Annotated in this window: 81 protein-coding genes, 3 tRNA genes and 1 pseudogene (1 of these 85 running past the window's edge); 33 read left to right on the top strand and 52 right to left on the bottom strand. The window is 62.9% G+C overall.

Annotation, left to right across the window (positions count from 1 at the left end):
* Both ACI3KW_RS13400 and ACI3KW_RS13395 read right to left on the bottom strand, forming a co-directional pair.
* Nucleotides 1–405, bottom strand: a pseudogene (locus ACI3KW_RS13400) (hypothetical protein); the annotation flags it as partial.
* A 108-nt stretch (nucleotides 406–513) separates the two neighbouring features.
* Nucleotides 514–1257 carry a glycosyltransferase family 2 protein gene (locus tag ACI3KW_RS13395; RefSeq protein WP_404848478.1) on the bottom strand — a complete coding sequence of 248 codons (744 nt, stop codon included), beginning with the start codon at nucleotides 1255–1257 and terminating at the stop codon, nucleotides 514–516.
* Between the two features lie 185 nt (nucleotides 1258–1442).
* Here ACI3KW_RS13395 and ACI3KW_RS13390 point away from each other — a divergent pair, with 185 nt between their 5' ends.
* Entirely contained in the window at nucleotides 1443–2288 is an 846-nt protein-coding gene (locus tag ACI3KW_RS13390; RefSeq protein WP_404848477.1) for a FecR domain-containing protein, read from the top strand.
* A gap of 6 nt (nucleotides 2289–2294) precedes the next feature.
* Here ACI3KW_RS13390 and ACI3KW_RS13385 read toward each other — a convergent pair whose 3' ends face one another.
* Nucleotides 2295–2795, bottom strand: coding sequence for a DUF1993 family protein (locus ACI3KW_RS13385; protein ID WP_404848476.1), 501 nt, complete (start codon nucleotides 2793–2795; stop codon nucleotides 2295–2297).
* Between the two features lie 100 nt (nucleotides 2796–2895).
* Between ACI3KW_RS13385 and ACI3KW_RS13380 the strand changes: the two genes are divergently transcribed.
* Nucleotides 2896–3696, top strand: coding sequence for an ion channel (locus tag ACI3KW_RS13380; RefSeq protein ID WP_404848475.1), 801 nt, complete (start codon nucleotides 2896–2898; stop codon nucleotides 3694–3696).
* Here the strand turns inward: ACI3KW_RS13380 and ACI3KW_RS13375 are convergent.
* From ACI3KW_RS13375 to ACI3KW_RS13360, 4 genes are read right to left on the bottom strand one after another with little or no spacing between them, the layout of a single operon-like run.
* On the bottom strand, nucleotides 3693–6389 hold the full coding sequence (locus ACI3KW_RS13375; RefSeq protein WP_404848474.1) for an ATP-binding protein: 2697 nt from the start codon (nucleotides 6387–6389) through the stop codon (nucleotides 3693–3695). The genes ACI3KW_RS13380 and ACI3KW_RS13375 overlap by 4 nt on opposite strands.
* Nucleotides 6389–6616 (bottom strand): hypothetical protein, encoded by a 228-nt coding sequence (locus ACI3KW_RS13370; protein WP_162740112.1) that lies wholly within the window; start codon nucleotides 6614–6616, stop codon nucleotides 6389–6391. Before ACI3KW_RS13370 ends, ACI3KW_RS13375 begins: the two co-directional genes overlap by 1 nt.
* The gene (locus ACI3KW_RS13365; protein ID WP_113120702.1) at nucleotides 6600–6983 is read right to left on the bottom strand and encodes a response regulator transcription factor; all 384 of its coding nucleotides are present in this window, start codon (nucleotides 6981–6983) and stop codon (nucleotides 6600–6602) included. Before ACI3KW_RS13365 ends, ACI3KW_RS13370 begins: the two co-directional genes overlap by 17 nt.
* 55 nt (nucleotides 6984–7038) lie before the next feature.
* Complete coding sequence (locus ACI3KW_RS13360; protein WP_404848473.1) at nucleotides 7039–8658, bottom strand: helix-turn-helix domain-containing protein; 1620 nt, start codon at nucleotides 8656–8658, stop codon at nucleotides 7039–7041.
* Nucleotides 8659–8849: 191 nt separating this feature from the next.
* Between ACI3KW_RS13360 and ACI3KW_RS13355 the strand changes: the two genes are divergently transcribed.
* The 5 genes from ACI3KW_RS13355 (at nucleotide 8850) to ACI3KW_RS13335 (ending at nucleotide 13992) form a co-directional block, all read left to right on the top strand.
* A complete protein-coding gene (locus ACI3KW_RS13355) occupies nucleotides 8850–10205 on the top strand; it encodes a substrate-binding protein (RefSeq protein WP_113120704.1) in 1356 nt (451 codons plus the stop codon).
* Nucleotides 10206–10273: 68 nt separating this feature from the next.
* The gene (locus ACI3KW_RS13350; RefSeq protein ID WP_404848472.1) at nucleotides 10274–11305 is read left to right on the top strand and encodes a branched-chain amino acid ABC transporter permease; all 1032 of its coding nucleotides are present in this window, start codon (nucleotides 10274–10276) and stop codon (nucleotides 11303–11305) included.
* Nucleotide 11306: 1 nt separating this feature from the next.
* On the top strand, nucleotides 11307–12446 hold the full coding sequence (locus tag ACI3KW_RS13345) for a branched-chain amino acid ABC transporter permease (RefSeq protein ID WP_404848471.1): 1140 nt from the start codon (nucleotides 11307–11309) through the stop codon (nucleotides 12444–12446).
* Nucleotides 12447–12457: 11 nt separating this feature from the next.
* The gene (locus ACI3KW_RS13340; protein ID WP_404848470.1) at nucleotides 12458–13222 is read left to right on the top strand and encodes an ABC transporter ATP-binding protein; all 765 of its coding nucleotides are present in this window, start codon (nucleotides 12458–12460) and stop codon (nucleotides 13220–13222) included.
* Nucleotides 13223–13236: 14 nt separating this feature from the next.
* Complete coding sequence (locus ACI3KW_RS13335; protein ID WP_404848484.1) at nucleotides 13237–13992, top strand: ABC transporter ATP-binding protein; 756 nt, start codon at nucleotides 13237–13239, stop codon at nucleotides 13990–13992.
* Between the two features lie 84 nt (nucleotides 13993–14076).
* Here the strand turns inward: ACI3KW_RS13335 and ACI3KW_RS13330 are convergent, their stop codons facing one another.
* From ACI3KW_RS13330 to ACI3KW_RS13295, 8 genes are all read right to left on the bottom strand, one after another.
* Entirely contained in the window at nucleotides 14077–14838 is a 762-nt protein-coding gene (locus ACI3KW_RS13330; RefSeq protein ID WP_262168129.1) for a LamB/YcsF family protein, read from the bottom strand.
* Nucleotides 14835–15740 carry a biotin-dependent carboxyltransferase family protein gene (locus tag ACI3KW_RS13325; protein WP_404848469.1) on the bottom strand — a complete coding sequence of 302 codons (906 nt, stop codon included), beginning with the start codon at nucleotides 15738–15740 and terminating at the stop codon, nucleotides 14835–14837. Before ACI3KW_RS13325 ends, ACI3KW_RS13330 begins: the two co-directional genes overlap by 4 nt.
* Entirely contained in the window at nucleotides 15737–16417 is a 681-nt protein-coding gene (locus tag ACI3KW_RS13320) for an allophanate hydrolase subunit 1 (RefSeq protein WP_404848468.1), read from the bottom strand. Before ACI3KW_RS13320 ends, ACI3KW_RS13325 begins: the two co-directional genes overlap by 4 nt.
* 168 nt (nucleotides 16418–16585) lie before the next feature.
* Nucleotides 16586–16762 carry a hypothetical protein gene (locus ACI3KW_RS13315; protein WP_160172770.1) on the bottom strand — a complete coding sequence of 59 codons (177 nt, stop codon included), beginning with the start codon at nucleotides 16760–16762 and terminating at the stop codon, nucleotides 16586–16588.
* 119 nt (nucleotides 16763–16881) lie between these two features.
* Nucleotides 16882–17088: a hypothetical protein gene (locus ACI3KW_RS13310; RefSeq protein ID WP_262168136.1), complete on the bottom strand. Its 207-nt coding sequence runs from the start codon at nucleotides 17086–17088 to the stop codon at nucleotides 16882–16884.
* A gap of 53 nt (nucleotides 17089–17141) precedes the next feature.
* Nucleotides 17142–17231, bottom strand: a tRNA-Ser gene (locus ACI3KW_RS13305).
* Between the two features lie 38 nt (nucleotides 17232–17269).
* The gene (locus ACI3KW_RS13300; RefSeq protein ID WP_404848467.1) at nucleotides 17270–18241 is read right to left on the bottom strand and encodes a quinone oxidoreductase family protein; all 972 of its coding nucleotides are present in this window, start codon (nucleotides 18239–18241) and stop codon (nucleotides 17270–17272) included.
* Complete coding sequence (locus ACI3KW_RS13295) at nucleotides 18238–19128, bottom strand: TerC family protein (protein ID WP_404848466.1); 891 nt, start codon at nucleotides 19126–19128, stop codon at nucleotides 18238–18240. The genes ACI3KW_RS13300 and ACI3KW_RS13295 overlap by 4 nt, the downstream gene beginning before the upstream one ends.
* Before the next feature lie 173 nt (nucleotides 19129–19301).
* Here ACI3KW_RS13295 and ACI3KW_RS13290 point away from each other — a divergent pair, with 173 nt between their 5' ends.
* Genes ACI3KW_RS13290 through ACI3KW_RS13280 form a run of 3 tightly spaced genes read left to right on the top strand, consistent with a single transcriptional unit; the run spans nucleotide 19302 to nucleotide 21378 of the window.
* Nucleotides 19302–19754: a YeeE/YedE family protein gene (locus ACI3KW_RS13290; RefSeq protein WP_404848465.1), complete on the top strand. Its 453-nt coding sequence runs from the start codon at nucleotides 19302–19304 to the stop codon at nucleotides 19752–19754.
* Nucleotides 19754–20218 (top strand): DUF6691 family protein, encoded by a 465-nt coding sequence (locus tag ACI3KW_RS13285; RefSeq protein ID WP_404848464.1) that lies wholly within the window; start codon nucleotides 19754–19756, stop codon nucleotides 20216–20218. The genes ACI3KW_RS13290 and ACI3KW_RS13285 overlap by 1 nt, the downstream gene beginning before the upstream one ends.
* Complete coding sequence (locus ACI3KW_RS13280) at nucleotides 20215–21378, top strand: FAD-dependent monooxygenase (protein WP_404848463.1); 1164 nt, start codon at nucleotides 20215–20217, stop codon at nucleotides 21376–21378. Before ACI3KW_RS13285 ends, ACI3KW_RS13280 begins: the two co-directional genes overlap by 4 nt.
* Before the next feature lie 55 nt (nucleotides 21379–21433).
* On the opposite strand, the gene ACI3KW_RS13275 is transcribed toward ACI3KW_RS13280, so the two are convergent.
* From ACI3KW_RS13275 to ACI3KW_RS13265, 3 genes are all read right to left on the bottom strand, one after another.
* Nucleotides 21434–22192: an invasion associated locus B family protein gene (locus ACI3KW_RS13275; RefSeq protein ID WP_404848462.1), complete on the bottom strand. Its 759-nt coding sequence runs from the start codon at nucleotides 22190–22192 to the stop codon at nucleotides 21434–21436.
* A gap of 145 nt (nucleotides 22193–22337) precedes the next feature.
* Complete coding sequence (gene mfd, locus ACI3KW_RS13270) at nucleotides 22338–25826, bottom strand: transcription-repair coupling factor (RefSeq protein WP_404848461.1); 3489 nt, start codon at nucleotides 25824–25826, stop codon at nucleotides 22338–22340.
* Nucleotides 25823–26101, bottom strand: a complete 279-nt coding sequence (locus ACI3KW_RS13265) for a succinate dehydrogenase assembly factor 2 (RefSeq protein ID WP_404848460.1) — start codon at nucleotides 26099–26101, stop codon at nucleotides 25823–25825. The genes mfd and ACI3KW_RS13265 overlap by 4 nt, the downstream gene beginning before the upstream one ends.
* A gap of 141 nt (nucleotides 26102–26242) precedes the next feature.
* Between ACI3KW_RS13265 and recG the strand changes: the two genes are divergently transcribed.
* Nucleotides 26243–28351, top strand: coding sequence for an ATP-dependent DNA helicase RecG (gene recG, locus ACI3KW_RS13260; protein ID WP_404848459.1), 2109 nt, complete (start codon nucleotides 26243–26245; stop codon nucleotides 28349–28351).
* A 3-nt stretch (nucleotides 28352–28354) separates the two neighbouring features.
* On the opposite strand, the gene glmS is transcribed toward recG, so the two are convergent.
* On the bottom strand, nucleotides 28355–30181 hold the full coding sequence (glmS, locus tag ACI3KW_RS13255) for a glutamine--fructose-6-phosphate transaminase (isomerizing) (protein ID WP_404848458.1): 1827 nt from the start codon (nucleotides 30179–30181) through the stop codon (nucleotides 28355–28357).
* 4 nt (nucleotides 30182–30185) lie between these two features.
* Nucleotides 30186–31535, bottom strand: a complete 1350-nt coding sequence (glmU, locus tag ACI3KW_RS13250; RefSeq protein ID WP_404848457.1) for a bifunctional UDP-N-acetylglucosamine diphosphorylase/glucosamine-1-phosphate N-acetyltransferase GlmU — start codon at nucleotides 31533–31535, stop codon at nucleotides 30186–30188.
* 140 nt (nucleotides 31536–31675) lie between these two features.
* Between glmU and ACI3KW_RS13245 the strand changes: the two genes are divergently transcribed.
* The 3 genes from ACI3KW_RS13245 to ACI3KW_RS13235 all read left to right on the top strand — a co-directional run bounded on the left by ACI3KW_RS13245 (nucleotide 31676) and on the right by ACI3KW_RS13235 (nucleotide 33175).
* Nucleotides 31676–32455, top strand: coding sequence for a hypothetical protein (locus tag ACI3KW_RS13245; RefSeq protein ID WP_404848456.1), 780 nt, complete (start codon nucleotides 31676–31678; stop codon nucleotides 32453–32455).
* An 87-nt stretch (nucleotides 32456–32542) separates the two neighbouring features.
* Nucleotides 32543–32617: transfer RNA gene (locus ACI3KW_RS13240), tRNA-Lys, on the top strand.
* A gap of 30 nt (nucleotides 32618–32647) precedes the next feature.
* Nucleotides 32648–33175, top strand: coding sequence for a hypothetical protein (locus ACI3KW_RS13235; RefSeq protein ID WP_404848455.1), 528 nt, complete (start codon nucleotides 32648–32650; stop codon nucleotides 33173–33175).
* Nucleotides 33176–33177: 2 nt separating this feature from the next.
* On the opposite strand, the gene map is transcribed toward ACI3KW_RS13235, so the two are convergent.
* The 3 genes from map to tgt are packed head-to-tail and all read right to left on the bottom strand — an operon-like array spanning nucleotide 33178 to nucleotide 36730.
* Nucleotides 33178–33933: a type I methionyl aminopeptidase gene (gene map, locus ACI3KW_RS13230; protein WP_404848454.1), complete on the bottom strand. Its 756-nt coding sequence runs from the start codon at nucleotides 33931–33933 to the stop codon at nucleotides 33178–33180.
* A 4-nt stretch (nucleotides 33934–33937) separates the two neighbouring features.
* Nucleotides 33938–35578 carry a glucose-6-phosphate isomerase gene (pgi, locus tag ACI3KW_RS13225; protein ID WP_404848453.1) on the bottom strand — a complete coding sequence of 547 codons (1641 nt, stop codon included), beginning with the start codon at nucleotides 35576–35578 and terminating at the stop codon, nucleotides 33938–33940.
* 24 nt (nucleotides 35579–35602) lie between these two features.
* On the bottom strand, nucleotides 35603–36730 hold the full coding sequence (gene tgt / locus ACI3KW_RS13220) for a tRNA guanosine(34) transglycosylase Tgt (RefSeq protein ID WP_404848452.1): 1128 nt from the start codon (nucleotides 36728–36730) through the stop codon (nucleotides 35603–35605).
* A 145-nt stretch (nucleotides 36731–36875) separates the two neighbouring features.
* On the opposite strand from tgt, the gene ACI3KW_RS13215 reads away from it, so the two are divergent.
* Both ACI3KW_RS13215 and ACI3KW_RS13210 read left to right on the top strand, forming a co-directional pair.
* Nucleotides 36876–37325: a hypothetical protein gene (locus tag ACI3KW_RS13215; protein ID WP_113120729.1), complete on the top strand. Its 450-nt coding sequence runs from the start codon at nucleotides 36876–36878 to the stop codon at nucleotides 37323–37325.
* A gap of 43 nt (nucleotides 37326–37368) precedes the next feature.
* On the top strand, nucleotides 37369–38010 hold the full coding sequence (locus ACI3KW_RS13210; protein ID WP_404848451.1) for a class I SAM-dependent methyltransferase: 642 nt from the start codon (nucleotides 37369–37371) through the stop codon (nucleotides 38008–38010).
* Here ACI3KW_RS13210 and ACI3KW_RS13205 read toward each other — a convergent pair.
* The 3 genes from ACI3KW_RS13205 to ACI3KW_RS13195 form a co-directional block, all read right to left on the bottom strand.
* Nucleotides 38007–39479 carry an NAD(P)H-hydrate epimerase gene (locus ACI3KW_RS13205; RefSeq protein ID WP_404848450.1) on the bottom strand — a complete coding sequence of 491 codons (1473 nt, stop codon included), beginning with the start codon at nucleotides 39477–39479 and terminating at the stop codon, nucleotides 38007–38009. The genes ACI3KW_RS13210 and ACI3KW_RS13205 overlap by 4 nt on opposite strands.
* A 188-nt stretch (nucleotides 39480–39667) precedes the next feature.
* A complete protein-coding gene (gene tig, locus ACI3KW_RS13200) occupies nucleotides 39668–41047 on the bottom strand; it encodes a trigger factor (RefSeq protein WP_113120732.1) in 1380 nt (459 codons plus the stop codon).
* 47 nt (nucleotides 41048–41094) lie between these two features.
* Nucleotides 41095–41179 (bottom strand) — tRNA-Leu (locus tag ACI3KW_RS13195).
* 386 nt (nucleotides 41180–41565) lie between these two features.
* On the opposite strand from ACI3KW_RS13195, the gene ACI3KW_RS13190 reads away from it, so the two are divergent.
* Together ACI3KW_RS13190 and glnA are read left to right on the top strand one after the other, a co-directional pair.
* The gene (locus ACI3KW_RS13190; protein WP_035079039.1) at nucleotides 41566–41904 is read left to right on the top strand and encodes a P-II family nitrogen regulator; all 339 of its coding nucleotides are present in this window, start codon (nucleotides 41566–41568) and stop codon (nucleotides 41902–41904) included.
* Between the two features lie 72 nt (nucleotides 41905–41976).
* Nucleotides 41977–43386, top strand: a complete 1410-nt coding sequence (glnA, locus tag ACI3KW_RS13185) for a type I glutamate--ammonia ligase (RefSeq protein WP_262168179.1) — start codon at nucleotides 41977–41979, stop codon at nucleotides 43384–43386.
* 67 nt (nucleotides 43387–43453) lie between these two features.
* On the opposite strand, the gene ACI3KW_RS13180 is transcribed toward glnA, so the two are convergent.
* The 3 genes from ACI3KW_RS13180 to ACI3KW_RS13170 all read right to left on the bottom strand — a co-directional run bounded on the left by ACI3KW_RS13180 (nucleotide 43454) and on the right by ACI3KW_RS13170 (nucleotide 47225).
* Nucleotides 43454–43834 (bottom strand): GFA family protein, encoded by a 381-nt coding sequence (locus ACI3KW_RS13180; protein WP_404848449.1) that lies wholly within the window; start codon nucleotides 43832–43834, stop codon nucleotides 43454–43456.
* Nucleotides 43835–43985: 151 nt separating this feature from the next.
* On the bottom strand, nucleotides 43986–46754 hold the full coding sequence (gene gyrA / locus ACI3KW_RS13175; RefSeq protein ID WP_404848448.1) for a DNA gyrase subunit A: 2769 nt from the start codon (nucleotides 46752–46754) through the stop codon (nucleotides 43986–43988).
* Between the two features lie 93 nt (nucleotides 46755–46847).
* Nucleotides 46848–47225 (bottom strand): winged helix-turn-helix transcriptional regulator, encoded by a 378-nt coding sequence (locus tag ACI3KW_RS13170; protein WP_404848447.1) that lies wholly within the window; start codon nucleotides 47223–47225, stop codon nucleotides 46848–46850.
* A gap of 106 nt (nucleotides 47226–47331) precedes the next feature.
* Here ACI3KW_RS13170 and ACI3KW_RS13165 point away from each other — a divergent pair, with 106 nt between their 5' ends.
* From ACI3KW_RS13165 to ACI3KW_RS13155, 3 genes are read left to right on the top strand one after another with little or no spacing between them, the layout of a single operon-like run.
* Complete coding sequence (locus ACI3KW_RS13165) at nucleotides 47332–48174, top strand: NAD(P)H-binding protein (RefSeq protein ID WP_404848446.1); 843 nt, start codon at nucleotides 47332–47334, stop codon at nucleotides 48172–48174.
* A gap of 54 nt (nucleotides 48175–48228) precedes the next feature.
* The gene (locus tag ACI3KW_RS13160; protein WP_262168185.1) at nucleotides 48229–48567 is read left to right on the top strand and encodes a helix-turn-helix transcriptional regulator; all 339 of its coding nucleotides are present in this window, start codon (nucleotides 48229–48231) and stop codon (nucleotides 48565–48567) included.
* Entirely contained in the window at nucleotides 48564–49040 is a 477-nt protein-coding gene (locus ACI3KW_RS13155) for an SRPBCC domain-containing protein (protein ID WP_404848445.1), read from the top strand. Before ACI3KW_RS13160 ends, ACI3KW_RS13155 begins: the two co-directional genes overlap by 4 nt.
* On the opposite strand, the gene ACI3KW_RS13150 is transcribed toward ACI3KW_RS13155, so the two are convergent.
* Nucleotides 49024–50265 carry an MFS transporter gene (locus tag ACI3KW_RS13150; RefSeq protein WP_404848483.1) on the bottom strand — a complete coding sequence of 414 codons (1242 nt, stop codon included), beginning with the start codon at nucleotides 50263–50265 and terminating at the stop codon, nucleotides 49024–49026. The two genes, ACI3KW_RS13155 and ACI3KW_RS13150, sit on opposite strands and share 17 nt — an antisense overlap.
* Before the next feature lie 2 nt (nucleotides 50266–50267).
* Nucleotides 50268–50870: a winged helix-turn-helix domain-containing protein gene (locus ACI3KW_RS13145; protein WP_404848444.1), complete on the bottom strand. Its 603-nt coding sequence runs from the start codon at nucleotides 50868–50870 to the stop codon at nucleotides 50268–50270.
* 192 nt (nucleotides 50871–51062) lie between these two features.
* Between ACI3KW_RS13145 and ACI3KW_RS13140 the strand changes: the two genes are divergently transcribed.
* Nucleotides 51063–52055, top strand: a complete 993-nt coding sequence (locus ACI3KW_RS13140; RefSeq protein ID WP_404848443.1) for a S66 peptidase family protein — start codon at nucleotides 51063–51065, stop codon at nucleotides 52053–52055.
* 41 nt (nucleotides 52056–52096) lie between these two features.
* Complete coding sequence (locus tag ACI3KW_RS13135) at nucleotides 52097–52387, top strand: hypothetical protein (protein WP_404848442.1); 291 nt, start codon at nucleotides 52097–52099, stop codon at nucleotides 52385–52387.
* A 7-nt stretch (nucleotides 52388–52394) separates the two neighbouring features.
* Here ACI3KW_RS13135 and ACI3KW_RS13130 read toward each other — a convergent pair whose 3' ends face one another.
* Both ACI3KW_RS13130 and ACI3KW_RS13125 read right to left on the bottom strand, forming a co-directional pair.
* A complete protein-coding gene (locus ACI3KW_RS13130) occupies nucleotides 52395–52778 on the bottom strand; it encodes a VOC family protein (protein ID WP_404848441.1) in 384 nt (127 codons plus the stop codon).
* 106 nt (nucleotides 52779–52884) lie between these two features.
* Complete coding sequence (locus tag ACI3KW_RS13125; RefSeq protein WP_262168196.1) at nucleotides 52885–53322, bottom strand: helix-turn-helix domain-containing protein; 438 nt, start codon at nucleotides 53320–53322, stop codon at nucleotides 52885–52887.
* A 112-nt stretch (nucleotides 53323–53434) separates the two neighbouring features.
* Here ACI3KW_RS13125 and ACI3KW_RS13120 point away from each other — a divergent pair, with 112 nt between their 5' ends.
* Complete coding sequence (locus ACI3KW_RS13120) at nucleotides 53435–54316, top strand: SDR family oxidoreductase (RefSeq protein ID WP_404848440.1); 882 nt, start codon at nucleotides 53435–53437, stop codon at nucleotides 54314–54316.
* A 180-nt stretch (nucleotides 54317–54496) separates the two neighbouring features.
* On the opposite strand, the gene ACI3KW_RS13115 is transcribed toward ACI3KW_RS13120, so the two are convergent.
* Entirely contained in the window at nucleotides 54497–54961 is a 465-nt protein-coding gene (locus ACI3KW_RS13115; protein ID WP_113120630.1) for a hypothetical protein, read from the bottom strand.
* 17 nt (nucleotides 54962–54978) lie between these two features.
* On the bottom strand, nucleotides 54979–55305 hold the full coding sequence (locus ACI3KW_RS13110; RefSeq protein ID WP_404848439.1) for a hypothetical protein: 327 nt from the start codon (nucleotides 55303–55305) through the stop codon (nucleotides 54979–54981).
* Between the two features lie 238 nt (nucleotides 55306–55543).
* Here ACI3KW_RS13110 and ACI3KW_RS13105 point away from each other — a divergent pair, with 238 nt between their 5' ends.
* The 3 genes from ACI3KW_RS13105 (at nucleotide 55544) to ACI3KW_RS13095 (ending at nucleotide 59984) form a co-directional block, all read left to right on the top strand.
* A complete protein-coding gene (locus ACI3KW_RS13105; RefSeq protein WP_404848438.1) occupies nucleotides 55544–57889 on the top strand; it encodes an RND family transporter in 2346 nt (781 codons plus the stop codon).
* Between the two features lie 81 nt (nucleotides 57890–57970).
* Nucleotides 57971–58492 (top strand): hypothetical protein, encoded by a 522-nt coding sequence (locus tag ACI3KW_RS13100; protein ID WP_404848437.1) that lies wholly within the window; start codon nucleotides 57971–57973, stop codon nucleotides 58490–58492.
* A gap of 100 nt (nucleotides 58493–58592) precedes the next feature.
* Nucleotides 58593–59984: a diguanylate cyclase domain-containing protein gene (locus ACI3KW_RS13095; protein WP_404848436.1), complete on the top strand. Its 1392-nt coding sequence runs from the start codon at nucleotides 58593–58595 to the stop codon at nucleotides 59982–59984.
* 337 nt (nucleotides 59985–60321) lie between these two features.
* Here ACI3KW_RS13095 and ssb read toward each other — a convergent pair whose 3' ends face one another.
* A complete protein-coding gene (gene ssb / locus ACI3KW_RS13090) occupies nucleotides 60322–60843 on the bottom strand; it encodes a single-stranded DNA-binding protein (protein WP_404848435.1) in 522 nt (173 codons plus the stop codon).
* Nucleotides 60844–61123: 280 nt separating this feature from the next.
* Here ssb and ACI3KW_RS13085 point away from each other — a divergent pair, with 280 nt between their 5' ends.
* The 4 genes from ACI3KW_RS13085 (at nucleotide 61124) to ACI3KW_RS13070 (ending at nucleotide 65664) form a co-directional block, all read left to right on the top strand.
* The gene (locus ACI3KW_RS13085; RefSeq protein WP_404848434.1) at nucleotides 61124–61768 is read left to right on the top strand and encodes a LysE family translocator; all 645 of its coding nucleotides are present in this window, start codon (nucleotides 61124–61126) and stop codon (nucleotides 61766–61768) included.
* A gap of 227 nt (nucleotides 61769–61995) precedes the next feature.
* Entirely contained in the window at nucleotides 61996–64887 is a 2892-nt protein-coding gene (uvrA, locus tag ACI3KW_RS13080; RefSeq protein WP_262172092.1) for an excinuclease ABC subunit UvrA, read from the top strand.
* Nucleotides 64888–65164: 277 nt separating this feature from the next.
* The gene (locus tag ACI3KW_RS13075; protein WP_162740095.1) at nucleotides 65165–65317 is read left to right on the top strand and encodes a hypothetical protein; all 153 of its coding nucleotides are present in this window, start codon (nucleotides 65165–65167) and stop codon (nucleotides 65315–65317) included.
* Nucleotides 65318–65514: 197 nt separating this feature from the next.
* Nucleotides 65515–65664 (top strand): DUF1127 domain-containing protein, encoded by a 150-nt coding sequence (locus tag ACI3KW_RS13070; protein WP_081917282.1) that lies wholly within the window; start codon nucleotides 65515–65517, stop codon nucleotides 65662–65664.
* Between the two features lie 85 nt (nucleotides 65665–65749).
* Here the strand turns inward: ACI3KW_RS13070 and ACI3KW_RS13065 are convergent, their stop codons facing one another.
* The gene (locus tag ACI3KW_RS13065) at nucleotides 65750–65899 is read right to left on the bottom strand and encodes a hypothetical protein (protein WP_404848485.1); all 150 of its coding nucleotides are present in this window, start codon (nucleotides 65897–65899) and stop codon (nucleotides 65750–65752) included.
* Nucleotides 65847–66107: a hypothetical protein gene (locus ACI3KW_RS13060; protein ID WP_404848433.1), complete on the bottom strand. Its 261-nt coding sequence runs from the start codon at nucleotides 66105–66107 to the stop codon at nucleotides 65847–65849. The genes ACI3KW_RS13065 and ACI3KW_RS13060 overlap by 53 nt, the downstream gene beginning before the upstream one ends.
* A 135-nt stretch (nucleotides 66108–66242) precedes the next feature.
* On the opposite strand from ACI3KW_RS13060, the gene trmFO reads away from it, so the two are divergent.
* Nucleotides 66243–67628 carry a methylenetetrahydrofolate--tRNA-(uracil(54)-C(5))-methyltransferase (FADH(2)-oxidizing) TrmFO gene (gene trmFO / locus ACI3KW_RS13055; RefSeq protein ID WP_404848432.1) on the top strand — a complete coding sequence of 462 codons (1386 nt, stop codon included), beginning with the start codon at nucleotides 66243–66245 and terminating at the stop codon, nucleotides 67626–67628.
* 28 nt (nucleotides 67629–67656) lie between these two features.
* Here trmFO and ACI3KW_RS13050 read toward each other — a convergent pair whose 3' ends face one another.
* Genes ACI3KW_RS13050 through yajC form a run of 4 tightly spaced genes read right to left on the bottom strand, consistent with a single transcriptional unit; the run spans nucleotide 67657 to nucleotide 71851 of the window.
* Entirely contained in the window at nucleotides 67657–68499 is an 843-nt protein-coding gene (locus ACI3KW_RS13050) for a phytoene/squalene synthase family protein (RefSeq protein WP_404848431.1), read from the bottom strand.
* Nucleotides 68499–68885, bottom strand: coding sequence for an Mth938-like domain-containing protein (locus tag ACI3KW_RS13045; protein ID WP_262172094.1), 387 nt, complete (start codon nucleotides 68883–68885; stop codon nucleotides 68499–68501). The genes ACI3KW_RS13050 and ACI3KW_RS13045 overlap by 1 nt, the downstream gene beginning before the upstream one ends.
* Nucleotides 68885–71437: a protein translocase subunit SecD gene (secD, locus tag ACI3KW_RS13040; protein ID WP_404848430.1), complete on the bottom strand. Its 2553-nt coding sequence runs from the start codon at nucleotides 71435–71437 to the stop codon at nucleotides 68885–68887. The genes ACI3KW_RS13045 and secD overlap by 1 nt, the downstream gene beginning before the upstream one ends.
* A gap of 60 nt (nucleotides 71438–71497) precedes the next feature.
* Complete coding sequence (gene yajC / locus ACI3KW_RS13035) at nucleotides 71498–71851, bottom strand: preprotein translocase subunit YajC (protein ID WP_113120595.1); 354 nt, start codon at nucleotides 71849–71851, stop codon at nucleotides 71498–71500.
* Between the two features lie 205 nt (nucleotides 71852–72056).
* Between yajC and ACI3KW_RS13030 the strand changes: the two genes are divergently transcribed.
* Nucleotides 72057–72929 (top strand): ATP-binding protein, encoded by an 873-nt coding sequence (locus tag ACI3KW_RS13030; protein WP_404848429.1) that lies wholly within the window; start codon nucleotides 72057–72059, stop codon nucleotides 72927–72929.
* Between the two features lie 68 nt (nucleotides 72930–72997).
* Here ACI3KW_RS13030 and ACI3KW_RS13025 read toward each other — a convergent pair whose 3' ends face one another.
* From ACI3KW_RS13025 to ACI3KW_RS12980, 10 genes are all read right to left on the bottom strand, one after another.
* Nucleotides 72998–73834, bottom strand: a complete 837-nt coding sequence (locus ACI3KW_RS13025; protein ID WP_162740096.1) for a M23 family metallopeptidase — start codon at nucleotides 73832–73834, stop codon at nucleotides 72998–73000.
* A gap of 675 nt (nucleotides 73835–74509) precedes the next feature.
* The gene (gene surE, locus ACI3KW_RS13020) at nucleotides 74510–75274 is read right to left on the bottom strand and encodes a 5'/3'-nucleotidase SurE (protein WP_404848428.1); all 765 of its coding nucleotides are present in this window, start codon (nucleotides 75272–75274) and stop codon (nucleotides 74510–74512) included.
* Complete coding sequence (serS, locus tag ACI3KW_RS13015) at nucleotides 75274–76605, bottom strand: serine--tRNA ligase (RefSeq protein WP_404848427.1); 1332 nt, start codon at nucleotides 76603–76605, stop codon at nucleotides 75274–75276. Before serS ends, surE begins: the two co-directional genes overlap by 1 nt.
* A 150-nt stretch (nucleotides 76606–76755) precedes the next feature.
* Nucleotides 76756–77586 carry a twin-arginine translocase subunit TatC gene (tatC, locus tag ACI3KW_RS13010; protein ID WP_404848426.1) on the bottom strand — a complete coding sequence of 277 codons (831 nt, stop codon included), beginning with the start codon at nucleotides 77584–77586 and terminating at the stop codon, nucleotides 76756–76758.
* 3 nt (nucleotides 77587–77589) lie between these two features.
* Nucleotides 77590–78303: a Sec-independent protein translocase protein TatB gene (gene tatB, locus ACI3KW_RS13005; protein WP_404848425.1), complete on the bottom strand. Its 714-nt coding sequence runs from the start codon at nucleotides 78301–78303 to the stop codon at nucleotides 77590–77592.
* Between the two features lie 75 nt (nucleotides 78304–78378).
* A complete protein-coding gene (gene tatA / locus ACI3KW_RS13000) occupies nucleotides 78379–78594 on the bottom strand; it encodes a twin-arginine translocase TatA/TatE family subunit (protein ID WP_035098482.1) in 216 nt (71 codons plus the stop codon).
* A 58-nt stretch (nucleotides 78595–78652) separates the two neighbouring features.
* Nucleotides 78653–79753, bottom strand: coding sequence for an ABC transporter ATP-binding protein (locus tag ACI3KW_RS12995; protein ID WP_404848424.1), 1101 nt, complete (start codon nucleotides 79751–79753; stop codon nucleotides 78653–78655).
* Nucleotides 79753–80385 carry an SMC-Scp complex subunit ScpB gene (gene scpB / locus ACI3KW_RS12990; RefSeq protein WP_113120603.1) on the bottom strand — a complete coding sequence of 211 codons (633 nt, stop codon included), beginning with the start codon at nucleotides 80383–80385 and terminating at the stop codon, nucleotides 79753–79755. Before scpB ends, ACI3KW_RS12995 begins: the two co-directional genes overlap by 1 nt.
* The gene (locus ACI3KW_RS12985; RefSeq protein ID WP_262168227.1) at nucleotides 80382–81170 is read right to left on the bottom strand and encodes a ScpA family protein; all 789 of its coding nucleotides are present in this window, start codon (nucleotides 81168–81170) and stop codon (nucleotides 80382–80384) included. Before ACI3KW_RS12985 ends, scpB begins: the two co-directional genes overlap by 4 nt.
* A 122-nt stretch (nucleotides 81171–81292) precedes the next feature.
* Nucleotides 81293–83233, bottom strand: the 3' portion of a protein-coding gene (locus tag ACI3KW_RS12980; RefSeq protein WP_404848423.1) for an SPOR domain-containing protein. It continues 102 nt past the right edge of the window; the window shows 1941 of its 2043 coding nt (coding positions 103–2043); its start codon lies off the right edge, out of view — the gene reads right to left on this strand; it ends in the stop codon at nucleotides 81293–81295.

Genomic DNA, 83233 nt, shown 5'->3' with positions numbered 1-83233 from the left:
GGTTGGGGCCGCCGCAACTGGCGCGATCGGCACCGATACGGCCGGCAATATGGTCGGCGGCTGGGTTGTGGGCACGGCTATGGCTGGCAGTGGGATGCTGACCTGAACTGGTAGCGGCGCAGCGGGGATGGTGCCGGGTTGAACGGGCGCGGGCGGCGGCTGGACCGCGAGGCGTTGCTGGCTGCCGCTGCCCTGGACTTCCAATTGCAGGACCATTCCGGGCTTGGTGGGCACTGGCAGCACCAGATTGAGCATCTGATCGCCGATTTGCACCTGGGTGCCGCCATTGGGCGCGGGGCCGATGACTTTGGCCGCGATGACCTGCCCCGGCTGCAAGGCCAGCGCCTCAAGCGCGCTGCTGCGCGCAGCGGCAACCAGCGTTGGAAATTGCGAGGAAATCGGCATGGAGCGCCCGCGCCTCCGCCGCCCCATGCGGCTTGCTGAGTAAGCCTAGCAGAGGAAATCCTAAGGCCGCGGTAAAATGGGTGCGGGCGTTAGCGCGAGGTGAAGGGACTAATGCGGGCGGATATCGGTGTAGCTCTTGGTCGCCGGCTTGCCGCGGAAGGTGACCCAGAAGAAGTTGAGCGTATAGGTGCCCGCGGTGCGGAATACGCCCTCCTGCTCGAGGCGACGGCCCGAAGTCTTCATCTTGAGGGCAAAAGTCCATTTGACGCCGCCGACCTTGGACAGGCGCACCGCCACGTCGGTGTCTTCGCCGAAGAATTCGATGGAGCGATCATAGCCGCCGACCTGCTCCCAGGCGGCACGCTTGAACACGAAATTGCCGCCCTGCACCACCGAGCCCACCCGCAGGATGAAGCGGTTGAACACGTAGATCAGGTAGGTGAGGCCATAGAACATGGTCACCAGGAACCGATTGAAGCGGCTCATGTCGTAATAGACATAGGGGCCGCTGAGGCAGACCAGCTTGGGGTCCTTGGCGAATTCGGCGATGACCGTATCGAGCCAGCCTTCGGGCACCACGGTATCGCTGTCGATATTGGCAATCAGGTCAAAACCCTCGGTGGCGGCAAAGCCGGCGTCGCGGGCATTGACCAGGCCCTTTTGCGGTTCGTCGACCACACGGACGCTGGGAAAACTGCGGGCGATTTCGCCGGTGCGGTCGGTGGAGGCGTTGTTGACGACCACGATATCGGCGTCGGCGCCGGAGCGCGCGACCTCATCAACCACGGATTGCAGGCATTTGCCGATCAGCGCTTCCTCGTTATACGCCGGGATGACAAATGCCAGTTTCATGGATGCCTCGTGGTGTCGCGGAATCTGCCAATAGCGTTTGCAGCGCGTTACGGCAATGTTTTCCGGTTGCTTGCACGGCAGTTGCGGCACTGGCGGATTTTCGGGCCAAGAATTTCCTGCTATCGATAGAGGGTGTGCGGCGCCGATTGACTTGCCTGTTCCAGGGTAATGCGAAAGATCGTGCAATGATCATCACTCGAATACTGCGTATCGTCATCGGCTTGGCCTTTGCGCTGATTTTGGTTCCAGCGGCCAATGCGGCGGGTGAGGGTACGGCCGTGGGCGTCAAGCCGGACGCAGTGGCGCGCATCAGTTCAAGCGACCGGATTCTGGAAGTCGGCAGCGACGTTTCGGTGGGCGAATTGATCGTTACCGGCGGTTCGGGCCAGGTGCAGATCGTTTTTGCCGATGGCACCAGGCTGGTCGTTGGACCGGACAGTTCGCTGCTGATCGAGACTTATCTACTATCGGGGCCGAATACCGCCAGGAAGCTGGCGATCAATGCCCTGGGCGGCAGCTTTCGTTTTATTTCGGGCAATAGTCCAAAATCGGCCTATTCGATCGAAACCCCCACTGCGGCCATCGCGGTTCGCGGCACCGCTTTCGATCTGATCGTTACCCGCCAGCAGACCCTTGTCATGCTCTATGAGGGCGCGTTGCAGCTCTGCCGCAATGCCGGGCAATGTGCTCAATTGGCTGAGCGCTGCGCTGTGGGCTATGCAAATTCCAGCGGCGCGGCGGGTCTATCCATGCAGGACGCAAGGCGCCCGCAGGTGATCGCCGGGTTCGGCTATTCGCGGCTGCAGCGGCAATTGCTGCCCGACTTCCGCATCAGCGGCGCCGGCCGGTGCCAGGATGTTGGAACTGCCGAGTCGATCAACAGCCTGGGCGATTCGCCCGATATGTCCGATGACGACGGTGACGCGCCGAGCACACCGACGGCGCCCAACACGCCGAGCACCCCATCCAATCCGAACACGCCCAGCACCCCAACGGCGCCAGGCGGTCCGAATTCGCCTACTACTCCCTAGCGGCGATCAGCCGAGATAGTCGCTTTTGCCGACCGGTACGCCATTGTGCCGGAGGATGGCGTAGGCGGTGGTGACGTGGAAAAAGAAGTTGGGCAGCGCGCGCTGCACGACATAATCCTCGCCGGACAGAGTGACATCGCCGGCACGGAGCTTGAGGGTGACGGGGCGGGAGTCGGAGCCTTCAAGGTCTTCCGGCTTGACCGTTGCCAGCAGGTCGAGCGTCTTGCGCAGGCGAGCACGCAGCTCGTCGAACGTGGCTTCGTCATCGGCCCAGGACGGAACGGGCTGGCCGGAGAGGCGCGATACGCAGCCCTTGGCATGGTCGGTGGCGATCTGCAGCTGGCTGCGGAAGGGCAGCATATCGGGGGCCAGGCGGGAGGCGACGAGCACGCCGGTGTCGAAATTGCGCTCGGCCGCATAGGCGTCGGCCTTGTCCATGATTGCCAGCAGATTGGTCAACATGCGCGTGAAGAACGGCACTGTCATGCCGTACATCGAGATGGTCATCGAACTTATCCTGATTGTCTGTTCCCGAACGGGAAGACTCTTGTGCGCCAGCTGGTTTGGCGTGACAAGTAGCGACTCCTTGTCCTGGTTTTGAGGAAGCATGAGCAAGACGACCGACGAGGCTCCGCAGAGCCGCTTTGCCCGGCTGCGGTCCACCCTGCGCCTGCTCTATCATGGTCAATCGCCCACCGCGCAACGCTTCCAGGCCGCGGCGCTGATTGTCGATCTGGCCATCATCGTCTTCTTCATTCTCACCCCGCTGCTGCGCGAGAATGCTTCGTTCCTGTGGATCGATTATTCGATCGCCGCGCTGCTGGCGGCAGACCTAATCGCCCGCGCGCTAGCCTCCACCGATGTGCTGCGCTGGATGCGGCAATTTCCGGTGATCATCGACATCTTCATCCTGCTGACGCTGCTGGCGCCGACCTGGCTGGTCAATCTGGGCTTTTTGCGCATCATGCGGCTGTGGACGCTGACGCGGTCCAGTTCATTTTGGCGACCGCTGCGCAAGCGCGGGCTGGAGAGCTATCAGCCCACCGTACAGGCGGTGATCAACCTGCTGGTTTTCCTCTTCGTGGTGACCGGCTTTGTCTACACCGCCTTCGCCAACGAGGATTCCGGCATAGCGGGCTATGTCGATGCGCTCTATTTCACCGTAGCGACAGTCACTACCACGGGGTTTGGCGATATCGTCCTGCCCGGCACCTGGGGCAAGCTGGCCTCGATTGTCATCATGATCATCGGCATCTCGCTGTTTGTGCGGCTGGCTCAGTCGATCTTTCGGCCATACAAGGTGCACTTCCCCTGCCCGCAATGCGGGCTGCAAAAGCACGATCCCGACGCCGTGCATTGCAAGGCTTGCGGGCATGTCCTCAACATTCCCGATCACGGTCACGACTAACGCAGCACGGCCAGCCGCACCCGGAAACAGGCGCCGGGGAGCGGGCCGGCAATCAGGTCCAGCGAGCCATTCATGCGCGTCACGATCTGCCGGCTGATGGCGAGGCCCAAACCGGCCCCGCTCTGGTCGGCCGAGCCGTGCTGGCCGCGCGAGAACTTTTCAAAGATCAGGCTGCGCTCGGCCTTGCCGATGCCGGGGCCGTTGTCGGCAATTTCCGCCACATAGAAACCGGCGCGGACGAACGAGTTGACGCGCAGCAACGGCTGTTCCGCGTCGTTATATTTCACGGCGTTGGAAATGATGTTGATGAACACCTGGCAGAGCCGATCACTGTCGCCATCCACCATGGTCGCCCGCGCCCGGCTGCCGAACGCCACGCGCATGCCGCGCTGACGCAGCAGCGCGTCGCAAACCGACAGGGCCCGCTCCAACGCCCCCTCCGCGTCAGTTGGCACGTTTTCCCAGGTCCGTTCGCCGCGTTCGAGCGCGTTGAGGTCGAGGATTTCATCCAGCAGCCGCGTCAGGCGCAGGCTTTCCTGATGGATGGTGGACACAAACCGACGCCGCTGCTGCTCGTCCAATTCGCCCGGATCGAGCAGGATTTCCGAGAACGAACGGATCGAGGTCATCGGCGTGCGCACTTCGTGGCTCACTTGGCTGAGGAAATCGTCCTTCTGGCCATCGAGCACCCGAAGCTGGGCATTGGCGTCTTCGAGTTGCTGCGCCGTCGAGCGCAGTTCGGCCGAGGTTTTCTCCAATTGCTGGGAATATTCGATAACCTGCTGGGTCTCATCGGCCATCTGCATGACCTCTTCCAGCGACACTTCGACGCCGGAAACCACCTTGGACAGCATGACATGAGCCGACGCCGCGCCAATCGAGCCGGCGAGTTCGCGTTCCAACCGCCCGATAAATTCGGGCGATGGGTCCAGCATAGCGGGCTCCACCCCACTCTCCCGCGCTGCCGTTTCAAACAAAGCCGCAGCGCGGCGTTCGCCCAGCACGCGCTCGGCAACGAAATAGAGGTCGTTGGCCGTCGCGGCGCCGCGCATAAAGTTGCGCGGCGCAAGATTGCCGCGGCGGAACACGTCGACAAAGACATTGGCCTGGATGCGTTCCAGCGTTGACTGGCTGGTCAGCAGCGATCCAACGATCAGGATGAAGGTGTTGAGCGACAGGCTCCAGAAGGCGGCATGGGTGAGCGGGTCGAAACCGTCCAGGCCGAACAGGGCTTCGGGCCGCAGCCAGGAAATACCCCAGGGGCCGTCGCGTAACAATTCGGCTACCTGTGGCGAGACGGATTCGAACGACGGCAGGAAGCTGCTCCAGACCCAGATGACGAAGCCCGCAGCAATCGCGGCGGTGGCGGCCTTGAGCGAAGCATCGCGCCAGAATAGAGCTGCGAGGACGGCGGGGAAGAATTGCGCGATGGCGGTGAAGGAGATCAGCCCGATTGGCGCCAGCGCGTCGGAGTCGCGGGTGAAGAAGAAATAGAAAAAGCCCAGCGACAGGATCAGCACGATGGAGAACCGCCGCGCTACCAGCAGCAGGTGGCTGACCCCCTGCCCGTCCCGGCCGCTGGGGGTGAGGCGCAGGACGATGGGCATGACGATGTGGTTGGACACCATGATGGAAAGCGCGATGGATTCCAGGATGATCATCGACGTGGCTGACGAGAAGCCGCCGATAAAGGCGAACAGGGCCAGCCCGCTCTGGCCGGCGGCCATGGGCAGGGTGAGCGCGAACATGTCGGGATTGGCGCCCGCCGGCATCGTCGTCAGCCCATAGAGCGCGATGGGCAGGATGAAGATGCTCATCAGCATCATGTAAGCCGGGAACGCCCAGCCGGCGACGCGGAGATGATTTTCGTCGGAGTTCTCGACCACCGTCACCTGGAACTGGCGCGGCAGGCAGACGATGGCCGCGATGGAGAGGCCCAGCGTGGTCAGCCAGCGGTCGTCGAAGGTGTTTTCGGCGTCGAGCGTGAAGCCCTGCTCGGCGGCATTGCGGAAGATGGCTTCAAAGCCGCCGCCGATGAAAACCACAAATATGCCGACGGCGAGGAGCGCGGCGAGCTTCACCACGGCCTCGAAGGCGATGGCAGCGACGACGCCGTGATGCTGTTCCTTGGCGTCGACATGTCGCGTGCCGAACAGGATGGTGAACAGCGCCATGGCGGCGGCGACGCCGAGCGCCAGGCCCACATCGTCAATGCCGGCAAGGCTCCCCTGCCCGAATTCGGAGGCGCCCGCGACCGCCTGGATGGAGGAGGTCACGGCCTTGAGTTGCAGGGCAATATAGGGCGCGATGCCGATCACGGCGATGCAGGTGACCAGCACGGCAAGGCGGCTCGATTTGCCGAAGCGGGAGGACAGCAGATCGGCAACCGAGGTGATGCGCTGGAGATGGCTGATGCGCACGAGGCGCCGCAGCACGAAATACCAGCCGACGAATACTATGGTGGGGCCGAGATAAATGGTGAGGAATTCGAGCCCGCTGCGGGCAGCATTGCCGACCGCGCCATAGAAGGTCCAACTGGTGCAATAGACCGAGATCGAAAGCGTATAGACGGCGGGTGAATGGAGGAACGACTTCTTCCGCTCGCGGGCGCGGCGGTCGCCGAAATAGGCCAGCACAAAGAGCAGGCCTACATAGGCAACGGCCGTGGCGATGACAAAATCGGCCGAGAGCATTAGTCGCGCTCCCCGGGATCGGCGCTGTCGCGCGGCATCCAATGGGTCAGCAGCGCCGTGGCGGCGATGATCAGCGCCCACCAGGCGAAGAGATAAATGACGACCTGCGGCACGCCGAAATGGCTGATGGGCTGGCTGAAAATATAGACCAAAGGCGGCACGATCAGCAGCGTGCCGAACACGGTCAGCACCAGCATGGCGGCTTCGAGCTTACGCCGCTCGGCCATGATCACCCAGCAGGCGCCGCACGGCCCCGACCACGTCGGCATTGGCATAAGGCTTGGTGACGAATTCGTTGGCCCCCAGTTCCTCAGCAATGCGCTTATCCTGCTGTTGGCCCTTGGCCGTCAGGATCAAGACCGGCAGCAGGCGCGTATCGGCGCTGGCGCGAATGGTCTTGAGCACGTCAAAGCCGCTGCGCTTGGGCAGCATCACGTCGAGCACCAGCACGCGCGGTTGCAGCCGGCGCACGCCTTCGAGCACCGCTTCGCCGTCGGTGACAGAGCTGATCGTCCAGCCAGCACGCCGCAGGATGAAATCGAGCGATTCAAGAATGCTCGGCTCATCCTCAGCAATGAGTATGTCGATTGCCAAATTTCCCCCTCATATCCACGGTCTCCCCTCCGCAGATCGCGACACTAAAGCGCAATCAGGTGGAATCGCCAAGCTGAAAACCCGGGGGCAGCAGTGGAGCGCGGATTTCCCCATTCGCTCCCGTTGGTGAAAGCGCTTCCTCCTGCCGGCTCGGACATTCACGCCGCGTGCAGAGCCGGCAGCTGGGGCCGACGGGAACATCAGAGGATGTGTCGGAAAGATCGAGGCCCGAGCCATAGATGGTGCGATCGGCATGCAGCACGTCGCAGGCCAGCATGATCGAGGCGGTGGGCGCCTGTTCGCGGAACGAGGCCGTGCGGCGCTGCACGGTTCGGGCAATGAACAGATAGCGGGAGCCGTCGGAGAAGCGGACCACTTGCCGAACCGGCGTTTCGGGCGTGCGGAAAGCGCCATAGATGGCCCAGAGCGGGCAGGCATGGCCGCTATTGGGCAGCAGCAGGCCCGGCAAGGGAAAGTGCTTGGTAAGCCGCCCGGCGGGGTCCGAGCGCAGGAAGCCGAAGGGTACGCCCTCCTCGCCCGGCCGCCGCAGGGTCACCAGCCGCTGGGCGACCTGCTCGTAGCTAGCGTGGTAGATCTGGCAGAGGTGATCGATGTCATAGGCCGCCGCCTCGGCGTGCTGGCGGAACCGGCTATAGGGCAGGATCATCGCCCCGGCGAGGTACGAGCCCAAGGCGCGGGAAGCGAGGCGTTGCGCCACGGGGGATGAGAGCCGGGCGTTTTTGAGTTGTTGGGCAATCGCGTCTGGCGCAGTGAGTTCGCCAAAGAGGCGGGCCAGCTGGAATTGGCGGGTGGCGAGTTTGGTCGAGCCTTGCAGCCACATGATGCGCTGCTGGCCGTCGAAGCGGTATTGGCCTGGAAAGCCTTCTGGGGCAGTGCCGCCGATGTTGACGGCGATGCCGAAGCGTTCTTCCAGCAATTGGATCAGCGTAGCCATGCCGAAGGGACCGGCCTGTTCGATCTCGTTCCGTAGGGCGTCGGCGGCGATTTCGAGTTCGGGGAAGTGATTGTTCTGCTCGATGAGCAGATCGTCGATCTCGCGGGCTGGCGAAATATCGCTTCTGTCGCGGCGGGCGATGTCGAATTGGCCGATCAGATTGCGGGCCACGTCGGTCAGCGCCAGGGTTTCGCGGCCGATGGCGGCGAGGAATTGCTGGCGCTCGGCCTCGCCCAGATCGGGCACGTCGACCAGGATTTCGGCGCTGGAGCGGATGGCGGTTACGCCCGAGAGGATCTGGTGCAGGAATTGCGATAATAGCGGGTCCGAGCGCAGACGGTCGGCATAGGCATCGGCGCTGAGTTGCGCGCCGGTATAGGCCCGGTGCATACGCGCCAGGGCAGCCCCGCTCGCCGGGTATTGGGCGACCAGTTCGCGGCGCTCGTCGGGGCGGAAGGGCAGCGACTCAAGCATGGGGTCGGCAAAGGCTTCTTCGAGGTCCTGCAGCAGCTTCTGCTCGGCGCGGCCGGCCAGCTCGTCGATATCGATATGCAGATGCTGGGCAACGCGGTTGAGCAGAGCCCCGCCGATGTCGCGTTTGTTGTTCTCGATCAGGTTGAGATAGCTCGGCGAAATGCCGATCAACCTCGCCAGCGCCGCCTGCGAAATCTTCAACGATTTCCGGCGACTGCTGATGCGAAAGCCAATTGGCGCGCGCATGAGAATAGCCCTCCCAGCCGGCGCTCTGTCAATGCATTGACTATTATTGCGCCAGACGAGTGCAATAATTTACAGAATATTGCTGCGATTACAATGCTGTATTGCCAGCGTTTGCTGGGACGGCAAATACTCCCAACGCGGTGAGTGATTGGCTATGCATCAATTACCCCGCGCCAATGAGGAGGAAATCGATGACAGTTTTCAAGCGCGGCCCCAGCCGTCGCCGTGTGCTGCAAACCGGCCTGGCCGGTATTCTCGCGACCGGCGTGGCGCCGCTAGTTTTCAGCCGTGGCGCCTGGGCGCAGGAGTTCTGCAACAACCCCACCGGCGACACAGTTACATTCGGGCTCAACCTGCCGCTGACCGGCGCCTATGCCGAAGAAGGCGCCGATGAGCAAAAGGCCTATCAGCTGGCCATCCAGCACCTCAATGGCGAGGGCGATGGCGGGCTGATCAGCGTGCTCACGCCCACCGCCCTCAAGGGCAATGGCGTGTTGGGCAAGAAGGTCGCCTTCGTGACCTCGGACAGCCAGACCAAGGCCGACGTGGCCCGGGCCGGCGCCACCCGCATGATCGAGCGCGACGGCGCGGTGATGATCACCGGCGGCTCGTCCTCTGCCGAGGCCATTGCCGTGCAGGGCCTGTGCCAGGAAATGGGCGTCATCTTCATGGCGGGCCTCACCCATTCCAACGATACGACCGGCAAGGACAAGAAACGCTACGGCTTCCGCCACTTCTTTAACGCCTATCAGTCCGGCATCGGGCTGGCCCCGGCCATTGTCAACGAATATGGCGCCGATCGCCGCGCCTATCACCTGACCGCCGACTATACTTGGGGCTGGACCCAGGAAGAATCCATGAAGGCGGCCACCGAGAAGCTGGGCTGGCAGACGGTGCAAGCCGTACGCACGCCCTTGGGCGCGGCGGATTTCTCGCAATATCTGACGCCGATCCTCAATTCGGGCGCCGACGTCTTGATCCTCAACCATTACGGCACGGACATGGTCAATTCGCTGACCCAGGCGGTGCAGTTCGGCATGCGCGACCGGCAGGCCAATGGCAAGGATTTCCAGATCGTCACGCCGCTTATCTCCGAGTTGATGGCCAAGGGCGCGGGCGACAACGTCAAGGGCATTTTCGGCACCTCGAACTGGCACTGGAACCTGCAGGATCCGGGCACCGTGGCCTTCACCAAGTCGTTCGGCGCGGCCTATGGCGCCCCGCCCTCGCAGGCGGCACACACGGCCTATGTGCAGGCCTTGCTCTATGCGGACGCCGTCGAGCGCGCCGGCACATTCTATCCGCCGGAGGTGATCAAGGCCCTCGAAGGCTTCGAGTTCGACGGCATGGGCAATGGCCCCACGCTGTATCGCGCCGAAGATCACCAGTGCATCAAGAATGTGCTGGTGGTGCGCGGCAATGAGAACCCGACCAGCCAGTTCGACGTGCTCAACATCTTCAAGGAAATCCCGCGCGAGGAAGTGGCCTATGACCCCGCCATGTTCGGCGGCGATCTCGGCCCGGCCGAGCCGGCAGCCATGTGTTGATCATGCCGGCCCGCCCCTTTGAAAGGGCGGGCCGCACCTAAGCTCGGCCCTATCGCCTGGAGCGGACCATGTTTGAAGTCATCTTTCTACAATTCCTCAACGGGCTCGACAAGGGCGGCGCCTATGCATTGATCGCGCTGGGGCTGACCCTGGTGTTCGGCACGTTGGGCGTCGTCAATTTCGCGCATGGCGCGCTGTTCATGCTGGGCGCGTTCTGCGCCGTCATGGTGCGGCAATTCCTGACGCTGGAGACGGTTACCGTCGATCCGGAACAGCTATCGCCCTGGGGTTCGCCGCTCGAAATCCGCGAGCCGCTGGTGCAAGCCTGGTTCGGCGATTTCGGCGCGGTGCTGGTGAATTATTCGGTCCCCGTCTCGCTCATCGTCACCATTCCGATCATGTTGCTAGTGGGCATTGCGCTTGAGCGCGGCATCATCAAACACTTTTATAAACGCCCGCACGCCGAACAGATTCTTGTGACTTTTGGCCTCGCCATCGTGGCGCAGGAGCTCATCAAGTCGGTCTTCGGGCCCAATCCCATTCCCCAGCCCATGCCGGCTGACCTGCGTGGCGCGGCCGATATCGGCGTCTGGCTGGGCATGCAGGCTGGCGTCATCACCTACCCTATCTGGCGTCTGGTCTACTTCCTCTTTGCCACCGTGATCATCGGCGGCGTATTCGCCTTCCTGCAGTTCACCACATTCGGCATGGTGGTCCGCGCCGGCATGGCCGATCGCGAGACGGTGGGGCTGCTCGGCATCAATATCGACCGCCGCTTCACCATCATGTTCGGCCTGGCCGCCGTGGTCGCGGGCATGGCCGGCGTCATGTACACCCCCCTGCTCCCGCCCAATTATCACATCGGCATGGACTTCCTCGTCCTTAGCTTCGTGGTGGTCGTGGTGGGCGGCATGGGCTCGCTGCCCGGCGCGGTGGCGGCGGGGTTCCTGCTGGGCATTCTGCAATCCTTCGCCTCGCTGACGCAGGTCAAGGACCTCATTCCCGGCATCGACCAGATCATCATCTATCTCGTCGCCGTCATCATTCTACTGGTTCGTCCGCGCGGCCTGCTCGGCCGGCGCGGCGTGATGGAGGCGTGATATGCTGGTGATATCCCGCAAGGACCTGCTGCTGTTCCTCGGCTTCGCAATCGTCGTGCTCGCCATGCCGATCTGGCTGCAACCATTCGGCGCGGCCTATCCAGACCTGCTGAACCGGTTCACCATCTTCGCCATCTTCGCGGTGGGCTTCAATATCCTGTTTGGCCTCACCGGCTATCTCAGTTTCGGCCATGCCGCGTTTTTCGGTATCGGCTCCTATGCGGCGGTCTGGTCGTTCAAACTACTCAGCATGGACGCCGTCCCAGCGATGATCTTTGCAATCGTCATCTCGGGCCTGTTCGCCCTTGCCATCGGCTTTGTGAGCCTGCGGCGCTCAGGGATCTATTTCTCCATCCTGACGCTGGCCTTTGCGCAGATGAGCTACAATCTGGCTTATTCGGTGCTGACGCCGATCACCAATGGCGAGACGGGGCTGCAACTCACGCTGGCCGATCCGCGTTATCTCGATCGCGCTTTCTCGGCGGCGCCTGCGGGCCTGCCCTCGCCCACTTTGTTCGGGGCCCCGCTCACGGGTTATGCCGGGTTCTACTTCTGCGCCGGCTTCCTGATCATCGCCTTTTTCATCGCCCAGCGCATTACGGGCTCGCCCTTCGGCATGATGCTAAAGGGCATCAAGTCCAACCAGACGCGCATGAACTATACCGGCTTCAACACCAAGCCCTATACGCTCGCCGCCTTCGTGATTTCGGGCATGTATGCGGGCTTGGCCGGCGCCCTGCTCGCCATTACCGACCCGCTGGCCGGCGCCGAGCGCATGCAATGGACCGCCTCGGGCGAAGTCGTGCTGATGACCATCCTGGGCGGCGCGGGCACACTTGTCGGCCCGGTGATCGGCGCCTGGCTGATCAAATATTTCGAGAACATCTTCTCGGCCATCAATGACGGCATTCTCACCCGCTTCTTCGCCTTCCTGCCCGAGGGAGCCGATCATGTGGCTGTTACTATCGCCAGCAAGTTCGTGGGCGAAGGCTGGTTCCTGACGCTGGGCCTAGTCTTCGTGCTCATCGTGGTCTTCCTGCCCGGCGGAATCATGGAGGGCGTGCGGCGCATCGCGGCGCTGTTCAACCGCTCTCTCAAAAAACCACGGCATACGCCCGCCCAAGTGCAGCCTGCAGAATAGGATCAGATACGATGACCAATCCCAATGTCGTTCTGCACGTTGCCGATGTTCACAAGCGCTTCGGGGGCCTGCACGCCCTGGCCGATATCGATTTGCAGGTCGAGGAGGGCCAGACCCACGCCATTATCGGTCCCAATGGCGCGGGTAAATCCACCCTGCTCAATGTCATCATCGGCAAGCTGGCGCCGACCAGCGGCACCGTGGTGTTCGATGGCGCGATCCTCACCGGCCGCAAGCCCTATGAGATCAACCAGCTCGGCATCGCCCGGGTGTTCCAGACGCCGGAGATCTTTTCCGATCTCAGCGTGTTGCACAATGTGATGATCCCCGCGCTCGCCAAGCGCGATGGCGCCTTCAGGCTCAACATGTTGCGCGCACTCGACAGTGAAACTGGCATCCGCGCCGAGGCGCAGGACATGCTGGAAGATGTGGGCATGACCAGCAGCCGCGATATGGCCGCGGGCAGCCTCAGCCGTGGCGACAAAAGACGGATGGAGCTGGCCATGTGCCTGATCCAGCATCCGCGCCTGTTGCTGCTCGACGAGCCCACCGCCGGCATGAGCCGCCACGACACCAATACGACCATCGAATTGCTCAAGAAGATCAAAAGCCGCGGCATGACCAAGGTGATCATTGAACACGACATGCATGTGGTGTTCTCGCTGGCCGACAAGATTTCCGTGCTGGCGCAGGGCCGCATCATTGCCGATGGTACGCCCGATCAGGTGCGGGGCAATCCAAAAGTGCAGGAAGCCTACCTCGGAGGGACCCATTGATGAGTGCAATCGCCATGGAGACCCAAATTCTCGGCAATAGCCAGGCTGCCAGTATCGAGACCACGCGGCCGTTCTTTTCGGTGCGCGACATGCACGCCTATTATGGCGAGAGTTATATCGTGCAGGGCATTTCGCTCGATGTGCGGCAGGGCGAAATTCTGGCCCTGCTGGGCCGCAACGGCGCGGGCAAGACCTCGACGCTGCGCACCATTGCCCGCACCGATGACCCGCAGATGCGGCAAGGTGAAATTTGGCTGGATGGCAAGCCCATCCACCAGATGAAGAGCTTTGAAGCGGCGCGGGCGGGCATTCAGCTGGTACCCGAGGATCGGCGCATCATTGCGGGGCTGACGGTCGAGGAGAATATCGCCCTCGCCAAGGTCGCGCCCGGCAGTGGCTGGAGCTTTGAGCAGATTTACCAGAGTTTTCCCCGGCTTGCCGAACGCCGCAAGCAGGACGGCTCGACGCTGTCTGGCGGTGAGCAGCAGATGCTGGCTATCGCGCGGGCGCTGGCGCGCGACCTCAAGCTGCTCTTGCTCGACGAGCCCTATGAGGGGCTGGCGCCGGTGATCGTGCAGGAGATTGAGCGGATTCTGCATTCGATCAAGCCGCTGGGCATTACCACGATCATTGTCGAGCAGAACGCCGTTGCGGCCCTCAAGCTGGCCGACCGGGCGGTGATCCTCGATACGGGCGAAGTCGCCTTTTCCGGCACGGCCAAGGAGGTATTGGACAATACCGAACTGCGCCACGAATACCTGGCCATCTGATTTCGGCCACGAGCTACCCTGGGTCTTTCGACCAAAGGCATTCCGCCGATTTCACCTCTCCCATAGAGAGGCCCAGGGTAAACTTTACGCGGTGGGTGGCTCGGGGGGCTCGGCCGCAATTTCGATCCCCTCGCCTTCGAGCGCATCGCGCACTTCGCGCGCCAGATCGACCGCGCCCGGCGTGTCGCCATGGAGGCATATCGAGCGGGCCGACGATTTCAGCACCGTGCCGTCGATGGCAACCAGCTCACCCTTTTGCGCCAGGCGCAGGCAGCGCTCGATCACGGCGTCCGTGTCGTGCAGCACAGCGCCTTCCTGATTGCGGGGTACCAATAGCCCTTCTGCGGTGTAGGCCCGATCGGCATAGGCTTCGCGGATCAGCGGCATGCCGACGGCTTTGGCGGCGCGCACCTGCTGGCTATTGTCGAGCGCCAGCACCGCCATTTTGGGGTTCATCGCCTGAATGGTCGAGAATATGCCGACGGCGAAGGCCAATTCCTCGGCCGTCTGGTTTGCCAGCGCGCCATGCAGCTTCACATAGGAGAGCGGCACGCCAACTTCGTCGGCGATGAACCGCACGAGGAAGAGTTGCGAGCGAATCTGGCCCAGCAATTGATCGAGCGGCATGACGATCCGGAAGCGACCGAAGCGTTTGGGATCGGCATAGCCGGGATGGGCCCCTGCCCGCACGCCGCGCCCCTTGCAGATTTTGAGGATGTGCCGAATGGTCGGTGCATCGCCCGCATGGCCGCCACAGGCTATCGACGCGCTGGAGACAATGGCCAGCAGGTCCTCGTCGGTCCCCATGCCTTCGCCCAGGTCAGCATTGAGATCGATACTGGTCATTGCGCGCCGCTCCTCAGCAATTGGTGCGCATGGTCCACGTTGATGGACTGGAAAGCAACCGGGGCACCCGGTCGCAGTTGCGCGAAGCGGTCGATATCCATGCTGGCAATGGTGGCGATGCGCGGATAGCCGCCGGTGGGCTGATGGTCGCGCATCAAGACGACGGGCGTGCCATCACCCATGATCTGGATATCGCCCGGCACGACGGCGTCGGACACCAGCGACAGGATTTTTGCCTTGGCGAAGACGCCTGCGGGGTCAGTCAGGCGGACGCCCATGCGGTCCATCTGGGGGGCGATGGCGAAAGTGGCGTTGAGGAATTTTCGGCGGAGTGGGAGATCGAACATGTCGGCGTGCAGGCCCCAGATGACGCGAATGGGGCTGTCGTGGCGTTGCGCCTCGATAGCTGAGTCTTTCAACGACGAGCCGACGACTCCCAGAGTCAGCACGTCCCCGGCCTTTAGCGCGCGGCCATCCAGGCCACCGATCATCGCTCGCGTGCTGGTCGAGAGGCTTCCCATCACGGCGGGCAGCTCAAAATTGCGGTCAAAGCGAAGATAGCCGTAATTGCCCCATTCGCCCGGGGTGATGGAGAGCCTGTCGCCAGCCTTCAGCTCGACTCGTGCCGGCCAAGCTAAAGGAACGCCATTGTGCGTGGCCCTGAAGCTGCCGCCGGCCAATCCGGCAACGCAGCGCCCCTTGCTCACCTCGATGTCGAGCCCTGCGGCCGTGAACTCGACGGCGGCATTGCTGTGAGCGCCGGCCAACGCGCCTGCATGCCGAAAAGCGCCGGCATCCATGGCACCCGAGGCGCTGATGCCGTGGCGTAGCATGCCGAAGCGCCCTGCATCCTGAATGGTGCTGAGCGGGGCGGCACGGGAAATGGTCAGAACCGGGCTCATGCCAGGGCCTCGAATACGAGTTGGTCGCCGGGGGCCAGTGTAGTGGGCGGCAGCGCCGCAACGTCGAAATTGGCGAAATCGGTGTGGCCGATGACGTGCCAACCGGTGGGGATTTCGGTTGCCGCGATAGCGGTCTGCCCGGCGGCGAAGAGGACGCTGCCCCTGGGCACTGACCGGCGCACAACGCTGCGGCGCGGCAGCACCAGGGTTTCGGGGTGAAAGCCGCAATAGACGAAGCCCGGCGCGAAACCGGTGGCGAGGACGCGTAGCGTAGTGGCGTTATGTGCTGCCACGAAGGCGTCAGCCGTCAGGCCCAAAGCCGCCGCCACCTCATCGAGATCAGGACCGGCTTCGCCACCGAAATGGGTGGGAATGATCCTCGTCGGCGGCGATGTAACCTCATCCACCGAAAGCCCGAACAATCGCAGCCGCACTTCGCCCATGAGTGTATTCAACGCGACAGTCCGCGGATCGTAGCGCAACAGCACGGACACCAGGCTGGGCACCACTTCGACCACACCGGGCACCGGATCGCGGGCAAGCGCTTGCGCACAGGCAATCGCCGTCCGGTTGGCCTGGTCGGTCAAGGAGGTTGCAAAGCGGATCAGCAGGGCCGCGTCGCCCAGAGGCAGCAGCGTGGGCGGTGGCAGCGTCTGTAAAGGGGCCGGGCCGGCCATGGCACAGCCTCCTCGGCCGCTTCATGCGTTAGCCCTAGTCCTGTCGGACCTGCCCGGATGGGTCAACCCGGTCAATTGGGGCGAAGGCTCTGCTTGCCCCCGGAAGACCGTTTGTTCACGCCAGTACCCAAGGGCACCAGCCAGATATGACCGGCCGGGCTTGCCCGGTCAGTTCGGATCCCTGCCGTCCTGTTCGACCACGGCATCAAACAATTGCCGGGCCTGCCCAGCACCAATCGCCTCGATGGCGACAGCTGCTATGGCGGCGAACAGTTCCGCGATTTCCTGGGGGTCGGTGATTTCGGCGTCGTCGTCTTCAGCATCAGCGTTGATCAGAGTAAACACAATAACGCGCCTCCAAAGTAGCCAACGGATCGATTGTGACGCGATTCCCCTTACAGATTGAATAATAGAAATTCGCCCATGCCCATCCGGCGGGCAATTGCCAGAAACGGCAGCGGGGCTTACTCTTCGCCCGCTTCGAGCTTCTCCAGATAAGATTCGATATCTTCCAGCGTTGCCGAAAACGGCAGCGGCATGTGGCCATAAATGACCTTGAAGCTCTCATCGTCCCTGATGGCGTGACCGCCCTTGCCCTGCTTGGCCGTGAGCTTTTCCGCCGTCAGAATGGTCAGGCCATAGCGTCCTGCGGTCCGCTTCAGGCGGCGCATTCGCGATGCTTCGAATTCCTTGCGGCTCACTGTTTGACCTTCTTGAGAGAATTTGGCGGGTAGGGAGGGATTCGAACCCCCGGAACGCTTGCACGTTCGCCGGTTTTCAAGACCGGAGCAATCAACCGCTCTGCCACCTACCCGTTGGAGGTCAGCGTTTAGCGGTTGATCGCAAAACTGTCTAGGGCAGTAACACAACCGAGCCGGTGGTCTGCCGCCCTTCGAGGGCACGATGGGCTTCGGCGGCGTCCTTGAGGGCAAAGGTCTGGTTGACCGCCACCTTGATCTTGCCGCTGGCAACCGCTTCGAACAAGGCGCCGGCCGCCACCACGAGCGCGGAGCGTTCGGCGACGTAATGCGCGGTGGTCGGCCGGGTCACATAGAGCGAGCCCTTCCGCGACAGCACAGTGAGATCGGGAATCGACACCACGCCCGAGGCATTGCCGAAGCTTACCATCAGGCCGCGCGGCCGCAGGCAATCGAGCGATTTGTCGAAGGTGGATTTACCCACCCCGTCATAAACGACATCGACGCCCCTGCCCCCGGTCAGTTCCTTGACCCGCTCGGCAAAGTCCTCGGTGGAATAGTTGATCACCGCGTCGCAGCCATTTTCGAGCGCCAGCGCCACTTTCTCAGCGCTGCCCGCCGTACCAATGACCCTGGCGCCAAGCGCCTTGGCCCATTGCGTGGCGATCTGCCCCACGCCACCGGCTGCGGCATGCCACAGAATGGTTTCGCCCGCGGCCAGCGGGCAGGTCTGGAACAGCAGGTAATAGGCGGTGAGGCCCTTGAGCATGATGGCTGCGGCGACCTGGTCATCCACGCCATCGGGAATAGCGACGATGCGCTCGGCATTCAGCAGCCGCTCGGTGGCATAGGCGCCGATCTGTCCCTGATAGGCGACGCGATCGCCGACGCTGAACTCGGTGACGCCCTCGCCCAGCGCCGTCACCACACCCGCGCCTTCACTGCCGGCAACGAAGGGCAGCTTTTGCGGGTAAAGACCCGACCGCTGATAGGTATCGATAAAGTTGAGCCCGATGGCGGTCTGCCTTACGGCAACCTGCCCCGGCCCGGGAGCGGCCAAAGGCCACTCCTCGTAGCTCAGGACTTCGGGGCCACCATGCTGATGGACGACGATTGCCTGGCTCATGACTTGGGTGCCTTGGGCTTGCGCGGTGCCGATTTCGGCCGCGACTGCGCCTTGGCGGTCGGCGTGGCCTTGGTGCGCGGCTTGGCGGCAGTGGCGCCGGTCTGCGCGGCAATGGCACCGGTAGCGCCGGTAAAGGGTGCGACCGGCTTGGGAGCGTGCCCGCCCTTGTTAACCCGGCGCTGCTTGGCGAAAATATTGACCGCCTCGACCAGCACCGAGAAGGCCATGGCCGAATAGATATAGCCCTTGGGGATGTGGAAGCCCAAGCCATCGGCCACCAGCGTCACGCCAATCAACAGCAGGAAGGCCAGCGCCAGCATTTTGGTGGTGGGGTGATCGGCCACGAATTTGGCGATGGGACCGGATGCCACGAACATCACAGCGACGGCGACCAGCACGGCCGCAACCATCACGACCACCTGGTCGGGCGGCACCATGCCCACGGCGGTGATGATCGAATCGATGGAGAACACCATATCGATCACGACGATCTGCAGGATAATCGCCTGCAAGGTCGCCTTGGCCTTCTCCTTAAGGTCCAGTTCGTGCGGCTCTTCAATGGCCGCATGCATTTCGTGCGTGGCCTTGTAGATCAGGAACGCGCCGCCGGCGATCAGGATCAAGTCCTTCCACGACAGGGCGAGCCCGAACAGGGTGACCACCGGGTCCTGCAATTGCACGATCACGCTGATCAGCAGCAGCAGGATGATGCGGAACACCAGCGCCAGCCCGATGCCCAGCTTGCGGGCAAATTCGGCTTGTTCGCGCGGCAGGCGCGAGACGAGCACGGAAATGAATACGATATTGTCGATGCCCAGCACGATCTCCATGACCGTCAGGGTTGCAAAGGCGATCCACACATTGGGATCGGCCAATAGCTCAAGCATTTCCGGCTCCGTTCCGAGTCTTTGATGGCACTATACTTATGCGGTGTGTCCGCACGGGGGAAGGCAGCATGGCCGGGATTTTCTCTGCGGCAGAAAGCGCATAGCGGTGTGCTGGTCTGCATGAGGGGCGCGGTGATAGTCTGGCTGTCCAAACAGCTTTGCGAGTCATAGCCATGGAATCGTTTACCCCGCTTTCGGCTGCCATTGGCGGCACGCTTATTGGCCTTGCGGCGGCCGTGCTCTGGCTCGGCAATGGCCGCATCGCCGGGATTGCCGGCATATTCGGGAACTTGCTGCCCGCATCGCATAATGCGTTGTGGCGGCTTGTGTTCCTCGTCTGCCTGATATTGGGGGCGCTTGTCGCGGCGCGGCTACTGCCCGAGCTAGGTGCTGGAGGAGTAGAGCCAGTGAGGTTGGTCGAAGCGCCGGCCGCTTGGGGTATTCCAACCCCGATCTGGCTCGCCATTGCCGGCCTGCTCACCGGCCTGGGCACCAGGATTGGCAATGGCTGCACCTCGGGCCATGGCGTGTGCGGGCTGGCGCGATTGTCCGTGCGCTCGCTGGTTGCTGTGGCGGTGTTCTTCGTTGTCGCCATCATCACCGTCACCATTACGGGAATCGTCTGATGTCCGGCTTCAAGCTGCCCTATCTCGCGACAGCCGCGCTGAGCGGCGTGCTGTTTGGCGCGGGGCTCTATGTCTCGCAGATGGTTGATCCGCTCAAGGTGCTACGCTTTCTCGATTTCACCGCCATTCCGACAGGCGGTTGGGACCCTAGCCTGGCTTTTGTGATGGTTCCGGCCGTCCTCGTCATGTTCATCGCCGTGCGCATCGGCAGACGGCGGCAGGCGCCCTTATTCGATACGCGGTTTCATGAACCTGCATCCAGGGCGATCGACACGCGGCTGGTCGGCGGCGCGGCACTGTTCGGTGTCGGCTGGGGCATGTCGGGCATTTGCCCCGGCCCCGCAATCTCGCTGCTCGCCTTCATGCCCGACAATCTCTGGATATACCTCGTGACCCTGGCGATCGGCACCTGGGCCGGTAGCCTCATTATGCCCCGCGCAACGCCTGCGGCGGTGGCGCAATGAGCAGGCGCGACGCAGATGCCATCATCGTTGGCGGCGGCCTGGTCGGCGTCGCCACCGCGATTGCCGTGGCCAAAGCCGGGCTCAAAACTATCCATCTCGCACCAGCCGGCCCACCGGACCGGCGCACATCGGCGTTGATGATGCCCAGCGTGGACTATCTGATTGCGGCGGGACTGATCGATGACCCCGCCGATATCGGCCATCCTCTGACCCGTATCCGCATTATCGACGCCACCGGCCGGCTCATTCGCGCGCCCGAGACGCTGTTCGACGCCCAGGAAGCCGGGCTCTCGGCCTTTGGCTGGAATTTCGCCAATACCCGCCTGCTGGAGCGCTTCCACGGCGTGGCAGCAAACCTCGACGGGCTCGACATTCGCGATGTGGGTGCCAGCGCCTTTGCCGCCGGTGATGTCGGCGGAACGCTGACGCTAGCCGATGGCGGTGCGCTCTCGGCGCCGCTGATCATCGGCGCGGATGGCAAGTCATCCCTCGTTCGCTCAGCGGCCGGCTTTCCAATCCACGAACACCAGTTCGAGCAGGCGGCACTGGTCTGCGATCTCGATCTTGGCCGCCCCATTGGCGGCACGTCCATCGAGTTTCACTATCCCAATGGCCCGTTCACCCTGGTTCCGGCCGGCGACAAGCGGGCCAATCTTGTCTGGATCGACGAGCGGGCGACGCTGGAAGCCGCCCGCAATAGTGGACCAGAGGCATTGGCAAAGCTCTTTGCCGAAAAATCGCAGAGACTGTTCGGTGCTATCCAATTGGTCACGCCAACCCATGTCTTCCCGCTCAGCACGCTCAGTGTCAGCAAGCCCGGCAAGCAGGGCGTGGTGCTGGTGGGCGAAGCGGCACACGCCTTCCCGCCCATCGGCGCCCAGGGCCTTAATCTGGGCCTGCGCGATGTGGCTGACTTGGCAGATGCATTGCAAGGCGCGGATCGAACCCAACCCGATTGGGCCGACACGGCCAGCGAACGCTATGCCAGCCTGCGCGCCAGCGATCTGGCTCGCACTGGCACCATGGTGGATGCGCTGTTCCGCTCGCTGCTGGCAGATATGTTGCCCGCACAGGGGCTGCGGGCTGGCGGGCTATGGGCGCTGCGCCTGCTGCCGGCTTTGCGCAAGCAGGCTTTCACCATCGGCATGGGCAATCGCTAAAAAAGCAAAGGGCGCGGTTTCCCGCGCCCTTTAAATTCTATTTCGCTTTGGCGCTTTACGGCGTGGCTGGGGCCGGAGCGGCGCCTTCTGCCGGCGGGGTCGCCCCTTCGGCCGGAGCAGTCTCGCCATTGAGCTGCTTGCGCAGTTCTTCGGCGCGATCCTGCAACACCTGCTCAAGAGCATTGGAGCCGCTGGTTTCCTGACGGAACTGGTCGAAGGTCAGCGCAGCGTCGCCATCATAGGTCGAGGTGAAACCGGCCAGGTTGATCTCGATGGTGAGATCTTCGTTCTGACGGTTCTTGGCGGTCAGCTTGAGCGTGCCGCCCTTCTTGAGCGAGTTCACATACTGCTCGTTGATCACCAGCTGGGTGGCGCACGAGGTGGGGTCGCACAGCATGTAGGGCACACGGATCGGCTTGGCGCCGTCGATCTGCCAGGTCAGGCCGAACGGCAGCAGCACGCCGAGCGGAACGGCGGCAACGGCGAGCAGGCGGCTTTCCTGGCCCGGATCGTCGCGCAGCAGGAACGAGCCGAGGAACTGGCCATTGGCCAGCACGACCTGGCGCATGATGCAGGCCTTCTGCCCATCGGGCAGCGGATCGCAAACCTTGAGCCAGTTCTGGCTCGCTACACCAGGAGGCGTCGCGGCGGGAGCGGCAGCACCATCGGCCGGGGGCGTCCCGGTAGCCGGAGCCGCGGGAGCCTCAGCGGCAGGGGCAGCTGGCGGTGTGGTTTCCTGGGCAAAAGCCGACAACGGGGACAGCATCAGCGCGGCCGCCGCAAAACCGGCGACGAGGGGTTTCCTGAACTTCATAGAATATCCTTGGCTTCCTTGGCGGTCCCGGCGACGTTCTGTCACCATTAAAATTGAACTGCCCTTCAAGTGCTGAAATCGGGCAATAACATGACCGATTGTCATTGCCAAAGCATTATGGCCGCCCCTCATAACAAGGACTTGATCAAGCCGCATTTTCGGCCAGTTTCGCCATACGCGACAATATTGCCGCGGCGCCCTTGAGCCGGGCATCGGGCGTGGGCCAATTGCGGGCGAATACCAGCTTCTGATCGGGCTTGATGCGGACCTGGTTGGCCGGGTCCGAAACCAGCCGGACCAGCGCAGCAGGGTTGGGAAATTCGTTGTTGCGCAGGGTGATAACCGCGCCCTTGGGGCCGGCATCGACCTTCTCGACATTGGCCTGGCGGCACAAAGCCTTGACCAGGATAACCTTGAGCAGTGCCTCGACTTCTTCCGGCAAGGGCCCGAAGCGGTCGATCAATTCAGCGCCAGCAGCGTCGATGTCGCGAATATCGGTTAGATCGCCCAGGCGCCGGTAGAGCTGCATGCGCAATTGCAGGTCTGGCACATAATGCTCGGGAATCATCACGGGCATGCCCAGCGAAATCTGCGGGCTCCACTCGTTCTTGTCCTCGTAATCCTCGTCGCCATTCTTGAGATTGGCGACCGCCTCCTCCAGCATGGCCTGATACAGCTCGTAGCCAACCTCGCGGATATGGCCCGATTGCTCGTCACCGAGCAGGTTCCCTGCCCCGCGAATATCCAGATCGTGGCTGGCCAGCTGGAACCCGGCACCCAGGCTTTCAAGCGATTGCAGCACACCCAGCCGCCGCTCGGCCGTATCGGTCAACTTTTTGTCAGCCGGCACGGTGAACAGCGCATAGGCGCGCGCCTTGGCCCGCCCGATTCGACCACGGATCTGATACAGCTGCGCCAGCCCGAAGTGATCGGCGCGGTGCACGATCAGCGTATTGGCATTGGGAATGTCGAGCCCCGACTCCACGATGGTGGTGGCGACCAGCACATCGAACTTGTTGTCGTAAAAGGCATTCATGATGTCATCGAGCTCGCCGGGCGGCATTTGCCCATTGGCGACCACGAAGCTGACTTCGGGCACCTGCGCCTTGAGGAATTCGGCGATCTCGTGCTGGTCCTTGATGCGCGGCACGACATAAAAGCTCTGCCCGCCGCGATATTTCTCGCGCAACAACGCCTCGCGGATCGACAGCGGATCGAAGGGCGAAATGAAGGTGCGGATGGCCAGGCGATCGACCGGCGGGGTCGCCAGCAGCGACAGGTCACGCACCCCGGTCAGCGCCATCTGCAAGGTGCGCGGAATCGGGGTTGCGGTCAGCGTCAGGACGTGGACATTGGCCTTGAGCTCCTTGAGGCGCTCCTTGTGGCCCACGCCGAAATGCTGCTCTTCGTCGATGATCAGTAGGCCCAAATCCCTGAATTTTATGGTCTTGCTGAGCAAAGCATGCGTGCCCACCACGATATCGACCTGGCCATTATCGAGGCCTTCCTTGGTGGCCTTGAGTTCGGCCGCGCTGACCATGCGCGAGGCATGGCGCACCCGCACCGGTAGGCCGGCAAAGCGCTCGGAGAAGGTCTTGAAATGCTGGCGCGCCAGCAGCGTCGTCGGCACGACAACGGCCACTTGCTTGCCCGAAAGGGCCACGGCAAAGGCCGCGCGCAGGGCCACTTCGGTCTTGCCGAAGCCGACGTCGCCGCAGACCAGCCGGTCCATGACGCGGCCCGAGGTCACGTCATCGAACACCGCCTCGATGGCGGCCATCTGGTCTTCGGTTTCCTCATAGGGGAAGCGCGCGGCGAATTCGTCATAGGCGCCGGGATTGATCTCGACCACATCGGCGCGCGTAAGCAGCCGCGCCGCCGCGATCTTGATGAGCTGTTCCGCCATTTCGCGGATGCGCTTTTTGAGCCGGCCCTTCTTGGCCTGCCAGGCAACGCCGCCCAGCTTGTCAAGCGTGGCATTAGCGTCTTCGGCGCCATAGCGGGTCAGCAGCTCGATATTTTCGACCGGCAGATAGAGCTTGGTGTCGCCAGCATATTGCAGCTCGACGCATTCATGCGGCGCCCCACCCGCCTCGATCACCTTGAGGCCGAGGAAGCGACCGATACCGTGATCGACGTGCACCACCAGATCGCCAGCGTTAAGGCTTGCCGCCTCGGTTAGCGCATCGCTGGCCTTTTTCTTGCGCTGTGGCCGCAGGATGCGTTCGCCCAGAATGTCCTGCTCGGAGAGCAGCAGCATGTCTTTGGTTTCGAACCCGGTTTCGAGCGGCAGCACAACCAGCGAGGTCGTCGCGGCGCTGGTGGTCTCGGCATCGCGCCAGTTTTCCGCCAGGCGCGGATTGGTCAGACCGTGATCCTTGAGTACCTGCACCATGCGGTCGCGGGTGCCCGTGCTCCAGCAGGCGACGACAGCGCGGCGGCCATTGCGGCGCTCGGCCAGCAGGCGGTCAACAACGGACTGGAACAGATTGGTGTCAGTGGCCTGCCGCTCCGCGGCGAAACTGGGCGCAATATGCCCGCCGGCATCGTCTGATGTCTTGGTGCCGGGCGCGAGGAACTGGCTGAGCTGGATGACCGAAGCGCCGGCCAGCGCATAGGGGTGCTGATCGACGGCATAAAGCAGCTCGGGCCTGACCGGCTTATAGGGCGCCCCTGCCCCGGCAACCACGGGCAGGAGCCGCGCCGCCTCGCGGGCTTCGTAATAGTCGCGCACCTGCGTCACGCGGTCAGCATAGGCCTCGGCGGCCTGCTCATCGAACACGAAGGGCGCGTCGCCAACATAGTCGGCAAGCGTATCGAGATGTTCGTAGAAGAAGGGCAGCCAGTGCTCGGTGCCGGAATAGCGCGAACCGCCGCTGACCGAGGCATAAAGCGTGTCATCGACCGTGTTGCCGCCAAAGCTTGCCGTATAATTCTGGCGGAAGCGGCGGATGGTTTCCTCGTTGAGCACGACTTCGCTCATCGGCGTCAGATCGACGCGCTTCAACGTGCCCGTGGTGCGCTGGCTATCCGGATCGAAACTGCGGATCGATTCGAGTTGGCTACCGAAGAAATCGAAGCGCAACGGTGCTTCGGCGCTGGCCGGAAACAGATCGACCAGCCCGCCGCGCACCGCATATTCGCCCGATTCCCGCACGGTCGGCACGCGCAAATAGCCATTCTTGGCCGCCCAGCCGATCAGCTTCTCGCTTTCGACAATGCGACCGGAGACAGCCGAAAACGACATGGTTTCCACCACATCGCGCGGCGGCACCTTCTGGATCAGCGCATTGACTGCGGTCAGCACGATGGCGCCCTTGGCCGCGCCCGAAGTCAGCGCCGCCAGCGTGTTCATCCGCGCCGCAATGGTGACATTGTTGGGCGACACCCGATCATAGGGCAGGCAATCCCAGGCCGGCAGCGTCAGAATGGTGTGGCCGGGCAGCATGGCGGTGATGATATCGGCCATGCGCTGCAGCCGCCGCCCGTCGCGCGCCACAAAGACAATGCTTGCCGCATCGTCCGGCGCGGCTGCCAGCCGCTGTTCCACCAGGCGCAGCAGCACCATGGGCTGCATGCCATCGGGCACATTGGAGATGGTACGCGTAGGCCGCTGCGGCACGACTTCGTTCATTTGGACACGCGCGCCTTGTGCTCCGCGATCACCCGGTCGAGCAGCGCGATATCAACATTTTCGGGCGGCACTTCCTGCCCCATGACCCATTTGAGCAGATGGGGATCTTCCTCCTCCATCAAAGCCTCAAGCCGATCTAGCTCAGCAGCCTCCATGTCCTCGGTGTGCTCGTCGGCAAATGGCCCCAGCACGAGGTCCATTTCCCGCGTACCGCGGTGCCATGCCCGATAGCGGATTTTCTTGCGGCGCATAGCAATGTCTTCACCGGCTGCCATTTGATGCGCCATGATTCCGAACTTCCCGATTTGTTCCCCTCTGTTTACGCGGAATGAGCCGGCTTGTCAGCCATCAATGCCGTGGGGTGACGGGCTTGCCGCCGAACGCTAGTTTCGGTCGGGAAAGAGGCAAATCGAATCGTGTCACGCCCCGAAAGCCTATCGCCGCTGTTCCGCTCGCTGCACTCCATCAAGGGCGTCGGCGACAAGCTGGCTGCGCTGCTGACACGATTTTTCGGCGCGCCCGAGGGCCAGGAAGCCATTGCCCTCGATATCCTGATGCATATGCCCAGCGGCGTCGTGGACCGGCGCCGTCAGGTCGGCATTGCCGAGGCCTATCTCAACCAGATCGTGACGCTGCGCCTGCATGTCGACCGTCACCAGCCGCCGCCGCGGGGCAAGCTGCATGTGCCCCACCGGGTGTTCGCCCATGACGATACCGGCGATATCCAGCTGGTGTTTTTTCGCGCCCAGGGCGGCTGGGTGGAAAAGGCGCTGCCCATTGGCGAAGAGCGCTTCGTCTCCGGGCAGATCGGCTTTTTCAACGGCGAAAAGCAGATCACCCACCCCGATTATGTGGTGGAACCGGCCCAGTTCGCCACGCTCCCACTGGTCGAACCGGTCTATCCGCTGACGCAGGGGCTGAGTTCCAAGGCGCTGGGCAAGCTGGTGCGGCAGGTCGTGGACAGCGTGCCGGAACTGCCCGAGTGGATCGACGCGGAAACGCTAGCGAAGAATAAATGGCCTAGTTTTGTCGAGGCGATGCGCTCGGTGCATCTGCCCGAGCAACCGTCCGAGGCCGAACTTTGGGGGCCGGCCCGCATGCGGCTGGCCTATGACGAATATTTTGCGGGCCAGCTCACCCTGCAACTGGTGCGTTCGACCATGACCGCCGCACGCGGCATTGCCCGTGTTTTCACCGGCGAGATCACCGAGCGAGTGACTCATGCCCTGCCCTTCTCGCTGACCGAGGGACAGCAACAGGCGGTGGTCGAAATCCGCGCCGACCTCGCCTCGCCCGATCGTATGTCGCGGCTGCTGCAGGGCGATGTCGGCTCAGGCAAGACTGTGGTCGCGCTCATGGCCATGGCGGCCGTGGCGGAGGGCGGCGCACAGTCCACACTGATGGCGCCCACCGAAATTCTCGCCACCCAGCATTTCAAGACCCTCAAGCCGCTCTGCGACATGGCGGGGCTCGGCTGCGAATTGCTGACCGGCAAGATGCCTGCCGCCGAACGCCGCGCCATCCTCGGGCGCATTGCCAGCGGCGAAACCACCATCGTCGTGGGCACGCATGCGCTGTTCCAGAGCGGCGTCGAGTTTCATAATCTGGGGCTGACGGTCGTGGATGAGCAGCACCGCTTCGGCGTGCATCAACGCCTCGCGCTCTCCGACAAGGGCCGCCACACCGACCTGCTGGTGATGACCGCCACGCCGATTCCCCGCACTCTGGTGCTCACCCATTTCGGCGACATGGCGGTCAGCGTGTTGCGGGAAAAGCCGCGCGGACGCCAGCCCATCGACACTGCCGTGCTATCCATTGGCGACTATGGCCGCGTCATCGCCCGCCTCCAGGCGCGCCTCGCCGAAGGTGCCCAGGCCTTCTGGGTCTGCCCGCTGGTCGAGGAAAGCGAGCATCTCGACGTTGTCTCGGCCGAGGACCGCTTTGCCGAATTGCAAAAGGTGTTTGGCGATCAGGTCGCGCTGGTGCATGGCCGCATGAGCGCCGCCGCCAAGCAGGAGGTCATGCAGCGCTTTTCAGCTAATGAATTGAAGCTGTTAGTCGCCACCACGGTCATCGAAGTGGGCGTCGACGTGCCCAATGCCTCGATCATGATCATCGAACATGCCGAGCGCTTCGGCCTGGCGCAACTCCATCAGCTGCGCGGCCGCGTCGGGCGCGGCTCGGTGCGCTCGGCATGCCTGCTGCTCTACAAGGAGCCGCTCAGCGAAACCGCCAAAGCCCGCCTCGACACGATCAAATCCACCGAAGACGGCTTCGAAATCGCCGAACGCGACCTGGAACTCCGCGGCCAGGGCGACGTGCTGGGCACGCGCCAATCCGGCATGCCCGGCTACCGCCTCGCGGTGGCGGACGTTCACCGCCACCTCATCGACTACGCCCATGACGACGCCAAGGCGCTACTGGCCCGCAATCCCGGCCTGACGGGTGCAGAAGGCGATGCGGCGCGGACGGCGCTTTACCTGTTCCGCAGGGACCTCGCGATCCCGCTCATCCGCGCCGGCTAAGCCCTATTCCACCGTCACCGATTTCGCCAAATTCCTCGGCTGGTCCACGTCCGTGCCCATGAACACTGCCGTGTGGTAGGCGAGCAATTGCACGGGGATTGTCGCCAGGATTGGGGCGACGAAGCTATGCACATGCGGGATCAGGATGATATCCGCCACGCCGTGCCCGACATGCTCGGCGCCTTCGGCATCGGTGATCAGGATGATCTTGCCGCCACGGGCGGAGACTTCCTGCATGTTGGAGAGGGTCTTGTCGACCAGCTCGTCCGAGGGGGCGACGACGATCACCGGCATGGCTTCGTCGACCAGTGCAATCGGGCCGTGCTTGAGTTCACCTGCCGCATAACCTTCGGCGTGGATATAGCTGATTTCCTTGAGCTTCAGTGCGCCTTCCATGGCGATAGGGAACATCGGGCCGCGGCCGAGATAGAGCACGTCCTTAGCCTTGGACAGGCGCTTGGCGATGTCCATGATCTGGCTCTCGGCGCCCAAGGCTGCCGATACGGCTGCCGGCAGCTCGACGAGCGAGCGCACCAGTTCAGTTTCCTTCTCGACGCTCAGCACGCCACGGGCCCTGCCGGCCGCGACGGCGAGGCTGGCCAGGGCGGTGAGTTGCGCGGTCAGCGCCTTGGTCGAGGCGACGCCAATTTCGGGGCCGCACAGGATAGGGAAGACCACGCCGGATTCGCGGGCAATGGTGGATTCGAGCGTATTGACCAGGCTGGCCACATGCTGCCCCTGCCCCGCGCAATACCGCAAGGCAGCCAGCGTGTCGGCGGTTTCGCCGGATTGCGAGATGAACAGCGACAGCCCGCCCTTTTCCAGCGGCGGTTCGCGATAGCGGAATTCGGACGCCACATCGATGTCCACCGGCAGGCGCGCATAGCGCTCGAACCAGTATTTGGCTACGGCACCGGCGAAATAGGCCGTGCCGCAGGCGCTGATGGTCAGCCGGGTCAGGTCGGAAAAATCGAAGGGCAGTGTTTCGCGGATGGCGACCCGCTCGGCACCCATATCCACATAATGGCTGAGCGTGTGCGAGATGGTTTCGGGCTGCTCGTAGATTTCCTTGGCCATGAAATGGCGGTGATTGCCCTTGTCGACCATCAAAGCCGAGGTCTGGGAAATCTGCTGCTCGCGCTGCACGATGGCGTCGAGGCCATCGCGGATGGTGACGCCGGTGGGCGTGATCACGGCCCAGTCGCCATCTTCGAGATAGGTCAGGCGCGAGGTGAAGGGGGCCAGCGCCATGGCGTCGGAGCCCAGATACATTTCCGTCGTGCCATAGCCGATGGCCAGCGGCGCGCCGTGGCGAGCGGCGATGAGCAGGCTTTCCTCGCCCTTGAACAGGAAGGCCAGCGCGAAGGCGCCCTTGAGCTTTTTGAGGGTACGGGCGACCGCCAGTTCGGGATCAGCGCCATTGGCCAATTCGCGGCTGACCCACAGCGCGACGGATTCGGTATCGGTCTGCGTCTTGGGCAGGTAGCCGTCCTTGGCGAGATCGGCCAGCATTTCGCGGAAGTTTTCGATGATGCCGTTATGAACCACGGCCACGCGCTCGGTGGCGTGCGGGTGGGCATTCAGCTCGGTCGGCGCGCCGTGGGTGGCCCAGCGGGTGTGGCCGATGCCGATCCGCCCGTCGAGCGGCTCGAAGGCCAGCTTTTGCGCCAGATTGCCTAGCTTGCCTTCGGCCCGGCGGCGACTGATGGCGCCATGTTCGAGCGTGGCGACGCCGGCGCTGTCATAGCCGCGATATTCGAGGCGCTTCAGCGCATCGACGAGACGACCGGCGACCGGCTCGCTGCCGACGATACCAACAATGCCGCACATGGTCTTATCCCTTCTTCGACTGCTTCTTGGCCGCAGCCTTGGCGAAAATCTCTTTGGCACGGCCAGGCTTTACCGCCTGCCGCGCCCGGCCCAGCGCCAGGGCGTCAGCCTCGACATCCTCGGTGATCACGCTGCCGCTGGCGACCAGTGCTCCATCACCAATCGTCACCGGCGCGACCAAGGACGAATTGGAGCCGATAAAGGCATTGTCGCCGATAATGGTCTGATACTTGTTGTAGCCATCATAGTTCACGGTGATGACACCAGCGCCGATATTTACCTCAGCGCCGATCGTCGCGTCACCGATGTAGCTCAAATGGCTGATCTTGGCGCCCCTGCCGATCTTGGCCTTCTTGACCTCGACGAAATTGCCGACCTTTACATCCTCGCCCAGATCGGCTTCCGGCCGCAGCCGGGCAAAGGGGCCAACCGAGGCTTTGCGGCCGATATGGGCGCCTTCGATATGGCTGAAAGCATGGATCACCGCACCCTGCTCGATCACGACGCCAGGGCCGAACACCACATTGGGTTCGATGGTCACGTCGCTGGCAATTTCGGTGTCATAGGAAAACCAGACGCTTTTGGGGTCCTTGAGAGTCACGCCGGCCTTCATGAAGTCAGCGCGGCGGAGGTCCTGGAAAGTCGCCTCGGCAATCGACAGCTTGGTCCGGTCATCAACGCCGATGACCTCGTCAGCGTCGGCTACAACATAATCGACACGCTTGCCGTCGCCCTGGGCGAGCTCGACCGCGTCGGTCAGATAGTATTCGCCTTTAGCATTGCTGTTGCCGATCCGATCAATCACCGAGCGCAGCGCATCGGCGCGGAAACCCATAATGCCGGAATTGCATAGATCGATCAGCCGCTCTGCTTCGCTTGCATCCCGGTGTTCGCGGATGGCGCGTACGCGGTCGCCCTCGGTGAGCAAGCGGCCATAGCCCGTCGGATCGTTCGGCCGGAAACCAACCACAACGATGTCCGCTCCGCCATCAAGGCGCCGCACGATCTCGCCCATCGTGGCCGCCGTTACAAGGGGCGTGTCGGCATAAAGCACAATGACATTCCCCGCTGCTGCCTCGTAAGCCGCCTTGGCCTGCCGTACGGCGTGACCGGTGCCGAGACGTTCGACCTGGCGGGCGATCGTTGCCGTGGGAGCAATGGCGGCAACCGTGTTTTCAACCGCCTCATGGTTCGGCCCGACGACAACAGCGATCTGTCCCTGCATCGTTTTGGACGTCCGCAGAACATGGCCGATCACAGATAGACCACCCACTGCGTGCAAAACCTTGGGCGTTGTCGATCGCATGCGGGTGCCTTCGCCCGCGGCAAGAATGATCGACAGCAATTCAGTCATGAAACGTTCTCCGAGGCACGATCTTCTCGTCGCCGATTTTCACAAATTTATGGCACGCAAGAGTTGGCGAACCGATAACAGGGGCGGCATTGTAATATTCGACGCAAGACTTGATTCGACTGCGTCGCGGGGTGGCGGCATTGGCTAACGCATCGGAACAATTCCGGCAATCGGATGTCACCACTTGGGGACTTGTGGCGCTGATGATTGGTGGCGTCGCCGTGTTCAGCGCCAATGTGTCGGCAATCATCCCGCCCAGCCTGCTGGCAGGCCTGCACAAGACTCGCATTGAGGGCGCTTCGGTCGAGCAATTGCGCAGCGATGTGGCTCAATTGCGCAGCGAAACCCTGCGCCTCACAACTGAAAACGCCACCCTGCTGACCCGGTTTTCTCTACAGGAGCAATCGGGCGGCGAGGTAACGCGCCGCGTTGGCGCGCTCGAAGTCAGCATTCCCCGTCTGCTCGAGGCCGTCCCCGATAGCGCCAATATCGACCGCAGCACGCTGACTTCGTCCATTGGCGATGGCGAAGCCGTGGTCTTGCCGGCCGAGGGCGGCTCGGTCAAAGTCAGTCAACAGCCCATGCCCCAAGCCTTGCCGCCCGTCGAACAGGCCCTGCCCGACCCGATCGAAACCGCTGGCATCGATAGCCAGCCGGCCATAGCCTTTGGCATTGCGCTGGGCGCGGAAATCGCCGCTGGTGACGCAAACCTGGCCTGGAACGACATTTCCAGCAAGGTCGGCCCGCTCCTCCTCGGCCTCGCACCGCGTCTGGCGGATCAATTGGACAGCGACGAAAAGCGCCTTATCGTCGGCCCGATAGCCGATATTTCCGCGGCCCGGGCGCTGTGCACCAGGCTGGAAACCGTATCGATTTCATGCACGCCGATGCCATTTACCGGCTCACCTCTCCCCAACTGAGGCAGCAAGTGGCGCAATTGCGGTTGACAGTGGAAGTTGTCTGGCTATGTTCCGCCGCAGCGCCGATGGCGTTGGCCGTTTCGGTCTGTGCCGGTAGCTCAGTGGTAGAGCATTCGACTTTTAATCGAATGGTCGAGGGTTCGACCCCCTCCCGGCATACCATCTCCCCTCTTCATCATCTGGATCGTGCCCGTGTCGCAAGGTAGTCTCGATCTACTCAAGGTGCTGGCCGTGACCGCGCTGACCTTCGCGGTCGGCACGCTGGTGATGCTCTATGTTATCCTGCTGCTGGCGCAATATGGCGCCAACCTGCCGATGGTCGGCTCGCTGCCGCTGCGCGCGCCGCCCGAGATCGTACCGCTGCTGGCCGACAATCGCCTGTTCACGACCTTGGCTGCCGTCCATGTCACCGCGACCGGGCTGGCCTTGCTCATCACCAGCAACACCATCGACATGGCGCTGCTGATCGTCTCCAAGGCCGTAACGGTGGTGATCACTGCGCTATTGGGCTTTGTCGGCGGCCACATGGCCTATCTGCAGCTCACCGAAGGCACGGCCTTCGCGCTGTCGCCACTGACGCCGGTCCTGATCGTGCTGGCCGGCTTCTGGGTGCTGTCCACCCTGCTCAGCGTGCCCACCCTGCGCCAATTGGGCAATTTGCGCTTTCTGATCGCCATCGCACTGGTGCTGCTCGGGCCGATGGTGCTGGTAGCGCTTTAGGCCTAAGCCGCCAGCGTCACCACCACAGCACCGCGCGGCGTCGCCACAACGGTATGCTCATATTGCACGCAGGGCGCCGATGGCGTGCTGACCAGCGTCCATTCGTCATCGTCCGACTTCTGATCGGCCATCTTGCCGCCCAGCGACAGGAAGGGCTCGATGGTGAAGACCAGGCCATTGGTCATGCGGCGGCGTTCGGTCTTGTCGGGCCAGGTGGCGATCTCGCCGGGCTCGTCGTGCAGGCTGTCGCCAACGCCATGGCTGGCGAGATTGCGGATCAGCGTATAGCCGCCCTTCTTGGCGAATTTGCCGATAGCGTCGCCGATATCAGCCAGCGGCGCGCCGGCTTTGACGGCGCGGATACCGGTCCACATGGCCTTTTTGCCGTCGCGGCACAGCGCGTCGAGTCGTTTGTCGCCAATGCCCAGCACAAAGGACGCTCCGGTATCGGCGAAGACGCCGTCTTTTTCGGCTGAGACGTCGATATTGACCAGATCGCCTTCGCGCAGCACCCGATCGCCGGGAATGCCGTGGGCGATTTCCTCGTTGACCGAAATGCAGGTGGCGCCGGGGAAATCATAGGTGATCATCGGTGCCGAGCGCGCACCATGCTCGGCCAGCAGCTTTGCGCCGAATTCGTCGAGCTCAGCCGTGGTCATGCCCGGACGCATGGCCGCAGCCATGGCGTCGCGGGTGATGGCGCAGATGCGGCCGATGGCCTTGAGCCGTTCAAGCTGTTCTTCGGTGGTGATCGTCAAGCGTCTAGCCCTTGTTGGCGAGATAATAGGCTAGCAGGCCCCGGGTGGAGCTGTCATGCCCCTCCCCGCTTTCCTTGCCTTCGACCTTGGGCAGCAGCGCCTTGGCCAATTGCTTGCCCAGTTCCACGCCCCATTGATCATAGGAATTGACGTTCCAGATGACGCCCTGGGTGAACACCTTGTGCTCGTAAAGCGCCACCAGCGAACCCAGCGTCTCCGGCGTAAGCTGCTGATAGAACAGGGTATTGGACGGGCGATTGCCGGGGAATACCTTGTGCGGAGCCAGTTCCTTGATCGCGGCCTTGTCGAGACCCTGCGCTTTGAGTTCGGCGACGACCTCTTCCTCGGTCTTGCCCAGCATCAGCGCTTCGGACTGGGCCAGAACATTGGCAACCAGCTTGTCGTGATGCGGCGGCAGCGATTCATGCGGCCGGGCGGCGATCAGAAAATCGGCCGGAATGACGTCTGTGCCCTGATGGATCAGCTGGTAGAAAGCGTGCTGCCCATTGGTGCCCGGCTCGCCCCAGACGATGGGGCCGGTGGACCAGGCGACGGGCTTGCCAGCCAGCGTCACCGACTTGCCATTCGATTCCATATCCTGCTGCTGCAGATAGGCGGCAAAGCGGCTCAGACGCTGGTCATAGGGCAACACGGCATGGGTCGAAAAACCCCAGACATTGCGATACCAGACGCCCAGCAGGCCCATGATCACCGGCAGGTTTTCCTCCAGCGGCGTGCTGAGGAAGTGCCGGTCCATGGCGTCGGCGCCTTTGAGGAAGGCGGCGAAATTGTCGTAGCCGACGGCCAGGGCAATCGGCAGGCCAATGGCCGACCAGACCGAATAGCGGCCGCCGACCCAGTCCCAGAAACCGAAAATGCGGTCTTCGCGAATGCCGAATTTCTGGCAAGCAGGGATATTGGTCGAGACGGCGGCGAAGTGGTCGGCCACCGCGGCATCACCCAGCGCATCGGCGATCCATTTGCGGGCCGAACCCGCATTGGTCATCGTCTCGTCGGTGGTAAAAGTCTTTGAGGCAACGATAAACAGCGTCTTCTTGGGGTCGAGGCGCTTGAGAATATCGTGGATATGGGCGCCATCGACATTGGACACGTAATGGGCGCGCAGGTCGGCGCGGGTATAGGGCTCGAGCGCCAGCGTCACCATGGCAGGCCCGAGGTCGGAGCCGCCGATACCGATATTGACGATATCGGTGAACTGCTCGCCGGTCTGGCCGCGGATTTCGCCATTGCGCACTGCGTTGGTGAAGCTTTCGACATGGGCCAGCACGGCGCGGATGTCGGGCATCACATCCTTGCCGTCCACCGGCACCGGATGATCGCCCTGATAGCGCAAGGCCATATGCATCACCGCGCGATCCTCGGTGATGTTGATATGTTCGCCTTCGCACATCTCGTCGCGGCGTTCTTCCACCCCGGCAGCGCGGGCCAGGTCGAACAAAGCGGCCATGACGTCTTCATCGATGCGGTTCTTGGAATAGTCCAGCAGGATGCCCGCGCCGGCAGCCGAATAGCGCTTGAACCGGTTGGGATCGACCGCGAATTGCACGCGCATGGGCTGGTCAGCCAGGCGCTTCTTGAGCTTGCCAAGGGCTTCGAAGCCCGCCTTGCGCCCGGATTTCGCCATGACGTTGAACCCTTTTTCTGAACGTTAAAGAACCGGCAGATCGCCAGCGGCCCATGCCGCCCGCATTTCCGCCGCAAAATCGGTAAACCGGCCAGCCTCGATTGCCCCCCGGCAGCCCTGAACCAGCTCTTGATAATAGTGCAGGTTGATCTGGGAAAGGACCATCGCGCCCAAAATCTCTTCAGTCTTAACAAGGTGATGGAGATAGGCGCGCGAAAAGCGGCGGCAATTTGGATTGGGCGAGGCCTCGTCGATCGGACGATGATCATCCTTATGCCGGGCGTTTTTCAGATTGATGACGCCGAAGCGGGTATAGACGTGGCCGTGGCGACCGGCCCGTGTGGGGTGGACGCAATCGAACATGTCGATGCCCCGGCCAATGGCGCCAAGAATGTCGTCAGGCTTGCCGACGCCCATGAGGTAGCGCGGGCGATCCGTCGGCAGTTCGGGCGTGATGTCTTCAAGCACGCGGAACATGACGTCCTGCGGCTCGCCCACAGCCAGGCCCCCCACGGCATAACCGTCAAAGCCGATGGATTTGAGCCCCTGTGCCGAACGGGCGCGCAGCTCGGCGTCGTCGCCGCCCTGCACGATGCCGAACAGGGCGCGATTGAGCTGGTTGTTGAACGCGGTCTTGGAGCGATCGGCCCAGCGGAGTGAGAGCTCCATGGCGCGCTCGATTTCCTTGCGCTCAGCGGGCAGCGCAATGCACTCGTCGAGCTGCATGATGATGTCGCTATCGAGCAGGGTCTGGATTTCGATGGAACGCTCTGGCGTCAGCTCGTGGGAGGAGCCGTCGATATGCGATTTGAACGTGACGCCGCGCTCGGTCAGCTTGCGCAATTGGGCCAGCGACATGACCTGGAAGCCGCCGCTATCGGTGAGGATCGGACGCTCCCAATCCATGAACGTGTGCAGACCACCCAGCGAAGCGACGCGCTCGGCGCCGGGGCGCAGCATCAGGTGATAGGTATTGCCCAGCAGGATATCGGCGCCGGTGGCGCGGACCTGTTCGGGATACATGGCCTTGACGGTGCCGGCCGTACCCACCGGCATGAAGGCGGGGGTCTGGATATCGCCGCGCGGCATGTCGATACGGCCGCGCCGGGCCAAGCCGTCGGTGGCGGAAAGGGTGAAAGTGACTTGTTTCATGGGCGCAGGTTCTAGACAATTGCCGGGCGCGCGACAATGCATCTCGATCAGGCAGAAAAAACTGCGGATTCGCAAATTTCTGCCAAAGGTTTGATGGCGCGGTGGCGTCTAACGATTATGTCCAACTCGATTTCCCGGTGACCTGATGATCCGACTACCTGTTCTCGCTGCAACTCTGGCCCTGCTTGCCGGCCCCGCCTTTGCCCAGGATACCGGCCCGCTGGGCGACAAGGTCGGGCAATTCGTCGGCTCCGGCGAAGGCGAGCTGAGCGCCGAAATCACGCATTTGCAGAACGACGTCTACGCCATCTCGATAACTACAACCGTGCCGATGGAAAATGACATCCCTGGTTGCGGCGGTGGCATCAACGGCGAAATGATCATGGATGAGACAGGCGGCAATTTCTTCGTCGAGAACGAGGATTACGAAGCCAATTCGACCAGCCCGCTGACCAATGAGCGCTATTGCGAAATCGGCGTCAATTTCGACGAAGACGGCTTCCTCAACCTCGAGGAACGCAGCGGCTGCATCTCCTACCACGGCGCATCCTGCGGCTTTTCCGGCCAGTTGATCAGCGTGAATGCGATAAACTAGGCTCATGCCAGAGGCCGGGCGTCTGCCCAAGGAGCACATCACGATGAGCACCGAGAGCGACGCCCGGTTCTGGGACCGGACATCCCGCCATTATGCTGCTTCCGCGATGGCGGATCAGGCCGGATATGAACGCACGCTGGACCGCACCCGCGCTGTCTTGCGCCCCGATTCGCGCGTGCTGGAACTGGGCTGCGGCACAGGAAGCACCGCGCTTCTGCTGGCGGGCGATGTCCGGCTCTACCTGGCGACCGATATTTCCGTAGCAATGATCGCCATTGCCGGGGAAAAGCACGCCGCCAAGCCGATCCCCGCATTGTCGTTCCGCACCGCGACCGCCGAGGCGCTGATGCCCGAAGCAGGCCAGTTCGATGCGGTCCTCGGCTTCAGCTATCTCCATCTGGTCCGCGACCTTCCCGCCACCCTGCGGCAGATCCATGCGCTGCTCGCCGACGACGGTGTGTTCATCTCCAAGACGCCCTGTGTAGGCGAAATGAACCCGCTGATCCCGATGCTCCTGCTGCCGGCCATGTGCGCCATCGGCAAGGCCCCGCATGCCAGCGTGTTCCGCGCCGCAGAGCTGAAGCAGCAGATCAAAGCTGCAGGATTCGAGATCGTCGCGGTGGAAAAGCACGCGACCAAGGGGAACGATTACCGCCCCTATATTGTGGCGCGCAAGCGCTCCTAAAGGCTCGCCAACACGCCCGGAATCAGCAGCGGCAGGTCTTCGCTGATCAGCCCCGGCCCACCAAAGCGGTTCGCGGCCTCCGCATGCAGCCACACGCCGGCGCAGGCGGCTTCCCAGCCTGCCATGCCCTGCCCCATCAGCCCGGCGATGATGCCGGCCAGCACATCGCCCGAGCCGGCCGTGCCCAGCCAGGCCGGCGCATTGGCATTGAGCGCGGCGCGGCCATCGGGCGCGGCGATAACCGTGTCGCTGCCCTTGAGCACGACGATAGTGCCTGAATGCGCGGCCGCGGCCCGCGCCATGTCGAGCTTGCCACCCGGCACATCGCCAAACAGCCGTTGGAATTCGCCTTCGTGCGGCGTGATCACCACCGGGCGTGGCTTGGCCCGAACCGCCGCGAACAACGCGCTCGCGTCGCCCGAAAAGCTGGTCAGCGCATCGGCATCAAGCACCACTGCGGCCTCCGCAGCCAACACCGTCAGCACATTGTCCCGCGTCTGCTGCCCAATCCCCGCCGCCGGCCCGATCACCACCGAGCGCACCCGCTTGTCGCCTAGCAATTCCGCCAGCGCGGCCGTGTCCGCAGCCGGCTTGAGCATGATGGCCGTGACATGGGCCGCATGCACCAACAGCGCCTGCTCGGAGCCGGTCAGCGACACCAGCCCCGCCCCGGCCCGGAACGCGCCCATAGCAGCCAACCGCGCCGCCCCAGTCTGCAACGGCCCGCCCGAGACCACGACACAATGGCCGCGATCGAATTTGTTACCCTCCTCGCCTGGCGCGGGCAGCGACCATAGGCTGGGCGTATTCTGCCAGGCGTTTGGGGCAATCTGGTTGAGCACGCCATCGGGAATGCCGATGTCGCCCAGCACCACCTCGCCGCACAGCGTACGCCCCGGCTGCAGCAGATGGCCGGGCTTGAGGCGGAAGAAGGTCACCGTCATTTCCGCCTGCATAGCGGCGCCGCGCACCCGGCCCGACGCGCCGTCAATGCCGCTGGGCACATCAATGCTCACCACCGGTCGCGAACTGGCATTGACCGCCTCGATGATCTCCTTGAACGCACCTTCCACATCGCGGTCCAGCCCCGCGCCCAGCAGCGCGTCCACCACCAGATCGGCATTCTCGATATCGGCTGCCGTGGGCGCCTCCACCCGGCCGGTCCACTGGCCCGCGACCACTGCCGCGTCGCCCTTGAGCGCCTCGCGCGAGCCGATCAGCCGCAATTGCACCGGCCAGCCGCGCTGTTTGAGCAGCCGCGCCACGACGAATCCATCGCCACCATTATTGCCTGGTCCGCACAGCACCACAGCCGAACGCTGGTAATAGCGCTCGGTTATGGCCTCGACCACGGCCTTGCCGGCCGCCTCCATCAAGGCCAGCGACTTAGTGCCGCCCTGCACCGCAAGGCGATCGGCCTCGGCCATCTGGCTGGGGGTGAGCAGGATATCGGGGCTGGAAGCAATCAACGGGGTAACTCCGAATTTCCAACAGACCTCATGGTGAGCCTGTCGAACCACGAGGGCGTGGTACTGTGGCAGGTTTGACCCCATCCTTCGACAGGCTCAGGATGAGGTCAAACACAGCGTCCACAGCAAAAACAAAAAGCCGCCCATTTCTGGGCGGCTCTCAAAATTCGTATCTAAATCAGAACACCTTAATGGTGGTGCTCTTCCGGAACCTCATCCTCGTCGGCCTGGATCAGCTTGGCCAGTTCAGCGCGGGTCATCTTCTTGTCAGTGATTTCGCCCAGGCTGGCGACATAGTCGACGACCTTGTTCTCGAACACCGGAGCGCGAAGACCGGCAAGAGCCTGCGGGTTCTTGCGATAATAGTCATAGACCTGCTGTTCCTGGCCAGGGAAGCGGCGCACTTCGGCGATCAGCGCCTGCTGGTGCTCTTCCTCGGTGACGTTGACGTCGTTCTTGTTACCGATTTCGGCAACGACCAAGCCCAGGCGCACGCGGCGCTCGGCGATCTTGCGGTACTGCTCGCGAGCGGCTTCCTCGGTGGTGCCTTCGTCTTCGAAGGAACGGCCGTGGCTTTCCACTTCGTGCTGCACGCGGCTCCAGATGGTCTCGAATTCGGCGTCGACCAGCTGGGCCGGGACGTCGAACTTGTGACCGTCATCGAGTGCGTCCAGAATCTGGCGCTTGACGTGCTGGCGGCTCATCGAGACGAGCGCGGCTTCCATCTGTTCCTTGACGGCATTGCGCAGCGCGGCGACGTCTTCAACGCCGAGGCGCTTGGCGAATTCGTCGTCCAGCTCGCCCGTATTGGGGCCATCAACATGCAGCACGGTGACGTCGAACACGGCGTCCTTACCGGCAAGCTCTTCGCTCTGGTAGTCGGCCGGGAACGTCACTTTGACTTCCTTGGAGCCGCCCTTCTTGACGCCGATCAGCTGCTCTTCAAAGCCGGGGATGAACTCGCCCGAGCCAACAGTGAGGTGCGCATGGTCGGACGTGCCGCCATCGAAGGGCTTGCCATCGATCTTGCCAACGAAGGACAGACCCAGGCGATCGCCGTTTTCGACAACGCCTTCGTCTCCCTTGTCGGTATAGCCGCGGTTCTGGGCGAACACGCGGTTGACTTCGGCATCCAGCTCTTCGTCGGTGACTTCAACGACGGGCTTGTCGAGCTTGACGCCCTTTAGGTCCATCAGCTCGACCGGGGGCAGAACTTCATATTCAACCACGAATGCCAGGTCGGCATTGCCGTCGAGCACTTCGTTGATCACGGCCTGATCTTCAGGCAGATCAACCTTGGGCTGGGCGGCAGCGCGTTCTTCGCGCTTGTCCAGGGTCTCGGAGACGGTCGCGTTGATCGCGTCGGTCATCACTTCGCTCATGGCGGAGCGGCCATAGACCTTCTTGAGATAAGAGGTCGGCACCTTGCCCGGACGGAAGCCCTTGATATTGGCCTGGCCCTTGAGCTCCTGGAGCTTGGCATCGAGGCGTGTGACCAGGTCGGCGGCCGGAATGGTAACGCTGAGCTTGCGCTTCAGGCCCTCATTGAGGGTTTCGGTAACCTGCATTCGGTTCAATCCCGTATTCAATTAATGTCAGGGCCAGTGTCCAATTGTGGTGCGGGTGAGAGGACTCGAACCTCCACGCCTTGCGGCGCTGGAACCTAAATCCAGTGCGTCTACCAATTCCGCCACACCCGCAAGGGTACCCGTCTGGCCGGGTTGCGCGTGGGTCTAGCCTAACTTCAACGGCCAGTCAAAGCCTTGGTTGGCTATTTTGCGGGAATGGCGAAGACCTGGGCGATCTCGTGCCGCGGATGGCGAACATGGTCGACGCTGGACACAGCGCAATGGCGTCATCATAGTCATTTTTGGCTCGGCCGCTCACTGGAGGCTCAATAATTGCACAAAATCTATGCATCACGGCGCATTTTTGATCAGCAACTGCCTATCCGCCGTGTTGGTACACTTCAGCTGAAGCCAGCAAGTCTTTAGCAACACAATCTTTTTTATGTTTGTGTCAGCGTGGCACAGGCCATGCATACGGGATGGCGGTATCCGCCTAAATCAGGCACGTGGAGGCTCAATTGAAAAAAATCGAGGCTATCGTAAAGCCGTTCAAGCTCGACGAAGTCAAAGAGGCGCTGCAGGAGGTTGGCCTGCAGGGCATCACCGTTACCGAGGCGAAAGGCTTCGGCCGGCAAAAGGGCCACACTGAACTTTATCGCGGCGCCGAATATGTCGTGGATTTCCTGCCCAAGGTGAAGGTCGAGGTCGTGTGCCCCGACGAGCTCGCCGAAAAAGCCATCGAAGCGATCCGCAACGCAGCACAAACTGGTCGCATTGGCGATGGCAAGATCTTCGTTTACTCGATCGAACAGGCTATCCGAATCCGCACCGGCGAATTTGGCGACGACGCGCTCTAAAGGCCCTCCCCTTTAGAAGCGACGCGCCCGAGACAAACAACAAGCATTCCGATTTAGACAGGGGAAGACCTAATGACCACCGGAAGCGACCTCCTTCAGAAGATCAAAGACGAGAACATCAAGTATCTCGACCTGCGCTTCACCGACCCACGCGGCAAGCTGCAGCACGTCACGCTCGACGTGTCGATCGTCGATGAGGACCTGTTCGAAGAAGGCACCATGTTCGACGGTTCCTCGATCGGTGGCTGGAAGGCCATCAACGAGTCCGACATGGTGCTGATGCCCGATCCCAATTCGCACTATATGGACCCCTTCTTCGGCGCGTCCACGCTGGTGGTGAACTGCGACATTCTCGAGCCCCTGACCTACCAGCCCTATAGCCGCGATCCGCGCACCACGGCCAAGAAGGCCGAAGCCTTCCTCAAGGCATCGGGCATTGGCGACACGGTCGTGTTCGGCGCCGAGCCCGAATTCTTCATGTTCGACGACGTGAAGTATTCCAATACCCCGTTCAAGGTGGGCTTCGAGGTCGATCACCCCGAGCTGCCCTCCAACAACGACACCGCTTATGAAGCCGGCAATAACGGCCACCATATCGGCCTCAAGAAGGGCTATTTCCCGGTTCCTCCGCTCGATAGCGCGCAGGATATCCGTGGCGAAATGCTGGCTGCCATGGCCGACATGGGCGTGGTCGTCGAAAAGCACCACCACGAAGTGGCTTCGGCCCAGCACGAACTCGGCATCAAGTTTGCGCCGATGATCAAGGCTGCCGATGACGTGCAGATCTACAAGTACGTCATCCACCAGGTCGCCAATGCCTATGGCAAGACCGTGACCTTCATGCCAAAGCCGATCTTCGGCGACAATGGCTCGGGCATGCACTGCCACCAGTCGATCTGGAAGGACGGCAAGCCGCTATTCGCCGGCGACCAGTATGCAGGCCTCTCGATGGAAGCGCTGTATTATATCGGCGGTATCATCAAGCACGCCAAGGCGATCAACGCCTTCACCAACCCGACCACCAATAGCTACAAGCGCCTGGTGCCGGGCTTTGAAGCCCCCGTGCTGCTGGCCTATTCGGCCCGCAACCGTTCGGCTTCCTGCCGTATCCCCTTCGGCCAATCGCCGAAGTCCAAGCGCATCGAAATCCGCTTCCCCGATCCGCTGGCCAACCCATACCTGGCCTTCTCGGCCATGCTCATGGCCGGCCTCGACGGCATCAAGAACAAGATCCACCCCGGCGAGCCGATGGACAAGGATCTGTACGAGCTGCCGCGCCAGGAACTGATGCAGATCCCGCATGTCTGCGGCTCGCTGCGCGAAGCCCTGACGAGCCTGGATGCCGACCGCGAGTTCCTGCTCGCCGGCGGCGTGTTCGACAACGACCAGATCGACAGCTATATCGAGCTGAAGATGACCGAAGTCGTCAAGTTCGAGCAGACCCCGCATCCGGTCGAATACGAAATGTACTACTCGGCTTAAGCCGCTTTTATGCGATGAGAAAAGGGACCCGAAAGGGTCCCTTTTTGTTTGGGGAGGTCTCGTGGGCTCACTGCAAATTCTGCGGCACCCCATCCGCGATCTCGTAGTAATCCCCCTTGTCCGCCACGAAGATATGCATCGCCAGCTTGGTATGGGTGGGCGTGTCGAACGCGCCCAGGGAGATGCCGATCCAGTCGCGATGCACCGGATCGAAGAACAGCGACGAGCCGCAGATGGCGCAAAAGCCGCGCCGGACCTTTTCCGACGAATGATACCAGGTCACATGCTCCCCGCCCTCGATCGCCACCACCGAGCGCGGCACGTCGACGCCGGCTTCATAATGGCCGGTATGCTTGCGGCACTTGGTGCAATGGCAGGCCGAACCCATGGGCAAAGCGCCCGCGACCGTAAAGCTGATGGCGCCGCATAGGCACGAGCCCTTGTTCATATTTGCCTCCCATTGGTCCGCTACTTTCGCAATGCAGGTGCGAACGTGTCAAACGAGGAGCGTGGGAGGTTCCCGCTTCCGCGGAACCTCTGTTTCCTTCACTTCCTCAGATAGACCAGCCAACAAAAAGGGCGCCGCAGCGCCCTTTTCTTTATTCGTCAGCCGGCGCCTCGGGCGCCTCAGGAGCTTCCGGGGTGTCCGGAGTTTCCTCGTCGTCCTCCGGCTCGCTGATATGCTCGACCGACACCACCTTTTCGTCTTCCGCCGTGTCGAAGACGATGACGCCCTGGCTGCCGCGCGAGACGATGCGGATCGGCTTGTCGCCGCCAACCGGCAGGCGGATGGTTTGGCCCCCATCACTGATCAGCATGATCTGGTCGTCATCGGCCACGGGGAAACTGGCGACCAGATTGCCGTTACGCTTGTTGACCGCCATGGCGACGATGCCCTTACCGCCACGGCCGGTGATCCGGTATTCGTGGCTGGAGGTGCGCTTGCCATAACCGTTTTCGGAGATGGTCAGGATGAACTGCTCGATGGCAGACATCTGGGCGTAACGTTCCTGGCTGAGTTCGCCGGCAACCACATCGCCCTCGTCCGCCGAACCGGTTTCCTCGCTCTCGCCTTCGCCACGCACCGCACGGCTCATCTTGAGATAGGCGGCGCGTTCTTCGGCCGTGGCGTCGGAGTGGTTGATGGCCGCCATGGAAATGACCACGTCGTCCTTGGCCAGCTGGATGCCGCGCACGCCCATGGAGTCACGCCCCTTGAACACGCGGACATCGTCCACCTGGAAGCGAATGGCCTGCCCCAAAGCCGTGGTCAGCAGCACGTCATGATTGGCGGTGGCCGTTTCGACGCCGACGATCTGGTCGCCTTCATCGAGCTTCATGGCGATCTTGCCGTTCTGGCGCACTTCGACAAAGTCGGCCAGCGAGTTGCGGCGCACGGTGCCGCGGGTCGTGGCGAACATGATGTCGAGGTTTGCCCAGCTATCCTCATCCTCGGGCAGCGGCATGATCGAGGTTATCCGCTCGCCCTGCTCCAGCGGCAGGATATTGATCAAAGCCTTGCCGCGCGCATTGGCGGCGGCCAGCGGCAGGCGCCAGACCTTGAGCTTATAGGCAATGCCACGGCTGGTGAAGAACAGCACCGGGGTATGGGTATTGGCGACGAACAGGCGGGCGACGAAATCCTCGTCGCGGGTCGCCATGCCCGAGCGGCCCTTGCCGCCACGGTTCTGTGCCCGATAGGTCGAGAGCGGCACGCGCTTGATATAGCCGCCATGGGAGACGGTGACGACCATGTCTTCGCGGGCGATCAGATCCTCATCGTCGAAATCGCCGACCACGTCGGAAATTTCGGTGCGGCGGGGCGTGGCGAACTGGTCGCGGATAGCGATCAGTTCTTCGCGGATAATGGTCTGCACGCGTTCGCGGCTGCGCAGGATATCGAGATAGTCTTCGATCTCGGTGCCAAGACCATTCAGTTCGTCGCCGATTTCGTCGCGACCCAGTGCCGTCAGGCGGGCCAGGCGCAATTCGAGGATGGCGCGGGCCTGTTCCTCGGAGAGATTGAACGTGTCGTCGTCATTGATGCGGTGGCGCGGATCATCGATCAGCGCGATCAGCGGCGCCACATCGGCGGCCGGCCAGCGGCGGGTCATCAATTGCTCGCGCGCCGTCGCCGGATCGGGCGCGGTGCGGATCAGCGCGATGACTTCATCGATATTGGCGACGGCAACGGCCAGGCCGACCAGGATATGAGCGCGGTCACGGGCCTTGTTGAGCAGGAACCGGGCACGGCGGGTCACCACTTCCTCGCGGAAGGCGATGAAGGCCTCGAGGATTTCCTTGAGGTTCATCAATTGCGGCTTGCCGCCATTGAGCGCCACGAAATTGCAGCCGAAGGACGATTGCAGCTGCGTGAAGCGATAGAGCTGGTTCAGCACCACATCGGCCAGCGCATCGCGCTTGATTTCGACCACCACGCGCATGCCTTCGCGCGAGGATTCGTCGCGCATATCGGCAATGCCCTCGATGCGCTTGTCGCGCACCAGTTCGGCGATCTTTTCGACCAGGGTGGCCTTGTTCACCTGATAAGGCAGTTCGGTGATGATGAGCGCCTCGCGCTCCTTGCGCACTTCCTCGACCGACACGCGCCCGCGCACCAGCACCGAGCCACGGCCCGTCTCATAGGCGGAGCGGATGCCCGCGCGGCCCAGAATGATGCCGCCCGTCGGAAAGTCGGGGCCGGGCAGTACTTCAAGGATCTGCTCGGTAGTGACCAGTGGGTTGTCGAGCAGCAGCAGCGCGGCGTCGATCGTCTCACCCAGATTATGGGTGGGGATATTGGTGGCCATGCCCACGGCAATGCCGCCGCCGCCATTGACCAGCATATTGGGGAACCGCGCGGGCAGCACCGTCGGCTCGTGCTCGGAGCCGTCATAGTTGTCGCGGAAATCGACCGTGTCCTTGTCGAGATCATCGAGCAAGGCATTGGTGATGCGCTGCATGCGCACTTCGGTGTAACGCATGGCGGCGGGCATATCGCCATCGACCGAGCCGAAGTTGCCCTGCCCTTCCACCAGCAATTCGCCCATGGAAAAGTCCTGGGCCATGCGCACCAGGGCCATATAGACCGCGCTGTCGCCGTGGGGGTGGTATTTACCGATAACGTCGCCGACCACGCGGGCCGATTTACGATAGGGCTTGTTATATTCGTAGCCGTTCTCGCTCATCGAAAACAGGATGCGGCGATGCACTGGCTTGAGCCCGTCGCGCACATCGGGCAGCGCCCGGCTCACGATCACGCTCATGGCGTAATCGAGATAGGATTTGCGCATCTCGTCGGTGATCGAGATCAGGGAAATGTCGGACGGCTGCGGCGCACCGGTTCCGTTGTCAGGCGTATCGGTCACTGGGTGATTCTTGGTTGTTCGAACTAGCCAATATGTAAGCGATCTCGGCCAAAAATGCTAATTTTTGCCGGGGGAAGCTGTGGAGAGGTCCAATCAGCCGGCCTTGGCCACCGGCTGCCGCGACTGGCGGTAGCGGGAACCGAATTCCCCAAGTGCCTGGAAGGCCGGTCGCAGGGTGAAGCCCAGTTCGGTCAGGCTATAGGCCGCAGAAGCGTCGGCGGACACGCGCAGGACGAGGCCGGCATATTCGAGTTCGCGCAGATTGCGCGTCAGCTCCTTAGGATTGATGCCGGGAATTGCCTTGAGCAATTGGTTGTAGCGGTGCGGCCCGGCCAGGAACAGCGTGCGCAGCAGGCTCAGTTTCCACTTGCCGGCCAGCGCCACGATGGCGGCATCGAGCGGGCAATCCTGCAGCGACATGCCGGGGTCGGCGGGTGCAGCGACGGGTTGATGGTCTGGTTCATGCAACATGGGGCGACCTTTGCTTACCTCGCGGTGCGTTGTTTGGCGCAGCCGCAGCATCGAGATAGTCGCGACCGGCGTCAAGAGAAGAGCCGGGCGCGAAAGGAATGCAAAAATGCAGCAAACGGCACTTGTTCTTGGCTCCAATGGCATGATCGGCAGGCGGCTGGCACCCATGCTGGAAAGCCGTGGCGTAGACGTCCGCAGCGCGAGCCGGAGTGCTACCGGCTCCAGCCATTTTGATTGGCACGACAAGGCCACCTATGGGCCGGCGCTCGAGGGCAATAGAGCGGTCTATCTGGTCGTTGCCGATCCCGGCGCGGAGCCGGACGCGACAGTCTTGCCGTTTCTCGAAGAGGCGCGTCTGGCGGGCGTGGGCAAGATCGTTGCGGTATCGTCCTTGGGCGTTACCATTTCGGGCGAGCCAGACACGTCCCCACGCCTCCGGCTCGAGCAGTTGATTGCCCAGAGCGGCCTGGATTGGACCATTCTGCGCCCAGGCGGATTCAACCAGAATTTTTCGGAGAGTTTTCTGTTGCCTGGCATCATGCGGGCCGGCATGGTGGCTACCGCGACGGGCAGCGGGCCAGTGGCGTTTGTCGATGCCGAGGATATTGCCGCGGTGGCAGCGGTAGCCCTGACCGAGAGCGGGCACGAAGGTCAGCACTACAGCCTGACCGGGCCGGAAGCGCTGACCTTCGCGCAAGCGACGGCAGTGATCGCCGAAGCCGCGGGGCGGCCGATTGCCTATCAGGCGCTGTCCGAGACGCAATTTGCCGGCATTCTGGCAGGCGCCGGCATACCACCGCACGCCATAGCCATCATGGTCCGCGACCAGCTGGCAATCAGCCGTGACGAAGCAACTGTCGTCTCTGCCACCGTGCCGGAACTGACCGGGCGCAAAGCCCGGACCTTTGCAGACTTCGCCAAAGCGGCGGCGGCCGTCTGGCGGGCTTGACCGCCCAAAGCAAAACGTATTTACTCAATTACGTAATTACAGGATTGAGCAAATATGCAAGATCACCTCAGCATCACCTTTGCGGCCCTGGCCGACCCGACGCGGCGGGCCATTCTGGCCCGGCTGACCGAGGGGCCGGCCACGGTCAACGAACTGGCCGAGCCCTTCGCCACCACCCTGCCCACCGTCTCGCGGCATCTTAAGGTGCTTGAGGAAGCCGGGCTCGTGGTCAAGGAGCGCTCGGCGCAATACCGCCCCTGCCGGCTCGACACCGCGCCGCTGGAAGCAGCCGATCAGTGGATAGAGCGATACCGCGCCTTTTTCGGCGAACGGTTCGATCGGCTGGGCGCCCAACTCGATGCGATGGTCAAAGCCAAAGGAGAACAGCCATGACAGCGCAGAAACGCGGCTTCACCCTGACCCGGACCTATCCCGTGCCGCCACAGGACGTCTTTGCGGCATGGACCGAGCCCGATCAGCTCGCATGGTTCTTCAATCCCGGCATGCCGGTCGAACAGGCGCCCGAGGTCGATCTGCGCATTGGCGGCGCCTGGCGGCAGCTTATGGTGGAGCAACCCGGCAAGTCCTATGTGACCGGCGGGATTTACCGCGAGATCGATCCGCCGCGAAAGCTGGTGTTCAATTTCGGCGCGATTGGCGGCTGGCCGGACCTGTCCCATGGTCTGGATGATGCGCTCCTCGTGACCTTGCTGTTCAACCCGGTGCCGGGCGGCACGGAAATGGTGTGCCGCCTGGAGGTGCCCGCCCATGTCAGCGACGACAAGGCCCACGAATGGTTTGCACTCGGCATCGAAGCGGGCTGGACGCAGACCGTGGATCGCCTGGTTTTCAGCCCGGTTGCGTGAGATCGGCGACAGCGACCGGTCGGCGCCCCATCTGGCGAAAGCTGGGCACGGCCAGGGGCGCCGATGTGGCCACCAGATAGAGCAAAGCGGTAACGCCCAGCGCGGTGGCGATGCCCCAATTGTCGACCAGCACGCCCGCATAGAGCCCGCCAAACGGGATCAGCGCCCAGCTCAAGGCTCCCGCCAGCGCCACCACGCGCCCCACCATGGCGGGCGGTGTGCGCTCGAACAGGATGGCTGAAATGATCGGGTTGATGAAGCCGGCGGCCAATCCCCCCAGCAGCAAGACCGCCACGATGGCCGGCAGCGGCAAGTTGACCGCATAGATGCCCATGGCCAAGGGACCCGCGCAGAAGAAGCCCAATGTGTAGAGCAGCAGGCGTGGCAGACGCGGGCCGTAGATTGCCGCCAGGGCCGCGCCGACAATGGCAGAGCCCGAAAAAGTCGCGAGCAGAATGCCCACCCAGGCCACATCCAACCCCGCCGTGCGCACCCAGACCGGCAGGAGCACTATGGAATAGGCCTGGTCGAACAGGTTGGTGAAGGCGATCATGATCGTCAGCCCGAGCAGCACCGGGTCCCGCCGCAGCACATGCCAGCCACCAGCCAGTTCGGCGCCGTAACTGGTGGCAATGACTGGTTTGGGCTCGGCTGCCGCAATGCGGGCCGGCAGCCCCGCTGCCAGCACCAGCGCCGAAAGCAGGAAAGCCAGTGCATTGACCAGCAGCGCAGGCCCTGACCCCAATAGACCGATCAGCACGCCCGCGGCGGCGGCGCCCAAAGTGCCGGCCAGCCGATCGCTTGCCCCCACCACCCCGGTGACCCGCTCCAGCGGCAATTGCCCCATGGCTGCTACGGCGGGCACCAGTGCCATCTTGGACGCATCCGATGGCGCCCGCAGCACCCCGATCAGCGCCACCAGCGGCAACAGCACCCAGATCGACAGTAGCCCGGCCCAATAAAAGAGCGGCACCAGCGAGACGGCGAACATCGACAGGCAATCGCACCACACCGCTACCCGCCGCGCGCCAAGTCTGTCGATCAGCGGGCCGCCCAGCGCCTTGGCCAGCACGTAGGGCAGCATTTCGGCAAAGCCGACCAGCCCGGTCAGCACCGGGCTGCCGGTGGTGGTCAGCACCAGCCATGGAATGGCGATGGCGGACAGGCGGGTACCGGAGGTGGACAGCACGGTGGCGACGGACAGCGCCACAAAGGAGCGAGGCATGGTCACGGCTGATCTGGCTCCGTTTGCTCTGTCGCCAGCGGGGCGGCATTGAGAATAATCGAAAACGGCCGGCAGTCTGGCGGCAAAGGCGTTCCCAGCGGCGGCGCCGACGCCAAGGCTTGGGCCATCAGCGCCTGGATTTGCCCGATCAGCGCGGCCGCCGCCTCGGGTGTCATGGCGATAGTATAGTCACTGACGCTCGATGCCTTGCGCCAAGCCGTCGGTAGATTGGCATAGCCATCGTGTGCCGCCTGCATCTGGGTCATTTGCCAATGCAACGCGGCCTGCTGGAAGGCCAAGCCGGCATCAAGCGCTTCGCCCTCGACATGCTCGCCCAGAAAGGACGTCACCTCGTGCCGGGCGCGCCACCAGCGGTCGCGTCGATTGCCCTGCCCTACGGCTTCCTCGATGAAACCGTGCAGCGCCAGCTGCCGCAGATGGTAACTCGTCGCGCCCGAATTCAGCCCCAGCCGCGCCGCCAGGCCCGACGCCGTCGCCGGCCCATCGACGCGCAGCAATCCCAACATGCGCAACCGCACAGGATGCGCCAGCGCCTTGAGCGCGGTGGGATCGGGACTGACCTGGCTAACCTGACGTTCAGGCATGGCGAACCTCGTTTCGAGGCCGCACATTACATTGCAAACAAATCTTTGCAAAGATTTGTTTGCGGATGCACCCGCAGGTAGCGCCTTGGCAAAATCGAACGCTATAGTATCGGCACTATGGGGGATATCAGCACGATGCCAAACGCATTGCGAAAGCCGCAGGCCCTTGCGGCCGGAGACCGGATTGCGACGGTGTCGCCCTCATGGGGTGGGCCAGGCACGTTTCCGCAGCGCTACGAAGCCGGCAAGCGGCAGCTTGAGGCCGCGTTCGGCGTGAGCGTTGTCGAGATGGCGCATACATTGGCGGATGCCGATTGGATTTCGGCCAATCCGCGCGCCCGGGCCGATGACCTGATGGCGGCCTTTGCCGATCCGTCCATTGCGGGCATTTTCTGCACCATTGGCGGGGACGATTCCATCCGCCTGCTCCCCTATCTCGATCTGGCGGTGATCCGTGACAATCCCAAGGTGTTTCTGGGCTTTTCAGACACGACCAGCCTGCACCTGGCCTGCTTTGCCGCGGGGCTGACCTCGTTTTATGGCCCCAGCATCATGGCCGGCTTTGCCGAAAATGGCGGCATGCATGACTATACGGCGGATGGGGTGCGGCAGGCGCTGTTCAGCACTGAGCCACCCGGCCTCGTGCCGGTGAATAGTGAGGGCTGGACAGCCGAGCGTTTGGACTGGGGCAATCCAGCGCTACACGGCCAACGGCGTGTGCTGCAGCCGGCCGATCCGGTACGGGTCTTGCAGGGCAATGGCATCGCGCAGGGGCAGCTGCTGGGCGGATGCGCCGAGGTGCTGGAAATGATCAAGGGCACGGCGTGGTGGCCCTCGCTGGATGCGTGGCGCGGCGCGATCCTCTTCATTGAGACCTCCGAGGAGGCCCCTCCGCCCGAGTTCCTCCGCTATTGGCTGCGCAATTATGCGGCGCAGGGCATTCTGGGCGTGCTGAACGGCATCGTGCTGGCGCGGCCAGACCCCAAGGGCGATGAGCGCTACCGAGAGAAGCTGGAGGCGGCACTCATCGCGGCGCTGGCCGAGGCCGGGCTGGCCGATCTCCCCGTGCTGTCGGGCCTCGATTTCGGCCATACCCAGCCCATGCTCACCCTGCCCTATGGCGTGCTGGCGCGGATCGACTGCGGCACCGGGCGAATGAGCATTCTGGAGGCCGGCGTGGTGTAGCCCAGACTGGTCATTACACAACCACTACACTATGCAGGGCCATGGCAGATACTTATCGGGCGTGGCTTCGCGGGGCGGAAAAGTGGCAGAACATTGCGGTGATCGATCTGCGATCGCTGGATGGCGTCGGCAAGATGCTGCAATCGGCGGGCCTCAAGACGCTGGGTGAAATCGACGAAATGGAAGGCCCCGAGCTGCTGAAGCTGCCGGGGCTCGGCGTCGGCGTCATCCGGCGGGTTCGCAGCATCATCCGCAATTGCAAGGCAGAGGAACGGCGGCGCAGATCGGCAACGGTTTCGTTACGCGTCCGGCCGCCGCGGGTGGCGCTTTAGGCCTGCGCTAAATCTCCTGCGCAATTTCCCAGACATGGCCGGAGGGATCTGCAAAGGCGGCCGTGCGGCGGCCCCAGTGCCGATCCATCGGGCCATTGAGGAAGGTCACGCCGCGGCTTTGCAGGTCGGCGTAAGTGGCGTTGACGTCATCGACCCGAACGGTGAGCAGCATGCGGGCGCCCGACGTCGCAGCGCCGACCGGCGAAGGAGTGACCAGCTCGGGGGCCTGACTGGCTGCGAGCAGATTAAGCATGGCCCCGGAGAATTTGAGCAGCGCCGAGACAGGGTCTTCACCGATAATTTCGGCGGCGAAGACCTTTTGATAGAAGGCCTTGGCGGCGGCGATATCTTCGACAAACAGGGTGACGACTTCGATTGCATTCAGGCGCATGGGGAATTCCCTTCCGATTTGGCTGGCCGGCAAATGGCCGGTTCACCGCCTCGACGCGTGGGCGCCTATAGCTTCGACTATTATTCGTGAAAAAAAGCGCGAGCGATCACGCGGCCTGGTCAAACTCGGTGCGGGAGCGATCGATATCGGCAAAATTCTCGTCCGCCCAGCGGATCAAATGACCGAAGGGAACAATGACGGATTCGCCCAAAGCGGTCAGCCGATACTCCACCGATGGCGGCTTGGTGTCGAAGACCTGGCGGGAAACCATGCCGTCGCGTTGCAGGTCGCGCAGCGTCTGGGTCAGCATTTTCTGGGAAATATCGGGGATTTCACGGCGCAGCTGATTGAAGCGCTTGGGGCCGCTGGCCAGCGTCATCACCAGCAGCATGCTCCACTTGTCGGAAATCTTGTCGAGCACACCGCGCACCGGGCAATTGCCGACCGGCTGGCCCACATTGGCGCTCCATTTTTCAACAAAGACCGTGGCTTCTTCGAGTGCGGCGCGCATGGTGGTTACCTTGAGGTGACGTTGTCCCGGCAAAGTGCCTCCTTTCGCGCCGTGTGCAGGCACATTAGATAGCACTCTCCATTCGATACTTACTCTCTCAGCGCCTGTGCTGCAAGGGAGCGGTGTTTTGACCAAGGAGAGAGACATGGCAGACTTCAAGAACAGCACGCTATTGGTAACCGGCGCCTCGGGGCAATTCGGGCGCCTCGCGGTAGAAGAATTGCTGGCGCGCGGCGCCACCAAGCTCATCGCCGGCACGCGTGATCCGGCCAAGCTGGCAGATCTGGCCGCCCGCGGCGTTGAAGTGCGCCAGCTCGATTTCGACGACAAGGCCAGCCTTGCCGCCGGCTTTGCCGGGGTCGATCGCGTGCTGCTGATCAGCACCGATGCGGTGGGCAACCGCGTGGCGCAGCACAAGAATGCGGTGGAAGCGGCCAAGGCCGCCGGCGTCAAGCACGTGGTCTATACTTCCGCACCCAATCCGCGCCCCAATCCAGGCACCGGGGTTTCGCCCGAGCACTACTGGACCGAGGTGGCCATTGCCGCTGCCGGGCTCGATTTCACCTTTCTGCGCAATCACATCTATGCCGAAATCAGCCTGCTCGGCGCTGCTCCCGCCATCGGTTCGGGCCAGCTTTATGACGCCACCAATGGCGGCGGTCGCTCCTATGTGACGCGGGCCGACGCCGCCCGCACCGCGGCTGGTGCGCTGCTGACGGCCGAAGGCCAGGCCATTTTCGACGTGACCGGCCCGGCTGCCGTGACCCAGGCAGAGCTGGCAGCCGAATTCGCCAAGGCAAGCGGCAAGCCCGTAGCCCGCGTTGGGCTGACCGGCGAGCAGCTGCGCGGCGGCCTGATCGCCGCCGGCCTGCCCGAAGGCATGGCCGATGTCATGGTGGCCTTCGACGTGGACGCCGCCGAAGGCTACCATGCCGTCGTAACCGACACGGTCGAGCAGTTCAGCGGCCGCAAGCCGGAAACGCTGAGCGCGTTTCTTGAGACCAATCGTGGGGCGTTGGTGGGGTAAGGCCGGCGGCATTCGCTTTTACGCCTGACGCCGCCCAACCCATTTTGCACCTGACGCTACCCCACCCACGGTGTCACCCGGCGCAGGCCGGGGTGACATCGTGGATGGGGCGGGTTTGGTGGACATTGCCATCCTGCCCCGTGCGACGGCTCTCCCCGCCAGAACCGATGGAAGCGAGCATCACGACATGACCACGTATTTCATGTCACGGTGCTTGATGCGGATGATGGCATGGGTAAAGACGATCTCGTGGCTCAGAAAGTCGTCTTCCAGAACCAGTATCTCGTCAATCAGCCAATCGCCATGCGACCGGTCTGCTGCGGGCCAGTCACTCTTGGTCTTTTCTACCGCGTATGACTGCACGTCGCTGTAGGTCAGCAGCAGCCTTTTGCCATAGGCGCCGGCGAGGTGAATCTCGATGCCATTGGCTCGCGCGTCACCCTCTTCGAACTCCAGCACCACCAGCTTTTGCAGGCGCGCATCGTGAGGGCATCGCTCGTCCCTGTGCGCGTAATGCCATGGCGCGCTCATGAACGCGAGGGCGTCCGCCGGCACACGGTGGCGGACCTCTGCCACATAGGCCGGGTAGTCGGCGCTATCCATCGCGTAGCCGTCATCGGTCTGAGAAAACTGGATGATCTTCAACGTGCTTCTCTCCGGCATCAGTCGCAGAACGCCACAAGCCCCATGCCTTGCTCTGCGGCGCGGGCAAGAATCCCCCGCATCGTCTTGAACGCAGCCGCCCGCCCGTCGTCAATGCCAGGCGTGCCGGCATGCGCATCGAACACACCCAGCATCGTCACGACCTGGTCGGGGCGCAGCAGCGTGTCCTCGAAATAGCCGAGCCCTACCCCCGCTTGCCTGCATTGGTCGAACACGCTGGCCAAGGCGCGATGCGCGTCGAGGTCGATAGAGCCCGCATGGACCAAGCCCTGCGAATCCTCGGGCATGGCTGTGCAGGAAGAAGGCACGAGGTAGATGTCGAGCATGGCTTACCGCTTGTTTGAGAGGCATGGGCGCAGGTGTCGGGGCCGCGCGCAACATTGGCAGCATCGAGCGGGAGTCGTCGAGGGGTGCTACTTTCCTCAGCATGCTGGTGACAACCTCGCCCCTCTTCCGCCACCGCTGGACGCTCCCGCGCCAAACCCGTAGGACTGCCGCAACGGCGTGCTCGTTGCGGAGTCTGGTCCTTTGATTGGTTCGTGGTTCAAACACCTTTGGGCGCGGTTGGTTTACGACCGTTCGATCGGCTTTGGGCTTGAGCATATCGGGCTGACCACCCTGCGCTACCCGCGCGCCGTGGCGCTGGCGGTGCTGGCCTTCACAGCCCTTTGCTTCACCCAGGTGCCGCGTGCCTGGGTCGATGGCGATCTGCTGCGCATCTATGCTCATTCGGGGCATTATTATGATGCCTATGAGCACCTGTCCGACACGTTCGGCACCTTCGAGAACGACCTTTATGTGCTGGTCAGTTCGCCCACGCTGACGCGGCCGGAAACGCTGGAGCAGGTGCGCGAGCTGGCATTCGATCTCGAGCTCAACGAGTTCGCTGTGGGCACCATGTCGCCCTTCACCCTGCGCAAGCCGGAAGGGGCCGGCACTTCGGTGCCCGCCGTGCCCGAGGGCATGACCGAGATTGCCCAGGTGGCGCGGGCACTGACCGATCTGCAGCAGAACGATCCGATGATGCGCAATCTGATCACGCCGGACCTGACCGGCGTGGTGCTCATCCTGTTCCCCAATCAGGACATGGTGCGCGAGCATGGCAACAAGGCACTGATCGCTTCGGTGCGCGACACCATCGCCTATTATGCCGGCAGCGATATCAATGTGGAACTGACCGGGCCGCCGATCTGGACCACCGAAATGGTCAATGCGGCGGTATCAGACCAGATCAAGTTCACCCTGTGGGGCTTCGGGCTGGGCTCGTTGATCGCGCTCTTCGCGCTGCGCTCGGTGCCCGGGGCGCTGATGGTGGCGGCGACACCCTTCCTCGCCGTGATGTGGACCATGGGGATGGTGATCCTGTTTTTCGGATCGTTCTCCTTCCTCACCATCATCGTCACGACCCTGGTGCTGGTGATTTCCTTCGCGGAATCGATGTTCTTCATCTTCAACTGGCTGGCCTATTGGCGCGACGGCATGGAGCCCAACAAGGCCGTGGACGCCACCGTCAAGCTGGTCGGGCCAGCGACGGCGCTGACCATGCTGACGACGCTGGTCAGCTTTGCCTCGCTGGCGCTGACGCCGGGCCAGGGTATTCGCGAATTTTCTATTGCCGGGGCCATCGGCTCGTTCCTGCTCTTCGTCTGCCTCATGACCTTCATGCCGCTGATGCTGAAGGCCGCGATCCGCATCGGCTTCAAGAGGCCGCGCCGCGTCAGCCCGGTACTGACTGCACCACTGCCGCTGAGCTGGTTTCTCGCCAGCCGGTTCGGCCGGCCGATCGCCATTGCGGCCGTTATCGTCACGCTGTTGCTGTTCATTCCCTATGCGCTGATCCAGCCGCATTTCTCGTTCGAGGATTTCGTGGCGCGGGATTCAAGCGCCCTGGCGACGGCGGCGGAGATTGACAGCGGCGTGGGCGGAGTAGCCCCGATCTATATCCGCGTGCCGCTCAAGCAGCATGATCCCAATGTGGGCGCGGAGGATTTCGAGACCATCAAGGCTGCACACCAGATTCTCGAACGGCATCTGGGGCAGAACAAGGTGATCTCGGCGGCCAGCGTCAGCAATTACACCGATGCCGGCTTCAGTCGCGAGGACGTGCTGGAATCGGTCGGCCCCTTCATGCGGCGGCGCTTCGTCACCGATGATGGCAGCCAAGCACTGATAACCGGCTTCATGCCGACAATAGTGGATTCCGACGCGCTCAAGCAATTGGTCGAGGATGTCGACAACGAACTGGCCGCAGCCGGCGTCGAGAATGCCGAAATCGGCGGGTTTCGTGTTCTCACCACCTTTGCCACCGACCAGATCGTGCGGGGCCTGCAGCTTGATCTGACGCTGAGCGTGCTGGTCAATCTGGCGCTGATCGGCTTTGCCTTCCAATCCTTCCGGGTGGCGCTGGCGTCGGCCATTCCCAACCTGTTCCCCGTATTGGGCACCGAAGCCTGGCTCTATTTCAGCGGCGCCGGGCTGCAATTGACCACGGTGATCGCGCTCACCATCGCCTTCGGCATTGCGGTGGACGATACTGTGCATTTCCTCTCGCATTATCTGCATGCACGGCGGGAGGAAGGGCGCTCGCACATCGAGGCGGTCAAGCACACGCTGGAGCGGATCGGCGGCGCCATCGTCGCCACCACCATCATTCTGTGCTCCGGCGTTACGATCGTGGTGTTTTCCGACCTGCCGCAGGTGGCGCTGTTCGGCACGCTGTTCGTCTCGACGCTGGGCTTTGCGCTGATTGGGGATCTGTTCATCCTGCCGGCGCTGCTGGCGGCGGGTGGCAAATTCTTCCAGCCGCTGGGCCGCATCCGCGTGCGCATGGCCGATCATGACCCGACGCCCGACGATCCGAGCGGAGACGCGGCCACCGAAGTTATCCGCCCTAATCCAAGCACGACTTAGTGCCCCGTCTTGCGCGCAAATTTGCCGCCCGATTACAAGAATGAAACGATGATTCGGCCTTCTGAGTGGAGCCCTGCTGCAATGACCTTTTTTGGACCTCTGTCGCGTGCGCTGGCACTGGGCCTGCTCATTGTGGGCGCCCCCGCCCTGCCCGCCTATGCGGCGCCGGCCGATGTGGCTTTGCTCAAATCCTATATCGGTGAATGGCGCGGCCGCGGCACGATCACGGGCGCCAATTCCGAGACGGTGGTCTGCCGCCTCTCGCTCAAGCCGGGCAATCAGGACAAGGTCAATTACACCGGCCGCTGCACGGTGGCCGGCAGCCAGCTCTCGATGAATGGCACGATTGCCTATGTCGATGCGAGCAAGCGCTATGAAGCGGCCATGACTTCCAATGTCGCGTTCTCCGGCATTGCCGTTGGCCTCAAGCGTGGCGGCGGGCTGATTTTCAACCTGCGCGAGCGCGACCAGGACGAAGAAGGCAAGGAAATCGGCATCACCGCGCAGATCGCGCTCAATGCCGACGCCATCGACGTCAATTTCGAGGTCATGTATATCGCGACGGGCGAATATCTGCGCGCCGAGGTGCCGTTCAGCAAGTAATCGGCCGCGATCACAAGCTGTTGAAAGCATGAAGTCTTAACCGTGTGTGAGATAGCGTTCGACAGAACTTGAACACCCAGGACGAGCGCACGTGCGCCCCATGCAATTATCCGCCGCGTCTATGGGCAATCCGCCAACCGGCGATGGCGGCCCCACGGCGCTAGAGGCACGGCTTGAACGGGTCCGCCAATTGCTCGGCATCGACGGCGCCCTGCTGGCCCTGGCCGGCGGCGAGACCATGCAGGTGCTCTGGCATGCGGGCGCCTCCGCCGAAATCGAGGGCGAACTGGCCGGGCTGCACCGCCGCGCCGGCCTGCGCACGACGCCCCTGATCGTTCCCGATATTGCCGCCGAAGGCTCGCCGGGCTTTGTGCGGTTTTACGCCGGCATTCCGCTGACGCTGGGCGAGGATAGTCCGCATTTGCTGCTGAGCCTGTTCGACACCAGCCCGCGCGGCCCGGCCATGGCCGATCAGCTTGCCGCCCTGGCGCAGGAAGTGTTTGGCGGCGATGCCCTGCAACGCGCGCAGGCGACGATTGCCCGGCTCGAGGCCGAATTGGCCGAGCGCGAGCGGACCGTTGCCGAGCTGCTCGCCATGCGACGGCGCCAGATGCAATTGGTGGACCGCGCCTCTGAGACCGCCCGGATCGGCATCTGGGAATGCGATCTCAGCGACAATAGCCTGCAATGGAGCAATGGCGTCTACGACCTGTTCGAATTTCCCCGCGGCGCCAAGGTGAGCCGCGAAGAGACCGTCGCCTGCTATTCGCCGGCCTCGCGCGAGGCCATGGAGCGCGCCCGTGCCAAGGCCATTGCCGAATGCAGCGATTTTGCGCTCGACGCGGAAATCACCACGGTGCTGGGCCGCCGGCGCTGGATGCGGTTGACCGGCACGGTCGAGGCCGAAAACGGCGTGGCAGTGCGGATTTTCGGCATGAAGCAGGACATTACCGAGGAAAAGCTGCTCGCCGACCGCACGCGCTATCTCGCCGAATTCGACGTAATGACGGGCCTGGCCAATCGCAGCCAGTTCCAGGCGCGGCTGGCCGATCTCGATGGCGGTTCCGGCCACGCCCCCATCGGGGCCCTGCTGCTGGTCGATCTCGATAATTTCAAGCAGATCAACGACACCTATGGCCACGCCTTGGGCGACGAATGCCTTAAGGAAGCTGCCTCGCGCCTGCGCGACGCCTGCCCCGGCGCCGAACTCGTCGCCCGCATCGGCGGCGACGAATTCGCGGTGCTGCTCGGGCAGGCTGGCAAAAACCATATCGATGAAGTTGCCGAACAGATCGTGCTGGAAATCAGCCGCCCCTTCATGCGGCTGGGCCAATCCATTGCCCTCAGTGCCTCGGTGGGCATAGCCTGCGCCGACGGCGCCCCGTCCCCCGACCTGTTCAAGCGCGCGGATACCGCGCTCTATGCCGCCAAGGCCGCCGGACGGAATACCAGCCGGACGTTTCATACCGGCATGCCGTATACGGTGAATTAGCTTCTTCCGACATCGGGGGCCGCATTACCCCCTCCCTAACCTCCCCCTGATAGGGGGCGGACCGCCTTGTGATTGGGACTCGATCGAGCTTTAAGAGTGGAGAGATCCCTCCCCCTATCAGGGGGAGGCTAGGTGGGGGTACTGAGATGCCATCCCCAGACCTGACCGTCGTTCGGCGCCTCTGAAGATAAAGCCCAGAGATCGTGGCTCTCGTCCCCCCCTCCCTGCCCTCCCCATCAAGGGGAGGGTGAACCCGGTGGACGTGGCCACGCCCGAGCAAAAAAAAGGAGGCCACCGCAGTGACCTCCTCCACAATTCCTATGCAACCCGCCATTCCTCAGAACGGGATATCGTCATCCATGCCGCCGGGCTCAAAAGCCGGGGCGTTGGAAGCCGGGCGCTGGGCGCCGCCGCCACCCGCAGGACGGGCACCACGGAAGCCGCCGCCATTGTCGGCGCTGCGGAAACCGCCATCGCCACCACCGCCGCCGGCATTGTCGCCCTCGCCGCGCCCATCGAGCAGGGTCAGGTTCGAATTGAAGCCCTGCAGCACGATTTCGGTCGAATACTTGTCCTGGCCGGACTGGTCCTGCCATTTGCGGGTCTGCAACTGGCCTTCGATATAGACCTTGCTGCCCTTGCGCAGATAGCTTTCCGCCACGCGGGTCAGGCCTTCCGAGAAGATCACCACGCGGTGCCACTCGGTCTTTTCGCGCTGCTCGCCGCTGGTGCGATCCTTCCAGCGCTCCGAGGTGGCGATGGATAGGTTCACCACCTTGCCGCCGCTCGGCAGATTGCGCACTTCGGGATCGGCACCCAGATTGCCGACGAGGATCACCTTGTTGACGCTGCCTGCCATAGCAAAAATCCTTTCAATTCAGTCCCGGGCCGCTGTGCCGCCAGGACGCTCACATATCTCGTTGCCGGGGCGACAAGCCCCGTGATCGCCAGACCTTACTCCGCCCCGCCCCGTGCCGCGCGCCAAACTTGGCGTTTTGAACAGAAGTGATCTGGGCCCTGCATGTATGTTCTCTATATGTTCCATTTCAGCGTGGCCGTCAAGACCACTGCTGACACAGTTTGTCAGCAGGCCTCGGCCAAGCCAGCACGGACTTTCCTCACCCCACGCGAGACCATGATTGGATTACGCCCAGGCGCTCTGGCTCTACTTTATCCTGCTGTTCGGCATCATCATCGTGCCCGGCATGGATATGTTCTTCGTGCTGGCCAATGCGCTGACCGGCGGCCGGCGGGCGGGCCTCATGGCGACGGCCGGGATCATGCTGGGCGGCGCGGTGCATACGCTGTTTGGCGCGTTGGCGGTCGGCGTGCTGACGCAGTTGCCGGCCGAAGTGTTCCGGGCAATGATCCTGATCGGCGCAGCCTATATGGCCTGGATCGGCTATACGCTGGTGCGCAGCTCGATCACGGTCGATCATATCGGCAACGCGCCGAGCCGATCGAGCTGGGTGGCGTTCCGGCAAGGATTGATCACCTGCCTGCTCAATCCCAAGGCCTATATGTTCGTGGTGGCGGTGTTTCCGCAATTCATCCGGCCGCAATTCGGCCCGCTCTGGCGGCAGGCGCTGGTGATGGGCGTGATGACGGTGCTGATGCAGATGCTCATTTATGGCGGATTGGCGCTGACCGCGGCCAAGGGGCGCGACGCGCTGATCGGCAACCCGCAGGTTACCCAATGGATCGGCCGGGGCGCTGGCGTGTTGTTCATCCTGGCGGCGGCGTTCGCCGCCTGGCATGGCGTGTTCGGCCATGTCGGGACTTGACCGAATCCAGTTTGTTCCTTTTACGTTCTTGTGCGATAAGGAAAGGCGTTTTGCGCAAGCCTGCCCTGACACGATAAGGTGACGCCGGCGCTCAAACGCCCGGTAAGATGGCCGCTTGCGGCCAAGGCGGCTGGCTCCTATCTCTGCAAGCTGCCAGCCCAACGATACGAATTTAATTTGCCGCCCTGTGCCCACACGGCGCAGCCAGCCATGGACGTCCGACAATGATGCAAAAGCCCAGCCAGAACCGAGAGATCGTCGTGCGCGGCGCCCGCGAGCACAATCTCAAGGGCATCGACGTCCGCTTGCCGCGCGACAGCCTGATCGTGATGACGGGGCTGTCCGGCTCGGGCAAGTCTTCGCTGGCCTTTGACACCATCTATGCCGAAGGGCAGCGGCGCTATGTGGAGTCGCTGAGCGCCTATGCGCGGCAATTCCTCGAAATGATGCAGAAGCCCGACGTGGAGCATATCGAGGGCCTGTCGCCCGCGATTTCCATCGAGCAGAAGACCACGTCGCGTAACCCGCGCTCTACGGTTGGCACTGTCACCGAGATTTATGATTACCTGCGCCTGCTCTATGCACGCGTCGGCATTCCCTATTCGCCCGCCACCGGCCTACCCATCGAGAGCCAGACCGTCAGCCAGATGGTGGATCGCACGCTGGAGCTGCCCGAGGGCACGCGGCTGTTCCTGCTCGCCCCGATCGCGCGCGGCCGCAAGGGCGAATACAAGAAGGAATTGGCCGATCTGCTGCGTAAGGGCTTCCAGCGCGTCAAGATTGACGGCGAATATCACGAGATCGAGGATGCGCCGGCGCTCGACAAGAAGTTCAAACACGATATCGAAGTGGTGGTGGACCGCGTTGTGGTCGGCCCCGATATTGCCGGCCGCCTGGCCGAAAGCTTCGAGACGGCGCTAAAGCTGGCCGATGGCATCGCGCTGATCGAATATGCCGACGAGAAAAACGAGGATGGCACGCCGCGCCAGACCACGTTCTCGGAAAAATTCGCCTGCCCGGTTTCCGGCTTCACCATTGCCGAAATCGAGCCGCGCCTGTTCTCGTTCAACAATCCGTTCGGCGCGTGCCCGGTTTGCGATGGCCTGGGCACCGAGCAGAAGATCGACCCCGACCAGATCGTGCCGGATGCGACCATGTCGCTCAAGGACGGGGCGATCCTGCCCTGGTCCAAAACCAGTGCGCCTTATTACCTGCAGACCCTCTCGGCCGTGGTGAAGCATTTCGGCGCCTCGACCGGCACGGCCTGGTCGGACCTGCCCTTTGAGGTGCAGCATGCCGTGCTCTATGGCACCGACAAGACGCCGATCAATTTCGTCTATGACGATGGCCTGCGCCAATACAAGACGACCAAGCCCTTCGAGGGCGTGATCGGCAATCTCGAGCGCCGGTATAAGGAAACCGAAAGCGCCGGCATGCGCGAGGAAATCGAGAAATACATGTCGGCCAAGCCCTGCGTGGCGTGTGGCGGCTATCGCCTCAAGCCCGAAGCGCTGGCCGTCAAGATCGATGGCCTGCATATCGGGCAGGTCACCGAGCAGTCGATCCGCAATGTCTCGAACTGGTTTGCCGCCCTGCCCGAGCGGTTCACGCCCAATCAGAAGCAGATTGGCGAGCGCATCCTCAAGGAAATCACCGAGCGGCTGAACTTTCTCAACGATGTGGGGCTGGAATATCTCTCCATGTCGCGCAATTCCGGCACGCTGTCGGGCGGGGAAAGCCAGCGCATTCGCCTCGCCAGCCAGATTGGCTCGGGTCTGACCGGCGTGCTCTATGTGCTCGACGAGCCCTCCATTGGCCTCCATCAACGCGACAATGCCCGCCTGCTCGATACGCTGCGCCGGCTGCGCGACCTGGGCAATACCGTCATCGTGGTCGAGCATGACGAAGACGCGATCCTCACCGCCGATTACGTGCTCGATATCGGGCCGGGCGCGGGTGTGCATGGCGGCCATATCGTGGCCGAAGGCACGCCGCAGGACATTCTCAATCACCCCGATTCCCTGACCGGCAAATATCTCTCCGGCCGCATGGGCATTCCCCTGCCGGCGGAACGGCGCGTGGCCAAGAAGGGCAAGGCGCTCAGCGTCAAAGGCGCAACGGGCAATAATCTGAAGAACGTGTCGGTGGATGTGCCGCTGGGCATGTTCGTCGCCATCACCGGCGTATCGGGCGGCGGCAAGTCGACCCTGATGATCGACACCATGTATCAGGCCATTGCGCGGCGCTTGAACGGCGCCCGCGTAGTCCCTGCCCCGCATGACAGCCTGACGGGGCTCGAATTCCTCGACAAGGTCATCGATATCGACCAGAGCCCGATCGGCCGCACGCCGCGCTCCAATCCCGCCACCTATACCGGCGCCTTCACCCCGCTGCGCGAATGGTTTGCCGGCCTGCCGGAGAGCAAGGCACGCGGCTATGGGCCGGGGCGGTTCAGCTTCAACGTCAAGGGCGGCCGCTGCGAGAAGTGCGAAGGCGATGGCGTGCTCAAGATCGAGATGCACTTCCTGCCCGACGTCTACGTCACCTGCGACGTGTGCAAGGGCAAGCGCTACAATCGCGAAACGCTCGAAGTACAGTTCAAGGGCAAGTCGATTTCCGACATCCTGGACATGACGATCGACGAAGGCGTCGATTTCTTCTCCGCCGTGCCGATCATCCGCGACAAGTTCGCCACGCTGCAGCGGGTGGGCCTGGGCTATGTGAAGGTCGGCCAGCCCGCCACGACCCTCTCAGGCGGCGAGGCGCAGCGCGTCAAGCTCTCCAAGGAACTCTCCAAGCGCGCCACCGGCCGCACGCTCTACATGCTGGACGAGCCTACCACCGGCCTGCATTTCCACGACGTGGCCAAGCTGCTCGAAGTGCTGCACGAGCTGGTCGATGGCGGCAATACCGTGATTGTCATCGAGCATAATCTCGAAGTCATCAAGACCGCCGACTGGGTCATCGATCTTGGCCCCGAAGGCGGCGATGGCGGCGGCGAGATCGTCGGCGTCGGTACGCCCGAGGATATCGCGGCCAATCCGCGCTCGCACACCGGCACCTTCCTCAAGGAAATCATGGCACGGCGGCCCATGCGCACGAGCCAGGCGGCGGAATAATTTTGGCCTCAAGGGTGAGGATGGCCGCTCTATGCGCCATCCTCATCGGGCGTGAGCATTATCCGCCCTCAACGCTAGCAGTCCGCTAACCAATTCCCGCTGCATGTCATCAAGCGCCAATTTCTGCGCATCAGACCTAAGTCTAACACTATTATGACGAAGCGCGGATCAGGCCATGCGCCGACTGCATGATGCGTCTGTAGTTTGCGCCATGGCCTTTGCCAACGAACAGGATCATGTTCCGGCTTGTCGCAGACCTCCATGAAGGAGCTGACCGATGTTTATCCGAGCCGTGTGGCGCAAGAAGCGCCTGGTCGATATCAAGCAGACATTGCGTGAGACGGATGTGCCATCTGCGCGAGACGCAGGGCTACTGGGGATTTGCGCCCCTGACTTCACCCAGATGACCAAGGCGCTGTTCGACCGCTGAGCGGCGCTACAGACGGCAGCAGGGGCGGCCGCTGGTTTGCCGCTGGCTAGCCATATGCCCGCCGCACCGCTTAACCGGAAATGAACGAGCCCGGTTAATGCCCCGCGCAGAATGCATAGCTCGTTTGACCAATCTCCCACTGCTCATCTTGCGGGCCCTGCCCTAAATATAAGCTCGTAAACAAAGGAGACTACCAAATGGACATCCGTAAGACTTTCAAGAAGTGGGCCGCCTACCAGCAGACCGTCCGTGAGCTTGCCGCTCTCGACAATCGTCAGCTGAACGACCTTGGTATTTCGCGCACCGACATCAATCGGATTGCTCGTGACCATGCCAGCTCGCTCTAAGATTTGCCGCACTGAACTTTTAGACATAGCAAATCGAACACCCGCTTCTCTCTGAGACGCGGGTGTTTTGCTTTCTGCCTGGCGATCAGAACGCTAACCTGCCGACCAGCTCGGCATAATCCACCATCACCGCATCACGAAACGCCCGCCGTTGCTGGAGCAGCTGATACCACGCCTCGACGTTAGGCATGGCAGGACGCTCGATATCCATGGTGAACCAGCGGTAGAGCGACACGCCCGCCACGATATCGGCGTAGCTTCGCCCCTACCGTTGCATGGCTCTCCCAGACCGTCAGGTCGCCATCCTGCAAAGTGGGGACGACGCCATTGGGATTGAGCGCGCAATAGGCAGGGGTGTCGAGACCGCCATGGGAACCGCCGACGGGGCTCGTGGCGATAGGGCAGCCCAAGCTCTTCGATGGTCCAGAGCGTTTTCTGGACATTGCATGAATTTTTACGGTCCCACAGGGTCAGGTTTGGACTCATCTTTTCCTCCCAGGCCGAGCCAAAGGTAGAGTTTACGGGCTATTGCGCAAGCAGCAGTTGCGCGCTCCCGTCAGGCTTGGTATCTGCCGACCATGTCCACATCAGAACCAATTCATATTATCGGCGGGGGTCTCGCCGGGTCCGAGGCCGCATGGCAGGCTGCTGAAGCCGGCGCCACGGTTATCGTCCACGAAATGCGCGGCGTACGCAGCACCGATGCGCATAGCACCGATAGCTTTGCCGAGCTCGTCTGCTCCAATAGCTTCCGCTCCGACGACCACGAGCAAAATGCTGTTGGCCTGTTGCACGAGGAAATGCGACGCCGCGGCTCGCTGATCATGCGCGCGGCCGACTTGCACAAGCTACCGGCCGGCGGCGCACTGGCCGTCGACCGACATGGCTTTTCCGACGAAGTCACCCGCGCCATTCACAACCACGCCAATATCACGGTGGTTCGCGAAGAGATTGCCGGCTGGCCGCCGGAGGACTGGAAGAATGTCATCATCGCCAGCGGGCCGCTGACCTCGCCAGCCCTGGCCGATGCGATCCTGGCCAAGACGGGCGAGGATGCTTTGGCCTTCTTCGACGCCATCGCCCCGATCGTCCACAAGGACAGCATCAATATGGACATTGTCTGGGCGCAGTCGCGCTATGACAAGGCGGGTCCAGGCGGCACGGGGGCCGATTACCTGAACTGTCCGATGAACAAGGACCAGTATTACGCCTTTGTCGAAGCGCTGAAAGTGGCGCCGCTGCATGAGTTCAAGGATTGGGAAAAGGTGCCGTATTTCGACGGCTGCCTGCCCATTGAAGTCATGGCCGAGCGCGGCGTCGAAACGCTGCGGCATGGGCCGATGAAGCCGGTGGGGCTGACCAATCCGCGCGATCCCCTGGTCAAGAGCTATGCCATTGTGCAGCTGCGGCAGGACAACGCGCTGGGCACGCTGTGGAACATGGTCGGGTTCCAGACCAAGATGCGCTACGGCATCCAGGCTGAGATTTTCCGCATGATCCCGGGGCTGGAGAATGCGCAATTTGCCCGGCTGGGCGGGTTGCATCGCAATACATTCCTCAATTCTCCCAAAGTGTTGGGCCCTGACCTAAAACTCAAGGCCGATCCGCGCATCCGCTTTGCCGGGCAGGTCACAGGCGTCGAGGGCTATGTGGAAAGCGCGGCAGTTGGCCTGATCACCGGGCGGCTGGCTGCGGCGGAAAGCCGGGGCGAGAGCCTAGCGACACCGCCGCTAACGACCGCGCTTGGCGCGTTAGTGGCGCACATCACCGGCGGGCATATCGAGGCCGAAGGCTATAGCGGGGCACGCAGTTTCCAACCGATGAATGTCAACTTTGGATTGTTCCCCGAGGTGACGGTGACCAAGCCAGAAGGTGCTGGGCGTTGGCGCGGCAATGACCGGACGATTGCCAAGCGCAAGGCGATTACCTCGCGGGCGCTGGAAGATCTGAAGGGTTGGGCGTAAGCGCCCTTCCCTCCAACCGCTCATCCCGCTACCGGTTCCGCAGCGCCCACCACATCAGACGCGTGATTTTGCGCCAGTCGGGCTCGTCAGCGGCTGGCGCGAAGGCATTTGGGGATTTGTCCAGGTGCGCCAGTTGCGTTTTCAGCACCGCTATCGGAGCGAAGGCGGGCTTGAGGGAGCCGGGAAGCGTGGCGATGGCGGCTTCGGCTTTGGCGAGGTGGCCGGCGGCGAGTTCGGTGATTTGGCCGAGTGCTTCGACCAGACCTTCGCTTTCCTGGCCGGAGAAGATTTCACGTTCCTGCACGCCATTGGCGGCCAAGATCGACCAGGGCAGCATGATCCGGCCCTGCGAGGCCGTGTAGCCGAAGGCTCTGATATGGCCGATCATGGCGTGGGCGACGCCCAGATGGCCGGCGGCGTCGCCGGTTTCAACCGGCTCGCCAGCATTGAGGATCATTGCGGCGAGCTGGTAAAGGGTCGAAGTGGTTTCGCCCGCATAGCCCTCGAAACTCTCCAGATCCGGCATGGGATCGTCATAGAGATCGAAGCGCCGGGCGGCGATGAGGCGTTGCAAGGTGCCGGCGGGAATGCGATAGCGCGCCATGGTATCGAGCAAGGCGTCGGCCACCGGATTTTGCCTGACATCGCCATGGCCTTCGCCATCGACAGCATCGGCCCACCATTGCAGGCGGATTTCGCCGGGCGCGGGATTGGTGACGCGGTCACGCACCGAGGCGACGTCGGCATTGAAGGCGTAGAGTGCTGTGACTGCGTCGCGCCCTGCCTCATTCAGCACGAGGGTCGCGAGATAGCGGTCGCGGTCATTGGTGCGCAGGTCCGCCGCGGCGTGGACGAAGCTCTCGGCAGTCATCAGCGCGCCCGATCCACTGCGATCAGTGCCGCAGCGACGGCGCGTTGTTCGCCAAACAACACATTATAGGTGCGGACGGCACCGCCGGTGCCGATGGCTTCGACAATGACATTGCGCTCGCGGAAGGCCTGGCGGATAGCGGGATCGAGCGCGGCGATATCATGGCCCAGGCCGATGAACAGCACGTCGATGTCGTCGGCCACGGCGAGTACTGGCGCTAGGCTTTCCAGCGTCAACTGCGCCGGGGCGGTGACGTCCCAGGCGAACATGCCATTGGGCAGGCAGAGGAGCGAGCCCCGATGCGACATGCCGGCAAAGCGGAAGCCGCCATTGCCATAGGCATCGAGGCCAACCTGCTCGGGATAATGTCCCGCCTCAATCACAATTAGACAGCTGCCCCATCGGCAGGCTTGCTCTTTTTGTCCGCGTCATCGGCGTCCGTCTTCGACTTGAGGCCAAAATTGATCAGGATTGGACCGTTGACGATGATCGAGGAATACATGCCGACAAAGCAGCCGAAGGTCATGGCGATGGTGAAGCTGCGAATGACTTCGCCGCCGAAAATGACCAGCGGAATCAGCGCCAGGAACACGGTGAACTGCGTCAGCGTGGTGCGCACAATGGTCTGGTTGATCGACATATCGATCAATTCCGGCAGCGGCATCTTGCGATGCTTGCGCAGATTTTCTCGAACGCGGTCGGACACGACCACCGTTTCGTTGAGTGATAGACCCACCAATGTCAGCACCGCCGCGATGGAGGTCAGATTGAACTCCAATCCGGTCAATGAGTAGAGCCCGATAGTCATGATGACGTCGTGCGTGGTGGTGGTGACGGCCGCCAGGGCGAATTGCCATTCGAAGCGGAACCAGATGTAAATCAGGATCGCAACGAGCGCGACGATGACCGCGATGGCGCCCTTCCATGCCAGTTCGCCCGACACGGTGCCGCTAACCGCCTCGGTGCTGCGGATGGTGTAGTTTTCGCCTGCGAGCGCATCTCGCACCTTGGACACGGCCACCTGGTCAGCGTCCTGGCCACCTTCCTGCGCCTGAACGCGGACCAGCACGTCTTCGGGTGTGCCAAAGCCCTGAACCTGGATTTCGCCAAGATTGAGGCCATCCAGCGTTTCGCGGATCTGCCCGACATCAGCCGGACCACCCTCATGCTGGACGACAATGGCCGTGCCACCGACGAAGTCGATGCCCAGGTTAAAGCCCTTGAAATAGGCCGAACCGATGGAGAGGACGCTCGCGACAATCGAGAAGGCGATCACGTAGCGGCTGATCTTCATGAACGGGATTTTGGTCCCGTCTGGGACGAAGCGGAAATGCTGGATCTTGAGCGTCTTGGGACGACGCGCGCGGAACCATAGGCCCACGAAATACAGCGTGACCATGTAGGACGTGAACAGCGAGGTGAGAATGCCGAGCGCCAGGGTGACGGCAAAGCCCTGCACCGGGCCTGAGCCCAGGAAGTAGAGCACGATAGCCGCGATCAGCTGGGTCAGGTGGGAGTCGATAATGGTGCCCCAAGCCCGCTCAAAGCCCGCGTTGATGGATTGGAGCGGCGAACGGCCCGCCTTCTGCTCTTCGCGCATGCGTTCGTAGATCAGCACGTTGGCGTCCACGGCCATGCCGATGGTGAGCACGATACCGGCAATACCGGGCAGCGTGAGCGTTGCACCCAGCATGGAGAGCGCGCCAAAGATCAGCACGATGTTGAGGATCAGCGAGATATTGGCGAAGACGCCGAATAGGCCATAGGCGATAACCATGAAGGCCACGACGAGAACCGACGCGACGACACCAGCGGTGAGGCCGTGCTGGATGGAGTCCGCGCCCAGGCTGGCGTCGACGGTGCGTTCTTCAACGATATCGAGGCTGGCCGGCAGCGCACCGGCGCGCAACAGCACGGCGAGATCATTGGCCGACTGGGTCGTGAAATTGCCGCTGATCTGGCCGGAGCCCTGGGTGATGGCCGACTGAATGACCGGGGCGGTGATGACGGTGTTGTCGAGCACGATAGCGAAGCGCTTACCGATATTGGCCGAGGTTATCTGGCCGAAAGTAACGGCACCACGCGTATCGAAGCGGAAGCTGACCACGGGCATGGCGCGCTGCTGGTCGTAGCTGGGCTGGGCATCGACAAGGGATTCGCCACCAAGCGCCACATCTTCATACAGCAGCTCGCTTCCGCCATCCTGGCTGGGCAGGATCATGGTGCCGGCGGGTAGACCCTGGGCCTGTGCGGTCGCTGCCGACATGCCGGGATAAACCATATGGAAGGTCAGGCGCGCGGTGCGCGAAATAATGTCCTTGAGACGGGTGGAATCGCCGAAACCGGGAACCTGCACCAGAATGCGGTTGGTGCCCTGGCGCTGAATCTGCGGCTCGGTGGTGCCCAGCTCGTCAATACGATTGCGGATGACTTCGATGGATTGTGCGACGAGCGAGGAGGTGCGCTGGCTGATGCCCTCGGGGGTCAGCGTGATGGTCAGCTTGCCGTCCGGCGTCTCGCCAAAGGCGAATTCATTGACGCCGCCAACCGCGAACATGCCGTTGGAAACGGTGTTCTGCAGGCCTTCGATCAGCGTCTTGGCCTGTTCTTTCTGGGTCGGATCGGTCAACTCGATGGCGATCGAATTGGTCGCCGGATCGGTGGTGATCAGATTACCGATGCCGTTCTGGCTCGCCAGAATATTGCGGGCATCACGGCGCACACTTTGCAGGCGCTCGGTAACGATGCCCTCTTCGCTGACCTGCAGCAGCAGGTGCGAGCCGCCCTGCAGATCGAGACCCAGAACCACTGTCTGCTTGGGCAGGAAGCTCGGCCAGGCGTCGCGCACATCCTGTGGCAGGAAACTGGGAACGGCGAATAGCACGCCCAGCAAAGCAACGATGGCGATGACAGCAGTACGGATCGGCGAAAATTGCATCTGTGCAAGTCCTAGAGGCAGAAAAGCCGGAGCCCATGGGCTCCGGCGAAGGGTGGCTGCTTACGCAGGCTTGTTGTCGTTGACCGGCTCGGCCTTGGAGCGCACGTCGGAAATCATGCCGCGCACCAGCTTCACCTTGACGCCCGTGGCGATCTCGACTTCGAGGTCTTCGCCATCGACAGCCTTGGTCACCTTGCCGACGATGCCGCCGGTGGTCACGACCGTGTCGCCGCGGCGGATGGCCGACAGCATGGCCTGCTGGGCCTTGAGGCGCTTCTGCTGCGGACGGAAAATCAGCAGCCAGAAAATCACCACCAGCAGCAGGATCGGCATGAGCTGGATGAAAATATCGGTCATGCCGCCACCCGCTGCGGGGGCGCCGGCTGCCTGGGCATAAGCTGGCGTTACAAACATGAAGCGTGCTCCTTATCTTTTCTTTTTAACTTGTGGAGGGGTCAGCGCCAGAAACCGGCATCGTGTAACGATGCAAGTGGACGCATATGGGCCTGACTGCACTTGCGCCCCGGTCAAAATCGCGCGGACTATACATTTGCACCCTAGCGATTGCAAAGGCATTCGCGGAGCCGCAAATTGCCGCGCCGACGACGAGGATAAAGACTTGAAGAGCGAAGACCAACTCACTGAAATTGCTGCATCCCTGGCTCGAATTGCCCGTTCATTGGAGGCGCTGGCGCCGGAGGCGCCGGACGTGGCGCCGACGCTCGGGAGCGAGGATGCCTATCATTGGGATGGCGATGCCGGATTCTTGATGGCGGTGCCCAAGGTCGCCCGCGTGCCGCTGGGCATGCTCAAGGGAATCGATGCGGTGCAGGATATCCTGCTCAAAAACACCGAGCAGTTCGCCCGGGGCCATGGCGCCAACAATGCGCTGCTGTGGGGCGCGCGGGGCATGGGCAAGAGCTCGCTGGTCAAGGCGATCCATGGGGATATCACGGCGCGCGAGGGATTTGAGCGGCTGGTGCTGATCGAGATTGCGCGGGAGGACCTTGAGACCCTCCCTGCCCTGATGCGGCTGATCGGCAAGGAAGCGGCGCGGTTCATCGTGTTCTGCGACGACCTGAGTTTTGATAGTGGTGAAACCAGCTACAAGTCGCTCAAGACGATCCTCGATGGTGGGCTCGAGGGGCGGCCGGACAATGTGCTGTTTTATGCCACCTCCAACCGCCGCCACCTGATGCCACGTGACATGATCGAGAACGAGCGCTCGACGGCGATCAATCCCGGCGAGGCTGTGGAGGAGAAGGTGTCGCTATCGGACCGGTTCGGGCTGTGGTTGGGCTTTCACAATTGCGACCAGCCCACCTTCCTCTCGATGGTGCGGGCCTATGCCGACCATTATGGGCTGGGGCTGGACGAAGAGACGCTGCGGGCGCGGGCGATCGAGTGGTCGGTAACACGTGGCGCCCGATCGGGCCGCGTGGCGATCCAGCTGGTGCGGACGCTGGCCGGGGAAATGGGGAAAGCGGTTTAACCACACCCTGCCCCACAAACAAAAATCCCCGCCGAGGCGGGGATTTTTTTTTGATTGGTAATGTGCACTCAGCTGGCGAGCAGCGGCATGGGATCGACCGGGGTGGCGCCCTTGCGCAGTTCGAAGTGGAGCTGCGGCTGGGTGACCGAGCCGGTCATGCCGGCGGCGCCGATAGTGTCACCGCGGCTGACATTGGCGCCCTTGGCGACGCTCATCGACTTGAGATGGGCATAGGCTGAGACATAGCCATTGGGATGGCGGATCAGGATCAGGTTGCCGTAACCTTCGACGCCTGAACCGACATAGATCACCGTGCCGTTTTCGGCGGCCTTGATGGCGCTGCCCTCGGATGCTTCGATATTGATGCCGGTGCCGCGCGAGGCGGCAAAATCGGTCAGCACGCGACCGCTGACGGGCCAGCGGAACTTGGTATTGCCCGACATTGCAGGCTCGGCAGCCGGCACATTGGCGACCTGGGTCGGCGCGGATGCCGGAGCTGCCTGCTGCGGGGTCGGAGCGGGCGTCGCAGCAGTCTGCAGCGTATTGGGCGCGGCGGTTGGCAAGGTCTGCTGCAGCGGAGGGGGCGCCGGATTGGTCGAAGCGACCTGGACAGGTGCGGGCGCCTTGGTGGCGAGCAGATCGGCGCGGCCCGGAATGATGACCTTCTGGCCCACCACGATCTTGTCGGGGGACGAGAGCCCATTGGCCAGCACGAGGGCCTGGGTGGTCACGTCATAGCGGCGGGCGATGGTATAAAGCGACTCGCCGCTGGCAATGGTGTGGGTGAACGTGCCGCCAGTGGCGGCCGGTGCAACCGTGGGAACGGCGCTATTGGTCGGCAGGGTGCCGAGCGTGGAGGGCGACGGCATCGGGGCCGCCGCAGCGAAGGCGGGCTGAGCTTGCATGGCTGGCTGGGATCCCATTGGAGACGGAGAACTCAATACAGGAAGGTCTTGGGACTGCACGGTGGGCGCTGTGCCCATCGCGGTAACTGGCGCCATTGGCGCAAGCGGCTGAGTGTAACCCGTCTGGACCGGCGAGTTCCAACCGCCGCCGACATTGGCCGGGGGCAGGAACTGGTTCTCGGCAACCTGCGGCGCACCGAGGCTGGACGGCATGGGCTGGGTATAACTTGAAGGAGAGTTCTGCGGCACAGAGGCTGTCGTCGTCTGATCGCCGAATGTACGGCTCCCAAAGCTGGAACAACCGGAAAGGGCAACGGCGGCAGCCACCAGGCCAACCATCGCAACTGCACCTTTCGGTGCCCGACGGGATACGCGGATACTCATCAGCTCACTCGTACGCAGGTACTCAACACGAATTTGAGACTAAGCCGGTAAGGTAAAGACGAGTTTAAAGCCGATGCGATTTGAGCAAAATCGGATGGGGTGGATTCTGGATTGGGTAAGGTTAAGAGTGCTGAGTACCTCACACCCACCGTGTCATTCCGGCGCAGGCCGGAATCCATTCTGAAGACCAGCCGCGAACATCGCGTTTGCCGTCAGAGCACAGCATGGATTCCGGCCTGCGCCGGAATGACATCGTGGGTGGGGCACTTCCGGTGGCCCACCCGCTTCGGCCTAAAGCGCCAGCTTGCCTTTGAGGCGTTCGGTGGTGGCCATATCCGTTTGTTGCAACAACAACGGCGTTACCGTGATGGCCTTGTCCTGCCGCAGCACTTCGAAATCGTGGGTGGGATCGAGCGGCAGAGGCGTTTCTGGGACGGCGACGAAGAATTTTCCCGCATTGTCGCTGGCGTAGTAGCGGAATGGCGACCGCGAGAAGCGTTGGTGCTGGACCACTGAGATGCCGGAGACTTCGTCGGGTGGGCACCAGGGGAAATTGACATTGTAATAGGTTTGGCGGCCCTCGACGACGGCGAGGATGGCGCGGACGGTGGCGGCGCCATAGCGAACAGCGTTGGCCCAGTCGACTTCGCGGCCATGTTCGTAATTGTTGGCCTGGCTCATGGCGATGGCGATGGCGCCCTGCAGGGCCCCTTCCCGCGCGCCGGCTGCCGTACCCGAGCAGTTGATGACATCACCCAGATTCTGGCCGGCATTGACGCCGGACAGGACCAGATCGGCGGGCCGGTCCAACAAATGCGTCATGCCGGTGACAACACAATCGGCGGGGGAGCCACCGATCACGGTAAAGGTGCGGTCCGCGCGCTGCTCGTAATGCAGCTCGCGGCCGAGGGTGAAGCGGTGCCCTGCCCCGCTCTGATTGCCATCGGGCGCAACGATCCACACGTCGTCGCTGATGGCCCGAGCGATGTCGGCCATCACGGCGAGGCCCGGCGCATCCACGCCATCATCGTTGGTGAGCAGGATGCGCAAGGCCATTAGCGACCACCGATCGAGGTGAGGCCGCCCATATAGGGCTGCAGCACTTCGGGCACGAGGACGGAGCCGTCCTCTTGCTGGTAGTTTTCGAGGACCGCTATGAGGCAGCGGCCGACGGCCGTGCCGGAGCCATTGAGGGTGTGCACGAAACGCGGTGCCTGCTTTTCGCCGGCAGGACGATAGCGCGCATCCATGCGGCGGGCCTGGAAATCGCCGCAGACCGAGACCGAGGAGATTTCGCGATAGGTATCCTGGCCGGGGAGCCAGACTTCGAGGTCATAGGTCTTCTTGGCGCCAAAGCCCAGATCGCCGGTGCACAGCGTCATGACGCGGTAGTGCAGCCCCAGCTTTTGCAGCACGGCTTCGGCACAGACCAGCATGCGCTCATGCTCGTCCACCGAAGTTTCGGGCGTGGTGATCGATACCATTTCGACCTTGTTGAACTGATGCTGGCGCAGCATGCCGCGCGTGTCGCGACCGGCCGAACCGGCTTCGGAGCGGAAGCAAGGGGTCAGCGCGGTGAGGCGCATGGGCAAGGCTTCTTCGCCAAGAATGGATTCTCGGACGAGATTGGTAAGCGGAACTTCGGCCGTGGGGATCAGCGCCAGCCGGCCGTCACCATGGGGCGTGAAGAAGAGGTCTTCTTCAAACTTGGGCAGCTGGTTGGTGCCGTAGAGGGCGTCATCCTTGACCAGCAGCGGCGGCTGGACTTCGGTATAGCCGTGTTCGGTGGTGTGCAGGTCGAGCATGAACTGGCCGAGGGCGCGTTCGAGCCGGGCGACCTGGCCCTTGAGCACGACGAAGCGGCTGCCCGAGAGCTTGGCGGCTATTTCGAAATCCATATCGCCATTGGCGGCGACGCCGACCTCGTAATGCTCCTTGGGAGCAAAAGAGAAGCTGGGCTTGGGGGCGCGGGCCTTGGCGGCGGTGGCGGGCGAACCATTGGGGCCGAAATATTCGACATTGTCGGTTTCATCGACGCCGTCGGGCACATCTTCGAAGGCCAGGTTGGGCAGGACCGAAAGGGCATTGCGCAACTCGAGTTCGACGGCGCGTTCGTCCGCTTCGCCCTGGGGGATGAACTCCTTGAGGGCGGCGACTTCGGCCATCAGTTCGGCAGCCTTGGCTTCGTCTTTCTGGGCCTTGGCCTGACCGATTTGCTTGGAGAGAGCGTTGCGCTTTTCCTGGGCCTCGTTGAGGCCGGCGATGATTTCCCGGCGGCGATCATCGATGGCAAGCAGATCGGAGGAGCGGACCGATACACCCTTACGCCGCGAAATGGCGGCGTCGAATGCTTCGGCGTTGGCACGGATCCACTTGATATCGAACATCGGTTGATACGGGACGTCGCCCGCCTCTCTGGTTTGCAGGGCTGGAGCACTGGGCCTGATGGCGCGCCCGAGAAACCATCAGAGCATGACAGAACGCTGCCACGACCTCCTCCGTCGCAACGCGCTGGACGAGGTCCGTAAATTTTGATCCTAGGACGAAGACTCGTCGCTCGGGCTCAGATCGGTCGCGGAAGATGCGGCAGCCGCTGCGGCGCGCCGACGCTCGACCATGCGCACGGACAGGATCGAGAGTTCGTAGAGCAGGTACATGGGCACGGCAAGACCGATCTGGGAAATCGGATCGGGCGGCGTGATCAGCGCGGCGAACACCAGGATGGCCACAATGGCGTAGCGGCGCCCCTTCTTGAGCATATCGACATGCACAAGATCGATCTGGGCCAGCAGGGTCAGCACGACGGGCAGCTGGAAACAGGCGCCGAACGCCAGGATCAGCAGCATGGCGAGACCAAGGTATTCGGACACGCTGGTCAGCATCTTGATGTCTTCGGTCTGCATGCTGGCGAAGAAATGCAGCGCCATGGGCAGCACAGCAAAATAGACAAGCGCCGCACCGGCGATGAAGAAGATCGGCGTGGCAACGAGATAGGGAATAAACGCCTTGCGCTCGTGCTTGTAGAGGCCGGGCGCCACGAACATGTAGATTTGGCTCGCGACCACGGGGAAGCCGAGGAAAATGGCGCCAAACAGAGCCACGTTCAGATAGGTGAAGAACAATTCCTGGGGCGCCGTATAGATCAGCTCGGCATTGGGAATGGCCCGCAGATAGGGGATCAGCAGCGCATCATAGATATTGCGCGCGAAAATGAAGCAGATGACCATCAGCACGATGATCGCCACCGCCGAATAAATCAGCCGCTTGCGCAGCTCGATCAGGTGCTCGAGGAGCGGGGCTTCGCTACCGGCCAGTTCGTCTTCGACCGGCTTGCTCTTGTCTTCGATCTGCGGAGTGGCGTCGGCCATGGTCTATTGGTTTCCGGCTTTCGCTTCGGTTGCGGGCGGCTTGGGCTTGGCGGCAGCTTTAGGCTTTGCTGCAGCTTTGGGCTTGGCATTTGCTGCCGGCTTGGGGGCGACACGCTTGGCGGGCGCTGGCTTGGTCTCTTCCGGTGCGGCGACTTCGGCAGCGACAGGCTTCGCAGCCGCTTTACGTGGCTTTTTAGGAGCCGCTGCTTTGGCGGTTTCGGTCGGCAAGGGCGCCAATTGGGTGGTGATCACCGGGCGGGTCGGAGCGGCTTTCGCCTTAACCGGGGCCTTGGGTTTAGGCGACGCCTTTTTGGGCGCGGCAACCGCTTCGGTGGTGGTCATCAGCGGAGCAGCCGCGGCCGCAGGCGCTGCGATGCCAGCGGCGGCCTTGATCTCGTCCACTACGCTTTCGACCTTGGGATCAGCCGGCTTGATAATGCCGCTCGGCTTCTGCCCGGTCGGGGTGATGGTATTGAATTCGCGCCGGATTTCCTCGGCGGTCTTCTTGAGCGGGCTGGTCAGCGAATTGCGCAGATTACGCACTTCATCAAGACCCGTGGTCTTGTTGATCTCGCGCTGGAACTCATTGCCCATGCGGCGAATTTGGCCGATCACCTTGCCGACGCGGTTCATCACCACAGGCAGGTCTTTGGGGCCGATGAAAATCAGCGCCGCAAGACCGATGACCAGCATCTCTGTCCAGCCCAAGCCGAGCATAGTGTTCTATTCCTTAGAAGGCAGCGCGGCCCTTCGGCCGCGGGCGAGCCGTGGGCCGCAGCGAGCAGGACGCAATCAAGCGTCCTTGCTACGGTCTACTTCGCGAGCATCGACTTCGGCAGAGGTGGTAACCCGTTCCGCCGGCTTGGTCTCTTCATCGCGCATGCCCTTCTGGAAGGCTTTGATGCCGGAGGCGACTTCACCCATCATTCCGGAAATCTTGCCGCGGCCGAACAGCAGCACGACAACAACGGCGATAACGAGAATGCCCCAAATTCCTGGCGCGTGCATATTGGACTCCCTAGACTTTCAGACGCGTGACACGCGATAGATATAGCGAGAAATAGGTTTAATCTCGGCCAAACACAAGAACGTGTTCCTCGTTGAGAGTTATGAACACGTCTTGGCCCACAGCAATGTCGGCTCTGGCGGGCTGGCGCAGAACCAATGGTGCCTCGATCCCATTCACCTTGACCTCGCAGATATCGATGCCGATGGCGTCGCGCTTGGCGACCAGGCGGCCCGGCGTGCCGGGGCCGGAGGTGGATAAATCAGCGCCGCCGGTGGGGCGGATGGCGATGGTGACGGCCGTGCCATCAACCAAACCCGGCGTGGCAACAGGGCCTAAAGGCGTGAGCGCCCGGCCGTTGACGACGATGGATTCGATTTCGCTGAGCGGGGAAAAGAAGCGCGCGGCGTTGAGATCGACGGGGTGACGGTAGATTTCGGCGGCGGTGCCGATCTGGGCGATGCGGCCCTGACGGAGCAAGGCGACACGGTCGCCCAGGACCATGGCTTCCTCGGGATCGTGGGTGACGACGAGGCTGGTGGCGTGAGTTTCGCGGAGGACGGCGAGGGTTTCTTCGCGCACCGTTTCACGCAAACGTGCGTCGAGACTGGAAAATGGCTCGTCGAGCAGGAGCACTGCGGGGCGGGGCGCGACGCTGCGGGCGAGCGCCAGGCGCTGTTGCTGGCCGCCGGACAGCATGTGGGGATAGTCGGCCCCGCGGGCGCCCAGGCCGACGCGGTGGAGGGCCGAGCGGGCTTGGGCCAGAGCGGCGGTGCGGCCGAGGCGGCGCAGGCCGAACAGTACGTTTTGTAGAACCGTAAGGTGAGGGAAAAGCGCAAAATCCTGAAACATCAGGCCAATTCCCCGCCGGTCGGGCGAGGTGGTGGCGCCGGGAGACGAGACGGTTTGACCATTGATCAGCAGGGCGCCGGCGTGAACGGGCTGGATGCCGGCGGCGACGCGGAGGGCGGTGGATTTGCCCGAGCCTGATTCCCCGAGCAGGCAAACAATCTCGCCGGGCTCGAGGCGGAGGGAGAATTGATCGAGCACCACCCTGCCCCCGAGGTGAACGGAGACCTCGGCGAATTCGAGGGTGGCGGCGAAGCTGACCCCGGCAGTGCCGCGGGCGCCCCAGCTGCGCAGTTCGGTGGAATTCGGCACTATGAATTGTCCTCGAGGTCTTCGTCGCCGGGCTCGAGCGGGTCTTCGTCGTCGCGCAGGGCGCCTTCGAAGGGGAGCGGGATTTGCAGGCTGGGCGGGAGGCGGTTGGAGAGGAGGCCCGAGCCTTTGAGCTCGTCGAGGCCGGGGAGGTCGCCCAGGGCTTCGAGGCCGAAGTGATCGAGAAAAGCCTCGGTCGTTCCGTAGGTTACGGGACGGCCGGGGGTGCGGCGGCGGCCACGCATGCGAATCCAGCCGGCTTCGAGCAGCAGATCGATGGTGCCCTTGCCGGTGGCGACGCCGCGGACTTCTTCGATTTCGGCGCGGGTGGCGGGCTGGTGATAGGCGATGATGGCGAGGGTTTCCAGCGCCGCGCGGGAGAGCGGGCGGGTTTCCTGTTCTTCGCGGCGGAGCAGGAAGCCGAGGTCTTCGGCGGTGCGGAAAGCCCATTTATCGGCACGACGTACGAGGTTTACACCCCGGCTGGCATAGCGCGATTGCAGCTCCAGCAGAAGCGCAGCAACATCTGCCCCTTCACCCAAATATGCTAACAGACTGTTAGCATCGAGAGGCTCCTTAGACGCAAAAAGCAGCGCTTCGAGAATGCGCAAATGCCGCTCGGTGACTTCACTCACGGCGTGTCACTCTTGCGGCGGCGCATGAAAAGCGGCCCGAATGTCTCGGTTTGGCGCAGATCGATCTTGCCCAGGCGCACCAGCTCAAGGCTGGAGGCGAAAGTGGACGCGCGAACGGTGGTGCGTTCGGCCGGGGTCGCCAGATATTCGGCAAGGTAAGTGTCCATGGCGACCCATTCGAAACTATCACCGATCAGGCGCTGGAGGATATCTCGCGCCTCCTGCAGCGACCAGACGGTGCGTTGCAGGGGGGTATAGTCGGTGGTGGCGCCGCGTTCGCGCTGACCGGCATAGGCCTTGAGCAGGTCGTAGAGCGAGGCTTCCCACAGGCTCTTGCGATTGATCTCGATGGGTTCGGGCTCGCCGCGGGCGTAGATCTGGAAGCCGAGGCGCGGGCGATTCATCAACTGGCTGGCGGCACGGCGCATGGCTTCGAGGCGCTTGAGGCGGAATTGCAGCATGGCGGCGAGCATTTCGCCGGACGGTTCTTCGTCGCTGGGCGCCTGGGGCACCATGAGGCGGCTTTTGAGATAGGCGAGCCAGGCGGCCATGACGAGATAATCGGCAGCGACCTCGATGCGCTTCTCGCGGACGGTCTCGATGAATTTGAGATATTGCTCGGCCAGGGCCAGCACGGAAATGGCGGCCAGATCGACCTTCTGGCGGCGGGCCAGATCGAGCAGCAGATCGAGCGGGCCTTCATAGCCATCGACATCGACATACATGACGTCTTCGTCGGCTGGCGCCGCCGGCGTATCGAACCAATCGGTCTGTGGGCTCGTCATGTCAGTCGGTGGCCGCCTTGCAAAATATGCAACAATCCTTGGCCTTTGGACCAAGCAGCGTCAAGCACCGCACCCATTCCTGATTGGGTTGTGCCCCGGTACTAGGCCCGGGACACCCTCATTTACATCGTGAAGCAGTCGCCGCCGGCGGCTTTGACTTGGGTGCACATGTCGTTGGCCGACTGGATGGAGTTGGCGGGGACGCGGACGCGGTAGAAGACGCCGCGGGCGCCAAGGTCGACGCGCTGGACTTCCATATTGGCGCCGCCAAAGAGCGGGCCAAAGCGGGAGACCATGGCCTGGGCCGTCTGGCGGGCTTCGGCTTCGCTGCGCTGGGAGGCGAGCTGGACATAGGCGGGAGCGTCGTTGGGCAGCGCTTCGACTTCGGTGGCGCCGGCCGGGATAGCGGCGGTACTGGCAGCCGGTGCCGGTGTCGGTGCGGGCGTTGCGGCAGGTTCAGCGGCATTGTTGATGATGGCATCGACCGTGGTGGCAGGAGCCGCGGAGGCCGTCTGCTGAGCGAAGCTGGCCGGACGGGTGCGCGGCACGATGGTGGTCTTGCCCGCGATCGGATTACCGGCGGCATCAACGGCCGGAACGGTGGAGCCAGGGGTTACCGGCGTCACGGGCGGGACCACGGGAGTGGGAGCCGGCGTGGGCGTCGGTTCGGGCTGGGCGGCAGCGGCGAGCAATTCGGGGCTGGCGGTTTCAGCGCCGGGGACGGCGGGCACATTGGGACGATCGACCGGCAGAATGGCCGAACCGGCAACGGTTTCCTCGCCGCTGACAATGGTGCCATCGGGACGCACGGTGACGGTACGGACCTTGCGATTGGCCAAGCCTTCTTCGCTGACGGATGGCGTGGAGGCGACCTGGGTCACTTCGTTGACGTCGGCCTGATCGCGCGAGACCAATTGCTCGTCGCTACCGGGCTGGACGCCGTCGATTTCGTTGAAGACCACCGATTGGTTGGCAGCGGCCGTTGCCGGTTGGGCAGCGGGGGTTTCCTTGATCGGGGTGGCGTCGGCCGTGAGTACGGGTGGCGGACCACTTTCCCCGCCCATGCCCAAGACCCAATAGAGACCAAAGCCAGCGAGCGCGAGCAGCACGACGGCGACGACCGGACCGGCCAGCGCGCGGGAAAAATTGAAACTGCGCGGCGCGCGCGGAGCGCGTTCAGCCTTGACCCGGCGCTTACCGGGCTTGGCCTCTTCAGCATCTGCCGTTTCGACCCAGCCGATATCGGCGCCGGTCGCGGCGGCGGCGGCCAAAATGGTCTCATCGACGTCCGAAACGGGGCGTGGCGAGCGGGCGGCCGACTGCTGCGCCAGCGTGGGCGTGGCAAGACTGCGTAGCGCAGGACTGGCCAGGGGCCGCTCTTCGGCGGACCTGACTGGGGCGGGCGCATCGGAATCGACGCGGACGGCGCGGCCGATCAGGTTTTCGATTTCGTCAATCGGATCGGAGCCGAGTGTATCGTCAGCAGCGCTTTCAACGGCGGCAGGCGTTGCTGTAATCGGGGCCTCGATGCGCGGCTCGGACGGCGTCGGCGTGGGCGCAACGGCAGCAGGCGTTGCCGGGCGCGAGCCCAGGCCGAACACCGGCGGAATCTTGAAGCTGTCGGCCTGCGGCTTAGGCGCGGGCTGCGGGCTGCCGAAGCTGGGCTGGCGGCGCTCATCCTGATCGACGACAAGACCGCCCGAGACGGCCGGACGGGCCGCCTGTGGCGTGGGAGCGGTCGCCACCGGCGCGGCGGGAGCAGCTACGGGCGTGGGTTCGGCCTGGGTATCGCCCAGCAGCTCAGCGGCGATCAGATCGGCAATGCTGTCATAGTCGCTGCTGGTGGGCGCGGAAGCCGCGGCAGGTGCGGCAACGGTCGGCTGCGGCGCGGGCTTGGGGGCCTGCGGCACAGGAGAGCTGACCGGGGAGGATTTGGGTGCGAAATCCAGGTCAAAATTGAACGCATCGGGCTCGCGCCTGGCTTCGGCGGGAGCCGGCGCGGCCGGGGCTGGAGCAGCGGGCGCTGGTGTCTCGACCGGCTTGGCGGTAACGACCGGCGCGGC

It is taken from the genome of Devosia sp. ZW T5_3, from assembly GCF_044987315.1.
GTDB lineage: Bacteria > Pseudomonadota > Alphaproteobacteria > Rhizobiales > Devosiaceae > Devosia.
This window is presented reverse-complemented; position numbering and strand designations above follow the sequence as displayed.

Excerpts from the sequence above, each read along its gene's own strand:
- ACI3KW_RS13375 (WP_404848474.1), bottom strand. The coding sequence starts at position 6,389 with ATGCTCTCGGCCGATTTTGTCATCGCCACGGCCGTTGCCTATGTAGGC.
- ACI3KW_RS13050 (WP_404848431.1), bottom strand. The coding sequence starts at position 68,499 with ATGACTGCCGAGAGCTTCGTCCACGCCGCGGCGGACCTGCGCACCAAT.
- ACI3KW_RS13290 (WP_404848465.1), top strand. The coding sequence starts at position 19,302 with ATGGAATCGTTTACCCCGCTTTCGGCTGCCATTGGCGGCACGCTTATT.
- tatB (WP_404848425.1), bottom strand. The coding sequence starts at position 78,303 with ATGCTCGGCTTGGGCTGGACAGAGATGCTGGTCATCGGTCTTGCGGCG.
- ACI3KW_RS13060 (WP_404848433.1), bottom strand. The coding sequence starts at position 66,107 with ATGTCCAGAAAACGCTCTGGACCATCGAAGAGCTTGGGCTGCCCTATC.
- ACI3KW_RS13210 (WP_404848451.1), top strand. The coding sequence starts at position 37,369 with ATGAGCACCGAGAGCGACGCCCGGTTCTGGGACCGGACATCCCGCCAT.
- trmFO (WP_404848432.1), top strand. The coding sequence starts at position 66,243 with ATGTCCACATCAGAACCAATTCATATTATCGGCGGGGGTCTCGCCGGG.
- ACI3KW_RS13285 (WP_404848464.1), top strand. The coding sequence starts at position 19,754 with ATGTCCGGCTTCAAGCTGCCCTATCTCGCGACAGCCGCGCTGAGCGGC.
- yajC (WP_113120595.1), bottom strand. The coding sequence starts at position 71,851 with ATGTTTGTAACGCCAGCTTATGCCCAGGCAGCCGGCGCCCCCGCAGCG.
- ACI3KW_RS13300 (WP_404848467.1), bottom strand. The coding sequence starts at position 18,241 with ATGAGCCAGGCAATCGTCGTCCATCAGCATGGTGGCCCCGAAGTCCTG.
- ACI3KW_RS13025 (WP_162740096.1), bottom strand. The coding sequence starts at position 73,834 with ATGCAAGCTCAGCCCGCCTTCGCTGCGGCGGCCCCGATGCCGTCGCCC.
- tig (WP_113120732.1), bottom strand. The coding sequence starts at position 41,047 with ATGCAGGTTACCGAAACCCTCAATGAGGGCCTGAAGCGCAAGCTCAGC.
- ACI3KW_RS13390 (WP_404848477.1), top strand. The coding sequence starts at position 1,443 with ATGATCATCACTCGAATACTGCGTATCGTCATCGGCTTGGCCTTTGCG.
- ACI3KW_RS13355 (WP_113120704.1), top strand. The coding sequence starts at position 8,850 with ATGACAGTTTTCAAGCGCGGCCCCAGCCGTCGCCGTGTGCTGCAAACC.
- secD (WP_404848430.1), bottom strand. The coding sequence starts at position 71,437 with ATGCAATTTTCGCCGATCCGTACTGCTGTCATCGCCATCGTTGCTTTG.
- ACI3KW_RS13325 (WP_404848469.1), bottom strand. The coding sequence starts at position 15,740 with ATGAGCCCGGTTCTGACCATTTCCCGTGCCGCCCCGCTCAGCACCATT.
- ACI3KW_RS13100 (WP_404848437.1), top strand. The coding sequence starts at position 57,971 with ATGACCTTTTTTGGACCTCTGTCGCGTGCGCTGGCACTGGGCCTGCTC.
- ACI3KW_RS13330 (WP_262168129.1), bottom strand. The coding sequence starts at position 14,838 with ATGACCAGTATCGATCTCAATGCTGACCTGGGCGAAGGCATGGGGACC.
- ACI3KW_RS13135 (WP_404848442.1), top strand. The coding sequence starts at position 52,097 with ATGGCAGATACTTATCGGGCGTGGCTTCGCGGGGCGGAAAAGTGGCAG.
- ACI3KW_RS13370 (WP_162740112.1), bottom strand. The coding sequence starts at position 6,616 with ATGGCCGAGCGGCGTAAGCTCGAAGCCGCCATGCTGGTGCTGACCGTG.
- serS (WP_404848427.1), bottom strand. The coding sequence starts at position 76,605 with ATGTTCGATATCAAGTGGATCCGTGCCAACGCCGAAGCATTCGACGCC.
- ACI3KW_RS13075 (WP_162740095.1), top strand. The coding sequence starts at position 65,165 with ATGTTTATCCGAGCCGTGTGGCGCAAGAAGCGCCTGGTCGATATCAAG.
- ACI3KW_RS13180 (WP_404848449.1), bottom strand. The coding sequence starts at position 43,834 with ATGAACAAGGGCTCGTGCCTATGCGGCGCCATCAGCTTTACGGTCGCG.
- ACI3KW_RS13120 (WP_404848440.1), top strand. The coding sequence starts at position 53,435 with ATGGCAGACTTCAAGAACAGCACGCTATTGGTAACCGGCGCCTCGGGG.
- ACI3KW_RS13165 (WP_404848446.1), top strand. The coding sequence starts at position 47,332 with ATGCAGCAAACGGCACTTGTTCTTGGCTCCAATGGCATGATCGGCAGG.
- mfd (WP_404848461.1), bottom strand. The coding sequence starts at position 25,826 with ATGAACGAAGTCGTGCCGCAGCGGCCTACGCGTACCATCTCCAATGTG.
- ACI3KW_RS13335 (WP_404848484.1), top strand. The coding sequence starts at position 13,237 with ATGGAGACCCAAATTCTCGGCAATAGCCAGGCTGCCAGTATCGAGACC.
- ACI3KW_RS13360 (WP_404848473.1), bottom strand. The coding sequence starts at position 8,658 with ATGCGCGCGCCAATTGGCTTTCGCATCAGCAGTCGCCGGAAATCGTTG.
- glmS (WP_404848458.1), bottom strand. The coding sequence starts at position 30,181 with ATGTGCGGCATTGTTGGTATCGTCGGCAGCGAGCCGGTCGCCGGTCGT.
- ACI3KW_RS13395 (WP_404848478.1), bottom strand. The coding sequence starts at position 1,257 with ATGAAACTGGCATTTGTCATCCCGGCGTATAACGAGGAAGCGCTGATC.
- ACI3KW_RS13345 (WP_404848471.1), top strand. The coding sequence starts at position 11,307 with ATGCTGGTGATATCCCGCAAGGACCTGCTGCTGTTCCTCGGCTTCGCA.
- glnA (WP_262168179.1), top strand. The coding sequence starts at position 41,977 with ATGACCACCGGAAGCGACCTCCTTCAGAAGATCAAAGACGAGAACATC.
- ACI3KW_RS13340 (WP_404848470.1), top strand. The coding sequence starts at position 12,458 with ATGACCAATCCCAATGTCGTTCTGCACGTTGCCGATGTTCACAAGCGC.
- ACI3KW_RS13170 (WP_404848447.1), bottom strand. The coding sequence starts at position 47,225 with ATGTTGCATGAACCAGACCATCAACCCGTCGCTGCACCCGCCGACCCC.
- ACI3KW_RS13310 (WP_262168136.1), bottom strand. The coding sequence starts at position 17,088 with ATGCGCCGCCTGAAGCGGACCGCAGGACGCTATGGCCTGACCATTCTG.
- ACI3KW_RS13145 (WP_404848444.1), bottom strand. The coding sequence starts at position 50,870 with ATGCCTGAACGTCAGGTTAGCCAGGTCAGTCCCGATCCCACCGCGCTC.
- tatA (WP_035098482.1), bottom strand. The coding sequence starts at position 78,594 with ATGCACGCGCCAGGAATTTGGGGCATTCTCGTTATCGCCGTTGTTGTC.
- ACI3KW_RS13350 (WP_404848472.1), top strand. The coding sequence starts at position 10,274 with ATGTTTGAAGTCATCTTTCTACAATTCCTCAACGGGCTCGACAAGGGC.
- ACI3KW_RS13215 (WP_113120729.1), top strand. The coding sequence starts at position 36,876 with ATGATCCGACTACCTGTTCTCGCTGCAACTCTGGCCCTGCTTGCCGGC.
- ACI3KW_RS13295 (WP_404848466.1), bottom strand. The coding sequence starts at position 19,128 with ATGCTTGAGCTATTGGCCGATCCCAATGTGTGGATCGCCTTTGCAACC.
- ACI3KW_RS13130 (WP_404848441.1), bottom strand. The coding sequence starts at position 52,778 with ATGCGCCTGAATGCAATCGAAGTCGTCACCCTGTTTGTCGAAGATATC.
- ACI3KW_RS13070 (WP_081917282.1), top strand. The coding sequence starts at position 65,515 with ATGGACATCCGTAAGACTTTCAAGAAGTGGGCCGCCTACCAGCAGACC.
- ACI3KW_RS13275 (WP_404848462.1), bottom strand. The coding sequence starts at position 22,192 with ATGAAGTTCAGGAAACCCCTCGTCGCCGGTTTTGCGGCGGCCGCGCTG.
- ssb (WP_404848435.1), bottom strand. The coding sequence starts at position 60,843 with ATGGCAGGCAGCGTCAACAAGGTGATCCTCGTCGGCAATCTGGGTGCC.
- ACI3KW_RS12985 (WP_262168227.1), bottom strand. The coding sequence starts at position 81,170 with ATGACGAGCCCACAGACCGATTGGTTCGATACGCCGGCGGCGCCAGCC.
- pgi (WP_404848453.1), bottom strand. The coding sequence starts at position 35,578 with ATGGCGAAATCCGGGCGCAAGGCGGGCTTCGAAGCCCTTGGCAAGCTC.
- ACI3KW_RS13320 (WP_404848468.1), bottom strand. The coding sequence starts at position 16,417 with ATGGCCGGCCCGGCCCCTTTACAGACGCTGCCACCGCCCACGCTGCTG.
- tatC (WP_404848426.1), bottom strand. The coding sequence starts at position 77,586 with ATGGCCGACGCCACTCCGCAGATCGAAGACAAGAGCAAGCCGGTCGAA.
- ACI3KW_RS13110 (WP_404848439.1), bottom strand. The coding sequence starts at position 55,305 with ATGCTCGACATCTACCTCGTGCCTTCTTCCTGCACAGCCATGCCCGAG.
- ACI3KW_RS13265 (WP_404848460.1), bottom strand. The coding sequence starts at position 26,101 with ATGGCAGCCGGTGAAGACATTGCTATGCGCCGCAAGAAAATCCGCTAT.
- glmU (WP_404848457.1), bottom strand. The coding sequence starts at position 31,535 with ATGACTGAATTGCTGTCGATCATTCTTGCCGCGGGCGAAGGCACCCGC.
- ACI3KW_RS13385 (WP_404848476.1), bottom strand. The coding sequence starts at position 2,795 with ATGACCATCTCGATGTACGGCATGACAGTGCCGTTCTTCACGCGCATG.
- ACI3KW_RS13095 (WP_404848436.1), top strand. The coding sequence starts at position 58,593 with ATGCAATTATCCGCCGCGTCTATGGGCAATCCGCCAACCGGCGATGGC.
- ACI3KW_RS13150 (WP_404848483.1), bottom strand. The coding sequence starts at position 50,265 with ATGCCTCGCTCCTTTGTGGCGCTGTCCGTCGCCACCGTGCTGTCCACC.
- ACI3KW_RS13160 (WP_262168185.1), top strand. The coding sequence starts at position 48,229 with ATGCAAGATCACCTCAGCATCACCTTTGCGGCCCTGGCCGACCCGACG.
- surE (WP_404848428.1), bottom strand. The coding sequence starts at position 75,274 with ATGGCCTTGCGCATCCTGCTCACCAACGATGATGGCGTGGATGCGCCG.
- ACI3KW_RS13155 (WP_404848445.1), top strand. The coding sequence starts at position 48,564 with ATGACAGCGCAGAAACGCGGCTTCACCCTGACCCGGACCTATCCCGTG.
- tgt (WP_404848452.1), bottom strand. The coding sequence starts at position 36,730 with ATGAAACAAGTCACTTTCACCCTTTCCGCCACCGACGGCTTGGCCCGG.
- ACI3KW_RS13280 (WP_404848463.1), top strand. The coding sequence starts at position 20,215 with ATGAGCAGGCGCGACGCAGATGCCATCATCGTTGGCGGCGGCCTGGTC.
- ACI3KW_RS13380 (WP_404848475.1), top strand. The coding sequence starts at position 2,896 with ATGAGCAAGACGACCGACGAGGCTCCGCAGAGCCGCTTTGCCCGGCTG.
- uvrA (WP_262172092.1), top strand. The coding sequence starts at position 61,996 with ATGCAAAAGCCCAGCCAGAACCGAGAGATCGTCGTGCGCGGCGCCCGC.